Source organism: Flavobacterium sp., assembly GCF_041392005.1.
GTDB lineage: Bacteria > Bacteroidota > Bacteroidia > Flavobacteriales > Flavobacteriaceae > Flavobacterium.
In genome coordinates this window covers 1-85,053 of sequence record NZ_JAWKMX010000008.1, presented here as the reverse complement: position 1 = coordinate 85,053, position 85,053 = coordinate 1, and the positions used below count along the sequence as shown (strand labels likewise).

Below are 85,053 nucleotides of genomic sequence, written 5' to 3'. Positions count from 1 at the left end.
CAAATAGACCGATTAGAACTATTCCTATCCATAAGATATGTATTTCGGCACAACATGGTTTCTGGTAAGTTAGAGTTTCAATACTTCGGTAAAAAGAAATGGCATGTAATGAACGACTTTATTGAAAACTCAATGCTTCGCGAATGTTTAAAAGGAAGAATCAAAACAAATCTTTCTTCTTTGCGAAACCTATTGTATTCCGATTTCTGTGAATTATACAATCCGTTCGAAGATTACTTTTACAATCTACCATCGTATGATGAAAAAACAGACTATATTTTAGAATTGGCAAACACGATAACCACCACTAAACAAGAACTTTGGCAAGAATGTTTTAAAAAATGGATGGTAGCAATGGTCGGTTGTGTATTAGATGACAAAGTAATCAATCACACCGTAATTGTATTCAGCGGAAAACAAGGATTAGGAAAAACCACTTGGGTAGAAAAACTAGTACCTAGAAAATTAAAAGAGTATTTGTTCTCTGGAACCATAAACCCAAACAACAAAGACACTTTAGTGCAGCTTTCAGAATGTATGTTAATCAACCTGGACGAATTAGAAAACCTAAACCGTTCCGAAATTGGAAGCTTAAAAGAAATCATCACAAAGACACAAATCAGAATGAGAAAAGCCTACGGACACAACAACGAAACCATGCCAAGACGCGCATCATTTGCCGGTAGTGTCAACACAGCTCAATTCTTAAACGACAGTACAGGTAGCAGACGATTCCTTTGTTTTGAAGTGGAAAACATCCAATACCAACACGAAATCAACATTGACAATGTATTATCACAAGCCTTGTATTTATTTAAAACAGGATTCAGACATTGGTTCGACCAAGAAGAAATCAAAAACATCACCGAAAACAACGAACAATACCAACTACGAAGCCCAGAAGAAGAATTGCTTTTAACATGGTTTGAACCTTGCGATAGAGAAAATGCCACCCATTATTTAAACGCCTCACAAATAGCAGCTAAACTAGCCGAAAGAGCAAAAATCACCATCACCGATGGAACAATAAACAAAATCGGAAAAGCTTTAAAAAAACACAATTTCACAAGACTAATGCGAAAAGGAAGTCCAGTCTACGCAGTAAAAGAATTTACCTACGAAGAAGTAGATCAAACCAACAGACAATCCGAAATCTAAACCGTAAATTATCAAAAGTGGGTATCCTAAAAATAGAATCCTTGTCAAACTGAACTTGTTTCAGTTTCTATAAAATTTTGATTATCAAAATTTATAAGATTCCGAAATAATTTCGGAATGACAAAAATATACTTTTTAAACAGCCTCTTTTTATGGTGTTTGTTCTAATGTTGCTAAAAACTAGTCTTTAATAAACTTAGTTGTGCTACTACCCTTTTCAGTTGTAACTTTTACAAAGTAATTTCCAGTTTTTAATTGCGAAACTTCAATTGCTTCGTTTGGATGCGTTATTGCCATAACCAATTGACCCAATACATTGTAAATTTCTAATGATTGAATTTCCATTTTATTTTTATTGGAAATATGCAACTCATTTTTAACTGGGTTTGGATAGATTGTAAATTCTTTATCAAATGCAAAATCTTGTATTGATAAAGGTTGTTGCACTGTTGTTGTGAAATTATTGGTCGTTATTGGAAAATTATAATCAAAATAAATATTCGCTTGGTTGCTAAACGTATCGCCAATTACTAAACTCGGTAAGGTTTTAATTTTAAAAACCACGTAGCCGTCATTATTAGCATCATTAAATGGTAAATTAATATTTTCAAAAATAAATTCTACTTTGTTACCGTTAATTCGGGTATAAAACTCATGACTGCCACTTATTGGAACCAATGTTGCTATATCAAACTTAGTGGTATCAATCATGTCTTTCACTACAATGTTTTCTGCAGGATACGTTCCTGTATTTTCAAAACGAATCATATAGTGCACATACTCACCTACCATATTTGGTAACCGTTTCGCCTTCCAAACAGGTTTTATCATTGTCAAATGAACCAACAACAATTTGTACTAAATCTGCCACATTATTTGATAAATCTTCATCGGTGTATTTATAGCAATCGTTGCTGTAATTTAAAAATATCACCATTATTTACAGGTGGTGTTTCCGTTGGACCGTTAACATTGAAAATTACCAATATTTCTCTGGTTTCAAACGGTAATAAATTAGTAAAATCCCAAGTTATGTATTGCTTCCTGTTGCATTAAAACAGGTGTTGAAGTAACGTAATCCAACACATCATCTTGAAATGTTAGGGTTTACATTTCCGTTTCCGCTTGATTACCTATATTTTATACACTATTTTATAATTGCATCAAAAACCAGGTCGTGCTGCATTTAAAGGTAAAATAGTTACTTCCACATCAGAATGTTGACCATTTGGGGTTACACAAATATCTTGCATAAACGGACTTGCTTGTGTTGGAAAATCGACTGTAATACTAGAAGGAGAAATTGTAAAATAATTTGAATTTAAAAAATCATAAGTGATTGTATGATTTCCTGCGCCAACAGGAATATAATAGGAACTTAATTGATTGCTTGTTATTAATGTAGAATTTGATGTTCCACTAACAATAGTAGCTCTCATATTAGGAAGTGTAGGATCGGTTGTATCACAACCATTATTATCGATATCTAAATAAATATTTCCTTGAACGTCATAAAATGTACCTCCAGGAGTAAAAGTACAATAACTGTTTACGTGACAAGTAGTGTAACCATAGTCATTAATCTTTTGTTGTATCATTGCTATATCCCCCTCATCTGCACATATATACTGTAAATTAGGAGTACCACTAAAACTTAATATCAACCCAGGATTATTATTCTTAACATTTATACTTAAAAGATCATTATTAAAATAACATGACAAAAAAGTAAGCAAAGGACAAATAGAAACATCAATAGATGTTAAAGAATTTTCACCACATTGTAAATATGATAAATTAGGATTGTTGCTAAAATCTAAGATTGATATATTGTTATTATAACAATATAATTTTTTCAATAAAGGGTTATTTGAAATATCTAAACTCGCCAAATTATTACTATTACAATACAATTCTAATAAGTTTATATTATTTGAAACATCTAATGAGCTAAAATTATTATTGCCAATTCTTAAAACTTTTAATAATGTATTTTGAGAAACATTAATAGAGTTTAATGAGGGATTTAAATAGGAACTACCGTGTGAAAAATATTCTAAATTTATAAATGCCTCTAATCCAGTTAAGTCAGTAATATCTACACCTTGAAGTTGCAGAAACTTTATGTTTAATGCTTCACTTACTTGTATTTCTCCATCATTGTTTATATCAATTTTACAATAATCTGGTGGACTCCATTCACTGTTTACAAAAACTAAAGAGCTAGATGCAACTTGATTATTAGAACTCGCACTCAGCAACTTTGCTTTAAAATTCGCATCGGGTATGTTTACAATTTGAGCATTAGCTACAAAACATAACAATAAACTAAATAAAAAGTAGCATTTTTTCATAAATAACTGATTTATAATTATAAAGATATATTATTTTAATTACAAATAAGCACATAACGTTAAAAAATCGAAATTTATGCTATAAATCGTAAACAGCCAATCACTAACAGCTAAAAAATAAGACTCCTACGGAGTGACAAAATTGAGTAATTTTCAACTTTTACGTTTCCGTAAAAAGTTATACTTTAGCACTATGATAAAAGTTTCGGTAATTGGCAGTGGCAATGTGGCACAACATCTTATAAAAGTGTTTTTACAAGCACCTAAAATTGAGTTGGTTCAGGCTTTTGCACGTCAACCCCAAGCATCATTACATTTGCTTCCAAAAGAAAAAATTACGAACGATTACAACACTTTGCAAGATGCCGATGTGTATATTATTTCGGTTTCGGATAATGCCATAAACGAAGTTTCCAATCAACTGCCTTTTACTAATAAATTGGTGGTGCATACTTCGGGGACAACGGGTTTAGATGCTATTACTGATAAAAACAGAAAAGGTGTTTTTTATCCGTTACAAACGTTTTCTAAAAATAAAGTTGTCGATTTTTCAACCATCCCAATTTGCTTAGAAGCTGAAAACAAAGAAGATTATTCACTCTTGGAAAGCTTAGCCAATGCCATTTCAAACAATGTGTATTCCATTTCATCGGAACAGCGAAAAAGTCTACATGTAGCCGCTGTATTTGTGAGCAATTTTGTAAATCATTTGTATAGCATTGGTAGTGAAATTTGTAAAGAAAATGATGTTCCTTTTGAAATTTTAAAACCATTAATTCAGGAAGTTGCGAATAAAATTGAAACACTTTCACCAAAAGAAGCACAAACCGGACCAGCCCTGCGAAACGATACCAAAACCATAGAAAAACATCTCAAATTTTTAAAAGATTCGAATTATTACGATATTTACCAACTATTAACGCAATCCATTCAAAATGTCGCAAAAAAGCTATAAAGAACTCATGAATCACATTACAACCTTTGTTTTAGATGTTGATGGAGTACTTACTGACGGAACTATTCATGTAACACAAACTGGCGAAATGCTTCGCAATATGAATATTCGCGATGGATATGCCATGAAAGCCGCAGTAGAAAATGGCTATAATGTGTGTATCATTTCGGGCGGAAGTAACGAAGGTGTTCGTGTTCGTTTACGCAATTTGGGCATTACCGATATTCACTTGGGCGTATCGAATAAAGTAGAAACTTTTAAAGAATACTGCGATATTTATAACATAAAACCCGAACAAGTATTGTATATGGGCGATGATATTCCCGATTATCATGTCATGCAATTGGTTGGTTTACCAACTTGTCCGCAAAATGCAAGTCCTGAAATAAAAGCTATTTCCAAATATGTTTCTCATAAAGATGGCGGTACGGGTTGTGTGCGCGATGTAATTGAACAAGTAATGAAAGTACAACATAAATGGATGGCGCATTTTGATGCTAAATATGATTAATCAATTTGGAATTTTGAAAATGAGATAATTTCAAAATGTAAGTAACACTTTTAACTTTCGACTTTCGACTTTCAACTTTTAACTTTCGACTTTTAACTTTCGACTTTTAACTTAAAAAAATAACCCTTATTTTTGTTCTAATTCTAAATAAATATGAGAAAAAACATAGTAGCAGGAAACTGGAAAATGCACAAAACAAACACTGAAACTGTTGCATTATTAAATGAAATTATGGCCCAATTAAAAACGCCAAATTGCGAAGTAATTTTCGCACCAACATTTGTGAACCTCAAAACAGCGGTAGATACTGTTAAAGGCCATCATATAACCGTTGCAGCACAAAATATGCACCAAGCAGAAGGTGGCGCTTTTACAGGCGAAATTGCCGCTAATATGTTAACCGACATTGGTGTAAACACTGTAATTCTTGGGCATAGCGAACGTCGTGCTTATTTTCACGAAACCGATGCTTTGTTAGAAAATAAAGTGAATACAGCTTTAAAGCACAATATGCGTGTTATTTTCTGCTTTGGCGAAGAATTAAAAGACCGCCAAAACAACAATCATTTTAATGTAGTAGAGTATCAATTGCGCGATGCTTTGTTTGCTTTAGAGAAAAAAGATTGGGCAAATATTGTATTGGCTTACGAACCCGTTTGGGCAATTGGAACAGGCGAAACCGCAACACCAGAGCAAGCACAAGAAATGCACTTATTTATTCGCGAGTTAATTGCGAAAGTTTATGGCAACGATGTTGCAGATAATGTTTCCATTTTATATGGTGGAAGCGTAAAACCCGATAATGCTAAAGAAATATTTTCAAAACCCGATGTTGATGGTGGCTTAATTGGCGGCGCTTCCTTAAAAGCTAACGATTTCTTAGCTATTGTAAATGCTTTTTAATTGTATATTAAAAATTTAAAGATTGAATGATTTAAAAAATAATTTTTCAATTATTGAATCTTTTAACCATTAAGTCAGAAATGAACTTACCTATTCAAAATAGATTTATCACAGAGTTACCTTCTGATAAAAATACTACAAATGAAGTAAGACAGGTGCATGGCGCCTGTTTTTCATTTGTAAACCCTACTATTCCGAAAAAGCCCAAATTAATTCACACATCAATTGAAGTGGCTAGTTTATTAGGTATTTCTAAAGATGATCTTCTATCAGATGAATTTTTAAATGTTTTTTCAGGAAAAACCATTTATCCTAAAACCCAACCATTTGCTATGAATTATGCTGGGCAACAATTTGGCAATTGGGCTGGGCAATTAGGAGATGGCAGAGCTATAAATTTATTTGAAGTAGGGCATCAAAACAAATTTTGGACAGTACAATTAAAAGGCGCAGGAAAAACACCGTATTCACGTCGTGGCGATGGTTTAGCCGTTTTACGTTCGTCTATTCGCGAACATTTGTGTAGCGAAGCTATGCACCATTTGGGTATTTCCACTACTCGTTCGTTAGCACTTTTTGAAACAGGTAATGAAGTACTTCGCGATGTTTTATACAATGGAAATGCTGCTTACGAAAAAGGCGCTATAGTATGCCGAGTGGCACCAAGTTTTATCCGCTTTGGAAATTTTGAATTGTTTGCCGCACAAAATGATATTAAAAACTTAAAAAAGCTTACTGATTTTACCATTAAACACTATTTTCCAAACATAAAAACGAAAGGGAAACAAAGATATCTCGACTTCTTCAGCGATGTTTGCCAAACAACTAAAGCAATGATTTTAGATTGGCAACGTGTTGGTTTTGTTCATGGCGTTATGAATACCGATAATATGTCGATTCTGGGTTTAACAATAGATTATGGTCCATATGGTTGGCAAGATGATTACAACCCAAACTGGACACCTAATACTACCGATGCACAAGAAAAACGTTACCGTTTTGGGAATCAGCCCAATATTGCACTGTGGAATTTACTACAATTAGCCAATGCGTTGTACCCTTTAATTGAAGATGCAAAAGCATTAGAGCATTATTTAGAAGTATTTTCTAACGAATTTCAATCGGATTTTATGAAAATGATGGCGACAAAAATTGGTATCGAAAACACTACTAGTTTAATTGAAAAACTGCTTAATCAACTGCTAATTACTTTACAAGAAACCGAAACCGATATGACTATTTTTTATCGGTTATTGGCTACTGTTTCTAAAAACGATACGCCAGAAATAGCTTTAGAAAAAATACAATTTGCCTTTTATAAACCCGAAGAAGTAGTTGAAACTGTAAAGCAAAGTTGGTTGTACTGGTTTACACTTTATTTAAATTCTTTACAAAAAGAAACCGCTTCAGACGAAGAACGAAGCAACAAAATGAATTTAGTAAACCCAAAATACGTTTTGCGAAATTATATGGCGCAATTAGCCATTGAAGCTGCCGAAAAAGAAGACTATACTCTTGTAAACGAGTTGTTTGAACTGTTAAAGAAACCCTACAACGAACAACCGCAACACCAAAAATGGTTTGCCAAACGCCCAACTTGGGCACGAACAAAAATAGGCTGTTCTATGTTAAGTTGTAGTTCGTAGATTATAAGCAAAAAATTGCTTAAGTAAACTATCAATCTTTCCAAGTAAGACGCATAGTTATATTAAGACATAATAACTTATCCAGCTGACGAAGCAAACAATTAAACCCTAATTAAAATAAAACCCATTAGGACTTGTCTTCACTTCAAATTCATTTTCTAAAACGCCTGTTAAGGAATAAATATAAACCTTTCCGTTTGCGCTAAAATCTTTAGCATCGGCTACAAATATTGTATTGTTTTGTACCGCAAAACCATAAGCATAATCATAAGAAAAACCTTGATTAGCTGCTAAATCTATTAAAACGTTACTAGTTGCTGTAGTACTATTCATTTTATATACTTTATTGTTTAGCGTATAATAAACAACATTATCTTCTACAGCTAAATTTGTAGGATGCTGTGTTGGTGCAAAACTAGTAAGCTCGGTAACCGAAAAATCGGTAGGATTTATTTTTACTAATTTTGCTAATGTTTCATCGCCTGTCCAGCTAGGTTTTCCGCTACATAACACATATAAATATCCGTTTGCTTCTTCAATTCCGCTAGGAATATCACCAACTGTTATTGCATTGGTAACCAAGTTAGTTGAAGTAGCAATAACCGAAATAGTGTTACCGTAATTATAACCGCCTTTGTGTAACACAAATAAATTACCGTTTTGTTCTTGTATTTTTTCTGGACCTTCAGCAACTGAAATAGTAGCGGTTACATTGTAGTTCGATAAATCAATTACGGCTACATAATCGTCAGTAGGTAGCGTAGCATCGCCCCAATTGGTAACAAAGCCTTTTCCGTTTGAAAATGCAATATAACGCGGATTTGATAAACCGTTTGTAATAGTTGCTACTTTTTGTAACGTATAACGATTGATAACTTCTATTTTATTAGAACCGTTTACAACAATAAAAGCCAAATTACCATAAAAACCAATACTTTGCGCTGTATTACCTACTGCTTCGTTGTTTACCGTTTTATACGCATCGGCTTGAAAAGTTGTAAAATCGTTTGACAAAAATGAAATTGTACCATTATCTACTCCAAAATTTCCTTCGTTTAAAATTAAAATTCCGTTATCGTATGCACCTAACGGATTATTGGTTGTTTCGGCATCATCGTTACTACACGAAAACAAAAAACTACTTGCAATAGCTATTGTTGCTACTTGAATGTATTTCATATTATAAATTTAGATTAAAATTGAACATATAATTTCGCCCTGGCATAGGACGCGACTCTACAACTTGGTACGGCTTATTTTCGACATTATAAATGGTAAAACCAATAGAACTTCGCCATTTTAAAGGCAAATTCCATTTAAAATAAAGGTTTGAAATTCCGTAATTCGGTAATTTGTTTTTATTATCAGACGATGTGTAAACTTCGCCATTGTAAGTATATTGATAAACCCAACTTAAACGTTTGTATTGCAATGCTAAAGAAGAAACTATTTTATGATACGGCACGTAAATTAATTGCTTTTTAGTAGTTGCATCTTCCGATTTTGTGTAAGAATAAACGGCTTGCAACTGGTAGTTCAATTTATTAAAACTAGCCTTGTATTGCGCTAAAGTTTCTATTCCTTTTATGGCAACATTATTGGTGTTTTCGGGAATCCATAAACCCGAAGCATTGGGCAACCATCGTAGCATATCGGTTAATGTGTTTTGAAAACCTGTAAGCGTAAAATTGAATTTTTTAAATTGGAAATCGTGCGAAATTTCATATTGAACCGAAATTTCAGGTTTTAAATTAGGATTACCCGATGCTTCCCAATACAAATCGTTAAACGAAGGAATTCTAAAGTTTTTTGAAGTTGATAATCGAATTGCATACTCATTAAAAGCGTTGTATTTTGCCGAAAAATGATACAAAAAAGGGCTTTTGTAAACCGATGTATTTTCGGTACGAATACTGGCTTCATAATTCAATTTATTAGATAGCTGTTGCGAAAAAAGCAAACTTCCCGAAACAATATTGCGGTTATTTTTACTACTATTCGAACCTTTTGCTGTTGTAGTATTCCATTCGATTATGGAATTCATTTTTATGCGATTGTTTACTTTAAAAAGCAAATTGTTTCGCACTAAAAAAGTTTCGGCTTTCGAAAACGTGTAGTTGCTATGTTCAAAATTCTCGAAATATTGATACGCTTCTGTTAAATAGGCAATTTTAGTGGTAGAAAGTATAGAACCAATACTTGTATTGCGCCATTCTAGTAGGTTTCGTGTAACAAAATCGTTGTATTTATTTTTAGAAGGCGCTGCAATTGTTCCCGATAAAAAGCGTTCGCCATCATAAAAATAGCTGAACAGTTTTAGTTGGTTCTCATCATTAATTTTATATCCAAGAACAGTCGTAAAACTGGTATTTTCATACTTTCCGTTTTCATTTTTTTTATTAAAACCAATGTAATCATAATCGTTTTCCGATTGATTTCGGGTTACGCTAAACGTGGCTATAAATTTTTCTGTAGCTTTTAAAAAATTGTACTGTAAACGTGCTGTGCTATAACTTCCATATTGCAAATTAAACCTATTTTTAAGGCTTTCCTTAAACGCAACATCGGTATTTAAATGAACACTACCGCCAACTGCTCCACTGCCATACAATACACTTCCGCCACCATTTCGAACCGTAATATTTTCAAAATCAGACGGATTTATGGTATTAAAATCGGTTTGCCCTGTTAAGGAAGAGTTTACAGCAATACCGTTCCAAATAACCGCTGTTTGTTGCGCGGTTGTTCCTCTAAATGAAGCCGAAGCTACCATTCCACGCCCGTTTTCTTTACAATAAATTCCGGTATGGTTTGATAGTAAAGCCGTTAAAGAAGTAGCGTTAGCAATTACACTATCGGTTAATTGAATTTTAGTTACTTTATTAGAAAAAAGTTGCAACGAAACATCGGTTAATACCAATTCTTTCAACTGGGTAACACTATTGGTTTGCGACCAACAAAATGTGGAAACAATACAGAGTAATAAACAATAGTTTCTTTTCATAATTTGTAAACTTTTTTTCCCGAAAGTTTTTAAATGCACAAATTAGGCAGGTCTCCTGGCTTGCATCTTGTTGTTAACCTTCTCATTTTGTTAAACAAAACAATGGTTGTGTAGCAAACAACAAGTTTTATAGCTTACAGTTGCGGGTACAGCTCAAGATTTTGAATTTAGATTTCAGAATTTAGAAATCTTTAAAATCATCACTTGATTCCCTTTTAATGGAAATTGTATTTGTTACAATTTTCCAACCATAATTCGCTTGCAAAGTTAATTCTTTTTAGTATGTTTGAAAGAAAAAGTTTTATGAAAAAATATTGTGTGCTTTTAATGGGTATTGCGCAATTTGGTTTTGCACAAGTACAAGAAATGGAAAAAAGAAGCGAAAATGACGATATTGTACCTGTTATTCCAGCGCCTAGCAAACAAGAAAAAGAAGAAATTTTAGAAGAAATGCCTTTTGCTGTTATAGAGCAAATTCCGTTATTTAAAGAATGTGAAAGTGTTGCCAAAGAAGAGCAAATGAACTGTTTTAATGAGCAAATGAACCGTCATATTCAAAAAAACTTTCATTATCCTGATGAAGCTACAAACAACGATGTTCAAGGACGAGTATTTGTTAAGTTTACTATTGATAAAGAAGGAAATATAACCGATATAAAATCGCGCGGACCAAAAGTTGAAGGTGCTAATTTGTTAATAGCAGAAGCCGAACGCATAATAGCAAAATTGCCACAGCTAAAACCCGGTATGCAAAATGGAAAAAATGTAAATGTTAGGTATGTAATACCTATTAATTTTAAATTAAATTAATTGTTTATTTTGTAACAAAGCTAAGTAAAACCCAGCTAGCGCAAGCATCTTGCTTGTGCCAATAAAAAATTTTTAAAAAGATGAGCAGAAAATATAAATTTGAAGAAAACGATGAGTCTTATTTTGTTACATCAATCCAATAGATTGAAAATACAGTAGTGCAAAAAATTAGGAAACCCATAATTAAAAAGCTTTAGAAATTGATTTAAATTGAATGTAGCACGAGCAAGATGCTCGCGCTAGTTGTGGTTGTATTAATTTTTTCCAGCTGCGCAAAGTCTCCCGACTTTGAGCTATTACTAAAGATTAACATTATAGTTTTTTAAAAAAGTTGAGATTGATTATATTTGATAAATTATTTATACGCCATGAAAGAAGGATATATTATACGAGAACAGGGAAAAGCACATTTTGTAACTGCTACAGTTGTGGATTGGATAGATGTTTTTTCAAGAAAAAGCTATAGAGATTGTGTTATTGAATGTTTGGATTATTGCATAAAAAATAAAGGGATGATTTTATATGGATATGTAATAATGAGTAATCATATACACATGATAATACAATCTAATGTTGCTGAACTTTCTAATTTATTGAGAGATTTTAAAAAGTTTTCTGCTAAAACTATTTTAGAAAAGATACAAAATGAACCTGAAAGCAGAAGGGAGTGGATGTTGGAAAGGTTTAAAAAAGCAACTGAAAGCCACTCAAGAAATAAAAATTATCAATTTTGGCAATATGGTAATCATGCTGAAGAAATTTACACGGAGCATTTTTTGTGGTCTAAATTAGATTATATTCACATGAATCCAATTCGTGCAGGAATTGTTTCAAATATTGAAGACTATATTTATTCGAGCGCAAGTAATTATGTTAATGGAACTGGAGTTATTGAAGTTGAACTGTTAGAAATTCCAAAAGTTGATGTATTAAAACCATCTTCATTTGAAAAATATATTAGTCAGTAGTGGCTCAAAGTCAGGAGACTTTGCGCAGCGGGTAGTATAATAGTTAAGTTAATAAAACACATGAAACAATATTATAATATTCTAAAAGATAATTTTTCATTAATTGTTGCAGTACCTCCTTTTTTTGGTGCTGTTTGGCAATTAATTGAATTAAGTAGAATAAATGTTTCATATATCCGTTTTTTTTCAATTTCTCAACTTGTACCTGATGGAGTTCTATTTTTAGGGTCTCTGTTATTGTTTTTTTATACTACTATTTTATTGAAATATTTTTTTGATTATATAGATAAAAAAAATAAATCTGATGAACAATTAGAAAAGTCCTCTAAAAATGATGTTTTTGAACCTAAAGAAGGTAAACCTTATTTGTCATTCCTTTTTTTTGCAATTTCTTTGGTTATAATAATTTTTGGTTTAGATTTTATTAATAACTTTTTTTTAGAAAAATTAGATTTTGCATATACCATTTGGGTTGTTTTGCCGTTGAATATTTTTCTAGTTAGTCTAAGTGCATTCTTGTTTTTGATTGGTATCAGTTATGTTGAAAAAATATTTTCAAAAGCTCGTTTGGATAGATTAAAATTTTATTTCACATTAATTTTAATATTTTTTGTAATCAGTTTTTCAAAGAATTATTATTTAAAATTTAATAAACTGATGTTGCTACCTGATAATTTAATTAATATTGAAAAAGTTGAAAATGAAATTAAAGAGAATAATCCAAAAACTAAAGTAGAAATTAAATATTTGAATGATAAGTATATTTTTTATTCAATTAAAGATTCATTAAAAAATGAAAAAGTTTTGATTTTAAGTTTTGATAAACTTTTCAAAGAATAAATTTAAACCACTTCCCTACGCTAGCGCAAGCATCTTGCTTGTGCCAATAAAAAATTTTTAAAAAGATGAGCAGAAAATATAAATTTGAAGAAAAAAATGAGTCTTATTTTGTTATATCAATCCAATAGACAGGAAATACAGTAGTGTAATAAATATCGATTTGAATTAAATGTAGCACGAGCAAGATGCTCGCGCTAGTTGTGGTTGTACTAATTTTTACTTTTTCTTATTCATTTTGTACCACAGCCAAACAAATCCTGCTATAAAATGTAACATAACTATTGCCATTACAACATAAGCAAACGTAGGAGTATTTTTCATGTTTCTATATTTTACTCAAAAGTAAAAAATTATAGACCCTGTAGCGTAACATTTATTACATTACGGCTTTTGGTTATTACTTTTCTTTTTTTTGTTTTTGTTATAAAACCAAAATCCGCCAATAAGTAAATGCACTACAACAATTGTAGCAACCGCTGCCCAAAATTCGACACTAAAATCCATTTTTTAAATTTTTAGCAAAAATATTCATTCTAATAGAAATACACTTCATTTTGTTTGCTAAAAGCATTTCAATTACTTTTGCAAAAAAAGAAAATGAATTTTGGTAAATTATCGTTGCTAGCTTTTTTCCTAATTTTATGCGGTGTACAATGCAAAAAAAGTGCACCAACTAACACAACCGTAGTTTCTGGAAAAGAAATTGTAACCAATGCCGAAGGTTTATCTATTAAAAAATATGAAAACTTTTCAATAGTAACCATTTCCAATTCGTTTCCTAATTCAACCGAAGCTTATACGTATATTTTTCATAAAAAAAACGCCCTAATTCCCGATAGTTTAGCTAAATTTACTTCGCTTGAAGTTCCTGTAAAAAACATTATTGTAACCTCAACTACTCATATTCCATCTCTCGATATGTTAGATGAAATGAACAGTTTAGTGGCTTTCCCAAATACAAATTACATTTCTACAACAACAGCTCGAAAGCGAATTGAAGAAGGAAAAATTAGGGAAATTGGCACGAATCAAAGTTTAAACACTGAAGTAATTATAGATATGCAGCCCGATGTAGTAGTAGGTTTTAGTGTTGATGGCGATAAAAAAGCCTATACTAATTTAGAAAAAAACGGAATAAAAATACTTTTTAACAGCGATTGGACAGAGAAAACACCACTTGGAAAAGCCGAATGGATTAAACTTTTTGGTGCGTTATTCGATAAAAACAAAGAAGCTGAAACTATTTTTAACACCATAAAAACCGATTATTTACAAGCCGTAAATTTGGCTAAAAAAGCAACAACACAGCCTACCATTCTATCGGGTAGTATTTACCAAGATCGTTGGTATTTACCACAAGGTAATAGCTGGGGCGCATATTTTTTTAACGAAGCTAACGGCAATTATTTATGGAAAAACACTACCGGAACAGGTAGTTTAGCTCTTTCGTTTGAAACTGTTTTAGAAAAAGGAAAAAATGCCGATTTTTGGATTGGTCCTGGACAATTTACCCGAATTGATGAATTACTAAAATCAAACGAAAATTATCGTTATTTTAAAGCCGTACAAAACAAAGAAATTTACTCTTTTAGCACTAAAAAAGGAAAAACAGGCGGTGTTATTTATTATGAATTAGCGCCTAATAGACCCGATTTGGTTTTGAAAGATTTAATAAAAATTTTGCATCCCGAAGTATTGCCCAATTATGAATTGTATTTTTTTGAAAAACTAAACTAATGTTTACTGTAAACCAACATAAAAAAAGAATTGTGCTTTTATTTTTAGGAGTATTGTTATTTTTTTTACTAAACATTAGCTTAGGCTCGGTTATAATTCCAATACAAGAAATTGTAAAAGGCATACTGGGTATTACAATGGAAAAAGATACTTGGGAAATTATTTTATTTAACTTTCGTTTACCAAAAGCGATTACCGCAATTTTAGTTGGCATTGGTTTAGCCGTTAGTGGTTTATTAATGCAAACTCTTTTTAGAAATCCGCTTGCTGGTCCTTATGTTTTAGGTTTAAGCTCTGGTGCTAGTTTAGGCGTTGCTTTTGTAATTTTAGGTGCCTCTATTTTACCTGTAAGCATTTCTAGTATTTTTACTTCGGCTTACGGTATTACTTTTGCTGCTGCGCTAGGTAGTTTTTTAGTGCTTTTAGCAGTAGTTTTGGTTGCTACAAAATTAAAAAACACAATGGCTATTCTAATTGTTGGGCTAATGTTTAGTAGTTTTTCAAGTGCTGTGGTTGGCGTTTTTACCTATTTTTCTACTGCCGAACAATTACAAAAATACACCTTTTGGTCGCTAGGGAGTATTGCTAATTTATCGTGGAATCAAGTAGGTATTTTAAGTATTTTCGTCAGTATAGGCACAATTGGTTCCTTATGGATTATAAAACCTCTAAATGCACTTTTATTAGGCGAAAATTATGCAAAAAGCATTGGTCTTAATTTTACCAAAACCCGTTTCATTATTATTGCTATTACAAGTATTTTAGCAGGTAGCATAACGGCTTTTGTGGGACCAATTGCTTTTATTGGATTAGCGGTTCCGCACATAGCAAAGCTACTTTTTAAAACGAGTAACCATTTTGTTTTATTTTTAGCAACGCTTTTGCTTGGCGCTTGTATTATGCTTGTTTGCGATAGCATTGCGCAACTTCCAGGAAGCGATTTAACATTGCCTATAAATGCTATTACATCGTTATTTGGAGCTCCTATTGTTATTTGGTTATTAGTACGAAAACGAAATCATCAAATTTTATGAAACAAGCATTTGTACATATCCATCAGTTAACAATTGGCTATGCTAAAGGGAAAACAAAAACTGTAATAAAACAAAATATTGATTTATCCATTGAAAAAGGTAAACTTGTTGCTGTTATAGGAAAAAACGGAATAGGAAAATCGACTTTTTTAAAAACCATTACTAGAATAATTCCAGCGCTTTCTGGCGATATATTTATTAAAAACAAAGCACTTTCGCAATGCAATGCTAATGAAATAGCACAGCTTTTAAGTGTAGTGCTTACCGAAAAATTACCACCAAGTAACTTATCGGTATATGAAATAGTGGCTTTAGGACGCCAACCTTATACCAATTGGTTGGAAAATTTATCTGAAAACGATAGAACTAGCATAGAAAAAGCCATTACAGTAACTGAAATTTCAACTTTAACAACAAAAAAACATTACGAAATAAGCGATGGACAGCTTCAAAAAGTTTTAATTGCAAGAGCCTTAGCACAAGACACACCCCTTATTGTGTTAGATGAACCCACAACGCATCTCGATTTGGTACATAAAGTTGCTGTTTTAAAATTATTACAAAAATTATGTAAAGAAGTTCATAAAACCATACTCTACTCTACACACGATTTAGATTTAGCTATTCAAATGGCAGATGAAATAATTGTTTTTACAGAAGAAGCCGTTTATAAAAACACGCCTACTAATTTAATTAATAACGGGGTTTTTGAAAAAATTTTTAAAAACGAAGCCGTTTATTTTGATAAAGAAAAAGGTTCATTTATAGTAAAATAATTGTATTTTTGATTATCAATTTATCTCTCAAATGAAATCAAAATTTGTAGTATTTATGGTAATGGTTATTTTTAATGCTTTTTCGCAGCATTATACCGTACCCAACACAACCAGTTTTTACATAAGTTTCAAAAATACTTCATTGGAAAATTTACAAAATGAAGAAATTGTACAACTAAACAATGTTATACAACAGTACGATTTTACTTTTGAAAAAGCTATAGCTATAACGCCCGAAAAAATAGAATATCTTAAAAATGAAGCTTTAAAAAACGTAGGAAATACAAAAGCCGTAGATGCTTTGCAACGCATAGTTGTATTGCAGATTAAAGAAATTTTAACTTACGAGAAAAAAGAAAAACTTGTAACAGAATTGACGCAACTTCCTTTTATTGATCAAATTCAGCTAAAACAACATAAAGTGGTTCCTCCACCAACAGATATTCCTCCTACAACTCCAAATTTAATAGCTTCGCAAACATACATTCAAGCAAATCCTGGTGTAAATATGCAATATGCTTGGGATAACGGCTACACTGGAAGCGGCATTAACATTCGAGATATCGAATATGGAATGAATGATAATCATGAAGAATTTAATGCTATAAACACTTCAATAGCAACAGGAATGACGGTAAATTCTGGTGCAACGGCTGCTTACACCGAACACGGAACAGCTGCAATAGGAATTATGTTTGCCGATAATGGCATTTATGGCGTTAGCGGATTAGCCTATGGTGCAAATGAAGCTGTACTCTACCCAGAATGGACAAATGAAAATGGCTATAATAGGGTTTATGCTGTTTCACAAGCTATTAGCAACTCGTCTGCTGGCGATGTAATAATGTACGAAATGCAAGCCTACGGAGTAAGTGGCGGCAGTGCAAACGATTTTGTACCTGCAGAATACGATTTTCCCATTTGGCAACTAACCAAAGCGGCTACCGATGCAGGAATAATTGTAGTTGCAGCAGCTGGAAACGGCAATCAAAACTTAGATAGTGCTAGTTATACTACCTATATGAACTATGGCGATAGCGGTGCCATATTAGTAGGCGCAGGAACATCAAACACTACACATTCGCGTCTAAATTATAGTACATACGGTAGTCGTATTAATGTACAAGGTTGGGGGCAAAACGTTTTAGCACCAGGTTATGGCGATGCTTATATTTTTGGTAGCGATTTTAACCAACAATACACCTATTTTTCCGGAACAAGTTCTGCAACACCCATAGTAGCATCGTGTGCAGTAGTTTTACAAGCTATTCATTATGCAACAAACGGCAGCTATTTAACCAGTCAGCAAATTCGCGATTTACTTGTGCAAACAGGAATTCCACAAGGTGGCGATACTACTAAAAACATAGGTCCGTTGCCTAATATGCAAGCCGCTATTACATTATTACTAAACAATTTAACAACTAAAAATTTTAATGATGTAACACTTACTATATTTCCTAATCCTGCTACAAATAGTATTTTTATTCAAAGTTATGACGAAAGTTATATTGGAAGCACTATTATAATTTATAATACTTTAGGGCAAAATGTATTACAATCGAAATTGGACAGTAAAGAAACCCAACTAGATATTTCGAAGTTACAAAGTGGCTTGTATTGGGTTGAGATCAACAATTTATCAAAAAAAACAAATTTAAAATTTATAAAACAATAGGTTAATGATAATTTACATTATTTCCATAGTTGCCTTTTTTTTAGCTTTAGCAATAGGTTTTTTTATTGGAAAAAACATTACAAAAACTGAAAATAAAGCCGAATTAAGCATTTTAGAAGAACGAAATGCTAGTTTTCAAAACCAGATACATCAATTAAAAGAGCAATTTTTGGTGGAAAAAAATCAGCTTGAAAAAACAGTTGAAAAAATAACCGAAGAAAAGCAGCATCTTCAAACCGAAAAAGAATCGTTAGCCATTCATTTAGCTAAAAAAGAAAATGATTTTGATAATTTATTAGAACGAAACAAAGAACAAAAACAAGAATTAACAGACGTTCAAGAAAAATTTACCAAAGAATTTGAATTATTAGCCAATAAAATTCTGGAAGAAAAAACAACTAAGTTTACCGAGCAAAACAAAGAAAACATAAAAAATATACTAAATCCGTTACAAGAAAAAATTCAGTTGTTTGAGAAAAAAGTTGAAGATACTCACAAAGAGAGCATCGACTATCATGCCGCACTTCGCCAGCAAATTTTAGGCTTAAAAGAAATGAACGAGCAAATGAGCAAAGAAACCCTTAACCTTACTAAAGCGCTAAAAGGCGATAGCAAAATGCAAGGCAACTGGGGCGAATTAGTTTTAGAACGTGTGCTCGAAAAATCGGGATTAGAAAAAGGGCGCGAATACGAAGTACAGCAAAGTTTTACAACAGAAGACGGCAACCGCATAATGCCCGATGTAATTATTAACTTGCCCGATGGTAAAAAAATGGTTGTCGATTCTAAAGTGTCGTTAACCGCTTATGAACGTTACATAAATGAAGATGATGAAACTCAAAAAGCCATTTTCTTAAAAGAACATGTAACTTCAATAAAACGCCACGTAGAACAGCTAGGCGATAAAAACTATCAGGATATTTACCAAATGGAAAGCCCCGATTTTGTGCTGCTTTTTATACCAATTGAACCCGCTTTTGCCATTGCTTTAAACGAAGAAAACTCGCTTTACAATAAAGCTTTTGAAAAAAATATTGTAATTGTTACTCCTTCTACCCTTTTGGCTACTCTTCGTACGATTGATAGTATGTGGACCAACCAAAAACAACAAGAAAATGCCATTGAAATTGCACGACAAGCCGGTGCATTGTACGATAAGTTTGAAGGATTTGTTCAAGATTTAGTTAAAATTGGCAAAAAAATGGACGAAGCCAAAGTTGAATACGGCAGCGCTATGAACAAACTTGTTGAAGGTAGAGGCAATTTAATAACCAGCGTAGAAAAACTTAAAAAAATGGGAGCAAAAGCAAAAAAATCGCTTCCAGAAAATATTATTAAACGCGCAAACGAAAACAAAACTTTAGAAAATTAAAACTATGGCAAAATTTAAGAAAATTTTATTTTATGTAATTCTATTCTTTACATTGGGTTTTATAGCCTACACAGCATTTGTATATTATGTTCCATATAGCGAAGGTACACGTTCTGGAGAGCTCATTAAAATAAGTAAAAAAGGATATTTAGTAAAAACGTGGGAAGGCGAAATAAGCCAAGGGATTTCTGGCGCCCAAATTTTTCGATTTTCCGTAGAAAGTAACAAAACTTCTATTATTGATAAATTACAAGAATACCAAGGCTATTACGTAAAAGTACAATATATGGAACGCTATCGGTCTTTCTTTTGGCTAGGCGATACTACTTATTTTATTACATCGGTAGAAAAAGAACAATCGCCACACTTTAATCAAAAAGGAAACGAATGAAAAAAAGCAATTCTGTAAACGCATCAAAAGTAACCTTATCCGAGTTAATGCTACCTTCGCATTCTAATTTTGGTGGAAAAATTCACGGTGGTTATATTTTAAATCTAATGGATCAAATTGCTTTTGCTAGCGCTTCTAAATACTCGGGGTGTTATTGTGTAACAGCATCGGTAGATCGTGTCGATTTTTTAAACCCAATAGAAATTGGCGAATTGGTTACTTTAAAAGCATCGGTCAACTATGTAGGAAACAGCTCTATGGTTGTAGGAATTCGAGTTGATTCCGAAAACATTACATCGGGCGTAAAAAAGCATTGTAACTCTAGTTATTTTACTATGGTTGCTAAAGATGAAAAAGGAAACAACACAACTGTACCAAAACTCGAAATAACCAATTCTGAAGAAGTTCGCCGCTTTTTTGATGCTGTAAGAAAAATTAATTTACGAAAGAAAAATTTAATTCTTGAAGAAAAATTTGACCACACAAAAGAAGAAGTTGTAGTGCATTTAAAAAAATACAATGTTATTATTAACAGTATTTCTGATTAAAATACTTGCTTTGTTTTATTTTTTTTTTACATTTGTTAACATATTCCTAAAAAAAATGAAAAATAAACACACTATTTTCAACTTTTTAAAATTAAGTTTTTTTAGTTTTTTATTGGCTTCTTGTGCCGATGATGCCGATGATAAAGACATCTATATACCAACTCCCGTATCGCCTGTAACGGTCGATTTAACACAAGTTCCATATCCTAAACTATCCGATTATCATTTTTTTGATGGCGATTTAAAAAATTTAGAACCATCGCTTGATGTGTTGCCTTATGAACCTTCTAGCACATTGTTTACCGATTATGCACATAAAAAACGATTTATTTGGTTACCAAAAGGAACGAAAGCAACTTATGTTGCCGATGATAAAGTTATAGAATTACCTGTTGGCGCTGCTATTATTAAAAATTTCTACTACGATAAAATGCAACCTAATAATACCACGCAAATTATCGAAACCAGAATAATGATTCGTAAAGCAGAAGGTTGGATATTTGCTGATTATATTTGGAATCAAGAACAAACAGAAGCCTTTTTAGATTTAGACGGAAGCGTAATTAATATCACTTTTAAAGATGACAACGATGTTATAAGAACAGCTAATTACGATATTCCTAATGAAGCACAGTGTATTACCTGCCACAAAACGGTAACGTATGTTAATAACAACTTAGTTACTACTCATGTGCCAATTGCTATAAAACCGCAAAGTTTAAATTGGAATTATACCTATAAAGATGGTAGTTCGCAAAATCAACTTTTAAAATGGATTGAAGCAGGCTACTTAGATGCTACTTTTTCATTACCATCAGAACAAAACACAGTTGTAAATTATAACGACACTTCTAAACCATTAGAAGATAGAGTTCGTGCTTATGTAGATATTAATTGTGCGCATTGCCATCAAGACGAAGGTCATTGCAATTATAGACCCATGCGTTACAATTTTAGCAGCACATTTAACAACCCCACAAATATGGGGGTTTGTGTAAATACACAAGATATGCAAGATTTCCCTCCTGCATTATCAAAAATTGTTACTCCTGGAAATGTAAATAGATCAATGATGTATTATCGTATGAATACTGATAATCCTAGTTATTTAATGCCTTTACACGGACGTTCTATAATACACGAAGAAGGCGTAGCCTTAATAGAAGAATGGATTAACTCCTTACAAGGACCTTGTGAATAAAAATTAAATTTAAGTAAATATGAAAAAAAAATTACTTGTTTTCGTAGTGTTTACGCTACCTTTCTTAAACTTCGCCCAAGATGGAAACACTTGTAATACAGCGTTTCCCATTACTACCGAAGGTTTATTTGTAGTTAGCGGCGTAAACGGAACCGCACCTACATTAATTTGTGCACAAAATGGAGCACTTGGGGGCACACCCCATGGTGAATGGTATGTTTACACTCCAGATGATGATTATACTGTTACCATAACTTCTAACATTCCTCAAAACAATCCTAAAGTAGATACTCGTGTTCATGTTTATACAGGAACATGCGGAAGTTTAGCTTGCCACGCTGGAGACGATGACGGCGGTGGTGCAGCTAATGGTTATTCTTCTGTATGTAATTTTGATGTAGTTGCTGGAACAACCTATTATATTGCTTGGGATAACAGATGGTCTAGTAATGGTTTTACGTTTCAATTAATCGAAAACACATATATTCCGCCAATACCTGCTCCTGTAGAATATACTACTCAAAACTTAGCTGCTATAAACAGCTCATATAATATTTGTGTGGTCGATATGGACGGCGACTATAAAGATGACATTGTTGGTATAAACGCTAATAGTTTAAAAATTAACTACCAAACAACTCCTGGAAATTTTACAGCGGCTACTTATACCATTGCTGGAACAAGTAAAATGCCTAGTTGGAGTATGGCAGCTGGCGATCACAACAAAGATGGTTATAACGATTTAATTTTAGGAAGCGGAAGTGGCTTAAGCGTTTGGAGTTCGAACTATAATGGTTCTACTTTAACTTATTCAAATTTTTCGCCAAGCGATTATATATTTTGCCAAAGAACCAATTTTGCCGATTTAAATAACGATGGAAACCTAGATGTTTTTTCTTGTCACGATATTGATGCTAATGTATATTATTTAAACGACGGAAGTAGTAATTTTACCTATTACCAATGTGGCAATACACCAGGGGCAATGAATTTAGGAAGCATTACAGGTAATTATGCAACCTTATTTACCGATTTTGATAACGATGGCGACACCGATGTATTCATTTCAAAATGCTCTGGACCAGCTTGCGAGCTTCATAGAAACAATGGCGATGGAACATATACCGATATTTCTGCCGTTGCACAAATAAACATTACGCCTATTCAAACGTGGTCTTCTGCAATTGCAGATTTCGATAACGATGGCGATATGGATATTATTATTACCGCTAGTGCTGGAAACCATAATTATTTTAGAAACAATTTAGACACTACCAATACAACTGAAGAAGCCTATACTAATATAACTTCTGGTTCGGGCTGGGATATTAATGCCGATAAAAACATTGATAATATTGCTTACGATTTTGATAACGACGGTTATGTAGATGTGCTTGGTGGCGGAAATAAAATTATGTTTAATAATGATGGAAATGGAACATTTTCAGAATCTGTATATAGCAGTGGAATTACTGTTGGTGCGGTTGGCGATTTAAATAACGACGGCTTTTTAGACATTCAAAACGGTAGTACTATTCGATATGCTATTCCTAATGGAAACAATTGGATAAAAATTGGTCTAGATGGTGTGGTTAGCAACAAAAACGGTATTGGTGCCAGAGTTGAAATTTACGGTAGCTGGGGAAAACAAATTAGAGACATTAGAAGTGGCGAAGGTTTTAAATATATGAGTACGCTTAATGCTCATTTTGGAATAGGAACAGCTACTGCTATTGAAGAAATAAAAATTATTTGGCCTTCTGGAACAATAGATGTTATTGAAAATCCTTCTATTAACCAATTACTAGTAGTAACAGAAGGAAACTACCCATTAAATGCTGCTACGTTTGCCGAAACATCTGCTATTGCAGTGTACCCTAATCCGGCTAATAATATGTTATTTATTTCTAATTTAGAGCTTTTTACTCCTAAAAGCATTAAAGTTTACAACACTTTAGGACAAGAAGTAATAAACCATAAAACACTTTCAAACGCTATAAATGTAACCAATCTTGAAAATGGCATTTATATTTTAAGCATTGAAACTACCGATGGCAAAAAAATTACAGAACAGTTTATTAAAAACTAAATTATAAAAAAGGTAAAAATCCGTTTCGTTACTGTAATGAAACGGATTTTTTAATTGTAATTATGTATAAATTTTTAGCAAAATTAAATACGCTTTTACTTCCTAGTTATACCAAGCGTAAATTAGATTTAGCAAAAGCTACAAAATTCCAAAAAGCAATTATTGCTTGGCGTTATTTTATTACTACGAGAGCTTTAAGCAATTAATAAGTTATTGCTGCAAAAATTGGTTTGTTACCTAACTTTTCTTTTCCATTTAAAAAAGAAAGTTCCATAATAAAATTTAACTGTACAATTTCGCCACCTAATTTTTCAACCAATTCGCATACTGCTTTAGCTGTTCCACCCGTAGCCAATACGTCATCGTGTATAAGCACTTTATCGCCTTTACTAATAGCATCTGTATGAATTTCTAAAGTATCAGTTCCGTATTCTAAATCGTAAGAAGCGGCAACCGTAGTAAAAGGTAATTTATTCGGTTTTCTAACTGGTACAAAGCCTGCGTTTAATTTCTGAGCTAGCAAACTCCCCAAAAAGAAACCTCTACTTTCTACTGCTACTACTTTATCTATTTTAATAGGTATTGCATTTACTAATTCATTTACACAATACTGTGTGGCTTCATAATTTAGCAGCATAGGAGTTATGTCTTTAAACAAAATTCCCTTTTTTGGAAAGTCTTGAATATCACGAATATAGTTTTTAAGTTGCATTTTTTTATATTTTTTTCATTATTTGGTTTGCAAGTTAATCAATTCTTTTTATATTTGCACCCACAAAATAACGGCCTCGTGGCGCAACTGAATAGCGCATCTGATTACGGCTCAGAAGGTTACAGGTTTGAATCCTGTCGAGGTCACTAAAAAAATCCTTAATTTCTTAATTGGTAAGATTTTAAGGATTTTTTTTATCTAAAACTTTTTTAAATAGTTATTGTTTTTTACATACTTGTTAACTATATATTCGCTTACTTGTTTTAAAGCCTTGCCTGTTTCTGGATGCACGCCATGAGTATTAAAAAACTCGGGTTTTCCATTTACTTTTGCGTACCAATATAGTGGTTTTCCATTTTTAAAAAATTGAGTTGTATCTGAAACTTCAACTTTAATTAATTTACTTTGTTCTTCGTTAAAAGGAATAATATTGTGCTGTTTAATTAAATTGTCTTCGTTGCTATTGCAATCTACCACTTCATAATGATTGTTTTGCCATTGCATACATTGCGGCTCGGGTAATATAATATTTTTTGTAGTATAACCAATTGACGTAATTCCGATTACTCCTAGCAATCCAATTCCAATTTTTTTTACAATTGTATGTTTTAATTTATTACGATTTTTATAAGAATGCTTTACTCCTATTTTATGTTTTTCCTCATTAATTAACGCTTCATTTGGCAGTGGTTTTGAAATAAAATAGCGAAAAGGTCTTGGGTTAAAATTTACTAATAATGCAGCAATATTTATAGCTTCAATATCAGCCAAATCGGTTTCGCCTTTAAAAAAAGTTTCAATTGGTCTAAACTTATCGGTTTGCAGTTTTAGTTTGTTTCTATTATTTACGTCATATTCAAAACCAAAAACTAAACTAAAACTTAATTTATCTTCTATATTATTCGATTCTTTTAATCGTTCTTCACATAATTGTCGTAGCCTTGCTCTTGATAAATGAATTAAAAAACTAGAGTATTTTCCACTTTTTTCAATTTCATAATGCGCTTTTATGGCATTTTTATAAGCTTCTAAACTTTCAGTTTTTGTTATCATATTGGAATTTTTAGGAATCGTTAGGATTTTTCGGAATTTCAGGAATTCCTTATAAACACTCAAGCAAAAACGCTATTTCTTTGCGTCAGAATCAGTTTTTGTTTAACTAGCTATTACAACAAATGTACAAAACTGATTTTAAAAAAGTGTGGCACTACAGAACCGAATTTTTAGTATGGGAAGTATAAACTGAAAGTTCTGTTTGGCACACTTTACTTCCCAAAAAACTATACGAGTACTCAAAAACCATTAGGATAATTATCCTAAAAAGCTGAATTCGAAAAATTTCGGACAGCCAAACGTATGTTCAATTTTAAAGTTTATAAAATGAAAAAAATAAAAATAGTAGTTATAATAGCTATAGGAAGTTTTGCCGTTTCATGTACAGCAGATACTGATGTTGTACCCGCATCAAAATCAAATTTTGATACCAACAATTACAATTATTTGTTACTTCAAAAAACAGCCGATTCTACCGCGCAAGGCGATACAGGCGGGCAAAGTGGTTCGACACCAATTAGACCTTAATTTTTTTAGAAAAATAAAAATTATTATCTATTTTCGGGGAATGGTAATTACGAAAATCCATTTCCCGTTTTTTTATCTTATACTTTTGATTTTCAGCTTGTTTGCTTGCGAATCGAATATACAAAATAATTCTTTATACTTAAATTCTTATAATAAAGCCGAAGAATTATTTGATGCTGCAAAATATGATGCTGCATTTTACTACTATCAAAAAACAAAACTACTGTGCGAAAGCGAAAATGATTTTGAAAACATTATGTATCCCATTTTAATGATGTCGGAAATTCAACGCATAAAAAATGACTATTCGGGCTGCGAAGAAACCGTTACCGAAGCTTTAAAATATGTTACTAAAAACACTAAAAAAAGCTATATTACTTTTATATACAATAATTTAGGCATAGCATTATTAGAACAAGCTAATTACAACGAAGCACAAAAGTATTATGAAAAAAGTTTAGCAATTACTTCTGATGCTGTTTCAAAATGTATTATACAAAATAATATAGCGTATAGTTATATTAAACAAAAGAAATTTGGAAAAGCAAAAACTGTTTTAGAATCTATTTTAAACAACAATGCGTTAAAAGCTAATTTAAAAGAATATGCTAGAGTTATTGATAATTTAGGCTATGTACTGTTTCAATTAAATGATAAAAATGCACTAAACTACTTACAACTATCAAAACAACTACGAGAAAAAGAAAACGATGTATTTGGCTTAACAGCATCTTACATTCATTTTGCAGAATTTTATGAAAATAATAATCCTAATATTGCTAAAAACAACGCTTTAAAAGCCTATGAAATGGCTAAAATAACAAACAATACCGATGATAAAATAGAAGCTTTACAATTTATTACAAAACTAGCTGCTGATGACGAAGCCAAACAATTTGCATTACAAACTTTTAATTTAACCGATAGTATAAAACTAGTTAGACAGCGCGAAAAAAATGAGTTTGCCAAAATAAAATACGATTCTAAAGAAGCACTTAAAGAATTAAAAAAACAAAAACAGCTAAAAGAATTATTTGTAATTTCTATTATTACTGTTTTTGGACTTGCCCTTTTTATTTTTTACAGAATTAAAAAAACAAATAAACAGAAAATACGCGAAACCGCTTACCAAACCGAAACTAGAATAGCAAAAAAATTGCACGACGAATTAGCAAACGACGTACACAATGCCATTGCCTTTGCCGAAACGCAAAACCTAGAAAATTTTACTAACAAAGAAACATTATTAGAAAATTTAGAAACCATTTACAACAGAGCTCGTAATATTTCAAATGAAAATAAAAGTATCGATACCGGTACTAATTATATAGAAAAACTTAAAATAATGCTTACTACTTACAATTCAGAAAATAGAAATGTAATTATAAATTTAGCTCATTTTAATGCTTCAAAAACACCAAAAGAAATAAAAATAATTATTTACCGAGTGCTTCAAGAATTAATGGTAAATATGAAAAAACATAGCCAATGTACACTGGTAAGCATTGCTATTATACCTCAAAAAAAAGTACTACAAATTAACTATTCCGATAATGGAAAAGGAACTAATAATTTAAAAAACTTAAAAAATGGACTTCAAAATGTGGAAAACCGTATTTTTTCAATAAATGGAACTATTATCTTTGATACGTCGCCCGAAAATGGCTTTAAAGTAACAATTGAAATTCCAAAACAGCATACGTATGTTTAAAAAAGTTTTAATAGCAGAAGATTTCGACAGTATTAACATTGCGCTTAAACAATCATTAGAATCGCTTGGTATTCAAGAGATTGAATATGCAAAATATTGCGATGATGCACTATTAAAATTTAAACGAGCCAAACAAGACAATAACCCTTTCGATTTGCTAATAAGCGATTTATCGTTTGTAGAAGATTACAGAAAAGTTAACATAGCATCGGGCGAAAAACTTATTGAAGCTATAAAAAAAATAGAACCCGAACTTCCTATAATTGTATATTCTGTAGAAGACAAAAGCTATATTATTAAATCGCTTTTCGAAGAACAAAATATAAATGCTTTTGTACATAAAGGGCGAAACAGCATTAGCCAACTTAAAAAAGCTATTAATGCTCTGCTTACTAACAAAACATATATTACGCCCGAATTAGATTATTTATTACAAAACAAAAAAACAAAAGAAATAGATAGTTACGATATTTCTTTACTAAACTATTTAGCCGATGGTGTAGCAATAGAACAAATAGAAACTTTATTTAAAAAGCTAAACATTACACCAAATAGTAAAAGCTCTATCGAAAAGCGAGTGAGTAAACTTAAAGACTATTTTAAGGCTAAAAATACTCTTAATTTAATTGCTATTACAAAAGATTTAGGCATTATCTAAAAGTAGTTACTTTAAAAAAAATAATTCACTTTACGGATTTACGTAAGGAATACTCTTTTATTGGCTTTATGTTTGAATAAATTTTAATTTGAAATATTATGGAATATAAAGTAGTACCATTTGTAGCTTCAATAGATGCAAAAAAAGGCACATCTGAACATGTTGCAGAACAATTAGAAATATTAATTAAAAACTACACTAATCAAGGTTGGAAATACATTAGACTCGAAAGCGTAACAACGTTTATTCAACCAGAAAACGGTTGCTTTGGCTTTGGAGCAAAACCCGGATACACAACAACTAGACAAATGGTAGTTTTTGAAAAATAACATGAAATATAGTCTTATTTTAATTGTAAAACTATACTGGTTTTTAATACCAAAAAACAAAAGAAGAAAATGTATTTTTAAAGAATCGTGTTCAAAATTTGTTTACGAAGAAACATCAAAAAATGGATTTAATTCTGGTATTAAGGCTTTTTTATATCGATACAATACTTGTAGAGCAGGTTTTGAAATTTATACCAATCCTATTTCGGGAGAACAAGAAATGCTATTACTAAATGGAGAAATAATTCGTAACAAAGAAATAGCCGAAAGACTACTAACTAATTAAAAAAACAATTATACTTTACTTCTATAAGGTTACCTATTAAAACATGAAAACCAAACACCACATAATTATTGCATGCGTTGCGCTTGTAATGATAGCGCTTTTTACAAATCCTACTATCGAAGACTATAAGCAAAAAATAAAAGAAACTTTTACCACTTATTCTAAAAAATCGATACCTAACGATACAAAAACCGAAGAAAACACTTCAATATTGGGCAATTTCTTAGGAAAATCGCTAATAAATGCAATTGTAGAAAATGCAATTACAGTAGATAATTATTTCATTTTTTCATTAGCAAGAATAGCACACAACGGCGAAGAAAATCTAATTGCTTACGGATTTTTTGGTACTATTTTTCTTATAGATAACATAGACGAAACACTAAATAGGAGTATTAAAATTAAATAACATTAACCCGTTGGGCGTAATTAAAATTAGGTAATTATTTCCGTCAGTTTAAGTGATTTTTGATAGAAAATCGTATCGAAAACTCGGAAAAATTTCTTTCAAATCGATTCTCGACACAAAATTTTAAAAGAATTTTACTCGAATTGACGATTTGGAGTAATTGCAGCCAACGATAGTTCATTTTTAGAAGCTAAAAAATAATCTTAGTAATAACCTAAAAAGACGAATTGAAAATTATTTTACATTAAATTCAAATACTAAAGGAATATGATCCGAGATTGTTTTTGCTTTTTTTAACGATGTAAAATCTTCATAAAAATGAATAGCTTTTGTTTGCAGCACTACTAACTTGTTTTTTGCATACCAAATATTATCAAATTCAGATGCTAAACATTCTTGTTTTTTACACTGGTTTTTTAAAGTTGTTTTTTGATGAACAAATACGGGAAGATATTGCTTTTTTCGCCAAGGATTAAAAACAGAATGCGATTGCGGACAATTGAAATCGCCTACAAATATTAAATTTAGATTTGAATATTCCTCAAAAAAATATTTAAAATACTTAATCTCTGTTTCGGGTTGCATTTTTTTAGTAATTGCGTGAAAATTGACTAGAGTAAATTCTTTGCCCTCATACGCAAACGTTGCAAAAAAAGGTTCTCTATCTATTTCTTGCTTATACTTTTGCTCAAGCCAAGGTTTTTCTATTAACTTTACCTTTGAAGGTTTCCATAAAAAAGCGTAACGTTCGGTTTTGTAAGCACTTCCAGAAGTTGGGTTACTCACAACATACTCCCACTTTGCTCCCGTTCTATTTAGTTCATCTGTTAGTTTAGCCACTGCTTGTGTTCCACCAAATCCTGCAACTACTTCTTGAATAGCAACAATGTCGTAGTTTTTTATTTTCTTTGTAATGTAGGTAATTATGCTATCTGATTTTGATTGCCCAAAATTTTCTAAATTCCAAGTACAAACCGAAACTTGAGCAAAAGTTACTCCTGAAAATACTAAAACAATGAAACCAATTAGTCTTCCCATTTGCATAAAGTTAATCCTAAGGATTTAGCGCTACTTAACGATTTTTTATATAGTTTATGTTGGCAATTATTTAAACCTCTACAATTTTTAGTAAAGTGGTAGCGTTTTGCACCGTTTGAACCGCAAATATACACTTCTTTTTCTAAGGGCGAAGTTGCAGACGTTGCCAGAAACAGTAGCAAAAATAATGGGAGGAGTTTTTTCATTTCAATTTAATATCGAGTAGTTGTTATATAATAAGAAGAAGTATAATCGCCGTTTAGGCTTTCGCTTCCTGCATAATTGTAACCACAAGCTGATGCCGCAATTCTATAATTCCCGCTTAGTAGATTTATAGCTTTTGTTCTGTTTGGCAAAATTGTAATTACTTTAGATTCTGGTCCGCTATATCGAATTGTTAAATCGCAAGAAGTATCGTTTGTAATACTAATTTCTGAAATTTTGCTGTTTCCATAGCTAATTTTTTCGGAAGAAGGCATTTGCCCTGTGTTCGCATCGTTAAAAATATTCTCTACCTCTAAGTCAATAATTCGTTTTTCAAGTTCGGTAATCTTTTTATGATTTGGATTCTCTTTTATAAATTGTTTTATATCATATATTGAAAATGAATTTTTAACATCATCATAAGTTAGTGGTTTAGATACTGTTTCTACTTCTTCATAATTATAATCAATTGGAGCAGCTGCACTATCAACTACATAATAATCATCGTCAATAGAAGTAGCAGCAGAATCAATTACATAGGAATTTGCAGAATCAAAACTTTCTTCAATAATTTCAGAATCATTCCTTTCAACTTTACACGATAAAAGGAAACAAAGAGCAAAAAAGCTAAAAATAATACTTTTCATAATTTAAAAATTTAATGATAAAAAGGTGTTTCAATTGATGGTACAAACCAACTTAAAAAATGTTCAAAAACAGTTAGTAATGAAAAAGCTAAACCTACTACTAATACTAATTTAAATGTAAAATAAACAACATTATTATTTTCTAACTCAATACTAGTATTGTTCTTAGAAAAGAAAAAATTATCAATTACATCCACTATTTTATTTACAAAAAGAGTAAACAAAAAAGTAAAACCTATGTACAACAAAATTTTACCAGTGCTATATAAAAATGTATTTTGAACGGTATTAGAATAAATAACCGTTTCTATGGTATTTTCGGTAATTTCTAAAGCTGAATTTAAAAAAATAAAAAAAGGAATTAACCATGTACTTTGCCAAATTAGGAATGACCAAGATGGCTTTTCATGAGGATTAAGCTTAAACGTTTTTTGGGCTAAAAATTGTATTAATCCTAGTGCAAGAAGTAAACTAATTACTCCAACTAATATTGTAAAAAAGATACTTTGTTTGTTCATGTTATTTAGTTTTTAATGATATTCTCCAAAAATGTAAATTATTAAATTCGTTTGAAAGTTCTCCTGGCTCAACTCCTAAAGCGGTTGTTTCCCAGAAATAGTATTTTTTCCCTTTATAGTTATAATATTGACCATTTAATGGCAAGTTAATTCCTAAAATAGAGTGTAAATAATGTTCGCTACTTAAAATGGCAACATCATAATTATAATGCTTAAATATTGAATATAAAAGTAGCGTTCTTGTATCGCAATCGCCTTTTAAATGATATAAAAACTCTACAGGTGTACAAATACCAAATTCTTGATTTCCTATACATTTACCTTTATTATTTCTAAGAAATTCTCTTGTAAATGCGTCGGATTGATACGAAGCATTACAATCGTTTTCTAATACTATGTTATATGGAATATCTTGAACAAAACTAACCACCATTTTAGCAAAATCAATTTTGTTTAATTTATTAGCATAGCCTATACTGTCTAACATTGTATAAATACTACTAAAATTATTAGTATCAAATTGTTGTAGCTTATAAAGAATTTCATCATAATTTAAATTACTTCTATAACTTAACTGATTTTTATGCTGCCCCGATTTTAAATAACTACTTTGTTTTATATAATAAGTTCCTTCATATTGAGTACCATTGTAATCTTTCCAAATACGATAATGCTTAATTACTTTATCGTTTGCAATTTCTGGTTCCGAATTTTGATTATCAATAGTAGTATCTGTAATTGGTTCAATAACAGGATTTAATTCTCTTTCTGATTCAATTGGTTTAGGGTTTGGAATATAATTAGTGCTTCTATTACTGAAATTATAAATTAAGGAAATTAAAAGCCCTAAAAAGAACAAACTAATTAATCCTCTAAATATCCATTTAAGAAAAGGAGCAAGCAGATTTAGCAACCAAATTAATATGCCAAAACCTATTATATATAAAAGAGCTGGTAAAAAATTTATTAATATTGTCCCAATAATTAAAAAACCTATTATAGTTAAAATTGTTGAAAAACAGCCTTCAAAAATTCCTCCTGTGGTTGAAACAGTTTCATTCTTTTTCTCCCAATTACCCCAAACGGTATCATTATGTCGTTTACAATAATATTCGTAGCGAATATAATTGTCTTTTTCTTCTTTCTTTCCCGTTTTTACACCATTAGATATACAATAATCATTTATATTAGGTTCATCAAATATTGGTTCTTTGATAATTTCAATTATCTGAATTATTTTTTCTTCATAACTAATTTCATAATCAAAAATATAACCCGTTATCTTTCCTGTAAATGTTCCAAAAATTTCATTCCCTTCTATTTGATGTAATTTTTTATTGGATTTAAATTCACATATTTTGGGCTCAATTATACCCAATTCAAAATATTTCCCAGCCTGTTCAATATGAACTTTTAAAAGTTCAGGAAGTTTTTCTCTTGGAAATTGCTTGTTATTACATTCGTTATCAAATGGAATGTTTTTAGAAGTTTGTTTTATTTCGACTAATGCTTCATATATCTCAAAATCATAGAATTCAGCATTATAATACTCTTCTGAATACTTTAAAATACTTCCTCTATATTTTCCTTTTATACTGCCAAGAATATACGTTTTACGAGGCGTTTTTACTTCATAAGAAATCTTTTCCCATTTTAAACCATCTTCATCTATAAATGGCTCACGCTTAATTTCTGTAATTATTCGTTCTTCCATTTATTCTACATTGTTATATAATAAATCTAAAAAGTCTTTTTCAGAACTAAATTTAGATATTTCCGATTTTTGTATTGTCCTAAATGGTGGGTTTTCCCAATTCTCATAAAAATCTATTTTCTCAGGTTGTAGTTCTTCTTTAATTTCTTTTAAAATAGTTTGGTAACGAAATTTATTTATTTCTTTAATTTTTAAAAGTTTTACCAATAATTTATTTAAAACTTCATTATTAACTTTATCAATTTTCTCTTCTAATACTTGAGAATAATGTCGTCTAAATTCATTATAATTATCAATAACTAATTGTTCTTCGATTTCTCTTTTTAAAACATAAAACCTTTTGTTTCTCACTAAGAATTTCAACCGAATAGGATATAAAAAAACGAGTATTACAACAAGCGTTATAATCCAAGATAAAGCATTTTCGTGCAACAACAATTTAATTCTCTGAATGTAAAAATTGCTTTTTGAAAGTAACTTTTCTAAATTGTTATAGTTATTTATTTTAGCTGAAATTATTTTGTTTAATTGTTCTTTGTATGAGTTAAATTCGTTTTCAATTTTAGCATTCGACAATAAAACATTTTGCAATTCTGCTTGATAATTCAAATCACTTTGTACTTCTAATTGTAATAGATTATGCAATTCATTAACTAAAGAATCTTGTTTTTTATTAACCTTAGTAAAAAGTGGTTTTACATCGCATTTTTTTAAAGAATCTAAAAGTGAAAAAGCTTTTGTTATAAAAACTTTATCTAAATTTATTTTTGAATTGAAATCTGTAAGTTTATTGTTGACTAAATTGAGTTCTTGTTCGTCTAGTTTCAATCTAATTACTCTTTCAAAATCTTCCTTTACTCTTATTTCATCTGATATAAATAAACTATCGGCAACAATTGTCATATTCGCTTTTTGCAATTGTTTAAATTTTTCTAAACTGGGTTCTATAGATTTCGATAAAAAATACACATTAATAGGTTGTGCAATAATTATAGCCATTAATGTCATAAAACCTAAACGTAAAAACATTGACGGAGTAAAAAAACGAGTATGATTTTTTTCGTCAGTAATAAATGTTTTATCTTTTACTTTATATTTATTTGGCAATGTTGGTGGCGAAATAGTGTATAACAACAACAAATAAATTATTGTAATAATAGATGCCCATAAAATTCCAAAAGGTGTACTTATTAATGGATTTTCATTAAAAAGTGAGTAAGTAAAAGTTGTTGCACTAACAAAACATCCTATAAAAATTAGCATTACAAAAAATCCGATTACTGCAAAATGAACTTTAAGAGAAGTTGCACATTTTTTTAAAATATAGCCATCTTCTCCTGAAAAAGTGGTAAGTGTTAATCGTATGTTTTCTATAAAACTATTCTTCATTTTGTATTGGCTTGATGTAATTTTCTAAATTTTCATCAATCTTTTTCATCTCCTGCTCTTTATACTTATTTACAGCATAATCAGTAAGTTCTTTTTGAATTTCAGTAAGTTTTATTTTCTCATATATTAAGCGATGGGCTTCATGATTAATAACTAAATGACGTTCAATACCTTCTTTATCTTTATAAAAATCATATTTAACTTCTATACCTTTTCAGCTTTTATAAGTCATCTCTATTCTCGGCTAAATAATCATAAGGTGACTTAATTAACATTAGTTTGAAAAACACAGGAGTTAATTCAATTGCCATAAACAATAAGGTTATAAAAATTGAAATCCATGTACCTGCAACCTTATGAGCTAGTTGAATTCTTTGTGACAATCCATCCAATCCTGATGCTACTCTTTGAGAAACTTGCTCAATTTCCTCTTTACCTCCTTGAAGTTCAATTTTTTTTGCTTCAAGCGCAGCTATTTTAGGTTTATTTTCAATCTCAAAATCTAATTTTGCTTTTTTTGCTTCTTCATATAATGCTCTATTTTGAGGACACGGCTTATTTTGCATTAAACAATCTCTTAAATCCTTTCTTGCAATCCCTTCATTTTTAATTAATTCATTAAACAATTCATCTATATTTTTTAAATCTTTATTAATTCTTTCAATTTCTGGTGAAGATATTTTTGAAGTAGCCTCTTTCATTTTTAATTCTTCTGCCTTTTGCAATTTGTAAAGCTCTACATTAATCTCTGTCTGAAACATTCTAATCTCAATTGGCTTTGAAATGGTTATAGCTATAATTGCTCCCATTAAAATACGTGGAATTGCTCCTTTTAACTCATCCCAAGTAATTTTTTCCGTACCATCTCCCTTTCCTGTACTGGTCACAATAAAACGGTCGATATTAAAAATAATTAATCCCCAAATCAATCCAAAAACAATTGACATTAATAGAGTTGGAATATCTAAAGGAATATAATTAGGGTTTTCAATAACTGTTTTGGTTTTATCTAAAACGTCTGAAGCTTTAGGAGAAAATATAGTATAAAAAGCATATCCACCAGCTAAACCAGCCATAACACCTGTTGCAAAAACGATTCCTCCCAAACACATATATTTAATTTGATCAGAATAGGTTGCTCTTTCTAATAAATAACGGTCACCCCCTGCGCATTTCCATAAAAAACGCATAATAGAGCCTGATTTGGGTAATTCATAATAATCTCGTTTCATAAATAGTTGTTTTGGTTGAATTTATCTAGTTTTAAAGTAATATTTTGTCTTTTTAATTTTACAATTTCAAATTTGACATTACTGTTTTTTAAGTCAAATGTTCGTTGTAAATTAATAATCTGTAAATCGGAATGGTGATTGTATCCCAAATTTAATTCTTGACTTTTTATTTTAAAATTTGAGAAATTAGTTTTCAAAGAAGGGTCAATTTCTATTTGTTTCTTGTAGTTTTTAAATAAACCTATTGCTTCAAAATCAATTTTATGATTATGAGGTTTTAAATAAATTATTTTTTTACCATCATATAAATAATTTGTTCTATTAATCCTAAAATACAAGGCATTTGTAAATGAAAAATTCATTAATAGAAAATCATCTTCAGCATGAGGATTTGAGATATAATCAAACTCTATTTTTTGCAATGTTTTATTCTTTTTAAATAAAATTTGGATAATTTTAATTAAAACAGATGAATAAAATTTGAAAAAAAATAATGTGTTTTTAATCATAATTATTTGATTATTATAATGATTAAATGTAAAGGTTTATAAATTAGTAACCAAAACTATGTTGCATAACATTCTTTTAACAGAAATAACAACCATTTGTTTTTATAATTCTATCTACATACTATTTTTTCATAATTAAGTATTAAATTCTCTCCAAACGTATAAAAACAAAAAATGTTTTCCTTGCGGAAAACCGTAATTTGGTATTTTTTATAAATTTTTAACTAAAAAAGCAACATACTAGTATGTTGCTTTTTGTGTGAAAATTAGTGGTTAAGTAGTTTGTTTTTTAGTATTATAGTTTAATCAATTTTTGAGTTGCAATGGTACCATTTTCATCTTTTACTTGTAGTATATAAGTGCCCGATGGTAGTATGGTAACGTCTGCATTTACTATTTGTGTATTTACTTGAGAGAAAACTTTTCTACCTTGTAAATTGTAAATATCTAAAGCAACTATTTTATTTTTTGAATTGATATTTAAAGTTGATTGTACAGGATTTGGATAAACTAACAAATCGTTTATTGCATTAAACGTTGCAGCATTTAAAGTAGCTTCAAAATCGAACTTTGTAATATATACAAAAGATTGTGGTGTTGCATTTCCTTCTGTAGTAGATGGATTGGTGTAATCAAATGCAGCCACTCCTCTACTCGAACCTATTCCTATAAATTTAGTAGCATCTAAAGTTTGAACAAATGGATTGCTTTGTGCTTGAACGCCTTGTATTAAATAAATACTCGAGAAATTTAAACTTGAATCAAGTTTTAAATAATACGCATCGGCATTTGTTGCCGAAGCGGCATAATTATTACCATCTAATGTAATATTTTGAAACAAACCTGCTAAAACTAAAGAACCATCATCTGTTATTACAATATCTTTAATGGTATCTAAATTTGATGTTGTTCCAGGAATTACAAAAGAATTAACATAAGTACCCTCTGTAGTAAATTTTGAAATATAAGCTTCTTGTCCTCCTGCAGAAGTAAAACTATTAGTTCCTGTGCTCGATGGATCTAAATCGACTGTTGCGTTAAAACCGCCACCTACATATAAATCTGTTCCGTTTACTAGTATTTTTTCTGGTGTATCGGAACCCGTGCTACCATAATTTAACCCCCATATATAATTGCCATCAACATCGTATTTTGCAACAAATGTATCGTAACTTCCTGCAGTTGTTCTTATATCGGTTGTTGCATCGTCTGGATCTAAATCGATTGTTCCTTGAAAACGCCCTACTACATAAATATTTCCATTTTCATCTAAATCCATATTCATAATTTTCTTATTCGATGTACCGTCTAGTGTTTTTACCCAAATAAAATTACCATCGTTATCTAGCTTTACAATAAAAGAATCGCTGCTTCCAGTAGCTATGTGTATTTCTTCTGCAGCACCTGGGTCAAAATCGAGATATACATAACTTCCCGCTAAGTAAATATTTCCATTAGCATCTATTTTTATGGTAGAAACATCGTCGTGAGGACCACCAGAAGGAGAGCTCATTTGTTTTGCCCAAACAAAATCTCCAGCGGCATCTAGTTTTATTAAAAAAACATCTCTATTTGCAAATGTAGAAGTTACACTTAAACTAACTACGGCATCGCTAGGGTCTGCATCTAAAGCATTACTGCCTGCGCCCATAAAATAGCCCGTTAAATAATAATTACCATCACTATCTTGTGCGGTATCTATTAATACTTCGTCTAAACCACCACCAAATTGTTTAATCCACTCTATAGCACCCGTTTGCGATAATTTTATTAAAGCGCCATCTGCGTTTCCGCCTTTATGAGTTATTGGAAAATCGCCTGTTAAACTTCCGCCTAATAAAGTAGAAATTGCGTATCCGCCGTCGTTTAATTTTGTTATTCTTTGTGGCGAGTTTACGCCGCTATCGCCAACAAATTGGCTTCCGTAATAATTTTGTGCGTTTGTTTCTAAATACATTAAAGAAATAATTAAAGAAACTAATAGTACTGTTTTTTTCATGTTGTAAGGTTTTAGTTATTACACCAACAAATGTAGAATGGTATTTTACGTTATACAATTAAAGTACTTCTAAAATTCGGGAAATTTGGTAATATAAAAACATTAAAACATTGATTTACAATAATTTAATTTTTGTTACTAAAATTACAGTAATCTTAAAACAAAAGAATTATCTTTGAAAAACTAAACAAAATTTAAAACTAAAAAGCGCTTGAGAACCATTTTATTGATATTACTTTTAAATTTTACTACTATTGTAACAGGTCAAAATAAAGGCGATTTTAATTATTTTTTTGAAAAATCTATTACGAACCTTTATAACGACCCCGATGCGTGTATTACACTTTCTCAAAGTTTAATTGTAAACGATAAAAATGATGATAATAAAATTGTATATCAAAATATTTTAAGCCAGTCGTACGCGTTAAAAGGCGATTTTTTAAATGCTATAAAAACCATAATTTATACAAATAGTTTAAAAGATTCGTATAAAAGTAAATTTCAACAAAATTATTTAGATTTTTCACTAGCCGATCAGTATCAAAATTTAGGTTTATACGAACAATCTAAAAAAATAATTGATCAATTTTTAAACGATACTAACTTTTTATCTAGTCCAAAAAATAAACCCTTATTAGGAAAATTATACCAGTTACAAGCACTAAATTTTGTAGTTACTAAAAAATATGATACAGCATTAAGTTTATTTGCTAAAAGCAATGCTAATTTAACTGATAAAACCGAAGAAAATGCTATTTTAAAAATTGAAAACGAATTATTTAAAGCACTAATTTATACAAATACTAAACAAGTAGAAAAAGCAATTGCTTTATTTGAAGAAGTTTTAAGTAAAGAAACACTCAATCGGTATGATTTTTTATATGCACTAGCTAGAGAAAATGCTGCTCGCGCTTATTTTTTAAATCAAAATGTTTCAAAAGCAATTGCATTATTAACTGAAGCTTTAGTAAAAATAGACGCAAAAGATTATAAACAACTTAAAAAACGAGTTTTTGATGGACTTTCTAATGCGTACTTAAGTCAGAAAAACGAAACAGAGTATAAGTATTATCAAAATTTATCGGTTGCTTTAAAACAAGAATTAGATAAAAACAAAAAATCGGCTATTAATTTATTAGTTAGCGAATTAGAATTTATAGAAAAAGAAAAAATTCAGTATAACAAGCAAAAATTGACCGATACTAGTTATGTTACTTTTTCGTTTTCAATTGCACTTTTGTTAATTTTAGGAAGCTTATTTTTTTACACGACCAAAACTTCTAAATCGTTAACCAAACAAATAGATTTTTTTGAAAAATTACAAGAAAAAAATACAATTAATACAACCGAAACTGTAGCTAAAAAAGTAAATGTATTATCTGAAGAAAAAGAAAATGAACTATTAGCAAAATTAGAAATTTTTGAAAATTCAGAACACTATTTAAGCAACCAAATGTCGTTGCCACTTTTAGCCGCAGAACTCGATACTAATATTAAATACCTATCTGAAGTTATTCGAAAATTTAAAAATAAAAATTTTAACAGTTATATTAATGAACTACGAATTCAGCATTTGGTAAAAATATTAAAAACAAATCCTAGTTATTTAAATTATAAAGTAAGCTATTTAGCCGAAATTTCAGGTTTTTCATCGCATAGCGCATTTACAGCCGTTTTTAAATCTATTACAGGAATTTCGCCAAATGATTTTATAAAAAAACTATCCGATAATTTATAATGAAACTATTTATTTTCCATATTATTTTAATTATACTATTGCCTAATAGTAGTTTTAGTCAAGAAAAAAATGATACTTTCTATGAAAGTATTCAACCTTATTTGTATGAAAACCCTAATAAAGCCATAACAATTGCTAAAAATAAAATTAGTGAAGAAAAAAATATTGATATTCAAATTAAATATTACTTGTATTTAGCAAAAGCTTATACCGCAAAGAGAGATTTTGATGCTTCTTTTAAAACACTTTTAAATGCTAAAGCAATTGTAGAGAAATCGAGTAATATAGCTTCTAAAATAGATGTTTTAATCTTAATTGCCATTCAGTACCAACAAATGGAATTGTACAACAAATGTTTAGAAACCCTAGACGAAGTAGATGCCATTTGCGCCAATTTAAACACTACTTTTAGTAATGAAAAATATAGCTGGCTAGGAAAAATATATGCTATTAGAGGTATTATTTACAAATCTTCGGAAAATTACGATATTGCATTAGAAAAATTTTTAAAAGCAATACATAATTTAAAAAATGCGCCACAATCTATTGCGAATACTAATAATACCAGCATAGTTTATTACAATATGGGGTATTGTTTTTTATTGTTACACAACAACTCTGAAGCCGAAATTAATTTTAAAAAAGCTATAAATTATGCTAAAAAATCGAAAGCTGTTAGTTTAGAAGCTTATGCTTTAAAAGGTTTAGGCGATAATTATTTTTTACAAAAAGAATACAATTTAGCACTTACTAATTTTGAAAATGCAAAAGTTAAAGCTTCAAAAATAGGCGATGTAGTGTTAAACGAAGGAATTTATAAAGGATTAGCCGATAGCTATTTAAGTATTGGTAATTTTAATGAATATAATGTGCACAACGAATTGTATAAAAAAACGCAGTTCGAAAGAGAACAAAACGAATTAAAATCGATTAATTCTTTACTTAACAATATTGACAATACTACACAAAATAGCATTAAAGAAATGGAAAATCGTTATACAATTATTACTACAAGTATTGCTATAATAACGTTTTTAATGAGTTTCTTTTTTATTTTTAAAACACTTAAAATAAACAAATTAAATAAAGAAAAACAAAAAAGAATTGCTGCAATTATTTAATAATACATTCTAAACCCTAAAGTGGTACACAAGTTATATTGTTTATCGAAAAGTGTTTCTACCGTTTCAAAAATGGTATCGCTTTGCTCGTAAATTGAAAAATATAAGTTGTCGAGCATAGTGCTTACTATTGGTACGCAATTACAGTAGCCAGAAATTGCCTTAGCTCCAGTAACATCTAAAAAATATTGAAACGTTTCTTCTTCTAATTCGAGCTGAAATAAATTAGCAAAATGAATTATTTTATCTTGTAATTTTCCTTCGAAAAGTTCGGCAATTTCTTCAAATGAAAAACAATAATTACCCATTACAATTTGGTTTTCTCTTCCTTTTACAACTAAATAAATAACGGCATAATCGTTAAAATGCTTATCTTCATATAAAAGAGTGCTTAAGCTTTCTTCAAAAGTATCAATACTATCGCAGGTTTTGTAAACGCTTGTTATACCGTATTGTAAAGCTAAATTTTCTAACGATGTTAAAACAACACTTTTTTTGACTATTTCAACATCTTCAACTAATTCTAAACAATAAATGTAATTATTTTTCAATTTCTAATATATGTTTTACTTATAAAGTAACAAAAATTTATATTTCAATGCAATACTGCTCTTTAATAACTTTTTGTATTGAAACAAAACCTATTTGGTTTAACTTAATTTCTGAACGTTTTACCCAAATTAAATCGCTAATTTCATCTTCAGCATTAATTTTTAAAACATCCGATTTTAATTGACATTCATAAAAAATATCCATTGTTCTATAAGGAACATTTTTATACAAATAATTATTAGGCGCAGTGGTTATATAATGTAAATCTTTAGGTAAAATAAGCAAATTCAATTCTTCTTGTATTTCGCGGCAAGCAGCTTGTTCAGCATTTTCATTTGGATCAATAAATCCGCCTGGTAAATCCCATTTTCCCCTATCGGGATCAACATTCCTTACGGTAAATAAAATTTTATCTTCAAAAGTAAAAATTACAGCAACGGCAGCCGCAATATTATGAAAGTATGTAAAACCACAATCGTTACAATGAAACCGTACATTATTAGGAAATTCAAAATTTTGTGATTTACAATTCGGACAGTACTTAAAAAACGTCATCAATTAGTGATTAGTGATTAGTGATTAGTGATTAGTGATTAGTGATTAGTGCAAATTTACTTTTTACTTTTTACTTTTTACTTTTTACTTTTTACTTTTTACTTTTTACTTTATAATTATCTTTGTGCTATGCAAAATCATTTAGTAATAATAGGAAACGTTTGGCCAGAACCTAGTGCTACTGCTGCAGGTAGTAGAATGTTACAACTAATCGATTTATTTAAAAGCTATAATTTTAGTATTACATTTTTAACTTCGGCAAAAAAAAACGAATTTTCTTTTGATTTAGCCAGTATAAATATACAAACTCGTAGTATAGAACTTAATAACAATTCGTTTAATACCGTTATTACAACTCTAAACCCAACAGCTGTTTTATTCGATCGTTTCATAACCGAAGAACAATATGGCTGGCGAGTAACAGAAAATTGCCCAAACGCTTTAAAAATATTAGATACCGAAGATTTACATTTTTTAAGAAAAGCTAGAGAAAATGCCTTTAAAAAGCAACGCAATTTAATTTTCGAAGATTACTTATCCGATATATTTAAACGAGAAATAGCCGCTATTTACAGATGCGATTTAAGCTTAATTATCTCAGAATATGAAATAGATTTATTAACCAATACCTTTAAAATAGACCGTTCACTTCTATTTTATTTACCTTTTTTAATAGATAATATAAATAAAAACCAACCTACATTTTCAGAACGAAAGCATTTTATGAGTATTGGCAACTTTCTGCACGAACCCAATTGGCAAACGGTTTTGCAATTAAAAACAGTTTGGAAAACAATTAAAAAAGAACTTCCCGAAACAGAATTGCATATATATGGCGCCTATACAAGCAATAAAGTAAATCAATTGCATAACGAAAAAGAAGGTTTTCTTATAAAAGGAAGAGCAAATTCTAGTAAAGAAGTGTACAAAAAATATCGCGTACTACTTGCTCCTATTCCATTTGGTGCTGGTCTAAAAGGAAAACTATTCGAGAGTATGCAATACGGTTTACCAAACATTACCAATTCCATTGGTGCCGAAGCCATGCAATTTAATAAAACTTGGAACGGATTTATTACAAACAACAAGAGTCAATTTATTACAAAAACGATACAACTCTATACTAATGAAAACATTTGGAACAAATGTCAAAACAATGGCTATATTATTTTAGAAAATAAATTTAACACCAACCTATTTAAAAGTAAATTTATTGAACAAATAAATTATCTCATAAATAATACAAAAAAACATCGCCAGCACAACTTTTTAGGTCAGCTATTTCAGCATCATACCTTACAGAGCACAAAATTTATGAGTAAATGGATTGAAGTAAAAAATTCATTAAATTAGAGCACTTTTTTCATTTTTCAAAACACGTACTCTTCCCGCTATCGCCTGTACTCGATGCTTGGCTCTATCGGGGCTAATAAACACCTAAGTCTTTGTAATTAGCGATTTAGCAAATGTGACAATGAAGCACAATTAGAAAATTAGCGAATTTGAAAATACTAGTGATTTTACCTTTTTATCATTTCCCTTTTACCTAAAACATTTCACTCAACTTTCGACTTTTTACCTTTGCTAATTTTCAACATCCGACATTCAACATTCATTTGATGGACTTTTGACATTCGACATATATTAAACAAAAAAGCCTGTCTAAATAATAGACAGGCTTTTCAAAAGAAAGGCAGCGACCTACTCTCCCACATTACTGCAGTACCATCGGCGCTATCGGGCTTAACTTCTCTGTTCGGAATGGGAAGAGGTGAGCCCCGACGCAATAACCACCTTAAGTTTTTAGTTTTCAGTTCACAGTTTTTAGTTTACAGTTTTACAACTCTTAACTTGCCAACTCAAAACTCATAACTGCAACTTTGTTGCTAATATTTTAACATATTGAGAAAAAAAAGAATTTAAATAAGAAAGAAGTTTCCCCCGCAATTAAGCGGAGACGTGTACATAAGCTTACGGGTTATTAGTACTACTCGACTATGACATTACTGCCTTTACATCTATAGCCTATCAACCTAGTCATCTTCTAGGACCCTTTAAAGAAAATCTCATCTTGTGGTGGGTTTCGCGCTTATATGCTTTCAGCGCTTATCCCTTCCGAACGTAGCTACTCTGCAATGCCCCTGGCGAGACAACAGATACACCAGCGGTTCGTCCAATTCAGTCCTCTCGTACTAGAATCAGATCCACTCAAATTTCTAACGCCCGCAGTAGATAGAGACCGAACTGTCTCACGACGTTCTGAACCCAGCTCGCGTGCCACTTTAATGGGCAGGTGGCCCAACCCTTGGGACTTCTCCAGCCCCAGGATGTGACGAGCCGACATCGAGGTGCCAAACCCCCCGTCGATGTGAAACTCTTGGGGAGATCAGCCTGTTATCCCGGCGTACCTTTTATCTAACTGAGCGATGGCCCTTCCATGCGGAACCACCGGATCACTATATACTTTCGTACCTGATCGACCTGTATGTCTCTCAGTCAAAGCTCCCTTATGCCATTGCACTCTACGCACGGTTACCAAGCGTGCTGAGGGAACCTTTAGAAGCCTCCGTTACTCTTTTGGAGGCGACCACCCCAGTCAAACTACCCACCAAGCAATGTCCCCCGCAATCGCGGGTTGGAGCTCCAGACAAGCAAAGGGTGGTATTTCAGCAATAGCTCCACAACGCCTAGCGACGCCACTTCATAGTCTCCCACCTATCCTACACATCACGTGTCCAAGGTCAATACTAAGCTATAGTAAAGGTCTGTGGTCTTTCGTCCCACTGCGGGTAATCGGCATCTTCACCGATACTACAATTTCACCGAGGTTTCATGGCTGAGACAGTGTCCAGATCATTACACCATTCTGATGCAGGTCGGAACTTACCCGACAAGGAATTTCGCTACCTTAGGACCGTTATAGTTACGGCCGCCGTTTACTGGGGCTTCAATTCAATGCTTCTCCGAAGATAACATCTCCTCTTAACCTTCCAGCACCGGGCAGGTGTCAGGCCCTATACGTCATCTTACGATTTTGCAAATTACTGTGTTTTTGATAAGCAGTCGCCTGGACCTCTTCACTGCGGCCCCGATTATTACATCAGGGCGACCTCTCTCCCGAAGTTCTGAGGTCTATTTTGCTAATTCCTTAGCCATGAATCTCTCGAAGCGCTAGGATTCTCTCCTCAACTTCTGTGTCGGTTTACGGTACGGGTATATCATCTAAGTTTAGAAACTTTTCTTGGAAGCCCTTAGGCACACTATCTCTTTGTCCGAAGACGCTGAGTACTATCGGTGCTTGCCATTCTCTACGGATTTGCCTATAAAAAGATATAGCTACAACCTTCAACGAACAATTCCGTCTGTTCGCGTTGCTCATCACTCCGTCATTCCATCACAATGATAAGTAATAGAATATTAACCCGTTGGCCATCGACTTCCCCCTTCGGGTACGCCTTAGGACCCGACCAACCATAAGCTTTAATTGGCATGTTGAGGAAACCTTAGTTTTTCGGTGTGTGCGGGTTTCTCGCCCGCATTATCGTTACTTATGCCTACATTTGCTTTTCTAAACAGGTCCAGCAAACCTCGCAGTTTACCTTCAACTTGGTTAGGAATGCTCCCCTACCACTGTATTTGCCTTACAATCCATAATGGTAGTATACTTATGCCCGATTATTATCCATGCTCGCCCGCTCGACTAGTGAGCTGTTACGCACTCTTTAAATGAATGGCTGCTTCCAAGCCAACATCCTAGCTGTCTAAACAGGCAAACCGCGTTTTTCAACTTAGCATACATTTAGGGACCTTAGCTGATGGTCTGGGTTCTTTCCCTCTCGGACATGGACCTTAGCACCCATGCCCTCACTGATTATTATCATTTTCTTAGCATTCGAGGTTTGTCGAGGTGAGTGAGGCGGTAAAACCCACATCCAATCAGTAGCTCTACCTCTAGTAAACTATTATAAGCGCTGCCCCTAAAGGCATTTCGGTACGAGCTATTTCCAGGATTGATTGGCGCTGCCCTACCACAAATTCATCCGAAGACTTTTCAACGTCAACCGGTTCAGTCCTCCACTGTGTGTTACCACAGCTTCAACCTGCCCATGGGTAGATCTGGTTTCGCGTCTACCATTACTGACTATAGCGCGCCCTATTCAGACTCGCTTTCGCTACGGATCCGTGCCCAATACCTTATCCTTGCCAGCAACGGTAACTCATTAGGCTCATTATGCAAAAGGCACGCCGTCACCAAATAAATTGGCTCCGACCACTTGTAAGCGTATGGTTTCAGGATCTATTTCACTCCGTTATTCACGGTTCTTTTCACCCTCACGGTCTTGGTTCACTATCGGTCTCTCAGGAGTATTTAGCCTTAGCGGATGGTCCCTTCAGGTCCTCTGAGGTTTCACGTGCCGCACTACTCGGGATACTGCTATCTTACTACGCTTTATATACGGGACTATCACCCTCTGTGGTTAACCTTTCCAGGTTATTCTAATTCATTATAGCTCGAATATCGCAGTCCTACAACCCCGTTATTGCCGTAACAACAACGGTTTGGGCTAGTCCGCGTTCGCTCGCCACTACTTACGGAATCACTTTTTGTTTCTTCTCCTCCGCCTACTTAGATGTTTCAGTTCAGCGGGTTCACTCACCTATCGGTGTACTATGTCTTCAACATAGTGGGTTGCCCCATTCGGATATCTGCGGATCAACTCGTATGTGCCAATCCCCACCGCTTTTCGCAGCTTATCACGTCCTTCATCGCCTCTGAGCCTAGGCATCCCCCATACGCCCTTATTTTGCTTATTGTACTTTTTAGATTAAACTTATAGCTTATAGCTATCAGCTTAAAACTGTGCTTTCTATTCTACTTATTATATTTTTTCTCAATATGTCAATGACTTTTCTTAATTGATTAGTACCTAGTAATTAGTGATTAGTTTTTTTTTACTAATTACTATTCACTCTACTATTCACTTGAATAGTGGAGAATGTCGAGGTCGGGCAGTGACCTCCTGCGTGCAAGGCGGGCGCTCTAGCCAGCTGAGCTGTCCCCATTCTTAAATTCAGAATTATGAATTCAGAATTACGAATTTTGAATTCTCAACTTCCAGAATTTCCTTTTATTGTCTAGTTTTAATTGTGTTATAATTCGTAATTAAAAAAAGTAGTCCCGAACTGATCGAACTGCCGACCCCTACATTATCAGTGTAGTACTCTAACCAGCTGACTACGGAACTCTCAGCATTTTAATAGTTTTGAACCAACAGCTAGAAAATAAAATAATGCCTAAAATAACTTAATTTTATCGTTTCTCTAAAAGGAGGTGTTCCAGCCGCACCTTTCCGGTACGGCTACCTTGTTACGACCCCAGCCCCAGTTACGGTTTTACCCTAGAGCAGCTCCTTGCGGCGACCGACTTCAGGTACCCCCAGCTTCCATGGCTTGACGGGCGGTGTGTACAAGGCCGGGAACGTATTCACCGGATCATAGCTGATATCCGATTACTAGCGATTCCAGCTTCATGAGTCAGGTTGCAGACTCCAATCCGAACAGACCGGTTTTATAGATTACATCCTATCGCTAGGTAGCTGCTCTCTGTACCGGCCATTGGCACATTGTGTGGCCCGGGACGGCAGGAGCCGTGATGATTTGATCATCCCCACCTTCCTCTGGTTTTACACCGGCAGTCTTGTTAGAGTTCCCTTGTGCTGGCAACTAACAACAGGGGTTGCGCTCGTTATAGGACTTGAACCTGACACCTCAGGCGAGCTTTGACGACAACCATGCAGCACCTTGAAAGACGTCGAAGAAAGTACTGTTTCCAATAACGTCGTCTCCCATTTAAGCCCTGGTAAAGGTTCTCGCGTATCATCGAATTAAACCACATGCTCCACACCGCTTGTGCGGGAGTACACGTCAATTCCTTTGAGTTTCACACTTGCGTGCGTACTCCCCAGGTGGGATACTTATCACTTTCAGCCACTCAACATAAATGCCGAACAGCTAGTATCCATCGTTTACGGCGTGGACTACCAGGGTATCTAATCTTGTTCGCTACCCACGCTTTCGTCCATCAGCGTCAATCGTCTGTTGTGTACTGCCTTCGCAATTGGTATTCCATGTAATATCTAAGCATTTCACCGCTACACTACATATTCTAGTTACTTCACAAAAATTAAGTCTACAGTATCAATGGCAGTTTCCCGGAGTTGAGCTGGGAGATTTTCATGACTTATAAGACCGCCTACGGACCCTTTAAACCCAATGATTCCGGATAACGCTCGAATCCTCCGTATTACCGCGGCTGCTGGCACGGAGTTAGCCGATCCTTATTCTTACAGTACCGTCAAACTAGTTCACGAACTAGCGTTTCTTCGTGCAAAAGCAGTTTACAACCCATAGAGACCGTCTTCCTGCACGCGGCATGGCTGGGTCAGAGTTGCCTCCATTGCCCAATATTCCTCACTGCTGCCTCCCGTAGGAGTCTGGTCCGTATCTCAGTACCAGTGTGGGGGATCTCCCTCTCAGGACCCCTACCATCATCGTCTTGGTAAGCCGTTACCTTACCAACTAATAATGGGACGCATGCTCATCTTGTACCGTTGGAACTTTAATCATCAAATGATGCCATTCGATAATACTATGGGGTATTAATCCAAATTTCTCTGGGCTATCCCCTTTGTACAAGGTAGATTGCATACGCGTTACGCACCCGTCGCCGGTCTCATAAGTGCAAGCACTTACTACCCCTCGACTTGCATGTGTTAGGCTGCGCTAGCGTTCATCCTGAGCCAGGATCAAACTCTTCATCGTATATTATAATATTATTCGATAAATTGCTAGGTTATTCTTAATATCGCCTTACTTTCTTATTTTTGTATGCTGTTAATCCAATATGTCTAAAGACGTATTCTTCTCTTTTATTTCGCTAATTTTAACGAGTGCAAAAAGTAGTAACTTTTTTTTATCTGGCAAATGTTTTTGAAACTTTTTTTGAAAAATTGAAAACGCACAAAACATAAGGAACCTCTACTGCTTTTCCGTTTCTAAACGGACGGCAAAGATACTAGCTTTATTCCTTATTATCCAAATAAATTTTAAGTTTTTTTAAAACTTTTATTTATATAAACAAAACACCCTAAATCCAATGAACATGCCTTATCTAGAAAAGGTTATTAATACTCTTTTTCTTTTTTGCAAACTTTTTCCAACCTTTTTTATAAAGTTTTTTACTATAACCTTACTAACAGAGTGTTAGCTATTCGTAAAATTAATTGTTTGTGATATGGTATTCTATTAAACCATCTATTGGTCTTCGAAGAATTTTTCCAATAGTAATGTTGTTATTTGTAAGAATTTCCATTAACTCTTCTTTTAAATAAAAAGCTATTGAACCCACAAAATGCACTGGAACTTTTTGATATTCTTCAAATTGTTTTATATAATTTTCGACAAAAGCTTCCATTTCAAAATGAATATACTTTTTACAAAAATCGGTGTCTTTGTGCTTTATTAAAAATTTAGCAAATTTTGCTAAGTAAGCATTTGGGTTTGGTTCTTTGTACAATTTATTTTTAACAAAATCGGCATCTAAATTGTATTCGTTTTCAAATTCTTCTGCCATTTTCTTAGGCATTTTATTAAAAAAATAGCCTCGTAAAAGATGTCGCCCGAAACGGTTACCACTACAATCGTCCATAGCAATATAGCCTAGAGATTGTACTTTTTGATGCAAAATATTTCCATCGAAATAGCTACAATTTGAACCCGTGCCTAATATAGAAACAATTGCTTTTTCATTTTTTGGGGTTGTGGCATAAACGGCCGCATAGGTATCTTCGTTTACTGTAATTACTGCATTTATAAAATATTCTTGAAGTACTTCTTTGAGAAATTTTTGCATTCTACTGGTTCCACAACCAGCGCCATAAAAAAACAGATGAGTTGTTTTTGTTCTATTGTGCGAAATATCGAATTTATCATTTAACCGATTAAGAATTTCTTCTTTAGACAACACTTCGGGGTTTAAACCAAGAGATTGAGTGGTAAAAAAAACTTTTCCGTTTTCGTCTAACGCAATCCAATCGGCTTTTGTAGAGCCGCTATCAACAATTAATTTCATCTGTATAATTTCTATAAATAAAGGTAAAAACCTTTTGTGTTATTTTATTTCAAAAAATAAACCTCTATAAAAGAATATAATATAGAGGCTTATTATTGTTTTTTATTTTAAAGTTGAAATGTGTAATGCTAAATCGATTAACTTACTTGAGTATCCGTATTCGTTATCGTACCAAGATACTAGCTTGAAAAAAGTAGAATTTAATCCGATTCCCGCATTAGCATCTACGATTGAAGTTCTAGAATCGGAAACAAAATCTTGAGACACTACTAAATCTTCGGTATAACCTAAAATTCCTTTCATTGAGGTTTCTGAAGCATTTTTTATTACTTTCATAATTTCTTCGTAAGTAGTTTCTTTTGCTACTTTTACGGTTAAATCAACAACAGAAACGTCAGCAGTAGGCACACGCATTGACATACCCGTTAATTTACCGTTTAAGTCTGGAATTACTTTACCTACCGCTTTAGCAGCTCCAGTTGAAGCAGGGATAATGTTTAATAAAGCTGCTCTACCGCCACGGAAATCTTTACGTGAAGGACCATCAACTGTTAATTGTGTAGCAGTTGTTGCGTGTACTGTTGTCATTAAACCTTCAACTATTCCGAAATTATCGTTAATAACTTTGGCTAATGGCGCTAAACAGTTTGTTGTACAAGAAGCATTTGAAACGATAGTATCAGCTGCCGTTGCTTTATCGTGGTTTACACCCATTACAAACATTGGCGCATCTGCAGATGGCGCTGAAATTACTACTTTTTTAGCACCACCTTTAATATGAGCTTGTGCTTTTTCTATAGTCGTAAAAATACCCGTACATTCTGCAACGATATCTACATCTACTTTTTCGTCGTCCCACTTAATTAATGTTGGGTCTTTTTCTGCAGTTACACGAATAAATTTATCGTTTACATATAATTGTCCGTCTTTTACTTCTACTTTACCAGCGAAATTTCCGTGAACTGAATCGTATTTTAATAAATAGGCTAAATGTTCTACATCTAACAAATCATTAATAGCTACAACTTCTACATTATCTCTGTTTAAGGTTTCTCTAAAAACAATACGACCTATTCTTCCAAAGCCGTTAATTCCTAATTTTAATTTTGACATTTTTATATTTATTTTTAAATTGACATTATATCGGAAACTTTTAGTAGTTCTCTATCTACTTCGGTGCTTCCTTTTATAGCTTGATCGATAGGTGTTAGTGTTACTTTATCGTTTAACAATCCTACCATATAATTTGTTTTACCTTCGAGTAACGACTCTACTGCTTTTACACCTAACCGTGAAGCTAGTACACGATCGAAACACGATGGAGAGCCGCCACGTTGCATATGTCCTAAAACCGATACGCGCACATCGTATTCGGGCATATTTTGTTCTACATAATCTTTAAGTTCGAAAACATTTTTACCTGTTTTATCGCCTTCTGCTACAACCACTATACTTGACGATTTACCAGAAAGCTTACTTCTTTTTAAAGAGTCTAAAAGTCGGTCTAAACCTAGGTTTTCTTCTGGAATTAATATTTCTTCGGCTCCAGCACCTATACCTGCATTTAATGCTATATGTCCTGCATCGCGCCCCATTACTTCTACAAAAAACAAACGATTGTGAGAACTAGCTGTATCTCTAATTTTATCGATTACTTCGACAACTGTATTAAGTGCTGTATCGTAGCCTAAAGTATGGCTTGTTCCATAAATATCGTTATCTATAGTTCCTGGAATTCCGATGATTGGCACATTAAATTCTTTATTAAAAACTTGAGCTCCGGTAAATGAACCATCGCCACCGATAACAATTAGTGCATCAATATCGGCTTTTTTGAAGTTTGTGTAGGCTTTTTGGCGTCCTTCTTTTGTCATAAATTCTTTAGAACGAGCCGATTTTAAGATTGTTCCGCCTTTGTTTACGATATCTTTCACAGAACGCGGTCCCATTAGCTTAAAGTCGCCTTCAATCATACCTTGGTAACCTCTGTAAATACCTATACAATCTACACCATGATAGGCGCAAGTGCGAACTACAGAACGGATAGCAGCATTCATTCCGGGCGAATCGCCACCAGAGGTAAGTACTGCAATTTTTTTAATTTTTTCTAACATTAAAATTAATTTATTGTAAAATTACTAAAGGAATTTAAAAAAAGAAACGATTTAATTAAAGATGTGTATTTTTTTGAGAAATTCAAACGTTTTCGTTAATAACTTTTTACATTATGTAATAATTTAATGTGTTTTTAGTTAATTTCTGGTACTTTTTGAATTTCTTCGTCTTTTGCTTCTGATGGTTTATTTTGACGTTTTTTATTGATATACTGAATATAATCTGGAGAAAGTTCGGAATCGTCTATTTGGTTTTTGGCTTCGTTTTGTTCTGTTTCTTTTTTATTTTTTTTGAATATTTTCTGAATTAATTCGTTAAAAGTATCAAAATCTACTGTATAGGTTAACCCTAGACCTTGCGTGTAGCCAATGCCTTCGCCTATATAATTAATATCGTTTTCTCTGTTAAAAACTCGAGCTCTTAATGTTCCGTCTTCGTTTAATTCCATTTGAATTTCTACGTTACCTACTAAAACCGATTCGGTAACACCGCCTACTGGCACACCTACTTGTCCGTTAATTGATATTCTATCGTTTATTTGTGTAGCAAGAGTAAACCCTACCCTGTCGGAAACTTCATTTAGTCTATCGCCTTGGGTATAATCTACTCCTAATTGTAATTTACTATCTTCATCTGCTAAAAGCCCGTTTACAAGCGAACTTAATCGTTCAATTACAGGGCCATACGCAACATTACCCGCCGATTCGGCTGTTATAAACGAGCCTGTTGATAAAAGTGCAAATGCTTGATTTTGTCGAATATCGTTATTTTGAAGTTGGTATTCAATTTCGCTTTTTATTACGGTACTTACTGTTGGAAATTCGATATCGAAATCGATGTTTGGCGCTTCCAAATTACCTGTAATTAAAATAGAAACATCTGTATCTACTTTTCGATTAAGCGAAGCACTTTCTAGTAAAACACCTGGGTTTGCATAGGTTTCGTAAATTCCTTCAATATTTAGTCTGGCGTTCATTGGGTTACCATCCCAGTCTATAGTGCCGCCGTTTTTAACTTTAAATTTTTTATCGATAATTCCTTTGTATCTAAAATTATATTCGCCTTCTACTACAATAACGTTTCCTGTCATTAAAAATTTTCCTAGTGTATTAATTTCCATTTTTAAGGAACCGTAGCCTCTTCCTTTCATGGCATGACCGGTTTCTCTGTTTAAAATTACTTCTACTTCAGCATCGGTATCAATATCAAAATCGAAATCGAGTTCTATACCTTGGTAACTATTACTGCTTGTAACATTTCCTTTTTCTTGATTGTTTTTTTCGGCTATTGAAAGGTATTTTATATACGAATTATCGCCTACGTCGGCTACATCGCTTACTGGAATTTTAATAGTAGTTCCTTTTTCTGATTCTCCTACTACATTTACAACTAGTGCATTTGTACTTCCTTTTATAGTTGCCCAGCCATTCATAAAAGCAGTTCCGTAGTAATACACATCGTCGCCATCTTCGGTGTCGAGTGCTAAAATATTGTTTGATTTTAAACTTAAATCGAGCTCCCAATCGGTAAAAGCTGTGTGTTTAATGCTTCCGTTTACTAAACCTTGCGTGTTGTATTTGGTATCGGTAATTTTAATGTTTCGCAATAAAAAGGCTTTTTCGGTAACATCGACTATTGAGTTTTCATCAAAATTATAGTCTGTATTTAAATATGGAATGGTTAAACCAGCATTTGAAAGATAAAGTCGTCCATCTACTTCGGGTTTAGAAAAACTACCATTTATAGCTATTTTTCCGTTTGTACTTCCTCTTACTTTAGATACTATATGACTTAAAAGCGGACTAAATGGTTCTAGGCTAAACTCGTTAAAGCCTGCTACTAAATTCATTTTGCTATTGTTGTTTTTATAGCCAATATTTCCGTTTAAATAAAATTGCTCTTTATTGTCTTTTTCAATAGTAGAATTAATTTCAAAATTATTTAAATCTTCATTTCCTTTAACGTTTACATTTAAATTACCTAGTAGAAAATTATTAACTTCTAGATTGTCGATTTCTAAACTGGAAGATGGATTAAAGCGTTCGCCTTGTTGTTTTATATGTGCATAGCCATTGAGCATTCCGCCAAAGGTTAAATTATCAACAGATGGAATTAGTTTTTTTAAATCGACATCGTGAAAGTTTAAATTTAAGTCTTTTTCGGATTTACCGTAAATATGACCAAAAAAGCTCATACTTTGATTGTTGTGCGACAGGCTTAGTTTTTCAAAATCGAAATTTTTTAAATCTTTAGAAAAAACAATTTTATTGTCTTTTGTTTCGTTTTCGTTAATATACCACAAATAGTCTTTAAATTTTACTTCAGATTTTTTAAACCCTACAATTGATTGTTTGCTGCTGTCGATAGTGTGATATAAATTTAGTTCGTATAAATCTTGGTCTTTTGAGCCGCCTTTAAACTCTGTACGCACAAACAAAGTATCGTTTAGGGTTAGATTAATTAAATTAAAATCTGATATTTTATAATTTTTATTCCGAATACTATCCATTACTATATAGGTGTTGTATAACGGATTTTTATTGTCGATATCGATTTTAATATTGTTAAAATGATTTTCGAATGCTACGATTAATGGTGCACTAAAATCGAGCTCAAATTTTCCTTGATCGGCTTGTATTTTACCTTTTATTTTAGTGTTTTCTGAAATGGAAATATCGGGAACAAAAATTTCGACAATTTTATTGTGAACGGTAAAATCGAAATTTAAAAACTGATTGGGTTCTAATTTATTTGGCGAATAATTAGCATATAAACTTCCTACAGCGTTTTCTACTATTAATGGTAGTTCTTTAATTTTATATTTTCCAATTGCCGAACCCGTAATAATATCGGGCGAGTTAATTGTAATTGTACGAACTCTGTCGTTATCGAAAGTTGATGTAAATTCAAAATCGGTAAAAAAATATTGTTGTTTGGTGTTTTGATACGATATGTTTTTAAGTTTAATAGTGCCTTCTAAATTATCTAAAGAATTCCCTTTAGAATCGATAGCAATATTGCCTTTAAAAATAGAAATAGAATCGTTTTTATTAAGATGAAGTGCTTCTAAATCTACATAATCTATTTGCGATGTAAAATTGTAGTTATATACTTTAGAACTCAAATCGATTAATCCTTTAAAATCCATACGAAGGTTTGGATCGTTACTGTTAAAGTAGCCTTCAAAATAAGGCATTTTCATTCTCCCGTCAATGGCAATATTGGTATAATTGTATTGGTTAAAATACATTTTTTCAATTTCACCTTTTATTTTAGTATCTAAAAATTTCTGGCTAAAGCCTTTTCCATCTACATCAATAGTTGCTGTAACATTTCCTAAATTATTTTCGTTTAACAATTCGCCAACATTAAAATCTTTTAAACGTAAATTTCCTTTGTACGAAGCGTTATCAATATGATTGATATTATGTATTGATAAATCGGTCTTGGCAAAACCTAAATTCGATATAACATCTATTTTAGAATTTATATATGTTGTGCTTAACTCGGTCCAGCCATTTATTGTTACTTCGCCTAATTTTTGTAATGATGATGGTAAATTATTACCCAATAATCGTGGTAAAATTTTAGTTAAATTATTATAATTCGATTCTATTTTGTCGAAATTACCATTAACATAGTAGGGTTTTTCTTTTTCAAATAAATTTTTAAAAGTAACTGTACCAATAATTTCAGAATTGTGTTTATCGTGTAGTGTTAAGTTTTCTGTTGTAAAATTATTAAGTGTTCCTGTTAAGTGCGTTGTAAGGTCAAAATAATTATTAGCACCAAATTCATTGTAAAAACGATTTAAATCGTTCGATGAAATATGTGTTTCATCGAGCATAACATCCCATTTTACTTTATTATTAAAATCTGAAAACTCTTCTCGCTTATAAAACAAGGCTACTTTACCCTTTAGTTTCGATTCGTCTGTAGCCAGCGCTAAATTATCAAGTTTAATATATTGTTTTGTATAAGTAAAATTAGAGGTTAATTGGTTTACTTTAATTCCTCTATGATCATTAAAACCCAACTGTTCTATAAAAACCGTTACATCGGCGCCTTTAATTTTAAAATCGTGCAGTTTTGCATTTAAATTTGTAAAATTTAAAAGTTGTGGCGATTCGAGTTCTTGGTCAATATACTGAAAACTACTGTTGTAAACCGTAAACGAATTGACCAGCATTCTAAAATTTCCTGAAGATGGAGAGCCATCGTCGAAAGCGGCTACGAAACGGTCTAAATTGGTTTCTTTCTCTCCTTTATATTGAATAATTTTAGCCTTTAAGCCATGAATAGTCATATCGCCAAAATACGGATGACCACTTGTATATAACTTTTTAAAATCGTTAAAATTAAGAATTGAAGTATTTAGTTTTTGTATGTAAAACAACGAGTCTTGATGGTGATCGCGTATTAAAACTTCTCCAAGCTTTATAGTTCCAAATGGCGAAATAGCTACTTTTTTTATTTCTATTTCGGTACCAAAATCTTTATTAATATAATTTGTTGCTACTTTTCCTAATTTCGTTTGTACAAATGGTAGCGCAAGTAAAACACCTAATACAAGAAAAAGTAATAGTAAAAAAACAATACTTCGTACTACTATTTTTCTTATTTTTTTTAACGTGTTATTATTTTGTAATTTTGCCAAACGAATAAAATTGATACAACTAACAAAAGTAGTAAATTTGTAAGATTTATTACAAGGATATTAAACAATTTTCGTGCCTAAAAATATGAGTTTAAAAAACATTTATACACTTGCTATTGAAAGTTCTTGCGACGACACATCGGCTGCTGTTTTGTGTAACGACAAAGTGCTTTCAAACATTGTGGCAAGACAAGCCGTGCATGAAGAATATGGTGGTGTGGTTCCAGAGCTAGCCTCTAGAGCCCATCAACAAAATATTGTTCCTGTTATAGATGTGGCTATAAAAAAAGCAGGTATTACTAAAAAAGACCTAAATTGTATTGCTTTTACACAAGGCCCAGGGTTAATGGGTTCGTTATTAGTAGGCGGTTCCTTTGCAAAATCTATGAGTATGGCGCTACATATTCCGTTACTTGCTGTTAACCATATGAAAGCACATATTTTAGCACATTTTATTGATGAAGAAGGATTTAATAAACCTTCATTTCCATTCTTAGCCTTAACTATTTCGGGCGGACATACGCAAATTGTTAAGGTAACTAGTTTTTTTAATATGGAAATTATTGGCGAAACTACAGACGATGCTGTGGGCGAAGCCTTTGACAAATCGGCAAAAATACTAGGTTTGCCTTATCCTGGTGGTCCGTTAATAGACCAATATGCAAAAGAAGGAAACCCGAAAGCTTTTCAATTTACAAAGCCAAAAGTTGATGGTTTAAATTTTAGTTTTAGCGGATTAAAAACTCAAATTTTATATTTTATTCAAAAAAACGTAAAAGAAAACCCAAATTTTATTACAGAAAACTTAACCGATATTTGTGCTTCTATTCAATACACCATTATTCAAATTTTAATGGATAAGCTAAAAATAGCCGTACAAGAAACTGGAATCAATCAAATAGCTATTGGTGGTGGTGTTTCTGCTAATTCTGGAATTCGTAAAACATTAAAAGAAGCAGAAGCAAAATATGGATGGCAAACGTATATTCCTAAATTTGAATACACAACCGATAATGCCGCAATGATAGGAATTGTAGGTTATTACTATTTTCTAGAAAATAATTTTAGCAATAATACTGTGGTTTCAAAAGCACGAATTGCATTTTAATGTATCATTTTAATTCGTAATTCGTAATTCGTAATTCGTAATTTATAATTTATAATTCATCATAATTAAACATGCAGCTTTTCTATAATTCTAACATAAAAAATACCGATACTAAATTTTTTTTCGATAAAGAAGAAAGCAAACATATAGTAAAAGTGCTGCGAAAAAAAGAAAGCGACATTATTTTTATAACAAACGGACTTGGTTTTTTATTTAAAAGTAAAATTATTTTAGCATCTGATAAAAAATGTGAAGTAAAAATTTTAGAAGTTCAAGAATTTAAAAAGCCTACTTACCATTTACACATTGCCATTGCCCCTACTAAAATGAACGATCGCACAGAATGGTTTTTAGAAAAAGCAACCGAAATTGGCATACAAGAAATTACGCCTATTATTTGCGAAAATTCGGAACGAAAAGTATATAAAATTGATAGAGCCGAAAAAATTATTCAATCGGCAATGAAACAATCTAATCAGTTTTTTTTACCCAAAATAAACAATCCTATTTCTTTTAAAGAATTTATTGCGAATACAAATTGCGACTTTAAATATATAGCACATTGTGCCGAAACCGAACGAAAGCAATTAAAAAATTGCATTACAGCAAACAAGTCGTATGTTATTTTAATTGGTCCAGAAGGCGATTTTTCCAAAAAAGAAATTAATTTAGCATTAGAAAACAATTACAAACCTGTTTTGCTTGGCAATACACGATTACGAACCGAAACCGCCGCCGTAGTAGCTTGCCATACCATTGCATTAATTAACGAGTAAATGAAAAAAATATATTGCTTAATTCTATTCGTATCTTTATTTGGTTTTTCGCAAGAAATTGCCCTTTTAAAATATTCTGGCGGTGGCGACTGGTATGCCAACCCAACATCGCTTCCTAATTTAATAAAGTTTTGCAACAACACTATTAAAACCAACTTAGCCGTTAAACCGGCAACCGTTTCGGCAGAAAGTTCTGAAATTTTTAATTATCCCTTTTTACATATGACGGGACACGGAAATGTAGTTTTTAGCCCAATCGAAATTAACAACCTACGCAATTATTTACTCTCGGGAGGTTTTTTGCATATTGATGATAATTATGGAATGGACCAATATATTAGAAAAGAAATCACAAAACTTTTTCCAAATAATGAATTGGTAGAAATTCCTAACAACCATAGTCTTTTTCAAGAACCTTTTGTATTTGAAAATGGTTTGCCAAAAATTCATGAACACGATAAAAAACGTGCCCAAGCTTTTGGCATTTTTGTAGAAAACAGACTAGTACTACTTTACACTTTTGAATGCGATTTAGGCGATGGCTGGGAAGACTACGAAGTACACCACGACCCAGAAGAAGTTCGACAAAAAGCACTAAAAATGGGTGCTAACATTATAAATTACGTTTTTAAAAATTAATTGGAACAGCTTACACACGAAACTACTTTTTTTACTTCGCAACAATTTCCTATTACCGTGGTGTGCGACAATGTTTATTTGCAACAAAATATAGGAAGTATTTTTAGAATTTGCGAAGCATTTGGTGTTGAAAAAATAATTTTTACAGGTGCAAATTTTGTTTTTTCAGAAAGGAAAATTAATAAAACTTCGCGAAACACGCACAAAACTGTACCGTACGAAATTATACCTAATACAGCGCAAATTTTACATTTTTTACAAACTAGTAAAGCCCAAATTATAGCACTAGAAATTACTACTGAAAGTAAACCAATATCTGAAATTAGCATCAAAAAAAATGAACCAATAATATTGCTTATTGGAAGCGAAATTTATGGTATTTCTACCGAATTATTAGCCAAAACACAAAATGCTTATCATATTAAAATGTTTGGAAAAAACAGTAGTATAAACGTTGCACAAGCACTTGGCATTGCTTTATATGAAATTACTCAAAAATATAGCAAATGGAAATAACAGCGTTATTAAAAAAAGATATTCAAAATTTTATAGATGCTAATTTGAAGGTTGATATTAAAAAATTAGCACTTCAAAAAAATCCATTTCCAGAAATTTCATATCAGGCTATATTAAATCAAATTGTTGCAAAAAATAAAGCTAAAAACAAATTACCAACTTGGTTTTCTTCAAAAAACATATATTATCCTAGTAAAATTTCGGTAGAACAAACTTCTTCCGAAAAAACGGCACAATATAAAGCAACACTCGTTAGCGGTAAAACACTACTTGATGCCTCTGGCGGTTTTGGGGTTGATGATTACTATTTCGCCAAAAAATTTGACGCTGTAATTCATTGCGAGTTAAATACTGAATTATCTTCTATTGTAGCATATAATTTTAAACAATTAAAAACTAAAAATATTACATGCGTAACCGGCAATAGTACCAATATTTTAAAAAACATTTCGCAAGCAATAGATTGCATTTATATTGATCCTTCTCGTAGAAACGAAAAAAAAGGAAAAGTTTTTATGCTAACCGATTGCGAACCTAATGTTCCAGAACTCTTACCTTTTTATTTTAATTACACTAATACTTTACTCGTAAAAACCGCGCCAATTCTTGATATTAAAGCAGCATTATTAGAACTTCAATTTGTATCTAAAATACATATTGTAGCGGTAGAAAACGAAGTAAAAGAATTACTTTGGCTTATAGAAAAAGAATATTTAGGCAACATAAAACTTATAGCAACAAACATTGAAAAAGAGGCAACCGAGAGTTGCGAATTTAATTTAAAAAGTAACGATGTTGCTACTTTTTCTAAACCTTTAAAGTATTTATACGAACCAAATGCAGCATTGTTAAAATCGGGTAAGTTTAACGAAATTAGCACCCTTTTTAAAGTACACAAACTACACCAGCACTCGCATTTATATACCGCTACCAACATTGTGCCTTTTCAAGGAAGAAAATTTAAAATAAACACCAATATTCTATTTACTAAAGAAAGTATTAAAAAGTATATTGTAGGACAAAAAATGAATGTAGCAACACGAAATTTTCCGTTAAAACCAGAAGAATTAAAAAAGAAATATAAAATTACAGATGGTGGAACAGTTTTTGCTTTTTTTACTACCAATAGTACTAATGAAAAAATTGTATTACTTTGCGAAAAAATTTAATTATGAAATTATACCTGCTATTATTTTTAACCACTACTTTTGCTTTTTCACAAGTTAAAGATTGCAATTACGAAATTGAAGAAAAAACCGACTCTACCACTATAAAAATAGTAGCTGAAAAAATTATTTACGAAAAAACTTTTGGTGCATCTAAAAAATTTATTCAATTTACGCCAATGCAAATAGATGGCACACCTACTCTAAAAGTGCAAATTGTAGAAAAAAACACTGCGTTTATTCCTGCAAAATGCTTCGATTTAACTTCAAAATTACTGTTTCAGTTAGAAAACGGAAAATTTGTAGTATTAAAAAGTATTACCGAAAATGCGTGTTCTATTTTAAACTATAATAAAGAAGACCAGTCAAATATTCGAATTTTAGAAGGCTACTTTATATTTACAAAACCCAATTATGAAATGCTTAAAATGTCGCCAATTTCCATTATGCGATTACAATTTGTAGGCGAAAAAGAAGATTACAACATCAAAAATGAGTTAATTTCTGAAATTAACCAAAAAACAACACAGCCTAGCAATTTTTTTATAAACAACTTAAAATGTATTGAGTAGAAACAAAAAAACCAAGCAAATTTTGCTTGGTTTTTTTGTGATCCAATCAGGATTCGAACCTGAGACCTACTGCTTAGAAGGCAGTTGCTCTATCCAGCTGAGCTATTGGACCAAAGCTTTTTCCGATTTAAAAATCCCGACAATTTCGTCGGGGTGGCAGGATTCGAACCTGCGACCTCTTGGTCCCAAACCAAGCGCGATGACCGGGCTACGCTACACCCCGAAAAAAGCGGAGAGACAGGGACTCGAACCCTGGCATCGGTTACCCGATGACAGATTAGCAATCTGCTCCGTTACCACTCCGGCACCTCTCCTATTTTATATAGTTAGTTTAAGAACTTTTTTTTGAGGTTGCAAATGTATAATTTACTATTGTTTTTCACAACATTTTTTTTAGTTTTTTTAGTTTTAAAATTAAAATAAAATTAAACCATTTATTTATCAATTAATTAACTAAATGTTTTTTTTACAATTTATACAAAATAAAACAGTATAAAAATAATAAAAGCATTATAAAATCAATTAAAAAATAGTAAATTCGCAAAACGAAAAACAAATATTATGAGTAAAAAAGTTGTTATAGTTTCTGCTGTTAGAACACCTATTGGAAGTTTTATGGGAGCATTATCTACAGTTCCCGCAACACAATTAGGCGCTACTGCAATAAAAGGAGCTCTTGCCAAAATAAATTTAAACCCAAATGAAGTTAACGAAGTTTTAATGGGTAATGTCGTTCAGGCTGGAAATGGTCAAGCACCAGCTCGCCAAGCTGCAATACACGCTGGAATTCCCGATAATGTTCCTTGTACCACGGTTAACAAAGTTTGTGCAAGTGGTATGAAAGCTGTTATGCAAGGCGCACAAGCTATAATGTGTGGCGATGCGGATGTTGTTGTAGCTGGCGGAATGGAAAACATGAGCTTAATTCCGCATTACGTACATATGCGCAATGGTGTAAAATTTGGCCCTACTTCTTTGGTCGATGGTATGCAAAAAGATGGATTAACAGATGCTTACGATAATAATGCAATGGGTGTTTGTGCCGATTTGTGTGCTTCAGAATATGCTATTTCTAGAGAAGAACAAGATAATTTTGCTATTCAATCGTATAAACGTTCAACAGCAGCATGGGAAGCTGGTAAATTTAATTCAGAGATTGTTCCAGTAGAAGTACCACAACGCAGAGGCGAACCTATTATTGTTAGCAAAGATGAAGAATACACTAATGTAAAACTCGATAAAATTCCTGCATTAAACGCTGTTTTTACTAAAGACGGAACAGTTACAGCTGCCAACGCTTCTACCATTAATGATGGCGCAGCAGCTTTAGTTTTAATGAGTGAAGAAAAAGCAAAAGAATTAGGTTTAAAACCTTTAGCTTACATAAAATCATTTGCCGATGCTGCACAAGAACCAAAATGGTTTACAACAGCTCCTGCAAAAGCATTGCCAAAAGCTTTAGACAAAGCTAATATTACCATTTCTGATGTAGATTATTTTGAGTTTAACGAAGCCTTTGCTGTAGTAGGATTAGCAAATGCTAAAATACTTGGTATAACGGAAAATAAAATAAATGTAAATGGTGGTGCTGTTTCATTAGGCCATCCTTTAGGTTGTTCTGGAGCTCGTATTATTGTTACGCTTTTAAATGTTTTAGAGCAAAACAATGCAAAAATTGGCGCAGCCGCTATATGTAATGGCGGTGGCGGCGCTTCTGCAATTGTTATTGAAAGAGCTTAGACATAATTATAAGTTATGAATTATAAATTATGAATAGTGTTGCTGTTTGTAATTTATAATTCATAATTCTAAATTTTTAATTTATAATTCATTTAATGTTTGGAATTTGTAATTTGGCTATTGTGCCAGTTCGCCTAGAACCGTCAGATAAAAGTGAGCAAGTAACACAACTTTTATTTGGCGAAAGTTTTGCTATAATAGAGCAAATTGAAAAATGGGTAAAAATTAAAATTTCTTTTGACGATTATGTAGGTTGGATTGATAAAAAACAATTTCAAGAACTATCGGAAGAACAATTTTTAATTTTAAAGAATTCGCCCGAAATTCTAAACACAAATTTAATAGAATATGTTTCTAATACTGAAAATGAGTTAATTGCTATTCCTTTAGGTAGTAGTATAAGTTTTTTAGACCAAGAAGCTATAAACCGTAAAAACTTTATATTCGAAGGAGCAAAAACCTGCGGTGTAAAAGCAAAAACCGAGATAGCTAAAACTGCATTTATGTATTTAAATACGCCTTATTTATGGGGAGGAAAATCGCCTTTTGGGATAGATTGTTCTGGCTTTACGCAAATGGTTTACAAATTAAATGGATACACTTTATTTCGCGATGCTTCACAACAGGCAACACAAGGCGAAGCACTAAGTTTTATAGAAGAAAGCGAAGCTGGAGATTTAGCCTTTTTTGATAATGAAAATGGCGTAATAACACACGTTGGCATTGTGTTAAACGAAAATTATATTATTCACGCTTCGGGGAAAGTACGTATCGACAGGCTCGATCATTTAGGAATTTATAATGCCGAAACCAATAAACACACACATAAACTACGAGTAATTAAGCGAATTATGTAAAAGCTTAAAACAACAACTCAATATTTTTATACGAATTTTCTAAAAGCTCTGGTATTTTATTTGGTTTTACCCAAACTACTTTTTCTATTCCTTCTTCCGCCTGGCCTTCTAATTTTCCATTAAAATTAGTTTTCATTTCGAACCAATGCGTTTGCTTTAGTTTATAGCGTCCGTTTCGTTTAAAAACATGATACGTTTTTTGTAATTTTTTTACAATTTTTAAACCCTTAACGCCTGTTTCTTCTTCTACTTCTCTAATAGCGGTTTCTTCAATTGTTTCTTTTTTTTCGGTGCCGCCTTTTGGCAAATCCCATTTCCCATTTCTAAAAATAAAAAGCACTTCTCCTTTTTGATTATACACCAAGCCTCCACCTGCTTTAGCTACAGGTATTTTTGCTTTTAAAGTTTTCATTATCAGTTTTTCGTCAGGATGATATAAAATAGCTTTTTGTATTTTATTTTGAAACATTTTAATTATAACCTTCTTTATATCAACACTTTCCAATAAAAACAATTGAAAATCGGTTTCTTTTTCTACTTTACTAGTTAAAAAAAGTGGCTTTTCGTTCACAAAAACTTTATACATTTGCAACTATGATTTTTGATATTAATACTGCCGAAAAAACAGCCGAATTGCTTTTACAAATAAACGCAATTAAATTAAATTCTGAAAGCCCTTTTACATGGGCTTCGGGTTGGAAGTCGCCCATTTATTGCGATAATCGTGTAATTCTCTCATTTCCAGCTGTTCGTAATTTTGTAAAAGAAGCTTTTGCTAAACAAATTGAAAAAAAATTTGGTAAACCCAATGTTATTGCTGGCGTAGCAACTGGAGCTATTGGAATTGGCATACTTGTTGCAGAATGTATGGGGTTACCTTTTGTATATGTGCGCCCTGAACCCAAAAAACACGGTAGGCAAAACCAAATAGAAGGCTTTTTACAAAAAGGCCAAAGTGTAGTGGTTGTAGAAGATTTAATTAGCACAGGAGGGAGCAGTTTACAAGCAATTGAAGCTTTAAAAAATGCAGGAGCAACTATAAAAGGAATGGCTGCTATTTTTAGTTACGGGTTTGATGTTTCAGTAAATAGATTCAGAGAAAGCAACCTAGAAGTATTTACACTAAGTAATTACGATACACTTTTAAAAGAAGCCGTTGCCAAAAAATATATTTCTGTAGAAGAATTATCAAGCCTTGAAGATTGGCGAAAAAACCCAGCAGATTGGAAAAAATAAAAAATAGATTATGAATTTAGAAAGTCCAAAAGTTACCGTTAACAAACCCGCAAAATATTTATTTAACGCCTTAGTTGATGTTAAAAATTTTGAAAAGTTAATGCCCGAAAACATTGCAAAATTTGAAGTAATTGATGAAAATTGCTTTGAATTCGCTTTAAAAGGTATGCCCGAAATAAAATTGATAAAAAAAGAAACTACACCTTACACCAAAATTATTCTTGGTGCAGCATCTAGCAAATTACCTTTTACCCTAACTGGAAATTTAAATGAAATTTCGCCCGATAAAACAGAAGTTCAACTTTTATTTGAAGGCGAATTTAACCCTATGATGGCAATGATGATAAAAGGACCTATTGGAAAATTTATAGAAACTTTAGCTCAAAATATGTCTAAGTTATAAAGTATAACAATATACTATAACTAAAGTAAAAAGCGCTTTCAAAATTGAAAGCGCTTTTTTGTAGCATACTGGTTAGTCTAAAATTATTTCGACCATTCAGCTATGCTCTCTTTATTCATTTTTTCATAATCAGAATTACCAGCTTTTATTGCGCCATCAAGCGACATTTTTGCCGTTTCTATTGCTCCTTTTTTATTACCCATTTTTGCTTGAATTAACGACTTTAATCGGTAATACCAAAAAGGTGTATTATCGCCTTCAACAGCTTTATCTACCCACAATAAAGCTTGATTTAAATCTTGATTTGATTGGTAGTAATATTGCGCTGCAGCATAAAAATCTGCACGTGCTGGACCACTTATTACTTTATTAATACTTGCTAATGCTATATCTTTTGTAGGAACTGTAAACGGAACTGTTATCTTAGTTCGTTCCCATAAAATATCTAAAGTAGCCGAATCGTTTGTAATGTTATCTACTTGAATTGTAAAAGTTTCTACCGATTGCGATAAAATAGTAGGATTAATCATTACACGTAAAGCTACCGCTTCATCATTCCACTCTTGCGGTAAACCCCAAGCAGTAGTATCGTTATAAAAAATAACTGTCCAAGTATCGGCTTTTGGTAAGGTATATAAAGCGTATTTACCTGCTTTTAATGTTTTGTTATCAATAGTAACATCGGTAGAAAAATGAATTGTAGTACAAGCGTTTGCTCCTGTACGCCAATATTTTCCAAAAGGAACCAAATCGCCATAAACAGTTCTTCCTTTTATACTAGGACGCGAATATTCAATATTAACTGTTGTTAAGCCCACCACTTGCTCTACTTTTGCCGCTGGGCTTGCTTGCGGTACTTTTACTTGCGCATACAAAAAAGAATTAAGCGTAAAAACTAGTAGTAAAATAAATCCTTTTTTCATATTATAAATTTTAGTTTGCGCTAAATTAGAAATAAAAATTGCTTTTTATTGTTAATCAATTCCTAAAATTTAATAATTTTGTTTAAGTTTTTTAGTATTTTTGTTAAACATTTTTTTGTTATGAAAATATATCAATTGCATTCGAAACAAAATTTACCTATTTCTTTACAAGAAGCTTGGGATTTTTTGTCTGATCCAAAAAATTTAAAAACAATTACACCTAGTTATATGGGGTTTGATATTGTTTCCGGAGCTGACAAAAAAATGTATCCTGGGCAAATTATTGAATATATTGTAAAACCTGTTCTGGGCATACCTACAAAATGGGTAACTGAAATTACACATGTTGTAGAGAAAAACTATTTTGTAGATGAACAACGATTTGGTCCATACTCACTTTGGCATCATAAACACTTTTTAAAAGAAATTCATGGTGGTGTAGAAATGGAAGATATTATTCATTACAAAGTACCGTTTGGAATTCTTGGACAGTTTGTACACCCATTTATTGTGCGACCAAAATTGGAACAAATTTTTGAGTATAGAAAACAAAAACTTATTAGCCTTTTTGGCGAATTTAAACAGTAAAACACTTTTATTAATGACTATTTTCTGGTTTAGACGCGATTTACGCATAGATGATAACGCTGCATTTTACCATGCCTTACAAGCCTCTACTAACGTTTTACCTATTTTTATTTTCGACGACAGTATTTTATCGCAATTACCTAAAAATGATGCTCGGGTTACATTCATACATAATCAAATCGAAAAAATAAATACGGAATTTCAATTACACAAAAAATCGCTAGCCGTTTTTTATGGTAAACCAATTACTGTTTTTAAGCAATTAATTGCAGAAAATAAAATTGAAGCCGTTTACACCAATCACGATTATGAGCCTTACGCACGTAAAAGAGATAAAGAAATTTATCAAATACTAAAAGAAGAAAATATACCATTTAAAACGGCTAAAGATCAAGTAATTTTTGAAAAAAATGAAATTGTAAAACAAGATGGTTCGCCTTATGTGGTATTTACACCTTTTTCAAAAAAATGGAAAGAAACACTAGCTCAAAAAAACATAACGCATTATCCTTCCGAAACGTTTTTAGATCATATTGTAAATCATAACTACTCATTTTTACCGTTAAATGCTATAGGTTTTGAAAAGTCAAATATACATATTCCAGATTTTAATTGTTCTGGAGAGCTTATTAAAAACTATGAGGCTACCCGAAATTTTCCTGCTATTGAAGGAACATCGCGCTTAGGCATTCACTTGCGTTTTGGTTCGGTTTCAATACGAAAAATGGTAAAGCTAGCGCAATCTTTTAAAAATGAAACGTTTTTAAACGAATTAATTTGGCGCGAATTTTTTATGCAAATTCTATGGCATTTTCCGCATACCACAACTCAAAGTTTTAAACCTCAATACGATAGCATTAAGTGGCATAATAACGAACAAGAATTTAAAATGTGGTGCGAAGGCAAAACAGGTTACCCATTTGTAGATGCTGGTATGCGCGAACTTAATACAACTGGCCACATGCACAACCGCGTGCGTATGATTGTAGCTAGTTTTTTATGTAAACATTTACTTATAGATTGGCGCTGGGGCGAAACTTATTTTGCACAAAAATTATTAGATTACGACCAAGCAAGCAATGTAGGCAATTGGCAATGGGCAGCAGGTAGCGGTGTAGATGCTGCACCTTATTTCAGAATTTTTAATCCAGAAGAACAACTTAAAAAGTTTGATACCAATTTAAAATACGTTAAAAAATGGATACCCGAAATAGACACCATAAAGTATCCTAAACCAATAGTTAATCACAAAGAAGCACGCGAACGTTGTTTACTCGTTTACAAACAAGCCGTTAGCTAGTTTTGTTACATCAATTTCATTAAAATGATGAATTACAAAATCGGCTTGCGATAAGTTTTGCAATTTAGAATGAAAACTGTTATAACCAATACATTTTAAGTTTGCGGCTTTTGCAGCTGCTACTCCGTTCGTACTATCTTCAATTACGACGCATTCTGCAGCATTATGCTTGGAAAGTTGAGCAGCGTATATAAAAATTTCAGGATTAGGCTTCGATTTTGGAAAATCTTCGCCACTTACTTTATGTGCAAAATAATTGTGCAGATTAAACCGATTAAAAACCTTATTAATAGTACTTTTTGAAGCCGATGAAGCTAAAATTAATTCAAAATTATTAGTAAACAATTCTTTAATTAAACCTTCAACACCTTCAATTAAAAATAAATCGGGTTTTGTATCGAAAGCTTCATTAAATATAGCACGTTTGCGCAATACTAAATCTTCAGTATTTTCTTTTAAATTAAAAATAGCTTTTAATTTTTGATAAACATTTCGAGTAGAATTACCTGTAAAAGAAGCAAACATTTCATCGGAAACTTCAATACTTAATTCTTTAAAATGCTGGTAATACGCATATTTATGAATAGGCTCTGTATCAACAATAACACCATCCATATCAAAAATTACGGTTTTAATCATTGTAGTTGTTTTTGCAAAAATAACCGAAAAAAATTAGTATCTAATTAAACCTTTTTTACTAATTTACATCTAAAATAGAAAGTAATCTTTTGCAAAACGAACAAGTATTTTTAGAACAACTACAAAATAAAAAAACGCAGCAACAAGCGTTTAACCAGTTATTGCAGTTGTATCAAAAGCCACTTTACAATCATATTCGGAACATTGTTTTAAACCACGACGATGCAGACGATGTTTTGCAAAATACTTTTATGAAAATATTTCAGAACTTACATCAATTTAAAGGCGAAAGTAAGCTGTTTTCGTGGATGTATCGCATTGCGACAAACGAAGCGTTACGCTTTTTACAAACCAAAGCCAAAAAGTTAGGCTTTACTAGTGAAGAATTACAACAAAAAACAATAAGCAAACTCGAAAGCGATGTCTATTTTGACGGCGATGAAATTCAACTAAAATTACAAAAAGCCATTGCTACTTTACCCGAAAAACAACAATTGGTTTTTAAAATGAAGTACTTTGAAGAGTTAAAATACGAAGAAATATCAGAAATTGTGCAAACTTCGGTTGGCGCACTTAAAGCAAGCTATCATTTAGCAGTAAAGAAAATTGAAGAATATTTACAAAACAATTAAACCTTTTAGTAGAAAAAGTATCTTATTTATATGAATAATTACAATTTACATAACCCTAAAATAAAACCTGGATTTAAAACTCCCGATTCTTATTTTGTTGATTTTGAAGCGACTATACTAACAAAAATTAAAAAAGAAAACGATTCGAGAACTAAAGTTTTATCGCTAACACAAAACAAAAAACTTTGGTATAGCGGCATTGCTGCTGTTTTAACGCTTTTATTTTGTTTAACAATGGTTTTAAAATCGAATACTGCAACAATTGACAGTATAGAAACCGCTTCATTAGAAAGTTATTTAGCAACCGAATTTAGCTCGTACGAATTAGCCGAAAAGTTAAATTCTGATGAAACTATTGAATTTACCGACATTACAGATATTAGCAACGAAGCTATTGAAACGTATTTTGAAAACAACAAAAATATTGAAGATTACTTAACCGAATAAAATAGTATGAAAATGAAAACAAATGTAGCGTTAATGCTTTTACTCGTAGCAACAGCTTTTAGTTTTGGACAAAACACGAACGAACGAAAAGATAAAATTAAAGCTTTAAAAATTGCCTATATTACCGAAAAACTTAATCTTACAACTGAAGAAGCACAAAAATTTTGGCCTATTTATAATGCTTTCGATGAAAAACAATTTGAACTTCGACACGCCATGCGGAAAGACAAAATGCAACGTATTGACGATGAAGGTTTAAATAATTTATCGGAACAAGAAGCGCAAGAATTATTAACACAATTTGAAAAAAACGAAGACGAATTGCATACCATTCGTAAAAAATTTATAAACGAAGTAAAAAAAGTACTTTCTGCAAAAAAGATTATTTTACTTAAAAAAACAGAAGACGAATTTAACCGAAAACTACTTCACGAATTTAAAGGTCGAAAAGGCAAAAAATAAGATTTAATTACAATGAAACTGTCTAATTTTAGGCAGTTTTTTACTTAAAAGTAAGTTTTAGAATTTTTTTGTTACCCGCTGCATAGGCAACGCTGTCGTTTAAAAAACGTAATGTGTACACATCTTTTTCATCTGAAAGTTTTTTCCAACTTTCGCCTCTAGTAGTAGAATAAAAAATACCCGTTCCACCCACACAAACCAAGCTGTTTCCTTTAGAATTTGGCACAAACTGAATGCACGAAGCATAGCCAAAACCTGAATTTTTGGCAAGTAATTTCCACGTTTTGCCGCCATCAATAGTTATGGCTTTATTGCTTGTGTTATCTTCTTGGTTTTCATAATTTCCACCTGCAATTACACCTGTGTTTTCATCGTAAAAATCGGCCGTAAAAATACCCGTCATTGCTTTGCCTTGAATAATTGGTGTATTGTAAACATTCCAAGACTTTCCTTTATCATTACTCACAAAACAGCGCGCTTTTTTGCCACCTGAAACCATAAAAATTGAATTTCCTTTTAGAATTAAATTTGTATTACTTGCTGCAAAAGCAGCTTCGCCTTCTGCAATTTTAGGTAAATTTTTGCAAGGAATTTTTTGCCAAGTTTCGCCTCCGTTATCAGTATAAATTACATGTAAACAATTTTCTACAGGATCGCCCATTGCAACACCAAAAGAATCGTCTAAAAACTGCATGCTATCGTAAAAAACCTTTTCGTTTTCTTCTTTATAAACCAGTTTTATCTGTTTTTTATCGTTAGAAACTTTATACAGTAAAGCAGGATTAGCAACGCTTAGTAAAAAAATACCATTTTTAGTTTGCGCAATACTTCTAAATTCTGGAAAAATAGTATCGTACTGAATTCTTCCTTTAAATATTTTATGGCTTTTTAAATGTATTGCTCCATATTTTCCATTATTTGCGCCAAACCATATTTGGCTATCGCTTACTTTTATTGCTCTAATACTTATTGCATCTTGGTATATCGTATCTACTTTTATAGAAGTTACTTCTTTACGTGTAGTTTGAGATTTTGTTTGTTCTTTTTTACACGATAAAATTAAAATAAAAAATAAAATTAAAAAACACGAATACTTCATAACACCATATTTTAAAGGGTTTTAGCAAAAGTATAACAATTTTTGAAATACTCCATTTTTCATTTTGGCACAGTAATTGGTTTTAGTATAGAAATGAAGTTTAATTTAACACTTTACACTATGAAAACTAAAATAATTATTTTAATGCTTGGGTTGCTCGTTTCGCTACCTGCATTAGCACAAGATAAAACAACGGTTAGAGCTAACAGTACCGATATTAGCGATAATTTAGATTTAAGAGCTGTTGCGACTATTTTTGGCGATAGTAAAGATTTAGAAGATTTTGAACAACGCTTAAACGACCCGAAAGCGCAAATTTCGAATCTAGATTTAAATGGCGATAATTATGTAGATTACCTTCGTGTAATTGAATCAATTGAAGGAAATGCTCATATTATTGTAATTCAAGCTGTTTTAGATAAAGATTTATACCAAGACATTGCAACAGTAGAAGTTGAAAAAGACCGTAACAACAACGTTGCAGTACAAGTAGTAGGCGATGTTTATATGTATGGTACTAATTATATTTACGAACCGGTTTATGTAACTAGACCTATTATTTATACTACTTTTTGGACACCTTATTACCGCCCGTATTGTTCTGCTTGGTACTGGGGCTATTACCCTAGTTATTATACGTATTGGGCACCATATCCTGTGTTTAGATACCGTAATAACATTGCTCTTTACATTAACTATGGTATAACTTACAATTATGTAAACTACAGAAGATGTAGTACTGCTTATAACGCATATTATGGCCGAAGAGCAAATGGTTATGAAACACGCTATCCTAATCGTTCTTTTACGCATAGAAATAATGGTTATGCTAATCGATATGAAATGGATCAAAACAGAACTATTCGCACACGAGTAGCTGGCACGAGAGAATTAGCATCGAACACCACTAGAAATTCTACCAATAATAGCGTTAGAACTACCCGAAATAGTGAATCAACTAGAAATAATAATGCTACTTCAATTAGAAATATTTCTGAAACTAGAAATGAAAGTACAACTAGAAATGAAGGTACAAATGTTCCAATAAGAAGCACTACACAATCCGTTAGAAACAATAAAAATGTATCTTCTACAAGAAATACTACAACTACACGAACTCCAAGAGTGTCTAGTACGCCAAATCGTTCTAGTTCAAACTCGGTTAGTACACGTAGTAGTTCAACTCGTAGCAATAGTTCAATGAGTACAAGAAACTCAACTTCATCTAGAAGCAGTTCTAATGCTACACGTTCTTCTAGCAATACAAGTAGAGGACAATCTTCAAACAGAGGTGGAAGAAGTTAATAAAACATCATTTTAATAATAAAGAGCTGAAAATTCAGCTCTTTTTTTATACAAATAACTATCTTTGCAAGCTCATTTATATAATAATGCGATTACATAGAAATTTAGTTTTTGCGGTAATAGATGCTTTGTTAGCTATTTTTAACGAAGGTGCTTATGCCGATAAAGAAGTAGCCAAAGTATTAAAACGCGACAAACGCTGGGGAAGTAAAGACCGAAAATTTGTTGCCGAAACCATTTACGAAATTGTTCGTTGGAAAAGGCTATACGCCGAAATTGCCGAAGTTAAAGAACCTTTTACCCGAGATGATATTTGGCGAATGTTTGCTGTATGGGCAGTATTACGTGGCTACGCCCTACCCGATTGGAAATATTTTGAAAACACACCTGTTCGCAGAATAAAAGGACGTTTTGATGAACTTTCCAAAACACGAAAATTTAGAGAATCTATTCCTGATTGGATGGACGAACTGGGCGTACAAGAACTAGGCGAAGAAAAATGGACAAAAGAAATTGCGGCTCAAAACAAACAAGCCGAAGTAATTTTGCGCGTAAATACTTTAAAAACTACTAAAGAAAAACTAAGATCTATCTTAATGGATAGCGATATTGAAACCGAATTTAGAAAAGGTTACGAAGATGCTTTAGTTTTAAAAGAACGTGCCAATGTTTTCTTAACACAAGCTTTTAAAAACGGTTTATTCGAAGTTCAAGACGCATCATCGCAATTAGTTGCCTATTATTTAGATGTGCAACCCGGAATGCGAGTTGTAGATACTTGTGCAGGTGCAGGTGGAAAAACACTACATTTAGCCTCATTAATGCAAAACAAAGGCCAACTTATTGCTATGGATATTTACGAAAGTAAACTAAAGCAATTGAAAACAAGAGCCAAGCGAAATGGTGTTCACAATGCCGAATTTAGAGTTATTGAAGGAACAAAAACCATTAAAAAACTGTACGAAAAAGCCGATAGAGTTTTAATTGATGCGCCTTGTAGCGGATTAGGCGTATTAAAGCGAAACCCCGATAGCAAATGGAAATTACAACCCGAATTTATTGATAATATTAAACTCGTTCAGGCAGAAATATTAGAAAATTATTCTAAAATAGTAAAACCTGGTGGCAAGCTAGTTTATGCTACTTGCTCGGTTTTGCCCTCTGAAAATAAAAAACAAGTAGATAAATTTCTATCTACAGAAACAGGAAAAAACTTTACCTTTGTAAAAGATCATAAAGTTTTAGCACACGAAAGTGGCTACGATGGCTTTTATATGGCACTTTTAGAACGAAAAAATAGTTAAAATGAAAACAAACTTTACACTTATTTTAATAGCATTATCAACTGTAGTTTTAGCGCAAATTCCTACAGGATATTACAATTCTGCAACTGGTAGTGGCTACGCATTAAAAACCCAATTAAAAAATATTATTGACCATGACAATGATGGTTTAAGCCCAGAATATGAGCATAACGACCAAGGTTATTCTGCCTTATGGACGCTTTTTGCAAATGAAAATAATGCGTTTAAAGATATTTACGACGATAACGACGGTACAATTTACGATATGTATTCTGAAAAAATAGGCGAACCAGAATTACCACAATACCAGTTTACTCCTGTAACCGACCAGTGTGGAAATTACTCTGCTGAAGGCGATTGTTACAACAGAGAACATTTAGTACCGCAATCATATTTTGACCATTACGCTACAAACCCAATGAAGAACGACCCTTTTCACGCAGTTCCTTCTGATGGCTATGTAAATGGACAACGTAATAATTTACCATTTGGAGAAGTAAATAGTGCTTCTTATACTTCATATAACGGTTCTAAAAAGGGCGCTAATGTTATTGACGCTTATTCAACTTATAGTGGAACTGTTTTTGAACCAATAGATGAATTTAAAGGCGATATTGCTAGAGCTTATTTTTATTTTGCTACTCGTTATGAAGATTTAATGGACAACTTCTATTCTGGTGCAGATGCTGCGTCTTGCCAAGCAAAAAATATGTTTGACGGTTCTACAAACAAAGTTTTTTCTGATGCTTTTATTTTACGATTAATTAAATGGCACTTAGACGACCCCGTTTCTCAAAAAGAAATCAATCAAAATAACGCCATTTTTAATTTTCAAAACAATCGAAATCCATACATTGACCACCCAGAATATGTGTGCCAAATTTGGCAAGCGCAATGTGCAACTTTAAACACAAACACATTTGCATTGGAAAATACTACTATTTACCCTAATCCAAGTAATAACGGAATTTTTACTATTGCTACAACAGCAAATTTAGATACTATTACAGTTTATGCCATTAATGGACAACAAATTACTATTGAAAAAAATCCTTTAAAAGTAAATAATGGCTATGTAGTTTCGAATTTACCTAGTGGTTTCTATTTTATTACTGTTAGTGCAAATGGCGTTTCGGAAACTAAAAAAGTAATTGTAAATTAATTGTATCGTTATAATTAAAACCCTAAAATGCTAAAAGCAAACCCTAACAAAGCTGTTATCATTTGGCTACTATCTGGATGCTTACTCCTTTTTATTATGGTTATGGTTGGTGGTATTACCCGTTTAACCAATTCGGGTTTATCGATGACCGATTGGCACTTAATTACCGATACCTTTCCACCAACATCTGAAGACAAATGGAACGACGCTTTTAATGCTTACAAAACCTTTCCCGAATACCAAAAAATTAACCAATATAAAGAAGGTGGTTTTACAATTGATGACTATAAATTTATTTATTTTTGGGAATGGTTTCATCGATTTATTGGTCGAATAATTGGCATTGTTTTCATTATTCCATTTCTCTATTTTATCCTAAAAAAGAAACTTGATTTTAACACCTTTAAAAAATGTCTTATTCTTTTAGCAATGGGCGCTTTTCAAGGTTTTTTAGGTTGGTTTATGGTAAAAAGCGGACTTGTTGATAATCCAGACGTGAGTCATTTTCGTTTGGCACTACATTTAACTTTTGCTTTTATAACTTTTGCTTATACACTTTGGGTGGCGTTAGATTTAATGTATCCCGAAAAAAATTATGTTATAAAACCGCTACAAACTATAGCTCGGGTGGCTTTAGCAGCATTGCTCATTCAAATAATTTGGGGCGGATTTGTAGCTGGATTAAATGCTGGTTTAGTCCATAATAATTGGCCATTAATGAGTGATGGCGAATTTTTTCACGAAAGTATTTTACTCGAAAAATCGAATTGGTTTTTAGCCATTACCGAAGGTAAAAGTGGTGTGCAGTTTTTTCATAGAACTTTCGCTTATATAGTGGTTTTTGTTATGTTTTTACTATTTTTTAAAAGTAGAAAATACCGTTTAAGCACACAACAAAAAACCAGTGTTACCAGTTTAATTGTTGTTGTTTTGCTGCAGTTTATTCTGGGTGTTTTTACACTTTTATTTCACGTGCCACTTTGGTTAGGATTAGCGCACCAGTTGGTTGCTTTTTTACTACTGTCGGTTATGGTTTACACCTTGCATCGTTTTAGTAAATAAAAATTGTAAACCAATTCAACTATTTATTAAAATTGAATAATCTTCAGTTGTAACAATTTTTCATAAAAAACTACTTATTGTTATATGAAATCATCATCGGAAGTTGAATTTGTAAAACAATTACAAGAAAATCAGAATATAATTCACAAAATTTGTCGATTATACACTACTGATAATGATTCTCATAACGATTTATTTCAAGAAATTACCATTCAGCTTTGGAAAGCCTATCCTAATTTTAGAGGCGATTCTAAATTTACCACTTGGGCGTATCGTGTGGGCTTAAATACTGCCATTACACTCTATAGAAAAAAGAAAAAAACTATTAATACCATTGAGTTTGATGGAAGTTTTCATAAAGTAAAACAAGAAGATTACAACTTTGAAGAAGAAGAGCAACTCAAATTATTATACAGCGCCATCAGCGAATTAAACGATATTGAAAAAGCATTGGTTTTTTTGTATTTAGAAGACAAAAATTATGCAGAAATATCGGAAACACTAGGTATTTCGGAAGTAAATGCACGAGTAAAAATGAACCGCGTAAAAGGAAAATTAAAAAAAATACTAAATCCGTAATGAATACAGATGAATTAGAATTATTGAAACGCGATTGGAAAAAGAATGAAAGTTCGTACAATCAAGTTACCGAAAAACAAATTTATGGAATGCTACACAAACGTTCGTCTTCAATTGTGAAGTGGATTTTGATTATTAGTGTTTTAGAAATTGTATTTTGGTTAAGCTTAAATTTTGCATTTAACGACGATAAATACAATAAAATGATAGAACTGTATCATTTAAAAACATTTATTTTAGTAGGTAGTATTGTTAACTATACAGGAATTGCTGTTTTTATATATATATTCTACAAAAATTATACAAAAATAAAAACAACCGATACGATAAAAGCCTTAATGCGAAATATATTAAACACTAGAAAATCGGTAAATTATTATGTCGTTTTTAACTTAGTATTGTTTACCATATCTATGATTGTAACTTTGTGGGCACAATTTACTTACAGTCCAGAAATGGAGCGCATGTTACAAAAAGTAAACGGCGGCGATAATTCTTTACTAGCTTATTTTATTATTGCTTTCGTTTGCTTAATTTTTGTTGGAATAGGCATGCTACTTTTATGGTTGTTCTATAAACTTTTATACGGTATATTATTAAAAAAATTGAACAAAAATTATAAAGAATTAGAAAAATTTGAATTATAAAAAAAGGCAATTAAATTGCCTTTTTTTAATAACTCCACATTCGTTCTTTATCTTCTTTTTCTTTTTCCTCTAAAACTTCGGCAGGAATAACTTTTAATAACGAAGGATGTTGCTCTATAGCATATTCTATTTTTTCGACCAAACCATCTACAGTTTCATTCTCGTAGTCAATTTCTAAAGGTGGTTTAATTTCCATACTTTGCAATATTCCTTTCTTCTTTACAAATATTCCTTTTCTATCAAAAGAACGACGGAAACCATCAATAACAATTGGTACTACAATAGGTTTATGTTGTAAAATTATGTGTGCCGTTCCTTTTCGTACAGGTTTAAACGAACGTGTTGTTCCTTGCGGAAAAGTAATAACCCAGCCATCGTCTAAAGCTACTTTTATATTTTCGGTATCGTTTGGGTTAACTTCTCGTTTTACATCTTCGCCTTTTGCACGCCAAGTTCGTTCTACCGATATAGAACCCGCATACGCTAAAATTTTAGGAAGCAAGCCTCCTGTCATGGTTTCCTTTGCTGCTACATAATACAAATTTAACTTCGGATTCCATAAATAGCCTACATCTTTTAACGTGTTTTCTCTACCTTTTAACGACGCATTAAACACATGAAACATAGCTACAACATCGGCAAAATACGTTTGATGGTTCGAAATAAACAAAACATTAGTTGGTGGTAAATTGCGTATAATTTCGGAACCTTCTATTTGTAATTTATTAAAACCTCTGTAACGCTTGTGCGTAATTAATCCTGCAATGCGAATTAGCCAAAGTTTTAAAAAAAGTATTTGTCCAAAAGGATTTTTCTTAAATAATCCCATAAATATTAAAATTGGTTGGGCTACAAATGTATAAAATCAAATTATTTTACAAAATGATTACTTTAAGTTTAAAGCATTTTTAAGGGTTTCCTTTAATTCACTCATCATCATGGCGGTTGCTCCCCAAACTACATATTTATCAACCATAAAGGCTGGCACTTCAATATCTGTTGCGTACGATGTGGTCATTTTCACTTTTGTTATTGTATTATCATCTAAAAATAATTGTAATGGAAACTCTAAAACTCGTTTTACCTCATCTAAATCGGGTATAAATTGAAGTTCTTCTTGTGAAATTCCCATAAAAGGAGCAACTAAAAAATTACTCGGCGGAATGTAAATTGTACTAAACGGTTTTACTATAGTAACCTTTTGTCGAGCCACACCTACTTCTTCTTCTGTTTCTCTCAATGCAGTTGCTGCCAAATCTTTATCTTCCTTTTCTACCTTTCCGCCAGGAAAACCAATTTGAGAAGAATGCACACCCGGATACGAATTTCTAACAATTAAAGCCAAATTTGTTTGTCCCATTTTAGGATAAAACAACATTAAAACAGCTGCTTGCTTAGGATTTTTATCGCTATAATGCTCTTGTTTTAAAAAAGAAATTCGTTCGAGAGGTGCCATTTTTGCATGCGCATCTTCGGCTAATAGCTTTTCTTTTTCTATTTTTGGAATATATTTTAAAAAATCTTGAAATAGCATATTAAAAAATTCGAAACATAAAGATAACGTAATTTTGTAAGAATTTTAATTTTTGATACAAAAATGTTTAGTAAAGAAGAAGCAAAACGCATAAAAAAAGAATTTTGGATAGAATTTGCAGCAGCCTATCCGCGAAAATGGTTATTATACAACACGGGCGTAAAAGACTTTGCTTTTAAGTTTTATGTAGATACCAAAAAAGCACACGTAATTTTAGATATTGAAACTAAAAATGAAGAAAATAGAAAAATTTATTTTGAAAAAATGGAATCGTTGAAAACTATATTATTAGACGATTATGTAAACGATGCTATTTTTGAACAAGATTATATTTTAGAAAATGGAAAAATAGTGAGTAGAATTTGGACACAGCTTGATGGTGTAAGCGTAAATAATAAAAATACTTGGGAAGCCATTTTCGATTTTTTCAACAATAAAATGACCGCTTTTGAGTTATTTTATTACGAATACGAAGAGTATTTAAAAGATTTAGAAATAAATACTTAACAGAATTATATAAGAACAAAATTACTAACGCTAAAAATTTTGAAAATGAAAAAATTACTAGTACTTTCGTTAATATTACTACTAAACTCTTGTTACTCACAAAATAAAAAAACAACAGATTTGGAACAGCAAAAAACAGATGCCGAGTGGAAAGCGCAACTTTCGGAAGAAGAATATAGAATTTTAAGAGAAAAAGGAACGGAAAGAGCTTTTAGTGGCGAATATTACGACTTTTTTGAAAAAGGAAAATACGTTTGTGCAGGTTGCGGAAACGAATTATTTACATCGGATACAAAATTTGATTCGCATTGTGGTTGGCCTTCGTTCGATAAAGCCATAAAAGGTTCGGTTATTTATAAAGAAGATTTAAGTTTTGGAATGGTTCGTACCGAAGTAATGTGCGCTAAATGTGGCGGACATCTTGGTCATGTTTTTGACGATGGTCCGCAAGAAACTACTGGAAAACGCTATTGTACTAATTCGGTTTCTATTAAATTTATTCCAGAGAAATAATCTTTTATACAGTTTAGTTTTGAGTTAGAACACATTCAGCTAAAGCTGACCAAAATTGTAACTGAAAAACTAAATTTACCCATGCACAGTTTCTCTATTTCCGTAGTTTTTAATAATTTTCGCTTCGGCTTCTAACCATTCGTTCCAGCGTTTATCCACATCTATTGTTTCGGCATATTGACGGGCAAAACCAATAAAAGCCGTGTAATGATTGGCTTCGCTTTCCATTAAATCGCGATAAAATTTTGCTAATTCTTTATCTTGAATGTTTTCGCTTAAAACACGAAAACGTTCGCAACTACGGGCTTCTATCATAGCGGCAAACAGCAAACGTTCAATTAAACCCGATTCGCGCGAACCATCTTGATTTTGCTTTAAATATTTCATTAATTCGTTTACGTAATCGTCTTTTCGTTCACGTTTAAATTCGTAACCACGCGCTAAAATAATATCGTGCACCATCTTGAAATGCTCCATTTCCTCAATAGAAATTTCAAGCATAGCTTTAACTAACTCTGGTTTTTCAGAATTATTAATAATTAAATTGATTGCATTGGTAGCTGCTTTTTGTTCGCACCAAGCGTGATCGGATAATATTTCTTCAAGGTTGCCTTCGGCTATATTTGCCCAGCGTGGGTCGGTTGGTAATTTTAATCGGAACATTTTAATTTAGTTAAAAAGTTGAAAGTTAGTTGTTAAATAGCTTAAAAGATAAAACTTAATAAATTGATTTGCAAAAATACAAATTCAATCTTTAAAATGGATTACAGCCCAAAATTCATTTGTATAAGCATTGTAAACTGCAACGTGCGAATTGTTTTTTCTATTTCCTTTTTTAATATAAAGACTATCCAAGTTTTTATATAGACTTGAAAAATTACCTAAAAAGTATTGTAAATTATCTTTTTCCAAATCGTTTAAATTTTTAACTTTTTTAAATTTAAAAGTAGTAATATAGTCTTGACTGTTTTGTTCTTTAAATTTAAAATATACCGATTTCAAGTTTAACGATTCATCATAATTACATTGCGAAACTTCAATTTTAGGAATATTAACACCTACATTTACTTCAACGTTATCAATATTGGCAAATTCGCAATTTCTTTGGTTTACAATTGTTGTTACCAGTAACTTAAATCCAAATATAAATGCAGTAAATAAAAAGACTACAACTAAAACAATAATGACAATTTTTTTCACATTTAAAATTTTAATTATAACGATAAAAAAACCACACTATTGCAAATTGCTAAAAAAAGTTGCATTCCATTTTTCATTTGGATTGTACTTTATTTTCCCATTTTCTATATATAAAGGACAATCAAAATTGTTAGTATATAAACCACCTGTTCCTAAACCTTGCGGCATAGGATTATTGAGTGTAAACGTAAATTGAGTTATGGCATTTAAACCAATATTACTCTCTAATGCCGAAGTAATCCACCAGCCAATATTGTACTTTTTAGCTAATGAAATCCATTCTAATGTTCCTTTAAATCCGCCAATTAAACTGGGTTTTAAAATGATGTATTGCGGTCTAATTTTCTCAAGTAATATTTCTTTATCTTTAGTATAAAAAACACCGATTAACTCTTCATCTAATGCAATAGGAAAAGGTGTGTTTTTACATAGTTCTGACATTGTGTCAGTATTGTTTTTTGCAATTGGTTGCTCAATACTATGTAGCTTATAGTCAGCTAATTGATTTAGTTTATATAAAGCATTGTTTAAAGCAAAAGCACCATTAGCATCTACTCGAATTTCAATGGTTTTTTCATCAAAATTTTGTCGAATAAACTGCAACAATTCCAATTCTTTTTCAAAATTAATAGCGCCAATTTTTAACTTAATACAACGAAAACCTTGTGCTAATTTTTCTTCAATTTGTTGTTTCATAAAATTGGCTTCGCCCATCCAGACCAAGCCGTTTATTTCCATAGACGTTTTGCCCAATGTAAAATCTGACGGAAACAATTCAAAAGTCGAATTAGATTGTAAGGAAAGAAAAGCCATTTCAACACCAAATTGAATTGAAGGAAACGCAATAAGCTCGTTCCAAAGTTGTTCTTTTCCTAAATGAATGTTTTCGCAAACCCATTGCAATTTTTCTTCATAATCGGGACGATCATCAATGGATAATGTTCTCAAAATACCACACTCACCTATTCCAATTTTTCCATTTTCTTCTAAAATCAAAAACCACGTTTCTTTCTCGGTTAAAACACCACGTGAAGTTCCACTAGGTCGTTTAAAATTAAGTATATATTTTCGGTAGGTAGCAATCATTAAATTAACAATTACGAATGTTCAATTACGAATGTTCAATTACGAATGTTCAATTACGAATGTTCAATTACGAATGTTCAATTACGAATTTTTATTTTTTAATGTTTTTTGAATACTTCCAATAATTCGTAAAATTTCTTCTACATCTCTTAATAATTCATTTGCACTATCTAATTCTAAATAAGTAGAATCTTTAAGTAATCTTATCCAATATTTAGTTTCACGTGCTTCCTTATAAGAAATAGTTAGTTTAGCATAAAAATCTCTTTCTGATTGACCGCCAATTGCTTCTTCAATATTAGCTCCAATTGAAGTTCCGCTTCTCAATAATTGCTTCGACAAAACAAACTCTTTTTTGTCTTCGACAAGCAATTTATATACCTTAATAATTTTTAAAGCAAACTCGTAACTTTTTGATTGAATGATATTTTCTTTCATTGTAAAAAAAATCGTAATTCGTAATTGAAAATTTTATAATTCAATTGAATTTCCTATTTCTAGCAACATTAAATCTTTATTTGCATCAAAAAATTTACGTTTTGCCTCTTCATGATTAATTTCGATGTAACCAAAAGTATCAAAATGATAGCCCAAAATCTTATCGCATTGTACAAAATCCGAAGCGATGATTGCATCATCAACATCCATTGTAAAATTGTTTCCAATAGGTAAAATCGCTAAGTCTAATTTTGTTCGAAGTGGAATAAGTTTCATATCCATTGTTAAAGCGGTATCGCCAGCAATGTAAATATTTTTGCGTTCGCCTTCAATTACAAATCCACCGGGTTGCCCGCCATAACTTCCATCTGGGAAAGACGAAGTATGAATAGCAGGTACATATTTTATAATTCCAAATTCAAAATCCCAGCTTCCGCCATGATTCATAGGATGGAATTGAAAACCTTTGGCGCCATAATGCGTAGCAATTTCATAATTCGAAACAATTACCGCATTAGTCCGCTTGGCAATAGTTTCTACATCTAAAATATGATCTTGATGCGCATGCGTAAGCAAAATGTAATCGGCTTTGATAGCGTTTATATCAATATGAGCTGCTTTTGGATTTCCAGTAATAAATGGGTCAACCACGATATGAACATCATCAATTTGAATTCCTAAACAAGCGTGACCGTAAAATGTTATTCTCATAGTTAAAGTTTTTAGGAGTTAGTTGAAAATATAATAATCATCCAAAATAATATACTGATAGCAAAAGTAGTTAAAGCAACTTTTTTTAATTCGGGATCAAAATCTTCATATTTTGTTGCTTT

At 31.9% G+C, this 85,053-nt stretch carries 84 protein-coding genes, 5 tRNA genes, 3 rRNA genes and 1 riboswitch; of the genes, 51 read left to right on the top strand and 41 right to left on the bottom strand.

All coding sequences use genetic code 11. The annotated features are described in order from the left end of the window. The coding region (locus R2808_RS06065) for a VapE domain-containing protein (RefSeq protein ID WP_371270064.1) at positions 1 to 1,158 on the top strand (1,158 nt) is incomplete at its 5' end. Between the two features lie 180 nt (positions 1,159 to 1,338). On the opposite strand, the gene R2808_RS06060 is transcribed toward R2808_RS06065, so the two are convergent. The 3 genes from R2808_RS06060 to R2808_RS06050 form a co-directional block, all read right to left on the bottom strand. Continuing rightward, positions 1,339 to 1,989 (bottom strand): T9SS type A sorting domain-containing protein, encoded by a 651-nt coding sequence (locus tag R2808_RS06060; RefSeq protein ID WP_371270063.1) that lies wholly within the window; start codon positions 1,987 to 1,989, stop codon positions 1,339 to 1,341. After that, positions 1,940 to 2,095, bottom strand: a complete 156-nt coding sequence (locus R2808_RS06055) for a hypothetical protein (protein WP_371270062.1) — start codon at positions 2,093 to 2,095, stop codon at positions 1,940 to 1,942. The genes R2808_RS06060 and R2808_RS06055 overlap by 50 nt, the downstream gene beginning before the upstream one ends. A gap of 226 nt (positions 2,096 to 2,321) precedes the next feature. Then, positions 2,322 to 3,512, bottom strand: coding sequence for a hypothetical protein (locus R2808_RS06050; protein ID WP_371270061.1), 1,191 nt, complete (start codon positions 3,510 to 3,512; stop codon positions 2,322 to 2,324). 193 nt (positions 3,513 to 3,705) lie between these two features. On the opposite strand from R2808_RS06050, the gene R2808_RS06045 reads away from it, so the two are divergent. The 4 genes from R2808_RS06045 (at position 3,706) to R2808_RS06030 (ending at position 7,527) form a co-directional block, all read left to right on the top strand. Beyond that, on the top strand, positions 3,706 to 4,467 hold the full coding sequence (locus R2808_RS06045; RefSeq protein ID WP_371270065.1) for a Rossmann-like and DUF2520 domain-containing protein: 762 nt from the start codon (positions 3,706 to 3,708) through the stop codon (positions 4,465 to 4,467). Then, the gene (locus tag R2808_RS06040; protein ID WP_371270060.1) at positions 4,448 to 4,978 is read left to right on the top strand and encodes a KdsC family phosphatase; all 531 of its coding nucleotides are present in this window, start codon (positions 4,448 to 4,450) and stop codon (positions 4,976 to 4,978) included. The genes R2808_RS06045 and R2808_RS06040 overlap by 20 nt, the downstream gene beginning before the upstream one ends. A gap of 153 nt (positions 4,979 to 5,131) precedes the next feature. Next, positions 5,132 to 5,881 (top strand): triose-phosphate isomerase, encoded by a 750-nt coding sequence (gene tpiA / locus R2808_RS06035; protein WP_371270059.1) that lies wholly within the window; start codon positions 5,132 to 5,134, stop codon positions 5,879 to 5,881. 80 nt (positions 5,882 to 5,961) lie between these two features. Continuing rightward, positions 5,962 to 7,527, top strand: a complete 1,566-nt coding sequence (locus R2808_RS06030; RefSeq protein WP_371270058.1) for a YdiU family protein — start codon at positions 5,962 to 5,964, stop codon at positions 7,525 to 7,527. A gap of 108 nt (positions 7,528 to 7,635) precedes the next feature. Here R2808_RS06030 and R2808_RS06025 read toward each other — a convergent pair whose 3' ends face one another. Together R2808_RS06025 and R2808_RS06020 are read right to left on the bottom strand one after the other, a co-directional pair. Further along, positions 7,636 to 8,706 carry a DUF5074 domain-containing protein gene (locus R2808_RS06025; protein WP_371270057.1) on the bottom strand — a complete coding sequence of 357 codons (1,071 nt, stop codon included), beginning with the start codon at positions 8,704 to 8,706 and terminating at the stop codon, positions 7,636 to 7,638. A gap of 1 nt (position 8,707) precedes the next feature. Continuing rightward, positions 8,708 to 10,531 (bottom strand): TonB-dependent receptor plug domain-containing protein, encoded by a 1,824-nt coding sequence (locus R2808_RS06020; protein ID WP_371270056.1) that lies wholly within the window; start codon positions 10,529 to 10,531, stop codon positions 8,708 to 8,710. Positions 10,532 to 10,558: 27 nt separating this feature from the next. After that, a riboswitch (cobalamin riboswitch) is annotated at positions 10,559 to 10,799 on the bottom strand. Positions 10,800 to 10,834: 35 nt separating this feature from the next. Here R2808_RS06020 and R2808_RS06015 point away from each other — a divergent pair. The 3 genes from R2808_RS06015 (at position 10,835) to R2808_RS06005 (ending at position 13,149) form a co-directional block, all read left to right on the top strand. Further along, positions 10,835 to 11,341 carry an energy transducer TonB gene (locus R2808_RS06015; protein WP_371270055.1) on the top strand — a complete coding sequence of 169 codons (507 nt, stop codon included), beginning with the start codon at positions 10,835 to 10,837 and terminating at the stop codon, positions 11,339 to 11,341. Positions 11,342 to 11,709: 368 nt separating this feature from the next. Then, the gene (locus R2808_RS06010) at positions 11,710 to 12,309 is read left to right on the top strand and encodes a transposase (RefSeq protein WP_371270054.1); all 600 of its coding nucleotides are present in this window, start codon (positions 11,710 to 11,712) and stop codon (positions 12,307 to 12,309) included. Between the two features lie 60 nt (positions 12,310 to 12,369). After that, the gene (locus tag R2808_RS06005; RefSeq protein ID WP_371270053.1) at positions 12,370 to 13,149 is read left to right on the top strand and encodes a hypothetical protein; all 780 of its coding nucleotides are present in this window, start codon (positions 12,370 to 12,372) and stop codon (positions 13,147 to 13,149) included. A gap of 381 nt (positions 13,150 to 13,530) precedes the next feature. Here the strand turns inward: R2808_RS06005 and R2808_RS06000 are convergent, their stop codons facing one another. Beyond that, positions 13,531 to 13,653, bottom strand: coding sequence for a hypothetical protein (locus tag R2808_RS06000; protein ID WP_371270052.1), 123 nt, complete (start codon positions 13,651 to 13,653; stop codon positions 13,531 to 13,533). A 93-nt stretch (positions 13,654 to 13,746) separates the two neighbouring features. Here R2808_RS06000 and R2808_RS05995 point away from each other — a divergent pair, with 93 nt between their 5' ends. From R2808_RS05995 to R2808_RS05950, 10 genes are all read left to right on the top strand, one after another. After that, positions 13,747 to 14,886: an ABC transporter substrate-binding protein gene (locus R2808_RS05995; RefSeq protein WP_371270051.1), complete on the top strand. Its 1,140-nt coding sequence runs from the start codon at positions 13,747 to 13,749 to the stop codon at positions 14,884 to 14,886. Beyond that, positions 14,886 to 15,920, top strand: coding sequence for an iron chelate uptake ABC transporter family permease subunit (locus tag R2808_RS05990; RefSeq protein WP_371270050.1), 1,035 nt, complete (start codon positions 14,886 to 14,888; stop codon positions 15,918 to 15,920). Before R2808_RS05995 ends, R2808_RS05990 begins: the two co-directional genes overlap by 1 nt. Further along, a complete protein-coding gene (locus R2808_RS05985) occupies positions 15,917 to 16,696 on the top strand; it encodes an ABC transporter ATP-binding protein (protein WP_371270049.1) in 780 nt (259 codons plus the stop codon). The genes R2808_RS05990 and R2808_RS05985 overlap by 4 nt, the downstream gene beginning before the upstream one ends. A 31-nt stretch (positions 16,697 to 16,727) precedes the next feature. After that, the gene (locus R2808_RS05980; RefSeq protein WP_371270048.1) at positions 16,728 to 18,374 is read left to right on the top strand and encodes a S8/S53 family peptidase; all 1,647 of its coding nucleotides are present in this window, start codon (positions 16,728 to 16,730) and stop codon (positions 18,372 to 18,374) included. Positions 18,375 to 18,378: 4 nt separating this feature from the next. After that, positions 18,379 to 19,746, top strand: coding sequence for a DNA recombination protein RmuC (rmuC, locus tag R2808_RS05975; RefSeq protein WP_371270047.1), 1,368 nt, complete (start codon positions 18,379 to 18,381; stop codon positions 19,744 to 19,746). 4 nt (positions 19,747 to 19,750) lie between these two features. Further along, positions 19,751 to 20,137 carry a 6-phosphogluconate dehydrogenase gene (locus tag R2808_RS05970; RefSeq protein WP_371270046.1) on the top strand — a complete coding sequence of 129 codons (387 nt, stop codon included), beginning with the start codon at positions 19,751 to 19,753 and terminating at the stop codon, positions 20,135 to 20,137. Next, positions 20,134 to 20,685 (top strand): acyl-CoA thioesterase, encoded by a 552-nt coding sequence (locus R2808_RS05965; RefSeq protein WP_371270045.1) that lies wholly within the window; start codon positions 20,134 to 20,136, stop codon positions 20,683 to 20,685. Before R2808_RS05970 ends, R2808_RS05965 begins: the two co-directional genes overlap by 4 nt. Before the next feature lie 55 nt (positions 20,686 to 20,740). Further along, positions 20,741 to 21,886, top strand: a complete 1,146-nt coding sequence (locus R2808_RS05960; protein ID WP_371270044.1) for a hypothetical protein — start codon at positions 20,741 to 20,743, stop codon at positions 21,884 to 21,886. 19 nt (positions 21,887 to 21,905) lie between these two features. After that, complete coding sequence (locus R2808_RS05955; RefSeq protein WP_371270043.1) at positions 21,906 to 23,975, top strand: FG-GAP-like repeat-containing protein; 2,070 nt, start codon at positions 21,906 to 21,908, stop codon at positions 23,973 to 23,975. A 62-nt stretch (positions 23,976 to 24,037) separates the two neighbouring features. After that, positions 24,038 to 24,181: an SsrA-binding protein gene (locus R2808_RS05950; protein ID WP_371270041.1), complete on the top strand. Its 144-nt coding sequence runs from the start codon at positions 24,038 to 24,040 to the stop codon at positions 24,179 to 24,181. Here R2808_RS05950 and R2808_RS05945 read toward each other — a convergent pair. Then, positions 24,178 to 24,687, bottom strand: coding sequence for an adenine phosphoribosyltransferase (locus tag R2808_RS05945; RefSeq protein ID WP_371270040.1), 510 nt, complete (start codon positions 24,685 to 24,687; stop codon positions 24,178 to 24,180). The genes R2808_RS05950 and R2808_RS05945 overlap by 4 nt on opposite strands. Before the next feature lie 72 nt (positions 24,688 to 24,759). On the opposite strand from R2808_RS05945, the gene R2808_RS05940 reads away from it, so the two are divergent. Beyond that, a tRNA-Arg gene (locus R2808_RS05940) sits at positions 24,760 to 24,833 on the top strand. Between the two features lie 52 nt (positions 24,834 to 24,885). Here R2808_RS05940 and R2808_RS05935 read toward each other — a convergent pair. Then, a complete protein-coding gene (locus R2808_RS05935; protein WP_371270039.1) occupies positions 24,886 to 25,740 on the bottom strand; it encodes a hypothetical protein in 855 nt (284 codons plus the stop codon). A gap of 327 nt (positions 25,741 to 26,067) precedes the next feature. On the opposite strand from R2808_RS05935, the gene R2808_RS05930 reads away from it, so the two are divergent. The 6 genes from R2808_RS05930 (at position 26,068) to R2808_RS05905 (ending at position 29,661) form a co-directional block, all read left to right on the top strand. Further along, a complete protein-coding gene (locus tag R2808_RS05930; protein WP_371270038.1) occupies positions 26,068 to 26,268 on the top strand; it encodes a hypothetical protein in 201 nt (66 codons plus the stop codon). An 85-nt stretch (positions 26,269 to 26,353) separates the two neighbouring features. Next, entirely contained in the window at positions 26,354 to 27,979 is a 1,626-nt protein-coding gene (locus R2808_RS05925) for a tetratricopeptide repeat protein (protein ID WP_371270037.1), read from the top strand. Then, a complete protein-coding gene (locus tag R2808_RS05920) occupies positions 27,972 to 28,637 on the top strand; it encodes a response regulator transcription factor (RefSeq protein ID WP_371270036.1) in 666 nt (221 codons plus the stop codon). The genes R2808_RS05925 and R2808_RS05920 overlap by 8 nt, the downstream gene beginning before the upstream one ends. Positions 28,638 to 28,735: 98 nt before the next feature. Next, entirely contained in the window at positions 28,736 to 28,966 is a 231-nt protein-coding gene (locus tag R2808_RS05915; RefSeq protein ID WP_371270035.1) for a hypothetical protein, read from the top strand. 1 nt (position 28,967) lies between these two features. After that, complete coding sequence (gene yidD, locus R2808_RS05910; protein WP_371270034.1) at positions 28,968 to 29,252, top strand: membrane protein insertion efficiency factor YidD; 285 nt, start codon at positions 28,968 to 28,970, stop codon at positions 29,250 to 29,252. A 43-nt stretch (positions 29,253 to 29,295) separates the two neighbouring features. Then, on the top strand, positions 29,296 to 29,661 hold the full coding sequence (locus tag R2808_RS05905; RefSeq protein ID WP_371270033.1) for a DUF4359 domain-containing protein: 366 nt from the start codon (positions 29,296 to 29,298) through the stop codon (positions 29,659 to 29,661). Positions 29,662 to 29,895: 234 nt separating this feature from the next. Here the strand turns inward: R2808_RS05905 and R2808_RS05900 are convergent, their stop codons facing one another. The 9 genes from R2808_RS05900 to R2808_RS05860 all read right to left on the bottom strand — a co-directional run bounded on the left by R2808_RS05900 (position 29,896) and on the right by R2808_RS05860 (position 38,911). Continuing rightward, positions 29,896 to 30,699 (bottom strand): endonuclease/exonuclease/phosphatase family protein, encoded by an 804-nt coding sequence (locus tag R2808_RS05900; RefSeq protein WP_371270032.1) that lies wholly within the window; start codon positions 30,697 to 30,699, stop codon positions 29,896 to 29,898. Continuing rightward, positions 30,687 to 30,905, bottom strand: a complete 219-nt coding sequence (locus tag R2808_RS05895; protein WP_371270031.1) for a hypothetical protein — start codon at positions 30,903 to 30,905, stop codon at positions 30,687 to 30,689. Before R2808_RS05895 ends, R2808_RS05900 begins: the two co-directional genes overlap by 13 nt. 6 nt (positions 30,906 to 30,911) lie before the next feature. Further along, positions 30,912 to 31,550, bottom strand: a complete 639-nt coding sequence (locus R2808_RS05890; protein ID WP_371270030.1) for a DUF6759 domain-containing protein — start codon at positions 31,548 to 31,550, stop codon at positions 30,912 to 30,914. 11 nt (positions 31,551 to 31,561) lie between these two features. Beyond that, complete coding sequence (locus R2808_RS05885; protein WP_371270029.1) at positions 31,562 to 32,068, bottom strand: hypothetical protein; 507 nt, start codon at positions 32,066 to 32,068, stop codon at positions 31,562 to 31,564. 1 nt (position 32,069) lies between these two features. Next, on the bottom strand, positions 32,070 to 33,782 hold the full coding sequence (locus R2808_RS05880) for a nucleoside recognition domain-containing protein (protein ID WP_371270028.1): 1,713 nt from the start codon (positions 33,780 to 33,782) through the stop codon (positions 32,070 to 32,072). Then, positions 33,783 to 35,171, bottom strand: coding sequence for a DUF4407 domain-containing protein (locus tag R2808_RS05875; RefSeq protein ID WP_371270027.1), 1,389 nt, complete (start codon positions 35,169 to 35,171; stop codon positions 33,783 to 33,785). Positions 35,172 to 35,392: 221 nt separating this feature from the next. Then, positions 35,393 to 36,403, bottom strand: coding sequence for a DUF4407 domain-containing protein (locus R2808_RS05870; RefSeq protein ID WP_371270026.1), 1,011 nt, complete (start codon positions 36,401 to 36,403; stop codon positions 35,393 to 35,395). Then, a complete protein-coding gene (locus tag R2808_RS05865; protein ID WP_371270025.1) occupies positions 36,400 to 36,825 on the bottom strand; it encodes a hypothetical protein in 426 nt (141 codons plus the stop codon). Before R2808_RS05865 ends, R2808_RS05870 begins: the two co-directional genes overlap by 4 nt. A 382-nt stretch (positions 36,826 to 37,207) precedes the next feature. Continuing rightward, the gene (locus R2808_RS05860) at positions 37,208 to 38,911 is read right to left on the bottom strand and encodes a T9SS type A sorting domain-containing protein (protein ID WP_371270024.1); all 1,704 of its coding nucleotides are present in this window, start codon (positions 38,909 to 38,911) and stop codon (positions 37,208 to 37,210) included. Positions 38,912 to 39,122: 211 nt separating this feature from the next. Here R2808_RS05860 and R2808_RS05855 point away from each other — a divergent pair, with 211 nt between their 5' ends. Both R2808_RS05855 and R2808_RS05850 read left to right on the top strand, forming a co-directional pair. Next, entirely contained in the window at positions 39,123 to 40,649 is a 1,527-nt protein-coding gene (locus R2808_RS05855) for a helix-turn-helix domain-containing protein (protein WP_371270023.1), read from the top strand. After that, positions 40,649 to 41,770 (top strand): tetratricopeptide repeat protein, encoded by a 1,122-nt coding sequence (locus tag R2808_RS05850; RefSeq protein ID WP_371270022.1) that lies wholly within the window; start codon positions 40,649 to 40,651, stop codon positions 41,768 to 41,770. The genes R2808_RS05855 and R2808_RS05850 overlap by 1 nt, the downstream gene beginning before the upstream one ends. Here R2808_RS05850 and R2808_RS05845 read toward each other — a convergent pair. Both R2808_RS05845 and R2808_RS05840 read right to left on the bottom strand, forming a co-directional pair. Further along, positions 41,767 to 42,321 (bottom strand): DUF6642 family protein, encoded by a 555-nt coding sequence (locus R2808_RS05845; protein ID WP_371270021.1) that lies wholly within the window; start codon positions 42,319 to 42,321, stop codon positions 41,767 to 41,769. The genes R2808_RS05850 and R2808_RS05845 overlap by 4 nt on opposite strands. Before the next feature lie 37 nt (positions 42,322 to 42,358). Further along, positions 42,359 to 42,877 (bottom strand): NUDIX domain-containing protein, encoded by a 519-nt coding sequence (locus R2808_RS05840; protein ID WP_371270020.1) that lies wholly within the window; start codon positions 42,875 to 42,877, stop codon positions 42,359 to 42,361. Positions 42,878 to 43,006: 129 nt separating this feature from the next. Between R2808_RS05840 and R2808_RS05835 the strand changes: the two genes are divergently transcribed. After that, entirely contained in the window at positions 43,007 to 44,230 is a 1,224-nt protein-coding gene (locus tag R2808_RS05835) for a glycosyltransferase (protein ID WP_371270019.1), read from the top strand. 335 nt (positions 44,231 to 44,565) lie between these two features. Here the strand turns inward: R2808_RS05835 and rrf are convergent. From rrf to R2808_RS05795, 8 genes are all read right to left on the bottom strand, one after another. Beyond that, positions 44,566 to 44,675 (bottom strand): 5S ribosomal RNA (rrf, locus tag R2808_RS05830). Positions 44,676 to 44,838: 163 nt separating this feature from the next. After that, a 23S ribosomal RNA gene (locus tag R2808_RS05825) occupies positions 44,839 to 47,692 on the bottom strand. A gap of 359 nt (positions 47,693 to 48,051) precedes the next feature. Continuing rightward, positions 48,052 to 48,123: transfer RNA gene (locus tag R2808_RS05820), tRNA-Ile, on the bottom strand. Positions 48,124 to 48,202: 79 nt separating this feature from the next. Continuing rightward, a 16S ribosomal RNA gene (locus R2808_RS05815) occupies positions 48,203 to 49,699 on the bottom strand. Together the 16S, 23S and 5S rRNA genes with 1 tRNA gene alongside form the textbook arrangement of a ribosomal RNA operon. Before the next feature lie 457 nt (positions 49,700 to 50,156). Then, positions 50,157 to 51,008, bottom strand: coding sequence for a BadF/BadG/BcrA/BcrD ATPase family protein (locus R2808_RS05810; RefSeq protein WP_371270018.1), 852 nt, complete (start codon positions 51,006 to 51,008; stop codon positions 50,157 to 50,159). Between the two features lie 102 nt (positions 51,009 to 51,110). Continuing rightward, a complete protein-coding gene (gap, locus tag R2808_RS05805) occupies positions 51,111 to 52,121 on the bottom strand; it encodes a type I glyceraldehyde-3-phosphate dehydrogenase (RefSeq protein WP_371270017.1) in 1,011 nt (336 codons plus the stop codon). 14 nt (positions 52,122 to 52,135) lie between these two features. Next, positions 52,136 to 53,122: a 6-phosphofructokinase gene (pfkA, locus tag R2808_RS05800; protein ID WP_371270016.1), complete on the bottom strand. Its 987-nt coding sequence runs from the start codon at positions 53,120 to 53,122 to the stop codon at positions 52,136 to 52,138. 134 nt (positions 53,123 to 53,256) lie between these two features. Next, positions 53,257 to 57,780: a translocation/assembly module TamB domain-containing protein gene (locus R2808_RS05795; RefSeq protein WP_371270015.1), complete on the bottom strand. Its 4,524-nt coding sequence runs from the start codon at positions 57,778 to 57,780 to the stop codon at positions 53,257 to 53,259. Between the two features lie 85 nt (positions 57,781 to 57,865). Here R2808_RS05795 and tsaD point away from each other — a divergent pair, with 85 nt between their 5' ends. The 6 genes from tsaD (at position 57,866) to R2808_RS05765 (ending at position 62,557) form a co-directional block, all read left to right on the top strand. Beyond that, positions 57,866 to 58,888 (top strand): tRNA (adenosine(37)-N6)-threonylcarbamoyltransferase complex transferase subunit TsaD, encoded by a 1,023-nt coding sequence (gene tsaD, locus R2808_RS05790; protein ID WP_371270014.1) that lies wholly within the window; start codon positions 57,866 to 57,868, stop codon positions 58,886 to 58,888. 71 nt (positions 58,889 to 58,959) lie between these two features. Then, complete coding sequence (locus tag R2808_RS05785) at positions 58,960 to 59,664, top strand: 16S rRNA (uracil(1498)-N(3))-methyltransferase (RefSeq protein ID WP_371270013.1); 705 nt, start codon at positions 58,960 to 58,962, stop codon at positions 59,662 to 59,664. Further along, positions 59,665 to 60,303, top strand: coding sequence for a DUF4159 domain-containing protein (locus tag R2808_RS05780; protein ID WP_371270012.1), 639 nt, complete (start codon positions 59,665 to 59,667; stop codon positions 60,301 to 60,303). Beyond that, the gene (locus R2808_RS05775; RefSeq protein ID WP_371270011.1) at positions 60,304 to 60,819 is read left to right on the top strand and encodes a TrmH family RNA methyltransferase; all 516 of its coding nucleotides are present in this window, start codon (positions 60,304 to 60,306) and stop codon (positions 60,817 to 60,819) included. Beyond that, positions 60,810 to 61,988: a class I SAM-dependent methyltransferase gene (locus tag R2808_RS05770; protein ID WP_371270010.1), complete on the top strand. Its 1,179-nt coding sequence runs from the start codon at positions 60,810 to 60,812 to the stop codon at positions 61,986 to 61,988. The genes R2808_RS05775 and R2808_RS05770 overlap by 10 nt, the downstream gene beginning before the upstream one ends. Before the next feature lie 2 nt (positions 61,989 to 61,990). Further along, positions 61,991 to 62,557: a hypothetical protein gene (locus R2808_RS05765; protein WP_371270009.1), complete on the top strand. Its 567-nt coding sequence runs from the start codon at positions 61,991 to 61,993 to the stop codon at positions 62,555 to 62,557. 38 nt (positions 62,558 to 62,595) lie between these two features. Here R2808_RS05765 and R2808_RS05760 read toward each other — a convergent pair. The 3 genes from R2808_RS05760 to R2808_RS05750 all read right to left on the bottom strand — a co-directional run bounded on the left by R2808_RS05760 (position 62,596) and on the right by R2808_RS05750 (position 62,871). Beyond that, a tRNA-Arg gene (locus R2808_RS05760) sits at positions 62,596 to 62,669 on the bottom strand. Positions 62,670 to 62,705: 36 nt separating this feature from the next. Continuing rightward, a tRNA-Pro gene (locus tag R2808_RS05755) sits at positions 62,706 to 62,780 on the bottom strand. Between the two features lie 7 nt (positions 62,781 to 62,787). Further along, positions 62,788 to 62,871: transfer RNA gene (locus R2808_RS05750), tRNA-Ser, on the bottom strand. Between the two features lie 247 nt (positions 62,872 to 63,118). Here R2808_RS05750 and R2808_RS05745 point away from each other — a divergent pair. Beyond that, the gene (locus R2808_RS05745; RefSeq protein ID WP_371270008.1) at positions 63,119 to 64,297 is read left to right on the top strand and encodes an acetyl-CoA C-acyltransferase; all 1,179 of its coding nucleotides are present in this window, start codon (positions 63,119 to 63,121) and stop codon (positions 64,295 to 64,297) included. A gap of 95 nt (positions 64,298 to 64,392) precedes the next feature. Then, entirely contained in the window at positions 64,393 to 65,154 is a 762-nt protein-coding gene (locus R2808_RS05740; protein WP_371270007.1) for an NlpC/P60 family protein, read from the top strand. Positions 65,155 to 65,158: 4 nt separating this feature from the next. On the opposite strand, the gene R2808_RS05735 is transcribed toward R2808_RS05740, so the two are convergent. Beyond that, the gene (locus tag R2808_RS05735) at positions 65,159 to 65,740 is read right to left on the bottom strand and encodes an NUDIX hydrolase (RefSeq protein WP_371270006.1); all 582 of its coding nucleotides are present in this window, start codon (positions 65,738 to 65,740) and stop codon (positions 65,159 to 65,161) included. A gap of 8 nt (positions 65,741 to 65,748) precedes the next feature. On the opposite strand from R2808_RS05735, the gene pyrE reads away from it, so the two are divergent. After that, a complete protein-coding gene (gene pyrE / locus R2808_RS05730; RefSeq protein WP_371270005.1) occupies positions 65,749 to 66,390 on the top strand; it encodes an orotate phosphoribosyltransferase in 642 nt (213 codons plus the stop codon). A 10-nt stretch (positions 66,391 to 66,400) separates the two neighbouring features. Further along, positions 66,401 to 66,793, top strand: coding sequence for an SRPBCC family protein (locus R2808_RS05725; protein WP_371270004.1), 393 nt, complete (start codon positions 66,401 to 66,403; stop codon positions 66,791 to 66,793). Positions 66,794 to 66,876: 83 nt separating this feature from the next. On the opposite strand, the gene R2808_RS05720 is transcribed toward R2808_RS05725, so the two are convergent. Beyond that, complete coding sequence (locus R2808_RS05720) at positions 66,877 to 67,716, bottom strand: DUF2911 domain-containing protein (protein ID WP_371270003.1); 840 nt, start codon at positions 67,714 to 67,716, stop codon at positions 66,877 to 66,879. A 120-nt stretch (positions 67,717 to 67,836) separates the two neighbouring features. Between R2808_RS05720 and R2808_RS05715 the strand changes: the two genes are divergently transcribed. After that, positions 67,837 to 68,304 carry a cell division inhibitor gene (locus R2808_RS05715; RefSeq protein ID WP_371270002.1) on the top strand — a complete coding sequence of 156 codons (468 nt, stop codon included), beginning with the start codon at positions 67,837 to 67,839 and terminating at the stop codon, positions 68,302 to 68,304. 13 nt (positions 68,305 to 68,317) lie between these two features. After that, positions 68,318 to 69,604 (top strand): deoxyribodipyrimidine photo-lyase, encoded by a 1,287-nt coding sequence (locus tag R2808_RS05710; protein ID WP_371270001.1) that lies wholly within the window; start codon positions 68,318 to 68,320, stop codon positions 69,602 to 69,604. On the opposite strand, the gene R2808_RS05705 is transcribed toward R2808_RS05710, so the two are convergent. Beyond that, positions 69,575 to 70,243 (bottom strand): HAD family hydrolase, encoded by a 669-nt coding sequence (locus R2808_RS05705; RefSeq protein ID WP_371270000.1) that lies wholly within the window; start codon positions 70,241 to 70,243, stop codon positions 69,575 to 69,577. The two genes, R2808_RS05710 and R2808_RS05705, sit on opposite strands and share 30 nt — an antisense overlap. Positions 70,244 to 70,332: 89 nt before the next feature. On the opposite strand from R2808_RS05705, the gene R2808_RS05700 reads away from it, so the two are divergent. Genes R2808_RS05700 through R2808_RS05690 form a run of 3 tightly spaced genes read left to right on the top strand, consistent with a single transcriptional unit; the run spans position 70,333 to position 71,784 of the window. After that, positions 70,333 to 70,875 carry an RNA polymerase sigma factor gene (locus tag R2808_RS05700; protein WP_371269999.1) on the top strand — a complete coding sequence of 181 codons (543 nt, stop codon included), beginning with the start codon at positions 70,333 to 70,335 and terminating at the stop codon, positions 70,873 to 70,875. Positions 70,876 to 70,905: 30 nt separating this feature from the next. Continuing rightward, the gene (locus R2808_RS05695; protein ID WP_371269998.1) at positions 70,906 to 71,322 is read left to right on the top strand and encodes a hypothetical protein; all 417 of its coding nucleotides are present in this window, start codon (positions 70,906 to 70,908) and stop codon (positions 71,320 to 71,322) included. 12 nt (positions 71,323 to 71,334) lie between these two features. Further along, complete coding sequence (locus tag R2808_RS05690; protein ID WP_371269997.1) at positions 71,335 to 71,784, top strand: Spy/CpxP family protein refolding chaperone; 450 nt, start codon at positions 71,335 to 71,337, stop codon at positions 71,782 to 71,784. Between the two features lie 40 nt (positions 71,785 to 71,824). Here R2808_RS05690 and R2808_RS05685 read toward each other — a convergent pair whose 3' ends face one another. Beyond that, complete coding sequence (locus R2808_RS05685) at positions 71,825 to 72,883, bottom strand: WD40/YVTN/BNR-like repeat-containing protein (protein ID WP_371269996.1); 1,059 nt, start codon at positions 72,881 to 72,883, stop codon at positions 71,825 to 71,827. A 120-nt stretch (positions 72,884 to 73,003) separates the two neighbouring features. Between R2808_RS05685 and R2808_RS05680 the strand changes: the two genes are divergently transcribed. From R2808_RS05680 to R2808_RS05655, 6 genes are all read left to right on the top strand, one after another. Further along, positions 73,004 to 74,188, top strand: a complete 1,185-nt coding sequence (locus R2808_RS05680; RefSeq protein ID WP_371269995.1) for a hypothetical protein — start codon at positions 73,004 to 73,006, stop codon at positions 74,186 to 74,188. A gap of 86 nt (positions 74,189 to 74,274) precedes the next feature. Further along, entirely contained in the window at positions 74,275 to 75,492 is a 1,218-nt protein-coding gene (locus tag R2808_RS05675) for an RsmB/NOP family class I SAM-dependent RNA methyltransferase (RefSeq protein WP_371269994.1), read from the top strand. Between the two features lies 1 nt (position 75,493). Beyond that, a complete protein-coding gene (locus tag R2808_RS05670) occupies positions 75,494 to 76,654 on the top strand; it encodes an endonuclease (RefSeq protein WP_371269993.1) in 1,161 nt (386 codons plus the stop codon). A 27-nt stretch (positions 76,655 to 76,681) separates the two neighbouring features. Then, positions 76,682 to 77,716, top strand: coding sequence for a COX15/CtaA family protein (locus R2808_RS05665; RefSeq protein WP_371269992.1), 1,035 nt, complete (start codon positions 76,682 to 76,684; stop codon positions 77,714 to 77,716). 84 nt (positions 77,717 to 77,800) lie between these two features. Next, positions 77,801 to 78,295 (top strand): RNA polymerase sigma factor, encoded by a 495-nt coding sequence (locus R2808_RS05660; protein WP_371269991.1) that lies wholly within the window; start codon positions 77,801 to 77,803, stop codon positions 78,293 to 78,295. Then, complete coding sequence (locus tag R2808_RS05655; RefSeq protein ID WP_371269990.1) at positions 78,295 to 78,942, top strand: hypothetical protein; 648 nt, start codon at positions 78,295 to 78,297, stop codon at positions 78,940 to 78,942. Before R2808_RS05660 ends, R2808_RS05655 begins: the two co-directional genes overlap by 1 nt. Before the next feature lie 25 nt (positions 78,943 to 78,967). On the opposite strand, the gene R2808_RS05650 is transcribed toward R2808_RS05655, so the two are convergent. Both R2808_RS05650 and R2808_RS05645 read right to left on the bottom strand, forming a co-directional pair. Then, a complete protein-coding gene (locus R2808_RS05650) occupies positions 78,968 to 79,771 on the bottom strand; it encodes a lysophospholipid acyltransferase family protein (RefSeq protein WP_371269989.1) in 804 nt (267 codons plus the stop codon). Between the two features lie 57 nt (positions 79,772 to 79,828). Further along, positions 79,829 to 80,476, bottom strand: coding sequence for a CoA pyrophosphatase (locus tag R2808_RS05645; protein WP_371269988.1), 648 nt, complete (start codon positions 80,474 to 80,476; stop codon positions 79,829 to 79,831). Between the two features lie 63 nt (positions 80,477 to 80,539). On the opposite strand from R2808_RS05645, the gene R2808_RS05640 reads away from it, so the two are divergent. Together R2808_RS05640 and msrB are read left to right on the top strand one after the other, a co-directional pair. Next, positions 80,540 to 80,983 carry a DUF4268 domain-containing protein gene (locus tag R2808_RS05640; RefSeq protein ID WP_371269987.1) on the top strand — a complete coding sequence of 148 codons (444 nt, stop codon included), beginning with the start codon at positions 80,540 to 80,542 and terminating at the stop codon, positions 80,981 to 80,983. Between the two features lie 45 nt (positions 80,984 to 81,028). Next, positions 81,029 to 81,496: a peptide-methionine (R)-S-oxide reductase MsrB gene (msrB, locus tag R2808_RS05635; protein ID WP_371269986.1), complete on the top strand. Its 468-nt coding sequence runs from the start codon at positions 81,029 to 81,031 to the stop codon at positions 81,494 to 81,496. A gap of 75 nt (positions 81,497 to 81,571) precedes the next feature. On the opposite strand, the gene R2808_RS05630 is transcribed toward msrB, so the two are convergent. The 5 genes from R2808_RS05630 to R2808_RS05610 form a co-directional block, all read right to left on the bottom strand. Beyond that, positions 81,572 to 82,159, bottom strand: a complete 588-nt coding sequence (locus R2808_RS05630; RefSeq protein ID WP_371269985.1) for a tRNA-(ms[2]io[6]A)-hydroxylase — start codon at positions 82,157 to 82,159, stop codon at positions 81,572 to 81,574. A gap of 84 nt (positions 82,160 to 82,243) precedes the next feature. Further along, the gene (locus R2808_RS05625) at positions 82,244 to 82,696 is read right to left on the bottom strand and encodes a hypothetical protein (protein WP_371269984.1); all 453 of its coding nucleotides are present in this window, start codon (positions 82,694 to 82,696) and stop codon (positions 82,244 to 82,246) included. 36 nt (positions 82,697 to 82,732) lie between these two features. Further along, positions 82,733 to 83,782 carry an o-succinylbenzoate synthase gene (locus R2808_RS05620; protein ID WP_371269983.1) on the bottom strand — a complete coding sequence of 350 codons (1,050 nt, stop codon included), beginning with the start codon at positions 83,780 to 83,782 and terminating at the stop codon, positions 82,733 to 82,735. Positions 83,783 to 83,863: 81 nt separating this feature from the next. Next, positions 83,864 to 84,220, bottom strand: a complete 357-nt coding sequence (locus R2808_RS05615) for a four helix bundle protein (RefSeq protein WP_371269982.1) — start codon at positions 84,218 to 84,220, stop codon at positions 83,864 to 83,866. 33 nt (positions 84,221 to 84,253) lie between these two features. Then, complete coding sequence (locus tag R2808_RS05610; protein ID WP_371269981.1) at positions 84,254 to 84,931, bottom strand: metal-dependent hydrolase; 678 nt, start codon at positions 84,929 to 84,931, stop codon at positions 84,254 to 84,256. Positions 84,932 to 85,053: the final 122 nt, after the last annotated feature.

Excerpts from the sequence above, each read along its gene's own strand:
- R2808_RS06060 (WP_371270063.1), bottom strand. The coding sequence starts at position 1,989 with ATGATAAAACCTGTTTGGAAGGCGAAACGGTTACCAAATATGGTAGGT.
- R2808_RS06055 (WP_371270062.1), bottom strand. The coding sequence starts at position 2,095 with ATGGTGATATTTTTAAATTACAGCAACGATTGCTATAAATACACCGAT.
- R2808_RS06050 (WP_371270061.1), bottom strand. The coding sequence starts at position 3,512 with ATGAAAAAATGCTACTTTTTATTTAGTTTATTGTTATGTTTTGTAGCT.
- R2808_RS06045 (WP_371270065.1), top strand. The coding sequence starts at position 3,706 with ATGATAAAAGTTTCGGTAATTGGCAGTGGCAATGTGGCACAACATCTT.
- R2808_RS06040 (WP_371270060.1), top strand. The coding sequence starts at position 4,448 with ATGTCGCAAAAAAGCTATAAAGAACTCATGAATCACATTACAACCTTT.
- tpiA (WP_371270059.1), top strand. The coding sequence starts at position 5,132 with ATGAGAAAAAACATAGTAGCAGGAAACTGGAAAATGCACAAAACAAAC.
- R2808_RS06030 (WP_371270058.1), top strand. The coding sequence starts at position 5,962 with ATGAACTTACCTATTCAAAATAGATTTATCACAGAGTTACCTTCTGAT.
- R2808_RS06025 (WP_371270057.1), bottom strand. The coding sequence starts at position 8,706 with ATGAAATACATTCAAGTAGCAACAATAGCTATTGCAAGTAGTTTTTTG.
- R2808_RS06020 (WP_371270056.1), bottom strand. The coding sequence starts at position 10,531 with ATGAAAAGAAACTATTGTTTATTACTCTGTATTGTTTCCACATTTTGT.
- R2808_RS06015 (WP_371270055.1), top strand. The coding sequence starts at position 10,835 with ATGAAAAAATATTGTGTGCTTTTAATGGGTATTGCGCAATTTGGTTTT.
- R2808_RS06010 (WP_371270054.1), top strand. The coding sequence starts at position 11,710 with ATGAAAGAAGGATATATTATACGAGAACAGGGAAAAGCACATTTTGTA.
- R2808_RS06005 (WP_371270053.1), top strand. The coding sequence starts at position 12,370 with ATGAAACAATATTATAATATTCTAAAAGATAATTTTTCATTAATTGTT.
- R2808_RS06000 (WP_371270052.1), bottom strand. The coding sequence starts at position 13,653 with ATGGATTTTAGTGTCGAATTTTGGGCAGCGGTTGCTACAATTGTTGTA.
- R2808_RS05995 (WP_371270051.1), top strand. The coding sequence starts at position 13,747 with ATGAATTTTGGTAAATTATCGTTGCTAGCTTTTTTCCTAATTTTATGC.
- R2808_RS05990 (WP_371270050.1), top strand. The coding sequence starts at position 14,886 with ATGTTTACTGTAAACCAACATAAAAAAAGAATTGTGCTTTTATTTTTA.
- R2808_RS05985 (WP_371270049.1), top strand. The coding sequence starts at position 15,917 with ATGAAACAAGCATTTGTACATATCCATCAGTTAACAATTGGCTATGCT.
- R2808_RS05980 (WP_371270048.1), top strand. The coding sequence starts at position 16,728 with ATGAAATCAAAATTTGTAGTATTTATGGTAATGGTTATTTTTAATGCT.
- rmuC (WP_371270047.1), top strand. The coding sequence starts at position 18,379 with ATGATAATTTACATTATTTCCATAGTTGCCTTTTTTTTAGCTTTAGCA.
- R2808_RS05970 (WP_371270046.1), top strand. The coding sequence starts at position 19,751 with ATGGCAAAATTTAAGAAAATTTTATTTTATGTAATTCTATTCTTTACA.
- R2808_RS05965 (WP_371270045.1), top strand. The coding sequence starts at position 20,134 with ATGAAAAAAAGCAATTCTGTAAACGCATCAAAAGTAACCTTATCCGAG.
- R2808_RS05960 (WP_371270044.1), top strand. The coding sequence starts at position 20,741 with ATGAAAAATAAACACACTATTTTCAACTTTTTAAAATTAAGTTTTTTT.
- R2808_RS05955 (WP_371270043.1), top strand. The coding sequence starts at position 21,906 with ATGAAAAAAAAATTACTTGTTTTCGTAGTGTTTACGCTACCTTTCTTA.
- R2808_RS05950 (WP_371270041.1), top strand. The coding sequence starts at position 24,038 with ATGTATAAATTTTTAGCAAAATTAAATACGCTTTTACTTCCTAGTTAT.
- R2808_RS05945 (WP_371270040.1), bottom strand. The coding sequence starts at position 24,687 with ATGCAACTTAAAAACTATATTCGTGATATTCAAGACTTTCCAAAAAAG.
- R2808_RS05935 (WP_371270039.1), bottom strand. The coding sequence starts at position 25,740 with ATGATAACAAAAACTGAAAGTTTAGAAGCTTATAAAAATGCCATAAAA.
- R2808_RS05930 (WP_371270038.1), top strand. The coding sequence starts at position 26,068 with ATGAAAAAAATAAAAATAGTAGTTATAATAGCTATAGGAAGTTTTGCC.
- R2808_RS05920 (WP_371270036.1), top strand. The coding sequence starts at position 27,972 with ATGTTTAAAAAAGTTTTAATAGCAGAAGATTTCGACAGTATTAACATT.
- R2808_RS05915 (WP_371270035.1), top strand. The coding sequence starts at position 28,736 with ATGGAATATAAAGTAGTACCATTTGTAGCTTCAATAGATGCAAAAAAA.
- yidD (WP_371270034.1), top strand. The coding sequence starts at position 28,968 with ATGAAATATAGTCTTATTTTAATTGTAAAACTATACTGGTTTTTAATA.
- R2808_RS05905 (WP_371270033.1), top strand. The coding sequence starts at position 29,296 with ATGAAAACCAAACACCACATAATTATTGCATGCGTTGCGCTTGTAATG.
- R2808_RS05900 (WP_371270032.1), bottom strand. The coding sequence starts at position 30,699 with ATGGGAAGACTAATTGGTTTCATTGTTTTAGTATTTTCAGGAGTAACT.
- R2808_RS05895 (WP_371270031.1), bottom strand. The coding sequence starts at position 30,905 with ATGAAAAAACTCCTCCCATTATTTTTGCTACTGTTTCTGGCAACGTCT.
- R2808_RS05890 (WP_371270030.1), bottom strand. The coding sequence starts at position 31,550 with ATGAAAAGTATTATTTTTAGCTTTTTTGCTCTTTGTTTCCTTTTATCG.
- R2808_RS05885 (WP_371270029.1), bottom strand. The coding sequence starts at position 32,068 with ATGAACAAACAAAGTATCTTTTTTACAATATTAGTTGGAGTAATTAGT.
- R2808_RS05880 (WP_371270028.1), bottom strand. The coding sequence starts at position 33,782 with ATGGAAGAACGAATAATTACAGAAATTAAGCGTGAGCCATTTATAGAT.
- R2808_RS05875 (WP_371270027.1), bottom strand. The coding sequence starts at position 35,171 with ATGAAGAATAGTTTTATAGAAAACATACGATTAACACTTACCACTTTT.
- R2808_RS05870 (WP_371270026.1), bottom strand. The coding sequence starts at position 36,403 with ATGAAACGAGATTATTATGAATTACCCAAATCAGGCTCTATTATGCGT.
- R2808_RS05860 (WP_371270024.1), bottom strand. The coding sequence starts at position 38,911 with ATGAAAAAAACAGTACTATTAGTTTCTTTAATTATTTCTTTAATGTAT.
- R2808_RS05850 (WP_371270022.1), top strand. The coding sequence starts at position 40,649 with ATGAAACTATTTATTTTCCATATTATTTTAATTATACTATTGCCTAAT.
- R2808_RS05840 (WP_371270020.1), bottom strand. The coding sequence starts at position 42,877 with ATGACGTTTTTTAAGTACTGTCCGAATTGTAAATCACAAAATTTTGAA.
- R2808_RS05835 (WP_371270019.1), top strand. The coding sequence starts at position 43,007 with ATGCAAAATCATTTAGTAATAATAGGAAACGTTTGGCCAGAACCTAGT.
- R2808_RS05810 (WP_371270018.1), bottom strand. The coding sequence starts at position 51,008 with ATGAAATTAATTGTTGATAGCGGCTCTACAAAAGCCGATTGGATTGCG.
- gap (WP_371270017.1), bottom strand. The coding sequence starts at position 52,121 with ATGTCAAAATTAAAATTAGGAATTAACGGCTTTGGAAGAATAGGTCGT.
- pfkA (WP_371270016.1), bottom strand. The coding sequence starts at position 53,122 with ATGTTAGAAAAAATTAAAAAAATTGCAGTACTTACCTCTGGTGGCGAT.
- tsaD (WP_371270014.1), top strand. The coding sequence starts at position 57,866 with ATGAGTTTAAAAAACATTTATACACTTGCTATTGAAAGTTCTTGCGAC.
- R2808_RS05785 (WP_371270013.1), top strand. The coding sequence starts at position 58,960 with ATGCAGCTTTTCTATAATTCTAACATAAAAAATACCGATACTAAATTT.
- R2808_RS05780 (WP_371270012.1), top strand. The coding sequence starts at position 59,665 with ATGAAAAAAATATATTGCTTAATTCTATTCGTATCTTTATTTGGTTTT.
- R2808_RS05770 (WP_371270010.1), top strand. The coding sequence starts at position 60,810 with ATGGAAATAACAGCGTTATTAAAAAAAGATATTCAAAATTTTATAGAT.
- R2808_RS05765 (WP_371270009.1), top strand. The coding sequence starts at position 61,991 with ATGAAATTATACCTGCTATTATTTTTAACCACTACTTTTGCTTTTTCA.
- R2808_RS05745 (WP_371270008.1), top strand. The coding sequence starts at position 63,119 with ATGAGTAAAAAAGTTGTTATAGTTTCTGCTGTTAGAACACCTATTGGA.
- R2808_RS05740 (WP_371270007.1), top strand. The coding sequence starts at position 64,393 with ATGTTTGGAATTTGTAATTTGGCTATTGTGCCAGTTCGCCTAGAACCG.
- R2808_RS05735 (WP_371270006.1), bottom strand. The coding sequence starts at position 65,740 with ATGTATAAAGTTTTTGTGAACGAAAAGCCACTTTTTTTAACTAGTAAA.
- pyrE (WP_371270005.1), top strand. The coding sequence starts at position 65,749 with ATGATTTTTGATATTAATACTGCCGAAAAAACAGCCGAATTGCTTTTA.
- R2808_RS05725 (WP_371270004.1), top strand. The coding sequence starts at position 66,401 with ATGAATTTAGAAAGTCCAAAAGTTACCGTTAACAAACCCGCAAAATAT.
- R2808_RS05720 (WP_371270003.1), bottom strand. The coding sequence starts at position 67,716 with ATGAAAAAAGGATTTATTTTACTACTAGTTTTTACGCTTAATTCTTTT.
- R2808_RS05715 (WP_371270002.1), top strand. The coding sequence starts at position 67,837 with ATGAAAATATATCAATTGCATTCGAAACAAAATTTACCTATTTCTTTA.
- R2808_RS05710 (WP_371270001.1), top strand. The coding sequence starts at position 68,318 with ATGACTATTTTCTGGTTTAGACGCGATTTACGCATAGATGATAACGCT.
- R2808_RS05705 (WP_371270000.1), bottom strand. The coding sequence starts at position 70,243 with ATGATTAAAACCGTAATTTTTGATATGGATGGTGTTATTGTTGATACA.
- R2808_RS05695 (WP_371269998.1), top strand. The coding sequence starts at position 70,906 with ATGAATAATTACAATTTACATAACCCTAAAATAAAACCTGGATTTAAA.
- R2808_RS05690 (WP_371269997.1), top strand. The coding sequence starts at position 71,335 with ATGAAAACAAATGTAGCGTTAATGCTTTTACTCGTAGCAACAGCTTTT.
- R2808_RS05685 (WP_371269996.1), bottom strand. The coding sequence starts at position 72,883 with ATGAAGTATTCGTGTTTTTTAATTTTATTTTTTATTTTAATTTTATCG.
- R2808_RS05680 (WP_371269995.1), top strand. The coding sequence starts at position 73,004 with ATGAAAACTAAAATAATTATTTTAATGCTTGGGTTGCTCGTTTCGCTA.
- R2808_RS05675 (WP_371269994.1), top strand. The coding sequence starts at position 74,275 with ATGCGATTACATAGAAATTTAGTTTTTGCGGTAATAGATGCTTTGTTA.
- R2808_RS05670 (WP_371269993.1), top strand. The coding sequence starts at position 75,494 with ATGAAAACAAACTTTACACTTATTTTAATAGCATTATCAACTGTAGTT.
- R2808_RS05665 (WP_371269992.1), top strand. The coding sequence starts at position 76,682 with ATGCTAAAAGCAAACCCTAACAAAGCTGTTATCATTTGGCTACTATCT.
- R2808_RS05660 (WP_371269991.1), top strand. The coding sequence starts at position 77,801 with ATGAAATCATCATCGGAAGTTGAATTTGTAAAACAATTACAAGAAAAT.
- R2808_RS05655 (WP_371269990.1), top strand. The coding sequence starts at position 78,295 with ATGAATACAGATGAATTAGAATTATTGAAACGCGATTGGAAAAAGAAT.
- R2808_RS05650 (WP_371269989.1), bottom strand. The coding sequence starts at position 79,771 with ATGGGATTATTTAAGAAAAATCCTTTTGGACAAATACTTTTTTTAAAA.
- R2808_RS05645 (WP_371269988.1), bottom strand. The coding sequence starts at position 80,476 with ATGCTATTTCAAGATTTTTTAAAATATATTCCAAAAATAGAAAAAGAA.
- R2808_RS05640 (WP_371269987.1), top strand. The coding sequence starts at position 80,540 with ATGTTTAGTAAAGAAGAAGCAAAACGCATAAAAAAAGAATTTTGGATA.
- msrB (WP_371269986.1), top strand. The coding sequence starts at position 81,029 with ATGAAAAAATTACTAGTACTTTCGTTAATATTACTACTAAACTCTTGT.
- R2808_RS05630 (WP_371269985.1), bottom strand. The coding sequence starts at position 82,159 with ATGTTCCGATTAAAATTACCAACCGACCCACGCTGGGCAAATATAGCC.
- R2808_RS05620 (WP_371269983.1), bottom strand. The coding sequence starts at position 83,782 with ATGATTGCTACCTACCGAAAATATATACTTAATTTTAAACGACCTAGT.
- R2808_RS05615 (WP_371269982.1), bottom strand. The coding sequence starts at position 84,220 with ATGAAAGAAAATATCATTCAATCAAAAAGTTACGAGTTTGCTTTAAAA.
- R2808_RS05610 (WP_371269981.1), bottom strand. The coding sequence starts at position 84,931 with ATGAGAATAACATTTTACGGTCACGCTTGTTTAGGAATTCAAATTGAT.